This window comes from Sphingobium phenoxybenzoativorans (assembly GCF_018286635.1).
GTDB lineage: Bacteria > Pseudomonadota > Alphaproteobacteria > Sphingomonadales > Sphingomonadaceae > Sphingobium > Sphingobium phenoxybenzoativorans.
This window is the reverse complement of record NZ_CP073910.1, coordinates 391,616-501,191: the sequence shown is the minus strand read 5'-3', so window position 1 is coordinate 501,191 and position 109,576 is coordinate 391,616. Positions and strand designations below refer to the sequence as shown.

Below are 109,576 nucleotides of genomic sequence, written 5' to 3'. Positions count from 1 at the left end.
GCCCATCACCGGCGCGACGCCGGAATCCGTGGCCAAGCGGTGCGACGAAACCCTGTCGCTGGCCGCCAAGGCGAAGGCCGCGCTGGAATCCCGCAAGGGCAAGGCAAGCATCGACGGCGATTTCGCAGCCTATGACACGCTGTCGCTGATCCTGAGCGATGGCAGCAGCGAGATGTACCTGATTTCCGAAACCTATCCGGTGAAGGAAGTGCGCGCGGCCGCAGAAGCCTGCCTGCCCAAATTGTCCGACGCCGCGACCGGCGTGAACCTGTCCCGCCCGATCTATGACCGGCTGGCGGCGATCCCGACCGCGAAGCTCGACGCCAAGACCGGCTTCACGCTCAAGAAGATGCTGACCAATTACAAGCTGGCGGGCGTCGACAAGGATGACGCGACCCGCGCGAAGGTGACCCAGCTTCAGAAGGAAATCACCGAGACCGGCCTGCTGTTCGCCAAGAATATCCGCGACGACAAGGGCGACATCCCCCTGAAACCCGCCGAACTGGCCGGACTACCGAAAGATTTCCTGGACAGCCACAAGCCGGGCGCGGACGGGCTGGTCCATCTGACCTTCGACTATCCCGATATCTTCCCGGTGCTCGACTTCGCCAGCATCCGGGAAACCCGGCGCAAGGTGACGACGGCCTTCGCCAATCGCGGCTATCCGGCGAATGAGGCGGTGCTCAAGACGCTGCTCGAAAAGCGCTTCGAGCTGGCGCAGACGCTGGGCTATCCCGACTATGCGACGCTGGCGACCGCCGACAAGATGATCGGCGACCCGCAGCGCGCGGCGCAGTTCCTGGAGGATGTGAACGTCGCGGCAAAACCGGGCGCGGACGCCGACTATGCCGAACTGCTCGCCTTCGCCAAGACCGTCGATCCGACGATCACCAAGCTGGAGCGGTACGACAACAGCTATATGAGCAACCTGCTCCGCAAGAAGAAATATGCCGTGGACGCCAATGAGGTCCGCGAATATTTCACCTATGACAAGGCGCGGTCGGGCATCTTCAAGCTGATCGGCGACCTGTTCGGCGCAGACATCCGGCCGTGGAACACGCCGGTCTGGGACAAGAGCGTCACGGCATGGGAGCTGTATGACGGCAACAAGCTCGTCGGCCGCTTCTACCTCGACATGCATCCGCGCGAGGGCAAGTTCAGCCATGCCGCGCAATTCCCGATCCGCACCGGCATCGAGGGACGGCAGATCCCCGTCGGCGCGCTGATCTGCAACTTCCCCGCCACCGGGCCGATGGATCATGACGATGTGACGACCTTCCTTCACGAATTCGGCCACCTCATCCATTCCCTATATTCAGGGCACACCAAATATGGCGTGCAGTCGATGGGCAATCTGCAATGGGACTTCATCGAGGCCCCGTCCCAGCTTCTGGAGGAATGGACCTGGGATTATGACACGCTGAAGGGCTTCGCCTCCAATGCGAAGGGGGAGCCGATCCCGGAGGAGCTGGTCAAGAAGATGAATGCGGGCCGCCGCTTCGGCGAACCGGGCCAGTGGAAGGGGCAGCTCGCCTATGCGGCGGTGTCCATGAACTATTATAACCGCAAGCCGGATTTCGACCTGAAATCCATGTATGACCAGCAGGTATCGCGCTATTCGCTGTTCCCGCCGGTGCCGGACACGCATGCCTATGCGTCCTTCGGCCATCTGGATGGCTATTCGGCGATCTACTACACCTATGTCTGGTCGAAGGCGATCGCGCTGGACCTGTTCACCAAGTTCAAGACGGCGGGCATCCGCGACAAGGCGACGGCCATGCAGTATCGCAAGCAGGTGCTGGAGCCGGGCGGGTCAGAGGACGCCAATGTCCTGATCCAGAATTTCCTGGGACGCCCGCTCAGCCTGGAGGCGTTCAAGGACGAATTGGCGAACAAGTAAGGAAAAAGGGCCGGCGGAGTGATCCGCCGGCCCTTTTTCATTTACCAACATCCGTTCGCCCTGAGCTTGTCGAAGGGTTCGCCTGAGCGGAGGCGAAGGCACTTCACTTCGTTCAGTGGAAGGCTTCGACTTCGCTCAGCCCGAACGGCGGTTGGATTTTCATCAAATTTACGCAACCGTCGCCTTGACGATCTTGCCCGGCGTGCGGGGCGGTTCGCCCTTCGGCAGGGCGTCGACATTTTCCATGCCCTCGATCACTTCGCCCCAGACGGTATATTGCTTGTCGAGGAAGGTCGCGTCGTCGAAGCAGATGAAGAACTGGCTGTTGGCGCTGTTCGGATTGGACGAACGGGCCATCGAGCACACGCCGCGGACATGCGGCTCCGCATTGAATTCGGCCTTCAGGTCCGGCAGCTTCGAACCGCCCATGCCGGTGCCGGTCGGGTCGCCGCCCTGCGCCATGAAGCCGGGGATCACGCGGTGGAAAACCACGCCGTCGTAAAAGCCTTCCTTGGCCAGCGTGGCGATGCGCTCGACATGGCCGGGCGCGAGGTCCGGGCGCAGCTTGATGACCACGTCACCGGTATCCAGGGTCAGGGTCAGCGTTTCGTCGGCCATGAAAAATCCTCTTCTTTACGGGAAAATCGAATTGCGGCCCCATATAGGGACTTGGGGGCAGGATGGAACCCCACGCGCGCCATTGCTTTTGAATTGTGCATGCGCAAAAGGGATCGGATGACGGACGAAACGGACAGCGACGGAGGCGGCGATGAACGAAGTTGGCGCAGCCGATCCGCTGACCGACGTGGAGGACCGCGACACCGCTGAAAATGCGGTGGAGACGGCCGCCCCGGACTCGCTGCATGACGAGGACGACCGGCTGAAACCCGAATTCGTGACCGCCGTCCTCGACGCTGTTGAGGAAGGGCATAATGAAGAAGCGCGCGAGCTGGTTTCGCCGCTGCACCCCGCCGACATCGCCGACCTTCTGGAGCTTACGCCGTCCGAACAGCGCGGCGAGGTTGCCGCCGCGCTGGGCGACCTGGTCGGCGCGGAAGTGTTGTCCGAGCTGAACGATTATGTCCGCGACGACCTGATCGACGCGCTCGCGCCCGAACAGATCGCCGAATTCGCCGGCGAACTCGATACCGACGACGCCGTCGCGATCATCGAGGACATGGACAGCGAGGACCAGCAGGCGGTGCTGGACGCGCTGGCCCCGGAAGATCGCGCCGCGATCGAAAGCGCGCTGTCCTACCCGGAGGAGTCCGCAGGCCGCCTGATGCAGCGCGACCTGATCGCGGTGCCGGAGCATATGTCGGTCGGCCAGGTGATCGACTATCTGCGCGACAACAGCGACCTGACCAGCGACTTCTGGGAAATCTTCGTCGTCGATGAGGCGCACAAGCCGATCGGCACATGCCAGCTTTCCTGGGTGCTCACCTGCCCGCGCGGCATCGCCATTTCCGACCTGATGAAGCGCGAGCAGACACTGATCCCGGTCGACATGGATCAGGAGGAAGTGGCGCTGCGCTTCCAGAAATATGCGCTGATCTCCGCCGCCGTGGTGGACGGCAGCGGGCGGCTGGTCGGCATGATCACCGTCGACGACATATTGCACATCGTGCAGGAGGAAGCGGGCGAGGACGTGCTGCGCCTGTCCGGCGCGGGCGACGGCGACATCAACCAGCCGATCCTGATGACGGTGCGCACCCGCCTGTCCTGGCTGATCGTCAATCTGGGCACCGCCATCTTCGCGGCGTCCGTGGTCGGTTTCTTTCAGGAGACCATCGCCAAATATGTCGTGCTGGCGGTGCTGATGCCGATCGTGTCGGGCATGGGCGGCAATGCCGGGACGCAGACGATGGCGGTGGCCGTGCGCGCGCTCGCCACCAATCAGCTCACCAGTTCCAACACCCGCCGCAACATATTGCGCGAGTTCCGCATCGCGCTGGCCAACGGCTCCGTTCTTGGCTGCCTGATCGGCGTCGCGGTCGGCCTGATCTACCAGAATCACGACCTGGGCATCGTGATCGCCATGGCGATGCTGTTCAACAATCTGGTCGCGGGGTTGGCGGGGATACTCGTGCCGCTGACGCTGGAGAAGGCGGGCGTCGATCCCGCCGTATCGTCGGCGGTGTTCGTGACGACGCTGACCGATGTCATGGGCTTCTTCTCCTTCCTCGGCCTCGCGACGCTCTGGGGGCTTTGACGTCCCCATGCCGTTCTGATCATGCCGCTCAACATCACCAAGATCGCCTTTCGCAGCGAGAATGTGGAGACCCTGCGCGCCTGGCTGGAATCGCATGCCGGCAAGGGCGAGGCGCGGATGACCACGCGCTATCTGCCCAAGCGGGTGGAGGAAATGGCGGGCGGATCGCTCTACTGGATTCACGGCCATATGATCGTCGGCCGCAGCCCGATCATCGGATTTCAGGAAGCCCCGGAAGGACGGCACTGGATACGCCTGGAGCCCCGGCTGATCCCCGTCCACGCCCGGCCCAAACGCGCGCATCAGGGCTGGCGCTATCTGGAGGAAAAGGACGCGCCTGCCGATTTTGGCGGGGATGCGGAGGGCGCGGACGCGATGCCGCCCGCGATGCTGGGGGAATTGTCGAAGCTGGGGTTGGTTTAGGTGTTGCTTTCCCCTCCCTGGAAGGGAGGGGTTAGGGGTGGGTTGCGAGCGAAGCGAGCATATTAGGACCGTGAGAGTACGCCGCTGCGCGGCGGACCCACCCCCAGCCCCTCCCTTCCAGGGAGGGGAGTTCTTATCCTTACCCCAGCATCGCAGCGAAGGCGGGGGTCATCCATTCCTTCGCCGCGCCATCCTCCTTGCGCGTGATCATCAGCGCCGCCAGCCCCTCGTCGGCCGCCAGCGCCAGCCCCCGCTCAACGCCGAGCACCGTCAGCGCTGTCGCCCAGGCATCGGCGATCATCGCGCTTTCGTGGAACACCGACACCGACGCCACACCATTGTCGATCGGCGCGGCGGTGCGTGGGTCGATGCTGTGCGCGTAGCGTTTCCCGCCTTCCTCGAAATAGCGGCGATAGTCGCCGGACGTCGCGACCGACAGACCACAAAGCGCCACATGCGTAACCGGCAGGGTCATGCCCGGCGGCGCCTCCAGATCGACCCACCAAGGTTGCCCGTCCGGCTTCACGCTGGACCCACGCAACTCCCCGCCAATCTCCACGAGGAAATTCCGCAGCCCCATGTCCGACAGACATCCGGCCACGGCATCGACGGCGAACCCCTTGGCGATGCCGGAAAAGTCGAGCGCGACCGGCGCAAGCCTGCGCGCCCGGCCGCCGTCAATCTCTATCGCGCGCCAGCTTTGCGCCGGTAAAGGCGATGGGGAACGCGAGGCGCCCGGACCAAATCCCCACGCCTCCACGGCGTCGCCAATGGCCGGGTCGAACGCGCCGCCGCTTCGCTCCGCAACATGCAGGCCCGCGTGGAGCACGGTCAGGAAATCGGGGGGCAGAGGCTGCCATTCCCCCGGCGCAGACCGGTTGAACCGGCTGATGCCGGAGTCCGGCTCCCAATTGCTCATCTGCGCTATGACGGAGGCCAGCACGGACAGGATCCCCGCTTCCACGCCGTCGGGCAGGCCAGCGGCCGGTGCGGCGATCCGCGCCGACCAGCTTGTCCCCATCGTCGGACCGCCCAGCGAGACGATCCGGCCCATGCGGTCGCGCCCATCGAAGGCGTCGGCCGTCAACGCCGCCGGGATGGCGACGCGCGGGGCGAATTGTGGTGCCGCGCCCGACGCCATCTGGTTCAGGGCGCGAGCACCTCAAGCGTGGTGACATAGCTTGCGCGGCGGGCGGGCGGACCGGCCGGCGCGGCAGGCTTCGGCGCGGCATCCGCAGCGGGCTTGGGCGCAGCGGGTTTGGGCGCAGCGCCACCGGCGGCGGGCGGCGGGCCGCCCTCACGGCCGCCGCCGATGCTGGCGTTCAGCCAATACATGCCCGCTTCCGGCCAGGTCACGGCGACTTTGCCGTCCTTGTCGGTCTTGAGGTCCATCTGACCCGGCGTGCCGCGATAGCGGATGCCGCCTTCAACCACCGTCACCTTCAGGTCAGGGGCGGGCTTGCCGTCCAGCAGGAACTGGAAAGTGGCGGTTTCCTTGGCGACCAGATCATTGGGGTGGGTGACGGGCACCATCTCCAGCCCCTTGCCCGTGGGTTTCAGCACTGTGTCGGTCGGCGCGCCGACGGTGACGAACAGCTCGTTGCGGTTGAACGCCTCGCTGGTCTTTACATCCGTCGCTCCGGCCGGGATGGCGGTCTTGAGCGTTTCCGTGGTGGTGCCGCGCGGCAGGCGGGTCTCCTTGCCGTCCAGCATATAGCTGCCCATGACGAAGTTCGTGGCGGACACGATCTTGTACGTGCCCTTCTGCAGCAGATGCACGTCGAAGGTGCTGCGGTAACGGCCGGTCGAGGCATTCTCGATCTTCACCTCGGTCCCGTCCGGAGCAATCGCCTTCACGGACTCGGTGCGCATCGGCTGATGATCGAAATAGAACAGGTCGTTGGACACGGCGGCGTCCACCGTCACCCACACATCGTCGCCCGACAGCACGGTCGAGGACGGCAGCATCCACTGGCGGTGCGCCTGCGCCGCGCCGGGCAACGCGATCGCCGCCACGGCAGCCATCAGGATGATATTGCGCTTGAAGGATTTCCTCATGATCACTCTCCCCTTATTACTTGCGGAAGCCAAGGGTTACGGCCCCCAATTCGGTGCTGCCCGCGGCGCGCGCGGTCGATCCCGGCTTGGGCGGCCAGGAGAAGGGCACGCGGACCACTTCCCGTCCACCGACTTCGCGGGCGGCTTCAACGGCCAGCGTGTAGTCGCCAGGGGCGATGGCGCCGAGCGGCCCCTTGCCCGCCGTGAAGCTGATCTTCTGATCGCCCGGCGCACGGGTTGCGCCGGACACGCCGTCGGCAGGCAGGGTCAGCGACCGGCCGGACGCGCGCCACCAGCTACGCAAGTCATTCAGCCACTTCTTCCCCTCGCCCTTCGCCTTGTCATAATCGTACCAGACCGACAGCGTACGCGCCGGGGCGCCCGCCTTCTCGATCCAGATGGCGACATAGGGCTGATGATATTCGGCGACCGACATGCGCGGAATGTTGACGGTCACGTCGATCGTCTGCGCCGACGCGGACGGCGCGGCCCCCGCGCCAACAGCGGCGATGCCGGTTAGGATCAGGCTGTGACGTATCTGCATGGATGTGGTCCCCCTAATGGATGAAGATGACGGCGATCACCGCCGGAATGATGAGGCCAAGCGCCACGAGCGGCCATGTGCTGGGGCGCTTCGCGGAATGCAGCCAGAGCAGGAAAAGCCCGGTCAGCGCGAAGATGAAGCAGGCGACCGCGAAGATATCGATGAACCATTTCCAGGCGCTGCCGGAATTGCGGCCCTTGTGCAGATCGTTGAGGTAGGAGATCCAGCCGCGATCGGTCGCCTCGCTGGACACATCGCCGGTTTCCCGGTCGATAGATACCCAGCCGTCGCCGCCGGGGCGCGGCAGGGGCAGATAGACTTCGGCGGCGGACCATTCCGCCTCGCCAGTGGCGGTGCGGCCGACGAATTTCCCGACCCAGGCGGCGACCGGCGCGGGCAGCGGCTTTTTTGAGTCAGGCGCATTATCCGGTGCGATCTGCTTCAACAGGTCGGCGGGCAGCTTTTCCGCAGCCTCGACCACCTTCGGTTCGCCCTCAATATCGGCGGCGTGGTTGAGGGTGATGCCGGTGAAGGCGAACAGCAGCAGGCCGATCAGGCTGATCGCCGAGCTGATCCAGTGCCAGGTATGAAGCTGCTTGAGCCAGAACGTCTTGCGCGCCTTCTTCGCCTTGCCATCCTGCTTGGCCGGTTGTTTGGCGACTTTCATATGCATGGAGGGCTGCGCGAATCCTGCGGAAATGACCTCCGAGCCACTAACGAGAACGATTCGCAATTGCAAACAGCTTTATGTTTCCATTCTGTATTTTCGCGGGCGGGCGCCCATGCAAAAGCCCTGCATCGGCGGCGCTTTTCGGGACATTCCTCCTGATTTCCGGCAGTTGCCTTAGTGGCGAATCATGATAGGCTGACCCAAAGCCTAAAATATGGGCAAGCATAATATTCGGAGAGTATCATGGGTTGCATATCAACCGTCGACCTGCAGACGAAAATGGAAGTGCAGGAACTTGTCAGCCGTTTCTGCCATTTTCTGGATCATAATAATGCCCAGGAATGGACGCGGCTGTTTACCACGGACTGCCACCTGGACGCCGGCTCCGTCGGCATATTCAACGGCCGCGCCGCGATCATCGGCATTCCCGAACTGGTCTACGCCAAGAGCGCCGGCAACTGGCGCCACCATCTGTCGAATGTCATGATCGACCGCACGGGCAATGCCCGCGAACTGGAAATTCACGCCTATTGCCTGGTCACCGACTGGAGCAAGAAGGGCGCGCTGATCTCCTGCTATGATTTCCATGCGCGGCTGCAGAACCGCTGCCACTGGCAGATCGCCGACCTGAAGATGCGGCCGGTTGGCGCATGCGACGGCAATGTCGCGGAACGGGCGGCCGCGGAAAAGTCCCTGTCCCCGATGATGCTGAACTGAACGGGCGTAGAGCCGGTGAATGCGCCTGACCTGGGATTGTCCTAAAACTCGACTTCCAGCTCCGCCATTTCCTCCGGCTCCGCCCTTGCGGCGTCCAGCCATTCGGCCATCGGCGCCCATTCTGTGACGGTCGTGCAATAGAGCGCGCTTTGCGGGGAACAGGGCACGGCGTAGGTCAGGAAGCGCTGCGTCACCGGCGCGAACATCGCGTCGGCGATTGTGGGCCTGTCGCCGAACAGGAACGGCCCGCCATAGGTGGACAGGCATTCCTGCCAGATTGCCTCCACCCGGTCGATGTCCGGCTTCGCGCCCGAAAAGATCGGGAAGGTCTTGTGCCGCACCTTCAGGTTCATCGGCAGCGCGGATCGCAAATTGGTGAAGCCGGAATGGATCTCGCCGGAAATCGCCCGGCAATGCGCCCGCGCGATCCGGTCCGCCGGATACATGCCCGCCTGCGGGTACAGCTCGTTCAGATATTCGGCGATGGCCAGCGTATCCCACACGCTCGCGCCCTCATGCGTCAGGCGCGGCACCAGCACGGAGGGCGACAGCAACAGCAGTTCCGCGCGATTGCTCGCGTCATTCTCGACAACCCGCTCGGTCACCTCCAACCCTGCCAGTTTGCATAGTAGCCAGCCGCGCAGCGACCATGCGGAATAGGTCTTGCTCGACAGGGTAAGTTCCGCCTGTGTCACCAGCTCTGCCATTATTGCCTCTTTTCCATTGCATTGGGCCATGATGCAGCGCAGCATGAATGCACAGATCGGGGCAGATGAAAAGCCGAATCGCCTGGGACGCGACGGCAAGCGGGGACGGTAATGCTGTATCAGGGCTATCAGGCTTGGAGCGACATGCTCGCCCCCGCGCGATTTGCGGCAAAGGCGGCGCTTGGCTTTCGCGACAAATATCTGGGTCCGGTCGGCGACTGGCCGCTTCCGCGCCGCTATTTCGCGATGCTGGACGTATTTTCCGGCACAGAGGTCACGCATGCGCGCCCGTCCTATGGCATAGACGAGGTTATCAGCGGCAATGCGAAGGTCGCCGTGCGCGAGGAGGTCGCGCTCGACATGCCTTTCGGCAATCTGCTGCATTTCAAAAAGGAAGGCAGCGAGGAGGGGCTGACGCCACCCCAGCCCAAGATGCTGGTCGTCGCGCCGCTTTCCGGCCATTTCGCGACCCTGCTGCGCAACACCGTCCACACGCTGCTGCGCGATCATGACGTCTATATCACCGACTGGAAGAACGCCCGCGACATTCCGGTGAGCGAGGGCGCGTTCGGGTTCGACGAATATATCGATTATGTGATCCGCTTCCTGCAGGAGCTTGGCCCCCGGTCGCATGTGCTGGCGGTGTGCCAGCCCTGCGTGCCGACGCTGGCGGCGGTGGCGGTGATGGCGCAGGATGGCGACCCGGCCCAGCCGCGCACAATGACCCTGATGGGCGGCCCGGTCGACACTCGCGTTGCGCCCACCGTGGTCAACAAGCTGGCGCGGGAAAAACCGCTGTCCTGGTTTGAGGAGAAGCTGATTTCCCGCGTCCCCTTCCGCTATCGCGGCGTGGGACGGCGGGTCTATCCCGGCTTCCTGCAGCTCACCGCCTTCATGTCGATGAATATGGAGCGGCATGGCGAGCAGCATCGCAAGCTGTACCAGCTCCTGGCCGATGGCGAGACGCTGGAAGCCGCAAAGATCAAGGAATTTTACGAGGAATATCTGGCCGTTCTGGACATGACGGCGGAATTCTACCTGGAGACGGTGGACGTGGTGTTCCAGCGCGCCTTGCTGGCGAAGGGAGAGTTGGAGCATCGCGGCCGGCTGGTCGATCCATCCGCCATCCAGCGCACCGCCCTGCTGACGGTCGAAGGGGAGCGGGACGATATCTGCGCCGTCGGCCAGACCGCCGCCGCGCATATGCTCTGTTCAACCCTGCGCCCGCATCTGAAACGCCATCATCTGCAACCCGGCGTCGGCCATTATGGCGTGTTTTCCGGCTCCAAATGGGAAAAACAGGTCTATCCCCAGGTGCGCAACCTGGTCCTGGCGATGAGCTGACCGGTCAGGCCAGCGCGGAAAGCCCGGCGCGAAGCCTGCTTCCCCTCTCCGCCGGGCCGAGGGTCCGGTCAATCTCTCCATGAACCTGCGTCCAGACCGGCATGCTGCGCGCCAGCGCGTCCCTGCCCCCGTCCGTCAGGGCCAGCCGCTTCACCCGCCGGTCCTTCGCGTCCGTCACGATCTCCACCAGCCCGTCGCGGGTCAGCGGCTTCAGATTGGCGGTCAGCGTCGTGCGGTCCATGACCAGCAATTGCGCGACCGAACCGATCGAGGGCGGCTCCGGCCGGTTGAGCGCGTTGAGCAGCGAGAATTGCCCGCTGCTGATCCCGAAGCCGCGAAACGCCTCATCAAAGCGGCGCGAAAGCGACCGCGCCGCCCGCTGCGCCGCGAGGCACAGGCAATGGTCGCGCACAAAGAGCGTCTGGTCGTTGGTGACGGGCGGCGGTTTTGACATGCTATTTTTATGTTGATATCAACTTAAAAAGTCAAGCGAGTCAGCGAAGGAGTGGACCATGCCTGTGGACGCCAATGCCGAGATAGAAATCACCGGATTCGCCTGGGTCCCGGACTTTGCGCGCGGCTTCGTCCGCGACCTGCGCCCCCGTTGGGCGTGCGAGGAAGCGGGCATCGGCTATCGCGAGCGGCTGATCAATTTCGAGACCGCCAAGGGCGAGGCATATCGCCGGGAACAGCCGTTCGGCCAGGTGCCCGCCTATCGCGACAATGAGGTGCAGATGTTCGAGAGCGGGGCGATGGTGCTGCGTATCGCCGAACGGTCCGAAACGCTGATGCCGCGCGACGCCGCCGGACGGGCGCGCATCCTGACCTGGGTGACGGCGGCGCTGAACAGCGTGGAGCCGTTCGTGTTCGATCTGGTCGCCATCGACACGTTCAACAAGGAAGCGGAATGGGCGAAACTGCGCCGTCCGGAGGTTATTGAAAGCCTGCGCGGCCGCCTGGGCAGCCTGGCGAACTGGCTGGGCGGGAAAGACTATCTGGAGGGCGATTTCAGCGCCGCCGACATCATCATGGCGACCGTGCTGCGCGAAGTGTCCGACGAGGCATTAATGGCGGAATTTCCGACCCTTACAGCCTATCGGGAGCGGTGCGTCAGCCGTCCCGCCTTCCAGCGCGCGATGGATGCGCAACTGTCGTCCCTCGCCGCGGAACCGGCCATGGCGTGACGCTGTTTCGCGGGGTTCCGGGCCGCGCCGTCGGCAAACCGGCCGGAACCTCGCCATAATCCGCACGTTCTCCGACCCACCAATATGGACAGGAGAGATTATGCGTAAGATCAACCCCACCATGCGCGGCCTCCTCGCCGCGTCGGCGCTTTTCCTGGTTTCCAGCCCCGCATGGGCCGGCGACGAGGAACGCGCGCTTGCCGCCATCGCCCAAGCCCAGGGCAAGATTGATGCAGCCGTCCGCATGAAGGGCGGCGGCGCCGCCCCCGAAACGATCGCCAAGGCGCAGGCCTCCGTACGCATGGCGAAGGAATATTATAAGAGCGGCAAGGAGCAGAAGGCCATTGAGTCGGCGGTAGAGGCCCAGCAGTTCGCCGACACCGCAATCGGCGAGAATAACCAGAGCGCCGACCTGAACACCCAGGCTCAGCAGGAAAGCACCGCCGCCGCGCAACAGGAGGCGGTCAACGCCAATGCGCGGGCCGACGCCGCCGAGCAGGCCGCGAAGAAGTCCGCCGCCGAAGCGCAGGTCGCCCGCGCCGTCGCTGCGCAGTCCAGCAGCACGACCGTCACCACGGAAACGGTCAAGAGCGGCTCCACGCCCAAGCGCAAGGTCGTAAAAACGACAACGCCGACGCGCACCGCAACCACGGAGACGACGACTACGACTGTCTCCAATCCGTGATCCGGAGCGCGCGCTGATTCATTAAGCGGCGTGCTCCTGCGAAAGCACTGAAGCGAGTCACGTGCCTCGCTTCAGCCTAGACCCTCCCCCTGAACTGGGCTCCTGCGTTCGCAGGAGCACGTTTCGAGGCTGGTAATAATCCCTCGCCGCCCATAGCGGCGGGGGATTTTCCAGCTACCGCTCCAGCTTGATCTCGAACAGCTTGGACCAATATTTGCCGGTCACGAACAGCCGGTCCTTTTCGGCGTCATAGGCGATGCCGTTCAGCACCGCGTCCGGGTCCGTCGCCTTGATCTTCGCGACCAGCGGGGACAGATCGATCCAGTCGATGACCGCGCCGGTGCCGGGATCGATCCGGGCGATGCGCTTGTCGTACCAGACGTTCGCCAGAATCTCGCCCTTCACCCATTCCAGTTCGTTGAGCAGCGGCACGGGCTTCCCGTCCCATGTCACGGTGATCCGCCGCACCTCCTCCAGCGTTTCGGGATTGAGGAAGCGCAGCTTGTAGGTGCCGTCGCTCATGATGATCCAGCGCGGTTCGCGGGTCAGGCCCCAGCCCTCGCCTTCATAGGAGAAGCTGGACAGGCGGGTGAAATCGTCGAGCTTCCACACGAAGCCCTGCCGGTGCCGCCATGTCAGGCTGACGATTGTATCGCCCCAGTCGACGATCCCCTCGCCGAAATATTGCGGCGGCAGCGCGACCCGGCGCAGCACCTTGCCGTCCTTCATCCGGACTTGGCGGATGTCGGATTTGCCCGGTTGTCCGGTGCTTTCGTACAGCGTGCCGTCGCGGAAGAAGAGGCCCTCGGTAAAGGCGGTGGGATCGTGGGGGTAGGTTTTGACCAGCTTCCAGGGCGTGTCCGCTTGGGCGGGCAGGGACAGAAGCGCCAGCGATATCCCCGCCAATAACGCCCACTTCCGTTCGCTTCGAGCGTAGTCGAGAAGCCTCGCGCATATGTTTCTCGACTTCGCTCGAAACGAACGGGGGTTGGTAGTCAGGCCGAAAATCATTCCCCGACCGGCTCCGCAATAGCCTCCGCCAGCCAGCCGGGCAGGGACAGCGCGCCCATATCCTCGACCCGGCGCAGTTCGATCGAGAGACCGAGATCCGGGAGCGCCAGCCGCTGCCGTTTCTCGTCCGCGTCGGCCAGCGGCACCGCCACCAGCCTGCGGTTGACCTTGTTCCGGTAATGCATGCGGGCGGTGTTCTCCTGCCCGATATAGCAGCCCTTCTTGTAATCGACGCCGTTCAGTTCCTCGGCATTGGCCTCCAGCCAGAGCGTCTGGTCCTGACCCAGTTCCGCCGCGCCCTCCATGACGCCCAGCGACAGGCGATGCCGCCGCCACGCCGCGCTGGCGTCCCCGCCGTCTTCCGACGCCAGCCAACGATGGCCGAGTGCGGGCAAGCGAGGATCGAGCGGAGTATCCAAAACCCGTTCGTCCTGAGCTTGTCGAAGGACTGCCCTTTCTTCGGAGGAGAAGGACACGGCTTCGACAGGCTCAGCCCGAACGGAAATAGAGGAAACCGGTAAGGTCCAATGGACGGCGAGACTTTCATCCCGGGCGATCGTCACCTTGCGCCGCAGCCGGTACAGGGTCAGCCGCCGCGCCAGCGCGTCGGCCTGATCCGCCTCGCAATCGATCAGAATGTCGTCGCCATCGCCCCACAGGATGAAGTCGAACAGCGCCTTGCCCTGCGGCGTCAGCAGGCCGGACCAGCGCGGCGCATCGGCGCGCACGGCGGCGACATCCTGCGTCAGCAACCCTTGCAGGAAGGGCACGGCCTCCTCCCCGGAAACGCGGAGGACGGCGCGGTCGATAAGGGTGGTGTCGGGCGGGGTAGTATCGGGCATGGGCTTTAGGTAGGACAGCCTTGCCCAATAACCAAGCCGTTCGGGCTGAGCCTGTCGATGCCCTGTATTTCTTGAAAGGAAGTGCAGCCCTTCGACAAGCTCAGGGCGAACGGAGAAAGATGCCAAGCATGACCCAGACCTATGACCTGATCCTGAAGAACGGCACTGTCCACACACCGGGCGGATCGGAGCAGGCCGATGTGGGCGTGCGCGGCGGGAAGATTGCCGCCATCGGCACGGGTCTTGGCGACGCGGGCGAGACGATCGATTGCGCGGGGCTGGACGTGCTGCCCGGCTGCATCGACAGCCAGGTGCATTTCCGCGAGCCGGGGCTGGAGCATAAGGAGGACCTCGAATCGGGGAGCCGCGCGGCGGTGCTGGGCGGCGTGACCGCCGTGTTCGAGATGCCGAACACCAACCCCAACACCGACACCGCCGACCGCGTGCATGACAAGCTGCGCCGAGCGCATCACCGCATGTGGTGCGACCATGCCTTCTATGTCGGCGCGACCGCCGACAATGCGGAGGAGCTGAAGGAGCTGGAGCGCATCCCCGGCACGTCGGGGGTCAAGATCTTCATGGGCGCGTCGACCGGCAGCCTGCTGGTCGATGATGACAATGCGCTGGCCCGCGTGCTGGCGTCGGGCAGCCGCCGCGTCGCCATCCATGCCGAGGACGAGGCGCGGATGAACGCGCGCAAGGATCTGCGGGTAGAGGGCGATCCGTCATCCCATCCCATCTGGCGCGACGATGAAAGCGCGATGATCGCGACGAAGCGAATCATCGCGCTGGCGCGCAAGGCCCGGCGGCGCATCCACATCCTGCACATCACGACGCCCGCCGAGCTGGAATATATCGCGCAGAACAAGGACATCGCGACCTGCGAGGTGACGCCCCAGCATCTGACGCTGGCGGGCGAGGAAGCCTATCCGGCGATCGGCACCTATGCCCAGATGAACCCGCCGATCCGCAGCGCCGCGCATCGCGACGGGCTGTGGCGCTGGCTCAATCAGGGCGTGCCCGACGTGCTCGGTTCCGACCATGCGCCGCACACGATCGAGGAGAAGGCCAAGACCTATCCCGCCTCCCCCAGCGGCATGCCGGGCGTGCAGACGCTCGTCCCGCTGCTGCTGGATCATGTGGCGAAGGGACGGACGACGCTCCGCCGCTTTATCGAGTTGACGAGCAGCGGGCCGCAGCGCGTGTTCGGGCTGACCGGCAAGGGCCGGATCGCGCTTGGCTATGATGCGGACTTTACCGTGGTGGACCTCAAGAAGCGCTGGACCGTCGGCGGCGACTGGCTGGCGTCGCGCTGCGCCTGGTCGCCGTTCGAGGGCATGGAGCTGACCGGCAAGGCGGTGGGCACCATCATCCGCGGCAACCGGGTGATGTGGGAGGACAGCCTGGCCAATGCGGCGGTCGGCGAACCGGTGCGCTTTGAGGCGACGGAGTTCGGCGCCTAGAGCACCTGTTCTGTTTTTATTTGGACGTGCTCCTGCGCAGGCAGGAGCCCAGTTCAGACGGCGGGACTGGGCTGAAGCGAGGCACGTGACTCGCTTCAGTGCTTTCGCAGGAGCACGCTGCCTTAGGCTTCTGCGGGAGCCAGCCGCGCCGCGCGCATGCCGCGCAGCGAATCGATGGTGAACAGGATCAGCCCGGCCCAGATCAGCGAGAAGCTGATCAACTGGCCCCGGCTCAACGTCTCTCCAAACAGCAGCACGCCGGTCAGAAACTGCAGCGTCGGGGCGATATATTGCAGGACGCCCAGCGTCGCCATCGAAAGGCGCTGCGCCGCCACGGCGAACAGCAACAGCGGGATCGCCGTGATCGCCCCGGACAGCGTCAGCAGGATTGTGCTGCCGCTGTCCTTGCCGAACATATATCCGCCATGCTGGTACAGCCAGAGCAGATAGGCGGCGGCGAAGGGCGCGAGGATCACCGTTTCCGCGCCCAGCCCGCGCATCGGCGCGACCGGCGTCACTTTGCGCACCAGGCCGTAGAGGCCGAAACTCAATCCGATGACCAGGCTGATCCACAGCGTGTCGAGCGCGGAGGAGCCGAGGATCGCGACGCCCGTGGCCGCCACGCCCACCGCGATCATCTGCCCGCGCCGCAGCTTTTCCTTCAGGAAGATGACGCCCAGCATGATGTTGATCAGCGGGTTCAGGAAATAGCCGAGGCTCGCTGCGACCACATGGCCGTTATGAACCGCCCAGATATAGACCAGCCAGTTGATCGCGATCAGCGCCGACGATGCGGCGAGGGGCTTCATCAGGCGCGGGTCGCGCAGGACCACGCCGAAGGCGGGCAGGCCGGTCCGCAACGCGATGATCACCAGCATGAAGGCAAGCGACCATAGCAGCCGCTGCGCCACGATCTCCAGCGGCGCGAAATCCTGCAGCATATGGAAATAGACGGGCAGCAGCCCCCACATGGTGTAACAGCCGACGGCGCACGCCATGCCGTTGGCGGCCGAACCGTCCTCCTGCGTCTGCGATGGCATGCCGGCGGTGCAGGTCAGATGATGCCTCCGCCCAGGAACAGGCGGAGAGAGCCGAGCGCGATGACGATCAGGCAGAGGTTCCGGCCGCTGGTCCGCGAGGACAGCAGGCCGAACAACAATCCCACGACCGCCACCGGCAGGATGAACCAGTTCGCCCATCCCAGCAGGGGGATGACCGTGGGGATCATCAGGATCAACGCAAACAGGCCGATCAGCACGGAAAGGATGTTGAACATGGCGGCAGGATGCGCCGCCTTTCCCCGAAGGGCAAGCATGCGTGCGTCAAATTGCGACAATATGCAGCGGTTAAACGAAAATTGAGGCATTTACTCCATTCCATCCGCGATGTTTTACCCTGCGTCTGTTGTTCTGCAGGTCCACGACCGGCAGCTTGAAGGAGATGGACGGCCATGACTTCCCGGTTCTTGCGCTTTATTTCCATAAAGGCGGGCGTGATCGCCCTGCCCCTGCTGCTCGTGGCGTGCGGCGGGGACAAGGACGCCAATAATCTGGCCGAGCTGGACGCGCGCCTGACCAACGATATGAGCGACCCGGCCCTGCGCGGCGCGCTGGAAGGGCCGCTCGCGACCGACCCCGACCTTGCCGGACAGTCCAACGCCCGCGCCGTCCGCGCCGGCGAGAAGCCGCTGAGCGGCGCAGTGCCGGTCCTGCCCGCCAATGCCAAGGCCGCCGCCGCGCAGGCGCTGAAAGTCGCGGGCGGGCGGCTGGAAAGCACGCCCGCGCCGACAAAGGGCGAAGCCTGCGCCGAATGCGCCGCCAATCGCCCGGCCACGTTGGGCGCGATGGCGCGGGACCGTGGCACGGGCGGCAAGGGATGCGGCGCTATGCAATATGGCGCTGGCTGGGCCGAGCGCCTGCCCGCCGCCTTCCCCATCTATCCCGGTGCGCGCCTGATGGAGGCCGCCGGAAATGAGGGGCAATGCAAGCTGCGCGGGGTGAGCTTCGTGTCCGCCGTGCCGATGCAGGGGGTGATGGACTTCTACTACACCATCGCCCGCCGCAACGGATATGACGCGGAACATCAGCTCCTTGACGGCCAGCATGTGCTCGGCGGCACGCGGGCGAAGGATGACGGCGCCTATTTCATCACCTTCGACAATGCGCCGGGCGGCGGCACCACGGTTGATATCGTGGCGAATAACGGACGGTAATGGGGTGCGTCAGGGTGGCGGCTGACGAGGATTTGCGGCGTTAAATTCCTCCCCTTCAAGGCGAGGGGGACCAGCGAAGCTGGTGGAGGGGTATCGCCCTCTCGATGGCGGGGCACCCCTCCGTCATTCCTGCGGAATGCCACCTCCCCTTAAAGGGGAGGATTAAAAACCGTTAGCCCCCTGCCCACCCTTGTCGTCATGCCGGGCTAGACCCGGCATCCATTAGCTCTGCTGTTGAGCATTCATGCAACGATTGAGGCCCATGGATCCCGGATCAAGTCCGGGATGACGGCCGGTATTTGGGATGGGGCAATGTATTGCGGCAACGATACCCGCCATCCTCCCACCCCCCCGTCATCCCCGCGCAGGCGGGGACCCAACATGCCTTGGGCAAATCTGCGCATGGGGAGAGATGGGTTCCCGCCTGCGCGGGAATGACGCAGTGTGAAAGCACAAGACGTATGACAGCATAAGAGAAGTGTGAAAGCACATGAGTTGTCCGCCTGCGCCTACCATTCGGGTTCCCCCAACCCCATCCGGTAACCTTTCGTTAACCACCTTCCTCCATCTTCGGGAAACCTTATTCCCCGGCATGGAGATGCGCGCATGACTGCCCTGGCCCCCTTCGACATCGACGCCGCCGGACAGCCGCAGTTTACCGCTCCTATCCCGGCCAGGCCCGCCGCGCCCGCCACCACCTTCACTGCCGCCGTCACTGCCCACCCCCTCCCGGCCTTTCTCTTTTCGGCGCGGGGCAAGCTGCCGATCACGGTCATGGATTTCGCCGAGGACGGCGTAATCGCCAAGGGCGCGAAGCAGCCGCCCTGCGACAGCTATGCCCTGCTCGTCCGCAACGGCGTGAAGGTCCCCGCCATCGTAAGCTGGATCGAGGATGGCCGTTTCCGCCTGGATTTCGAGGAGCCGCTGGCCGACCCGCGCAAGCAGGCCGCGTTTCGGGGCATCGGCCGGGGTATAGGCCGGGCAGGCGCGGATTTGCATTAAGGCCGCGAAAATGCTGTCCTTCCCCGGTCAGGGTGAGGGGACGGCGCATGGCGGAGGGCGAGACAGGGAAAGAACCGGCTGCGGCCGAGGCTGCTATCCCGTCTGCGGCGCCTATCGTCGAAACCCAAACGGTCCGGCTGGTGCTGCGCTGGCTGCCCTTTGCGATGGCGGGCCATTTGCTCATCGGATTGCCGACGCTGATCATCTCCCTGGTCGTCGCCTATGGCACCTTCGTTCAGGCGCGGGCGACGCAGCGCATGCAGCAGGCCGCCGCCTGGCCGTTCGTCGCCTATGACACCAGCAATTATTCCGACGACGGCAATCACCGCATCAACCTGACCCTGACGAACAATGGCGTCGGCCCGGCGATGCTTGGCCCGGTCGAACTGCAATATCAGGGGAAGGCGATGCGCACGCCCTACCAATTGCTCGAAGCCTGTTGCGGATACCGGCCGGGACAGGCGATGATGCTGGCCACGACCCCGGCCAGCAAGGTGGTGCTGCGGCCCGGCGAGCAGATCGCCTTTTTCGACCTGCGCGACATGCCAGACAATGCGCCGCTGATCCGCCGGATGGAAAGCGAGCGGTGGAAGATCAGGGTCCGCGCCTGCTATTGCTCCATCTTCGACGATTGCTGGACCATAGAGGGCCAGCAGGCGAAGCCTCAGGCCGTGCCGCAATGCCCGACCAACTGGCAGGCCTATCGCGAACGATGAAGGGTTGGCGGCCCCGCTACCCCTCCGCCTCGCCGGCAAGCTTGCGCGCCATGCGTTCATGCTTGACGGCGATCTCGCGAAAACGGCGGGCGAGGTCCGGGTCGTCGGTGGTGTCGGCCCGCCGCCGCGCTTCCTTCGCAAGAAGCTGGTAGTGAATTATGTCGTTCAGGTCAGCCACTTGCTGTTATCCGCTCCCAATGGCCGGGCCATAGCATTGTTTCACGAAAGTGTAACAGGCTAAGCCGCCTTCCCCGGAAAGCCGCCATTTCCTTCGTCTGCGATTCCGACTAGGGCGTTGCGATGATCAACACCCTCATCGTCATGGGCGGCGGCGCAATGGGCGCGGCGCTGCGCTATCATCTGGGGCGGCTTGCGGCGCATCTGTTCGGCATGAACTATCCGTGGGGCACGCTGCTGGCGAACCTGCTGGGCGGTTTCGCGATGGGCGTCCTTGCCGGATGCCTCGCCCGTTCGGCCAGCGGCGGCGAGCCGGTCCGGCTGCTGCTGGGCGTCGGCGTGCTGGGCGGCTTCACCACCTTCTCCGCCTTCAGCCTGGAAACCTTCCTGATGATTGAGCGGGGCGAGGCGATGAGCGCGCTGCTCTATGTCCTGGCCTCCGTGATCGGCGCGGTCGCGGCGCTGGCGATCGGCCTGCTGGCCGTCAGGAGCATCGCATGAAGGGCGCGGGAAAAGGCCCGCCCAAGGGACCGCCGAAAGCGCGGGGCAAGGGTCCCGCCAAGAACGCCGCGATTGGGCGGAGCCGCGCGCCGGGCAAGGCCGGAAAGCCGGAGGGCCGTGACGCGAAGGCGCAACCTAAATTTGGCCAGAAACTTGGACCAAAATTCGCGAAAGGCGGCGACACGTCCGGCGGCAAAAATGCTCCGGCGCGCGCAGCCAAGCCCGCTGGCGCGAAGCCGAAGGCCCCCGTCCGCGCGGCGGAACCCAAATCCGGCGCGAGGCCGGTGGCGGCGGCCGCCAAGGATGCGGGCGTCACGCTGGACGTGCGCCAGTTCCGCGTCGCGCCCGACGATGACGGCATCCGGCTGGACCGCTGGTTCCAGCGCAACCTGCCCGATGTCGGCTTCAATATCGTCTCGCGCTGGGCGCGCACCGGCCAGCTTCGCGTCGATGGCGCGCGGGCCGCGCCGGGCGACCGGATCGCGGAGGGGCAGACGATCCGCGTGCCCCCGGCCGAGGAGAAGGCCGCGCGGCCCGACAAGCCGGAGCGCCCGAAACGCGCCCGCATCATCGACCTGACCGACGACGAGATCGCCTATGCGCAGGAGATGGTGATCCACACCGACGCGCAGGCGATCGTCATCAACAAACCGCCGGGACTGGCGACACAGGGCGGCACCAAGACCGACACCCATGTCGACCGCCTGCTCGACGCGTTGATGTTCGACAGTGAGCAGCGGCCCAAGCTGGTCCACCGGCTGGACAAGGATACGTCGGGCGCGCTGCTGATCGCGCGGTCGGCGCGGTCGGCGGGCTATTTCGCCAAGGCTTTCTCCAGCCGGACGGCGCGCAAAATCTATTGGGCGATCGTCATCGGCGTGCCCGACATTCATGACGGCATGATCGAACTGCCGCTGGCCAAGCAGCCGGGCACCGGCGGCGAGAAAATGCATGTCGACGAGAAGGAGGGCCTGCCCGCCCGCAGCCGGTATCGCGTGATCGACCGCGCGGGCAACCGCGCCGCCTGGGTGGAGCTTCAGCCCTTCTCCGGCCGCACCCACCAGCTCCGCGTGCATATGGCGGCGATCGGCCACCCGATTGTCGGCGACGGCAAATATGGCGGCAAGGATGCGTTCCTGAGCGGCACGATCAGCCGCAAGATGCACCTGCACGCCCGCCGCATCCGCATCGATCATCCCGATGGCGGCCATGTGGATGTGAAGGCGGAGCTGCCCGCGCATTTCCGCGACAGCCTGGAGGATCTGGGTTTCGACCTCACTCTGGGCGACATGCCGCTGGACGAGGAAATCGACACCTCGCCGACGCGGGAGGACGAGAAGAAGTTCGCGCGGCAGCACGCCAAAGCGGTGCGCAAGGAACGGCGGGGGGAACGGCGCGGGCGGGGGGCGCGGTGAGAATATGAAATCCGTTCGGGCTGAGCGAAGTCGAAGCCTTCCACTGAGCGGAGGCGAAGTGCCTTCGCTTGCGCTCAGGTGAACCCTTCGACAAGCTCAGGGCGAACGGAGTATTTTATTCCGCCAAGAAAAGAATAGCAGTCATGCACCCAGACCGTAATTTCCACTGGCGGGATCGCGCAGAAATGCGCGCATTTGTCGCCGAGACCGGCTTTGGCATGCTGTTCGCCACAACGCCGGACGGTCCGCGGGTCGCGCATGTGCCGGTGTTGTTTCGCGACGAGGAGCGGATCGCCTTCCATCTGTCCAACGGCAATCAGATCACCCGGCATCTTGCGGGGGCGGACGCGCTGTTCGTGGTCAACGGGCCGCATGACTATATCAGCCCCGACTGGTACGGCATGGACGATCAGGTGCCGACCTGGAACTATGTCTCCGTCGAGCTTCAGGGGCAGGTGGCGGCGCTGGACAAGGCCGCGCTGGCCGAACTGATCGACGCGCTGTCCACGGACCGGGAGCGCCGCCTGGCGCCCAAGCCCGTCTGGACGCGGGACAAGATGCGCGACGGGCTGTTCGACCGGATGCTGTGCGCGATCACGGGGTTCGAGATGCGGATCGACGCCTGGCGCGGCACTCGCAAGCTGGGCCAGAACAAGCCGGCACCGGCGCGGGAGGCCGCCGCCGATGCGCTGGACGCGCTGGGCAGTAGCAGACTTGCCGGCCTGATGCGTAAGAGCTGACATGAGCAACCCCCTCGTCATATTCGACTGCGACGGCACGCTGGTCGACAGCCAGCACAGCATTTGCACCGCCATGGTCCGCGCGTTCGAGGCGGTGAAGTTGCCGCCGCCGGGGCGGATGGACATTCTTTCGGTCGTCGGCCTGTCCCTGCCCCATGCCGTGGCGCGGCTGCTGCCCGATGCGGACGGGGCGTTTCACGACCATGTGTCGGATCATTACAAGAGCGCCTTTCACGCGATGCGCGGCGAGGGGGCGGTCAGCGAGCCGCTCTATGACGGCATCGCCGAGCTGATCGCGGCGCTGGACAAGCAGGGCTGGCTGCTGGGCGTCGCCACCGGCAAGTCCGACCGCGGCCTGAACATGTGCCTCACCCATCATGGCATCATCGACCGGTTCGTGACGCTGCAGACGGCCGACCGGCATCCGTCCAAGCCCCACCCGTCGATGATCGCGCAGGCGATGGCGGACGCGGGCGCGGCCCCCGAAACCACGGTGATGATCGGCGACACCAGTTTCGACATAGAGATGGCCGTCAATGCGGGCGTGCGCGGGATCGGCGTCGCCTGGGGCTATCACCCGCCGGAGATATTGCGCGAGTCCGGGGCGGTCGCGGTGGCGGAAACCAGCGATGAACTCGCCCGCTATATCGGGTCAACGCGATAAGGAATGCGAGGGTGTTGGGGGTGAAATTCACCTTCGATCCTACAAATAAATCTTTGTTTTTGAAGTAGTTAATTTGGGCGCGAAAAAGACCCCTGTTGGAACCCTCGCCTTTGTTGGAACCCTCGCCTTTGTTAAATCGTGCTCCTGCGCAGGCAGGAGCCCAGTTCGGACGGCGGGACTGGACTCCTGCTTTCGCAGGAGCACGTCGTATTTCAAACTGATCGGCGCATGCATACGCTCGCGTTTGCAGGCACATGGTGCGGGTAGAGGCTATCCGGCACATAGTCCGGGATCGCGGTTTCGCAGCGCCATGGTGGACAGGGATGCGCTGGCCCGCCATAGCGGCTCCCCATGACACACCGTCCCGATGACGCCGCCCGCGCGCGGTTCCTGGCCATCAACCTGTTCCGCCTGTCCGGCGTGTTCATCGTCATGTTCGGCTTTCTGATCATGATGGAGCGCTTCGGCTGGGTGCAGGGGGACAAGGCGAAGATCATGGGCGCGATCATCGCGACCGTCGGCATGTTCCAGACAATCATCGTGCCGCGCATCCTGCTGCGCGCCTGGCGCACGCCGCCGTCCGAGTGAGCCAAACGATGAAGCGTTTCTACAAGGATGCCGCCGCTATGGCCGTGGAAGGCGGCTTTGCCGTTCATCTGGACGGGCGGCCGGTCCGCACCCCGGCCCGCGCCCCGCTGATCCTGCCCACCGCAGCGATGGGCGAAGCGGTCGCCGCCGAATGGGCCGCGCAGGGCGAGGAGATCGACCCGCGCAGCATGACCGCCACCGGCTTCGCCAATGCCGCCATCGATCAGATCGCACCAAACCACGCGGCCTTCGCCGCCGGAGTCGCGCGCTATGGCGAGAGCGACCTGCTTTGCTATCGCGCGGAAAACCCTACGCCGCTCGTCGCCCGGCAGGCGTCGGAGTGGGACCCGCTGATCGGCTGGGCGCGCGACCGGTATGACATCGCCTTCCGCGTGACCGCCGGCATCCTGCCGGTTGATCAGCCGCCGGAAACGATTGCCCGCCTGTCCGCCGTGGTCGCCGCATTCGACCCGTTCATGCTGGCCGGGCTGTCGACGGTGGTGAGCATCGGCGGGTCGCTGATCTGCGGCCTGGCGCTGGTCGAGGGCGGGCTTGACCGGGACCGGATCTGGGCCGCGACCGAGCTGGACGAGCTGTGGCAGGCCGAACAATGGGGCGAAGATGCCGACGCCGTTCAGCATCGCGAAAGGCGGCGCGCGGAATTTGATGCAGCCGCCACCTTCTGCAAAATGGCGGTTAGGTGAAACGGAACCGTTATGAATGGTATCCGTTCGTCTGGAGAGTGTGACAACTGCAAGGAGACCCTGACGTTGAAATTGACCGTCCTTTCCGCCCTTCTGATCATGGCTTCCCCGCTGGCCCTGACCGCGCCTGCGATCGCGCAGGACGCTGCAGCGGCAGCGCCCGCCGCGACGCCGATGACGCCGGAACAGGTCGCCGCGTTCAACCAGGCCGTTACGGACTTCACCGCGGGCCAGCAGGCGCAGCAGTCCGGCGACAATGCCGGGGCAGCCGCCAAATATGACGCCGCCCTGCCCGCCATTCGCGCCGCCGTGCAGGCCCAGCCCGCCAATATCGACAATGTGAACTTCCTCGCCAACGCGCTCTACGCCAATGCCGCCGCCAAGAGCGCGCTGAACAAGCCCGATGAAGTCGTCGCGCTGTTCGAGGAATCCGCGCCCCACTGGCGCAAGGTGGTGGAGGCCAAGCCCGCCGACGCCGCCAGCCGCAACATCCTGGCCGGCATTCTGGTCCAGTTGGGCAATGGCAAGCTGTCCAAGCAGGACAAGGCGGGCGCTGACCCGCTCTATGCCGAGGCGATCACCCTCGCCCGCAAGTCGGTCGCGGAAAATGCAGCCGATCCCGCTGCGAACAACCTGCTGCTTTCCGGCCTGATCGGGGCGAGCCAGACCAGCACCGATGCGAAGGTGAAGGAAGAAGCCGTCGCGATGAGCAAGAAGATGCTGGCCGATGGATCGGTGGATGCAGTGAATAAGCCTTCGGCGCAGGCGCTTACGGGCACGAAATAGAAATCCCGTTCGCTCTGAGCGAAGTCGAAGAGTTCCACCGAACGCAGTGAGGTGTCTTCGCCTTCGCTCAGACGAGGGCTTCGACTTCGCTCAGCCCGAACGGAATATGGGGAAACCCTACCTCAAGACGGCGGCGCGGCCTCGCCCTTGGCCATGAACCAGCGGGCGGCGATGACGCCCGCGACCACCAGCCCCACGAAATCGCTGAACGCGAGGTAGAGGAAATAGCGCCATGGCGCATGGTTGAAGATCGGCTGGCCGATGTGCAGCCACAGCACCGCCGCGCCGCTGAACAGGAACGTCAGCTTCACCCGCGCGGCGAAATCATGGGCGACCATGCGCAGCGCGACCGCGATCAGCACGCCGACGACCAGAGACAGGATGAACCCGGCGATCAGCGCGCCATTGTCCATCACCGGAAAGCCGCCGGTGTTGAAAAACACCTGCGCCACCGGCCCTTTGCCGTACAGCACCGTGCCCGCGCTCGTCGCGGGCGAGGGGATGATATAGACGCCGGTGCCCGTCGGCGTCAGCGCCTGCGCCATCGCCGCCTGCAGATTGGCGCTGGCCTGCTCCTCCGCCGTCGAGAAGGCGAGACCGGACAGCGGCGTGCCCCAGAAGATGAACCCTGTAAGGAATAGAGCAAGGCCGCCGAAAAGGCCGCCTATCGTGGCGCGTATCATTGCAACCCTCCCGCTTTCGGAGTCGGTCATGCAGGCTGATCCCACAACAGCGGAACGTCAATCACTATCGGGAACGGCCTTGCCCAGCTTGCGGATGAAACCGATCAGGCCGGTCTGACGGCTGCGCTTCATCCGTTCGGATTCGAGGATCGTCTTGACCTTCAGGAAGCAGCTTTCCGCGTCGTCATTGCACAGCACATAATCATAGCCGTCCCAGTGGGCGATCTCACCCGCCGCGCGCGACATGCGGCCCTGGATCACTTCCTCGCTGTCGGTAGCGCGGCCGCGCAGACGGCTTTCCAGCTCCTCCAGCGAGGGCGGCAGGATGAACACCCGCACCACGTCGCCGCCGGCAATCTGGTAAAGCTGTTGCGCGCCCTGCCAGTCGATGTCGAACAGCACGTCGCGGCCGGACTTCAGCATCGCCTCCACCGGCGCGCGCGGCGTACCGTAGCGATGGCCGAACACATGCGCCCATTCGAGGAACTCATTGTCCGCAACCATCGCGCGGAACCGCTCCAGATCGACGAAATGATAGTCCTTGCCGTCCGCCTCGCCCGGACGAATCGGCCGGGTGGTCGCGGAAACCGACATTTGCAGCGTCGGATCGGCGGCGAGCAGCTTGCGCGCGATGGTGGATTTGCCCGCGCCCGAAGGGGAGGAGAGCACGAAAAGAACGCCGCGCCGCTTGAAACCGTGGGGGTCCGACTGGATGCTGTCTGCCATGCCTGCTAGTGGCTGCGTAAGGGCGCTTTGGCAAGAGGGGACGCGATGATGGGAAGCCGCCGGGTGGCATGGATCGCCATTCCCGTCCTCATCGCCATCACCGTCACGATATTGCTGGCCATGGGCCGCCCGCCCATCTGCGCCTGCGGGACGATCAGCCTGTGGCATGGGGCGATCAACAGCAGCGAGGACAGCCAGCAGCTAAGCGACTGGTACAGTTTCAGCCATGTCATCCACGGCTTCCTGTTCTTCGGCGGCGGCTGGTTGCTGCTCCGCCGCTATGCCGCGCCGGTGCGGCTGATCCTGGCCGTGGCGCTGGAAAGCGGCTGGGAGATATTGGAGAACTCGCCGGTCATCATCGACCGCTATCGCACGGCGACGATCGCGCTCGGCTATAATGGCGACAGCGTGCTCAATTCGGTGAGCGACATCGGCATGATGATGCTGGGTTTCCTGTTCGCGGCGCGCATGCCGGTGAAGGTCACCGTGCTGACGGCCATCGCCTTCGAGCTGTTCACGCTGTGGATGATCCGCGACAATCTGACGCTCAACATCCTGATGCTGGCTGCGCCGGTCGACGCGATCAGGGTGTGGCAGGCGGGTGCGTAACCGGCTCGTCCGGATTGATCGGGCGCGCCTTGCGATAGGCGACGCGGGCCTTTAGCGGCGCGCGGGGCTGACGCCCGTTCTTCCGCCCGCCCTTCGGGACCAGGCCGTCATCGACCGCCGCCTCATGCGGGCCTTTCTTGTCGATGTCCTTTTTCTTCTGCCACAGCTTGTGCGCGACATAAACACCGCCAATGGCGATTGCGCCCAGCGGGGAGCGGGTCAGGACGCGCGTCGCCAGCATGCCGGCCGCCGCGCCCACCAGCCCCGCCTTGCCGGTTTCGGCCGCGATACGGGTCCCGATAATGGTGGTCGCAATCTTGCCAAGCATCCGCATCTTCGTCCGTCCCTGTTCGATGTCGTCTGCCATGAAGAATGTATAGGGCGACGAAACGGTTCCGGGAAGCGATGGATTCAGGGCGCGGAGCTTCCTTATCACCTCCGTTCGCCCTGAGCGAAGTCGAAGGGCACGCCTGAACGAAGTGAAGGCACTTCGCTGCGCTCAGTGGAAGGCTTCGACTTCGCTCAGCCCGAACGGAAGTTTGATTATTGCCTGGCATGCTCCTACGCAGGCAGGAGCCCAGTTCGGTCGGCGGGACTAGGCTCCTGCCTGCGCAGGAGCACGCTGACCACTACCGCCCCACCATATCCTCCGGCTTCACCAGCCGGTCGAACGTCACCTCATCCACCAGCCCCAGCGCAAGGCCCGCCTGGCGCAGCGTCTGCCCCTCGGCATGGGCGTGTTTGGCGATTTTGGCGGCATTGTCGTATCCGATCTCCGGCGCCAGCGCCGTCACCAGCATCAGCGAGCGGTCGACCAGTTCGGCGATCCGCGTCTCATTCGCCTCCAGCCCCTCGATGCAGCGTTCGGCGAAGCTGTCCATGCCGACGGCGAGCAGATGGATGGAGCGCAGCACCGCCGCACCGATCACCGGTTTGAACACGTTAAGCTCCAGATGTCCCTGAAGCCCGCCGACCGTCACGGCCTGATGATTGCCGATCACCTGCGCGGCGACCATCGTCATCATCTCGCACTGGGTCGGGTTGACCTTGCCCGGCATGATCGAGCTGCCCGGCTCGTTCGCGGGCAGGTCCAGCTCGCCAAGGCCGGAGCGCGGGCCGGAGCCGAGCAGGCGAACGTCATTGGCGATTTTGGTCAGCGCGACCGCCAGCGCGTTCAGCGTGCCGGACAGGTGGACGAGCGGATCGTTCGACGCCAGCGCCTCAAACTTGTTGTCGGCGGTGCGGAAGGGCAGGCCGGTGATCGCCGCGATTTCCTGCGCCACCGCCACGTCGAAGCCGTGCGGCGCGTTGAGGCCGGTGCCGACCGCCGTGCCGCCCTGCGCCAGCGCCATCATGCCATGCATCGCCGCCGGCTCGATGCGCTTGCGGCTGCGATAGATTTGATGCGCATAGCCGGAAAATTCCTGGCCCAGCGTCAGCGGCGTCGCGTCCTGCAAATGGGTGCGGCCGATCTTGACGATATGGTCCCACGCCTTCGCCTTTGCGTCGAGCGCCGCGAACAGCCGGTCGAGCGCGGGAAACAGCTTTTCCGTCACCGCAATGGCGGCTGCGATGTGCAGCGCGGTCGGGAAGCTGTCGTTGGACGACTGGCCCATATTCACATGATCATTGGGGTGCACCGGCGACTTGCCGCCGCGTTTGCCCGCCAGCATTTCGTTGGCGCGACCGGCGATCACCTCATTGACGTTCATGTTGGACTGGGTGCCGCTGCCGGTCTGCCAGATGACGAGCGGGAACTGATCGTCATGCGCGCCGGAGATGACCTCGATCGCCGCCTTCTCGATCGCGTCGGCCAGATCACCCGCCAGGTCATGCCCCCGGTTCACCCGCGCCGCCGCCTGCTTCACAATGGCGAGGGCATGGACGATGCCGATCGGCATCCGCTCCGTATCGCCAAAGGGGAAATTCTCGATGCTGCGCTGCGTCTGCGCGCCCCAATAGGCGGCGGCGGGAACCTCTATCGCGCCAATGCTGTCGGTTTCGGTGCGGGTGTCGGCCATCGAGCAAATCCCTTCCTGAGAATCATTCGCAATTCAGGAAGTTCATGTGGGGCAGCGGAAAGCCGAATGCCAGCCTTTATTTCTTCTTGCCGAAATCCACCGTGACGACGTTGGAGCCGTCTTCGCTGCTGGCCAGCGGGGCGTCATTTTCCGCCTCATGCGGTTCCGGCCCGTCGCCTGCATCCTGCACCTGGAACTGCAGCGCGAAATTCACCGCGGGATCGACGAAGGCGGTGATCGCCGCGAAGGGGATGTTGAGGTGGGCGGGCACCTGATTGAAGGTCAGGCTGACCTCGAACGCCTGGGCGCCGACCTTCAGGTCCCAATATTTATTCTGCAGGACGATGGTCATCTCGTCCGGGAAGCGCTCGGTCAGCGATTTGGGGATTTCCACGCCCGCCGCATGCGTCTTGAACGTGATATAGAAGTGATGGCCGCCCGGCAGGCCGCCCGAACGCTCCACCTCTCCCAGCACGCGGCCGACAACGGCGCGCAGGGCTTCCTGCACGATTTCATCGTACGGAATCAGGCTATCTGGAAGGTCGTCGCTCATTCGGGCATCTTACCTAACGATGAAGCACAGGCGGTCAAGGGCCTGAAATGGGGCGGCTATGCCCGGCGGGCAAGGGCAATCCCGGATTGCGCGCGTGGGAATCCCCGTTATAGGGCTGCGCATGCGCATAGCGGAAATCCACAGAAAGACCGCGGAAACGTCCATCGACGTGGTGGTCAACCTTGACGGCACGGGCCTCTATACCGTGTCGACGGGCATCGGTTTTCTCGACCATATGCTGGAGCAGCTTTCGCGCCATTCGCTGATCGACCTTCAGGTGAAAACGGTCGGCGACCTGCATGTCGACCAGCATCACACGACCGAGGATACGGGCATCGCCATCGGCGAGGCGATCGCCAAGGCGCTGGGCGACAAGCGCGGCATCGCGCGGTACGGCACCGCTTATTCGCCGATGGACGAGACGCTGACCCGCGTGGCGCTGGACATTTCCGGCCGCCCCTGGCTGGTGTGGAAGGCCGCATTCAACGTGCAGCGCCTGGGCGAATGGGATACGGAGCTGATCGAGCACTGGTTCCACAGCTTCGCCCAGTCGGCCGGCATCACCCTGCATGTCGAAAATCTCTACGGCAGCAACAACCATCATATCGTTGAAAGCTGCTACAAGGGTCTGGCCCGCGCGCTGCGGCAGGCCGTCGAGATCGACCCGCGCAAGGCGGACAGCATTCCATCGACCAAGGGCATGCTGGGCGGGGCCTGATTCCCTCCGCCCCTTACCGAAGGAGCCACCCCATGTTCGTCATCACGCTCACCTACAAGGTAGATCTGGACGTGGTGGACAGCCATATGGACGCGCATCTCGCCTGGATCAAAACGGCGCTGGCCGACGGGTGGCTGCTGATCGCCGGGCGGCAGGTGCCCCGCGTGGGCGGCATATTGATCGCGCGCGGCATCCGCGAGGATATTGAGGCGAAGGCGGCGACCGATCCCTTCGTGATCAACGGCGCGGCCGATTTCACCGTGACCGAATTCCTGCCGCGCTTCGTGGCGGCCGGGCTGGAGAGCCTGCAGCCGTGATCGCCCTGATCGATTATGGCGCGGGCAATCTGCATTCCGTCCACAATGCATTGAAGAAGGCGGGCGCAGCCGATGCAGTGATCACCGCCGACCCGGACGCCGTGGCGAAGGCCGACCGCATCGTCCTGCCCGGCGTCGGCGCGTTCCGCGCGTGCCGCGACGCGCTGGTCGGGATCGACGGCATGGTGGACGCGATGCGCGCGGCGGTGCTGGACAGGGGCGCGCCCTTCCTGGGCGTGTGCGTCGGCATGCAGTTGCTGGCCGATGCGGGGGAGGAGTTCGGGCGGCATGAGGGGCTGGGCTGGATCGGCGGCACCGTCCGCATGATCGAACCGGCCGACCCGGCGGTGAAGGTGCCGCATATGGGCTGGAACGATGTGGTCCTCGCCGGATCGCCTCCGTTGCTGGAAGCAGGCGAGGCCTATTTCCTGCACAGCTATCATTTCGACGCGACCGACCCGGCCGATGTCGCCGCGACCACCGATCATGGCGGGCCGCTGGTCGCCGCCGTCGCGCGCGGCAACATCATGGGCGCGCAGTTCCATCCGGAAAAGAGCCAGCGTTACGGGCTTTCCTTCCTCTCCCGTTTTCTGGAGTGGCGGCCGTGAGAGGAAAGAATTTCCGTGTTCCTGCGAAAGCAGGAACCCAGTCCCGCCGTCCGATCTGGACTCCTGCCTCCGCAGGAGCACGGCATCCTATTTCTCATCTGGTGAACCTATGTCCCTGATCGTTTTCCCCGCCATCGACCTGAAAGGAGGGCAGGTCGTCCGCCTTGCCGAAGGCGATATGGACCGCGCCACCGTCTATGGCGACGACCCCGCCGCGCAGGCGATGCTGTTTGCAGAGGCGGGCGCGATGCACCTGCATGTCGTCGATCTGGACGGCGCGTTCGCAGGCCATGCGGTGAATGCGGCGGCGGTGGAGAAGATCGTCGAGACCTTCCCCGGCCATGTCCAGCTTGGCGGCGGCATCCGGTCGATGGAGTCGGTGGAGCGCTGGTTCGACCTGGGCGTCTCCCGCATCGTCATCGGCACGGCGGCGCTGAAAGACCCGGATTTCGTGAAGCGCGCGGCGCGGGAATTTCCCGGCGGCATCGTCGTCGCCGTCGATGCGCGCGACGGCTTCGTCGCGACCGAGGGCTGGGCGGAAAAGTCCGACATGCCCATCGCCGACATGGCCCGCCGGTTCGAGGATGCGGGCGTCGCCGCGCTCCTCTTTACCGATGTCGGCCGCGACGGGCTGCTGAAAGGCTGCAACATCGACGCGACCGTCGACCTCGCCCGCGCAACCGATATTCCAGTGATCGCCAGCGGCGGCGTGGCGGGCATTTCCGACATCCGCATCCTCAGCCTGCACGCCGATGAGGGCATTGAGGGCGTCATCACCGGCCGTGCGCTCTATGACGGGCGGCTGGACCTGAAAGCGGCGCTGGCCGTGGCGCAGGCGGCGGCGTGAGGGGCTGGACTTCCCACCCCGTTCGTCCTGAGCTTGTCGAAGGGCTGTCCTTCCTTGAAGGAAAGGGCAGGGCTTCGACAGGCTCAGCCCGAACGGAGATAGTGGATATCGGGCTAGGGGAAAGGCGCCCGCGCCCATGACCGTCCGCACCCGCGTCATTCCCTGCCTGGACGTCGCCAATGGGCGCGTGGTGAAGGGCGTCAATTTCGTCGACCTGCGCGATGCGGGCGATCCGGTCGAGCAGGCCAAGGTCTATGACGCGGCGGGCGCGGACGAGTTGTGCTTCCTGGACATCACCGCCAGCCATGAGGCGCGGGGGACGATCCTGGACGTCGTGCGGCGCACCGCCGAGGTCTGCTTCATGCCGGTGACGGTCGGCGGCGGCGTGCGGTCGCCGGAGGATGCGCGCGCGCTGTTGCTTGCGGGCGCCGACAAGGTGGCGGTGAACAGCGCCGCCGTCTCCCGGCCGGAAGTGGTCGCCGACATTGCCGACCGCTTCGGCAGCCAGTGCGTCGTCGCCTCCGTCGATGCGCGGCGGGTGGGCGAGGGCCGGTGGGAAATCTTCACCCATGGCGGTCGCCGCGCGACCGGCATCGACGCGGTGGCGCATGCCGTGCGCCTGGCGGACCTGGGCGCGGGCGAGCTGCTCGTCACATCGATGGACGGCGACGGCACGAAGGCGGGCTATGACCTGGCCCTGACCCGCACCATCGCCGACGCCGTGTCCGTGCCAGTGATCGCCAGCGGCGGCGTCGGCACGCTCGATCATCTGGTGGAGGGCGTGACGCAAGGCCATGCCAGCGCGGTGCTTGCCGCGTCGATCTTCCATTTCGGGCAGCATACGATCGCGCAGGCGCATGCGGCGCTGGCGGCGGCGGGCATTCCGACGCGGCGTCCGCTCGCCACCTGAAGCCACTTTCCCATTGACGCCCCGGCCAAGCCCGGCTCAATGGCCGCCATGCGTGACAGCCTAGACACATTGGAAGCGACCATCCGGGAACGGCGCGCCGCCGACCCCGATACATCCTATGTCGCCAAGCTGACGGCGAAGGGCCGCGCGAAGATCGCGCAGAAGCTGGGCGAGGAAGCGGTGGAGACCGTGATCGCCGCCATGGCGGACGACCGGGCGGGCGTGGTGTCGGAAAGCGCCGACCTGCTGTTCCACCTCACCGTCCTGCTGGCCGATATGGGCCTGTCCCTGGACGATGTCTGCGCGGAACTGGACCGGCGGGAGGGCGTATCGGGCCTGACCGAAAAGGCATCGAGGGTTCCGGACGCAAAACAACCACATATCAGCAGTAGCAAAATTGAGGGTAGTGGTAAGCGCCGGCACACCAATTCGAATTTTGATCAACATGGTTTGCCGCCACAAGACGATGTGATGGAAGCGCTGCATCTGTTTCTGGCTAAACAGCAGAACTGGATAGAGCCATCGGAAGCATATCGCGGATTGGCCGATCATTTTCGCCTCGAAGCTGAGGCCCTATCGAGCACAATGGCGGATGGACGCAGCCATTGGGAGAACCGGGTCCAATGGGCACGGAAGAAGTTGGTTGATAATGGATCGCTCGACAACAGTCGTCGTGGACTATGGAAACTGAAAAATGGGAAATAGGTGAATGCCCGTCGACGCGACCCTGCCCTATGACGACAGCAACATCTTCGCGAAAATCCTGCGCGGGGAGATTCCGTGCACGAAGGTCTATGAGGATGACCACGCCCTCGCCTTCAACGACATCAGCCCGCAGGCGCCGACCCATATATTGGTGATCCCCAAGGGCGCCTATGTGAGCTGGGACGATTTTTCCGCGCGCGGGAGCGACGCGGAAATCGCCGGGTTCGTCCGGGCGGTCGGCGCGGTAGCGCGGGACGCGGGGCTGGTGGCGCCGGGATATCGCCTGCTGGCCAATGCCGGGACGCATTCCCTGCAGGAAGTGCCCCATCTGCACGTCCATATCGTCGCCGGGCGTCCGCTGGGACCGCTGCTGGTGCGCTAAATCCTATTCGTCATCCCGGCGAAGGCAGGGACCCGCTTGTTCTTCCACGGCGCGAGGAAGCGGGATCCCCGCCTTCGCGGGGATGACGGCGCGTGAGACTTCAAGGACTTAGGGTTTCGACAGGCGCATTTCCGTTCCATCAGGACAGAAGCCAGGCCGCCTCCCCCTGCCCACGCAAAAACTTTCACGCGGCAGCAACATGCTTGCGCGCGCCGATTTTGGCGATAGTCTCCTGCCCTTCAATAAAAGGCGTGCGGTCTGCGATGCGCCATAGGGAAAGAGACAATCATTCATGATTTTCGGGCGCATCAAGTCTCTCGACGCCATTTTGGCGACCGCTGAAAAGAAATCGCTGCACCGTTCGCTCGGCGCTTTCCAGCTTACCATGCTGGGCATTGGCGCGGTCATCGGCACCGGCATCTTCGTGCTGACGGCGGAGGCCGCGCAGAAGGCCGGGCCGGGCATGATGCTGTCCTTCGTCATCGCCGGCTTCGTCTGCGCGGTCGCCGCGCTCTGCTACGCGGAAATGGCCTCGATGGTGCCGGTTTCCGGCTCCGCCTACACCTACAGCTACGCCGTGATGGGCGAACTGATCGCCTGGATGGTCGGCTGGGCGCTGATCCTGGAATATGCGGTGGCGGCGGGCGCGGTGTCCGTGGGCTGGTCCGGCTATGTGGTCGGCCTGCTGGAGCATACATTCCATATCGACATACCCGACCTGCTGACGCGCGGGCCGTTCGACGGCGGCATGGTCAACCTGCCCGCCATGTTCATCGCCTCGCTCGTCACCTGGCTGCTGGTGATCGGCACCAAGGAAAGCGCCGCCGTGAACGCAGTGCTGGTGGCGATCAAGGTGTCCGCGCTGACCCTGTTCGTCGTCCTTGCCCTGCCCGTCATCAAGATGGAGCAGTTCACGCCGTTCGCGCCGCTGGGCTTTAGCGGCATATCGGCGGCGGCGGCCTCCATCTTCTTCGCCTATGTCGGTTTCGACGCCGTTTCCACGGCGGCCGAGGAAACCAAGAATCCACAACGCAACATGCCCATCGGCCTGATCGGTTCGCTGGGCATCTGCACCATTTTCTACATGCTGGTGGCCGCGGGCGTCATCGGCACCGTGGGCGCGCAGCCGGTCTATGGTCCGGCCGGCGAGATTCTGGCTCCGGGCAGCACGGCCCTGTCGCAGCAATGCGCCGCGCTGGCCGCCTCCGGAAGCGAAGCCGTCACCTGCTCGAAGGAGGCGCTGGCCTGGACCCTGCGCGAAATCGGCTGGCCGCAGATCGGCAACCTGCTCGGCCTTGCCGCCGGTCTCGCTTTGCCGTCGGTCATCCTGATGATGATGTTCGGCCAGACCCGCATCTTCTTCGTCATGAGCCGCGACGGCCTGCTGCCCGCCATGTTCTCGAAGGTCCATCCGACCTACAAGACGCCGCATGTCATCACGATCCTGACCGGCATTTTCGTCGCGCTGTTCGCGGCCTTCTTCCCGGTCGGCATTCTGGCCGACATTTCCAACTCCGGCACGCTGTTCGCCTTCGCCGCCGTCTCCATCGCGGTGATGGTGCTGCGCCGGACCGATCCGAACCGCGTCCGGCCGTTCCGCACGCCCGGCATCATGGTGACCGCGCCGATTGCGATTGCGGGCTGCCTCTATCTGTTCTTCAGCCTGGGCATGGAAACCAAGCTGATGTTTGTCGGCTGGGCGGCGGTCGGCCTGCTGGTCTATTTCGGCTACAGCTATCGCCGCAGCCATGTCGGCCAGGGCTTCAGCGAGACGCATGAGGATGATGAGGGCATTCCGCCCCTGCCGGTGCCGCCGGTCAACTGACAGCGACGGCGCAGTCCATCAGATCAAAAGGCCCGCCGGCGACACCCGGCGGGCCTTTTTCTATCCGCTTGTCCTGACGGGATGAAAAGCTGTGCGCCCCTGCGCGGGCAGGCGCAAATTCCGCTCAGCAGGAAAACAGCCTAATGCGCGGCGTTGCGCAGGGCGCCGTGATGGGGCCGGGTGAACAGTTTCCAGCGTTCGGCCCAGGCCACCAGCAACAGCGCCAGGCTGCCATAGCCCAGAAAGCCCAGCGCCATCGGCAGGGTCGTGCCATTGAACTGCGCGCCGATGAACGCGCCAAGCCCGGCGGACACGATGGTCGTCACAAACGCCTGAAAGGAGGAGGCAAGCCCCGCCCCGCGCGCGAACGGCTCCATGGAGATCGCGCCGAAATTGGACCCGGTGAGCGAGATGACCAGCATGGTGAGCACCTGGAAAATGATGAAGCTGATCATCGTTTCCATGCCCAGCCAGGCGGTCATCGTGTGAATGGCGCCCAGCATGATCAACACGATCAGGGCGCTCTGGCTCACCCGGCGCGCGCCGATCCGCTCCACCAACTGGCTGTTGAAGAAGCTGCCCACGGCCATGCCGCCCGCAATGCTGGCGAAGGCGATGGGGAAGATGCCCGGCGCGTGGAAAATGTCGAAGAAAATCTGCTGCGCCGATGTCAGGAAGCCGATCATGCCGCCCATCGCCACGCCCGTCGCCAGCATATAGCCGATGGAGGTGCGATGGCTGACCACCGTCCACAGCATGCGGCCAATGTCCCGGGCATGGATTTCCACCCTGTGCGCCGGGTCAAGCGTTTCGGGCAAGCGGATCGCCGTCCAGATCAGGATGACGCAGGACAGGACCAGCAGAACCCCGAAGATCCAGCGCCAGGGCGCGAAGAACAGGATGATCTGCCCGAATGTCGGCGCAAGGATCGGCACAAGCATGAACACGACGAAGACCAGCGACATGACCCGCGCCATCGCATCGCCCTGAAACCTGTCGCGCACGATGCTGACGGCGATCACGCGCATCGCGGCCGCGAAAAAGCCGGAAAAGGCCCGCGCGACCAGCATCACGGCAAAGCTGGGCGCAAGCGCGCAGACCATCGTCGTGACCAGCATCAGGCCAAGGCAGATGAGCAGCACGGGCCTGCGCCCGTAGCGGTCGGACAGGGAGCCGTAGAACAGCGCGCCGACGCCAAGGCCCATGAAATAGGCGGTGATGATCCATTGCCGGTCATTGGGATTGTGGATGCCCAGACTCTCGCCAATGGCGGGAAGCGCAGGCAGCATCGGGTCGATCGACAACGCATTCATCGCCATCAGGCCGGCGATCAGCGCAACAAACTCCTTGAAGCCCAGCGGAAAATCTTTCGCGCCGGCTGCGGGAGGGGATGGCCGCTCATTTTGCATGCGAGCGCTATGGCGGGAAAGCCGCCCGCCCGCTACCCCCCGACCAGCGATTATTTGATGCTGGACCCGGCGATCCCGCATCCCTTGAGCACGGCGTCGGCAAGGGACACCTGCACGCGCTGGCCATAATCGCGGTCGCTCATGCCATCATCGCAGCCGCCGGGCGTCGCGCTGAGTTGCACGCCATCGCCCGTCAGGCGCAGCGTGCCGCCAGCGGTCGAACGAGATACCGCGAAATAGCGCGAAGCCTTGCCCGGCATGTCGAGGACCAGCGTGCCGCCCACCAGCGTCGCCGACCAGAAAGGCTCGGTTCCCGTGGCGCGGAACGCCGCCGGATCGTCATTGGGCAATGTCCGCGCATGCGGCGCGCTGCTGTTGGATACCGCCGCCGCTGTCTGATTGGCGGGCGCTTCGGCGGCGTTGGCGGCCGTTTCCACAGCGTTCAGGGCGTTATCCGCATCCGCTTCGGCCGGGAGCGGCCATTTCGCGCGGGACTTGGCGGCGTTCGCCGCATCGGACCCAAGCGGGTCCGCGCCGGAGGAACATGCGGCAAGGGACGATGCCAGCAAAGCGATCAGGGCGAGGGCGAATGCCGGTCTGGATGCCATAGGAGGCGCACCATGCCCGCGTTCGCGCGGATCGGCAAGATTGAACGGATAGATCAGTATTGGAAACGATGAAGTGAAATCGTTGCTATATATGGGTATCCGGCTCCAGCCTATACGGGACCGCACAGCCCGCCATGATGGTGCGGCGCAGGAGTGACCCTCATGCACAATATCGCCGCCCCCGCCATCGCTCTCCGCCCCCGCCCCCGCCCCCGCCCCCGCCCCCGTGCTTGGCCCCGCCGGCAGCGGATCTCCATTCCGTTCCGCGCCGTCATCACCCTGGCCGCCATGTCGGCCCTGCTATCGTCGATCACCCTGATCGTCGCGGCCGCCGTCGGCGACATATTGGTCGGAATGATGGCGTCGCTGGTCGCCTTCACCGCCTCCGCCCCCGTGCTTGGCCCCGTGCTGGGCGCGGACAGCCGGGGAGCGCGCTCATGACCGGCATGTTCATCGAACAGCGCGACGCCGCCATCGCGCGCCGCTTCGCCACTTTCCCCGCAACCTCCCCGATCGAGGCGGCGGCGGCGGCCATTGGCCGTCAGGACGCGGCGAGGCCCGGCGCGCGGCTGCGCCTGATCCTTTCCCGCCATCCGCGCGTGCTGAAATGGGTGCGCATCCTGTTCGGGTTCCGCACGGAAAACGGCCTGGCCGACGACCGGCTGGAGGCGATCCGGGCGGAAGCCTTCTCGCGGGCCTTGCTGTCAGGACGGGGTTTGTCCTAGTCCGGGGGCATGGCGACCACCCGCGAAGAGCTGCACAGCAGCGCATTGTCCATCCTGGCCGATCTGGTCGCATTCGACACGACATCGCGCGATTCCAACCTGGCCCTGATCGCCTATGTGGAGCAGCGCCTGTCCACGATCGGCGTGACCGCGCGGCGGGTCATGAGCGCGGACGGACGCAAGGCCAATCTCTACGCGACGATCGGCCCTGTACGCGAGCAGGGCATCGTCCTGTCCGGCCATACCGATGTGGTGCCGGTGGACGGTCAGCCCTGGACCAGCGATCCCTTCACCCTGACCCGGCGCGGCGACCGGCTTTATGGCCGGGGCACCTGCGACATGAAGGGGTTTCTGGCGCTGGCGCTCGCCGCCGCCCCCCATCTTGCCGCGCCGGAGCGGGCCGGGCGTCCGGCGCACCTCGCTTTCTCCTATGATGAGGAGATCGGATGCCTGGGCGCGCCGCACATGATCCGCGAGATTGTGGCGAACCTGCCCCGCCCCGCCGCCGTCATCGTTGGCGAACCGACGAATATGGAGGTTGTGAGCGGGCATAAGGGCATCACCACCCATGTCGTCACGGTGACGGGGCATGAGGCGCATTCCAGCCTGACCCATCTGGGCATTTCCGCCAATATGGTCGCGATCCGCCTGATGGCGATGCTGAGCGATCTGGCGGAGACGCTGAAAAGCGGCGCGGACCCCGCCTCCCCTTTCGTCCCGCCGCATGCGACGCTGACCATCGGCCAGATCAATGGCGGCACCGCCGTCAACATATTGGCGCGCGAATGCCGCTTCGCCTTCGACTTCCGCTCCCCGCCGGGCACGGATGTCGATGCGCTGCTTGCGCCATTCAAGGCGGAGGCCGCGCGGATCGACGCCGAGATGAAGGCGCTATGGCCCGAAACCGGCGTGGAGGTGGTCCGCCGTTCCGCCGCGCCGCCTTTCGCGCCCGAACCGGACGGCGTGGCGGAACGGGTGGCGCGCATCCTGTCCGGCGACAATGGCCAGCCGCGCGTCGTATCCTATGCGGCGGAGGCCGGGCAGTTTCAGCAGGCGGGCTTTTCCACCGTGATCTGCGGCCCCGGCTCCATCGAGCAGGCGCACCAGCCCGACGAATATGTCGAAATCGGCCAGATGGAGAGAGGAGCGGCCTTCATGGAGCGGCTGATAGCGATGCTCCATGGCGATCATTCCCCTACATCGCCCCAGATAGCGGAGGCCCAATAATGGCGCAGGACAGCGGCCCGACATCCCATATCTACATGTCGCAGCGGTTGCGGCTGCACTATGTCGACTGGGGCAATCCCGATGCGCCGCCGCTCCTGCTGCTGCATGGCGGGCGCGACCATTGCCGCAACTGGGACTGGATCGCGCGCGAGTTGCGCCATGACTGGCACATCATCGCGCCCGACCTGCGCGGGCATGGCGACAGCGCCCATTCCGCCGAAGGCTATTATGGCATGGAGGCGATGGTCTATGACCTGGCGCAGTTGATCCACCAGCAATCGCTGGCGCCGCTGTCCATCGTCGCCCATTCGCTCGGCGGCAATATCGCGCTGCGCTATACCGGCCTGTTTCCGGACAAGGTGCGCAAGCTGGTCGCGATCGAGGGGCTGGGTCCGCCCGCCGCGATGGAGGCGGAATGGGCGAGCAAGCCCATGCATCAGCGCGTGATCGACTGGATCGGCGACAAGCGCGCGCTCAGCGGCCGCCAGCCCAAACGCTATGCCTCCATCGAGGAGGCGCTGGCGCGGATGATGGCGGAGAACACCCATCTGACCGCCGAGCGCGCCCGGCATCTGACCATCCACGGCATCAGCCAGAATGAGGACGGCAGCTATAGCTGGAAGTTCGACAATTATCTGCGCATCTTCCCGCCCGTGGACCTGACGCCGGAGCAGAAACAGGCGCTGTGGGGCCGCATCACCTGCGACACGCTGCTGGTCTATGGCAAGCAGAGCTGGGCGACCAATCCCGCCGATGACGGGCGGCTGAACTGGTTCAACAATGCCCGCGTGTCGCTATATGACAATGCCGGCCATTGGGTGCATCATGACCGGCATGACGCCTTCGTCGCGGAGATCAGGGCGTTTCTTGCCTGATGGCCTTGCATGATGGCGCGCCGGGCCACGGCCCGGCCCATTTTCAGGCATGCGGCAGCCGTGTGAAGCTCCCCTCACGCTGCGGCGGCAGAACCCTCCCGCCGCGCGAAGCCAGGTTGGTGCGGATGCCCGTATGACCGCGCAGCGATTCGTCCTGCTGCCATTGCTGCTCATCCGGACTCGCCGGTTCCATGACGGAGATATAGACGGCGCAACCCAGCAGCCCCAATAGTATGACGGATATGAATCCGGCGACGATCACCGCGACAATGAACATCTTATGCTTCCCGATAAGCGCTTATAAACGCGCCATTTTTCCTGAGAAGCAGTTGGAACCAATTTAGTTAACAAATAGTTAACGACCGATCCGATCCGGGCATGATTCGTCGCGTGGCGACAGCCGCCGGGCGCGATCCGGTATCATGGTGCGGCAGGATGAGCCGGGAGCCGGCTCATGCCGAAAAAGGGCGGGACGCTCCTGAGAAAACAAGAGCATAGTCCCGCCGCCTGACCTCCCTAAACGTCCAGATTGGCGACGTTCAGCGCATTGTCCTGAATGAACTCGCGGCGCGGCTCGACGACATCGCCCATCAGGCGGGTGAAAATCTCGTCCGCGACGTCCGCCTGATCCACCTCGACGCGCAGCATCGAGCGGTTGTTGGGATCGAGCGTGGTTTCCCAGAGCTGCTCGGCGTTCATTTCGCCAAGACCTTTATAGCGCTGGATCGCCAGCCCCTTGCGCCCCGCCGCGAGAATCGCGTCCAGCAGGTCGCTGGGCCGCGACACCGCAATGCCCTTGGCTGGGATCGCCGCTTCCTCGCCCTCGGCGGTTTCTTCCGACGCCTGCGCCGCCGCCTTCGCCGTCACCAGACGGCTGGCGTGGCGGTAGGCGTCCTTCTGCTCGGTCGCCAGCGCGTGCAGCTTGCGCGCCTCGGCCGAACCCAGGAACGCCGCCTCGATCACATGATGATCGGTGACGCCGCGCCACAGACGCCGGAAATGATAACCGCCCTCGGCGGAAATCTCGCCGCTCCACGATCCTTCGGGGTCATGGCCGCCCATCCAGACCGTCGCCTCCGCCAGCCGCGCGGCGCGGTCGGCAGCGGACAGGTCCACGTCCAGCGCGCCGGAAATGGACAGCGCCTCAATGATCCGCGAGTCGTAGCGGCGCGGCACATAGCGCATCAGCGTGCGCATCCGCCGCGCATGGTCGATCAACTCGCGCAGGCCGTCATTGAAGATCGTGCCCTCGCTGGTTTCCAGCGCCATGGTATCGACGCCATTGTCGACCAGATACTGGTCCAGCGCCGCTTCGTTCTTCAGATACACCTCGGACCGTCCGCGCGTCGCCTTGTAGAGCGGCGGCTGGGCGATATAGAGATGCCCGTTCTCGATGATCTGCGGCATTTGCCGGTAGAAGAAAGTCAGCAGCAGCGTGCGGATATGCGCGCCGTCGACGTCCGCGTCGGTCATGATGACGATCTTGTGATACCGCAGCTTCTCGATATTGAAATCGTCGCGGATGCCGGTGCCCATCGCCTGAATGAGCGTGCCGACTTCCTTGGACGACAACATCCGGTCAAACCGGGCGCGCTCCACGTTTAAAATCTTGCCCTTCAGCGGCAGGATCGCCTGATAATGGCGGTCGCGGCCCTGCTTGGCGGAGCCGCCTGCCGAATCGCCCTCGACCAGGAACAGTTCGGACTTGGCCGGGTCGCGCTCCTGACAGTCGGCGAGCTTGCCGGGCAGCGAAGCGATGTCCATCACGCCCTTGCGCCGGGTCAGTTCGCGCGCCTTCTTCGCGGCTTCGCGCGCGGCGGCGGCGTCGATCACCTTCTGGATGATCATCTTCGCGTTGGCCGGATTTTCCTCCAGCCACTCCGCCATCTTGTCGGCCATCAGGCTTTCCAGCGGCTGGCGAACCTCTGACGAGACCAGCTTATCCTTGGTCTGCGACGAGAATTTGGGATCGGGCAGCTTGACCGAGACGATGGCGGTCAGCCCCTCGCGCATATCCTCGCCGGTCAGCGAGACCTTCTCCTTCTTCAGCATGCCGGACTTGTCGGCATAGCTGTTGAGGGTGCGGGTCAGCGCCGCGCGGAACGCCGCGATATGCGTGCCGCCGTCGCGCTGCGGGATGTTGTTGGTGAAAGCGAGGACATTTTCATAATAGCTGTCGTTCCATTCCAGCGCGACGTCGATGGTCACATCGTCGCGCGTGCCGGAAATCGCGATCGGGTCGGGCATCAACGATTGCTTGTTGCGGTCCAGCCATTTGACGAAGGCCGCGATGCCGCCCTCATAATAGAGCTCGATCGTCTTGCTTTCCTCATGCCGCGCGTCGGTCAGGAACAGGCGCACGCCGCTGTTGAGGAAGGCCAGCTCGCGATAGCGATGCTCCAGCTTCTCGAAATCATATTCCGTGACGTTCTTGAACGTCTCGGTGGAGAACATGAAGGTGACTTTCGTGCCCTTCTTCCCCTCCGGCGCGGGACCTAGCACCTTGAGCGGCGCTTCGGCGTCGCCGTTGCGGAAGCGCATCCAATGCTCCTGCCCGTCGCGCCAGATGTTCAGCTCCAGCCAGTCGGACAGCGCGTTCACCACGGACACGCCGACGCCGTGCAGACCGCCCGACACCTTATAGGCGTTGTCGTCCGACGTATTTTCGAACTTACCGCCCGCATGAAGCTGCGTCATGATGACTTCGGCCGCCGAAACGCCCTCCTCGGCATGAATGCCGGTCGGAATGCCGCGGCCATTGTCCATCACGCTGACCGAGCCATCGGGGTTCAAGGTGATGTCGATCCGGTCGCAATGCCCGGCCAAAGCCTCGTCAATGGCGTTGTCCGACACCTCGAACACCATATGATGCAGGCCGGAGCCGTCATCGGTGTCGCCGATATACATGCCGGGGCGCTTGCGGACCGCATCCAGCCCTTTCAGGACCTTGATCGAATCCGCGCCATATTCGTTGCTGTTGGGGGAGCTTTTGCTGTCTTCGTTCATCGTTGCCATATAGGGATGCGACACGCGAAACTAAAGCAAAAAGGGGCATGGTCAGGCGCGGCCGGACGCCCCGCCAAGAGGACCTTTTTCATGCGCTTTTCCGCCATTCCCCTGCTGCTGATGGCGTTGGCGGCCTGTTCCGACAGCCAGTCCGTCATGGATGCGTTGCCCAACAGCTCGATCGCCGGCGCGGAGCGGGAGGATATGCCCGAAACGCGGCTGGAAAGCGCGATCGCCCGGCCGGTCACGATCGGCGAGGACGGCCCGCGCCTGGACGCTTGCGGCGCGACCGGCGTGGTGCGCGGCCCCGGCGCGGACGGGGCGCTGGACCTGCGCGCCGCCCCCTTTGCCGGGGCGCAGCGCATCGCCACGCTGGCGGAGGGCCGCCGCGTCCATGTCTGCACCCGCAGCATCGACCAGCGCTGGCTGGGCGTGGTGGTGCAGCCCGCCGCGCCCGAACCGGCGGCGGAAAAGGCGGCGGACAATGGGATGGAAGGGGCGGCCGAAGCCCCCAAAGCCGCCGATTGCGGCGTCTCCCGCCCGGTGGAGGCCAAGCGGGCCTATGACGGCCCCTGCGAAAGCGGCTGGGTGTCGAGCGCTTTCGTGCGGCTGGTGGGGGGTTAGGGGGACGCGGGCCAAGCCCCCTCGCCCCTCAGGCCATATCTGGGGCCTGCTCCCGCTCCCTTGCCGGACATGAAGAAATAGCGGGATCCCGGATCAAGTCCGGGATGACGAGAAAGAGATGGAAGGGCCAAACATCCCGCTCCGTCCCCCACCACGTCATTCCCGCGCAGGCGGGAACCATCTCCCACCATGTCCTTCACTGCCCAAGGCGCGTTGGGTCCCCGCGTGCGCGGGGATGACGAAGTTGGGTCGGTGACGAACATCATCGTGCAACTCACAGCCGTCATCCCGGACTTGATCCGGGATCCATGAGCGCAAGCTTCTGTGCAGTCATGCTGACGGGGAGCCAATGGATCGCGCATCAAGTGCGCGATGACGGAAGGGTGGAAAAGGGACGATCCACTATTGGTCGTTAGCCGACCCAAAACTCCGCCTAACGCCCCGCGACAAACGCCGCGCGATATTCCGGCTTGATTGCCTGGATCATCGCCGCGTCGACCGGCACGTCTATGTCATAGCTGCCCTCGGCATAGGGTCCCGCCTCATAGGGGCCGATGATCACGCGGATGCGGTCGATGCCGCCGCCCTTGCCCGCTTCGGGCGTCAGCACCTGCTTCATCGGATCGACGCAGATGCTGAAATCGTCCGCGCCGCGCTTCACCTTTTCGCCCCGCTTTTCCGCGCGGGCGTCGTCCAGCGCGTTGCAGAAGCGGCCGGAAATGGCGGCGGAGAACGCCGCCGGCGAGGTCATCAGCGCCGTGACGGGAATATCCTTCGCCGCCTGCTTGTCCCACAGCAGTCCCGACCATGCCGTCATCCCGTGCGCGCCGCCGGTATAGACATAGGTTTCGCCGACCAGCCCCAGGAAACGGGGCGTGTCGGCATGCACCGTCCATGTCGTCTGCAGGCTATGCTGGCGGAAGGGATAGTCCGCTTCCTTGGCGGATTTCTGATCCTCGGCCGCCGCTTTCAGCGCGTCCGCCTTCGCCTTGTCCATCTGCCCGGTCAGTTTTTCGGCGACAACGGGAATCGCCGCCGCCTGTGCGGGATAGGCGTAGGAAAATTCCAGCGCTTCCGACTTATCCTCCAGCTTGAACGGCTTGGCGGGCGCGGCGGAGCTGGCCGCGGCGGCGTTTGATCCAACCGCATCCGCCGCGTTCGCCCGGTCATTCCCGGCGTCATTCCCGGCATCGTTTCCGGCCGGTCCGGAACAGGCCGCCGCCAGCAGGACGCACAGCAGCGCCGAGCGGCGGCGCACCCATTCCGGCGCGATCATCAGTGCGCCTGGTCCGGCAGCCGGTCCCGGATCGCCTTGCGCGCATAGTCGCTGGACAGCGCCGCGCCGACATTGGGCCAGCCCTCGCCGATCAGCGCCTGCTCAACGGCGTGGACATTCGCGAAGTTGCCGCTTTCGGCGAGCTGATACGCCCGGTCGCGCACGGCGCGATCGCCCTTATTGTCTGTCAGGTTCATGGCCTTCTCTCCTTCCTCTCCAAGGTTGGTGATGATCGTCAATCTAGGCTTTTGGCCGCATAAGGCAAACGATCAGAGCGGCATAACGGTCCGCAGATCGGGTGAAATTGCGCTTCCCAATCCTTCCATATTTCCCCTACACCGCTGGCAATGACTGACTATGCCGAACTCCTCAAAGCCGACCATGATCAGGCGGCCCATGCCATCCAGCTTGTCGACAGCGAGGGGTTTCCGGCCTGGCTCCGCAAACAGCCGGAGCGGGTGCGCACCGCGATTACGGGACAGAAGTTCAGCGGAAAACCGAACGAAGTGGCGATCCTGCCCGGAGACAAGGCGGCCGAGTGGTCGGCGGTCGGCGGCGTCGCCGATACGGAGAAGCTGTCCACCTGGTGCCTCGCGAAGCTGGCCGAGACGCTGCCGGAGGGCACATACCGCCTGCATGATGCGCCGGGCGGTGCGGCGATGCTGGGCTGGCTGACCGCGCAATATAGGTTCGAGACATATCGCAAGGACGACGCGGCGCCCGGTCCGCGCATCTTGCTGACCCGCGACATCGCCCGGATCGCGCCGACCGTTGGGCAGGCGGAGGCCGTAGCGCTGGTCCGCGACCTGGTGAACACGCCCGCCGCCGACATGGGTCCGGCCGACCTGGAATCGGCGGCGGTGGAGATTGCCGAGGCGTTCGGCGCGGTGCTGACGGTGGTGCGCGGCGAGGAGTTGCAGACGCAGTTTCCGATGATCCACGCCGTCGGCCGCGCCGCTGACCGCGCCTTTTCCCCCCGCCTCATCGAATTTCGCTGGGGCGACCCCAGCCATCCGAAAGTCGCGATCGTCGGCAAGGGCGTGTCGTTCGACAGCGGCGGGCTGGACATCAAGCCGTCATCGGGCATGCGCCTGATGAAGAAGGATATGGGCGGCGCGGCCCATGCCCTGGCCTTGGCGATGCTGGTGATGGAAAGCCGCCTGCCGGTGCGCCTGCACCTGCTGATCCCCGCGGTGGAGAACGCCATATCGGGCAACGCCTTCCGCCCCGGCGACATATTGCGCAGCCGCAAGGGCCTGTCGGTCGAGATCGGCAATACCGATGCGGAGGGCCGCCTGATCCTGGGCGACGCGCTGGCCAAGGCGGTCGAGGACGGGCCGGAAATGATCCTGGACTTCGCCACGCTGACCGGCGCGGCGCGGGTGGCGCTTGGCCCGGACCTGCCCGCCTTGTTCGCCAATGACGATGCGCTGGCCGCCGATCTGGAGCGGGCGGGAGGACAGGTGGACGATCCGCTGTGGCGGCTGCCGCTCTGGTCCCCCTATGCCGACATGCTGAAATCCGACATCGCCGACATCAACAATGCGGGCGAAGGCGGGTTCGCCGGGTCGATCACGGCCGCGCTTTTCCTGCAGAAATTCGTGCCCGCCAGCATCGCCTGGGCGCATTTCGACACCTTCGCCTGGCGGCCCGCTGCGAAGCCCGGACGGCCGAAGGGCGGGGAGGCGCTGGGGCTGCGCGCCGCCTTCGCCATGCTCCAGCAGCGCTACGGCCGCACAGCCTGACGTAAAATCGCTGTTTCGGCCAACCGTTACGCAACCGCTTCGGCTATCGTGCGTTAGGGGCCTTATGAATGTTCATGCCACTTCCGACGAGCGGGTGCCGGTGGAGCATCGTGCCCTACGCGCGCTCAACCACTGGATGCATACGCTGGTCGATTATGTGCGATCGGGCGAGCCTGATCTGACCAACCGGCAAATGGCCCTGATGATGACGGTTTATGTCGAACCGGGGCCGCATACGGTGCGCGGTCTGGCCGAAGCGCTGAACGTATCGAAGCCCGTGATCACGCGCGCTCTTAACAAGCTGTCCGCCCTCGGGTATCTGCGCCGCGAACGCGACGCTGCGGATCGCCGCAACATATTCGTCGCCAGAACACCGAAAGGCGCGGAATTTCTTGACGGTTTCAACGATTTCATCGCAGGAACCAGCCGCGATGAAGGGCACCGACACACAAACGGCGGACATTGACCCGCCAGAGAGGCACAGCTTCCGCCTGAACGGCCGGTCCGTCGTTCTGGACAAGCGCGTGCATGCGGTGCGCGGCGACCTGGCCGACCTCTCCCTCGCCGGCATATTATTCTCCGCCCATTACGCCCGCGCGGTCGAGATGACCTGCGTGCTGCCCGGCGCGATGGTGCTGGAGTCGGGGCAGACCGGCGCGGCGGCCGTCACCCAATTGTTGCGGGGCGAGACGTTCCACGCGCTGGACATGACGACGCACTGGGCCTGGGGCTTTTGCGGGCATGACGGCTATGTCGGCTATATCCGGCGCGAGGCGCTGGATGCGCGGGAAACGCCGACGCATCAGGTGACGGCCCTGTCCGCGCCGCTGTTCGAAAAGCCGGACATCAAATCGCGCATCATCGATTTCTGGCCGCTGGGCGCGACCTTTTCCGGCGCGGAGGCGGACGGCTTCATCGTCTGCGCGGAGGGGCATGTGCATGCGCGCCACGCCGCCCCGCTGGGCGAACTGGAAAGCGACTGGGTCGCGGTGGCGCAGCACTTCCTTGGCCAGCCCTATGTCTGGGGCGGGCGGGGCCATGGCGGCCTCGACTGTTCGGGGCTGGTGCAGATCGCGCTGTCCCGTTGCGGCATCGCCGCCCCGCGCGACACCGACCTGCAGCGAGAAGGCATTGGCAGGCCGCTGGCCGACGACGATGCGCTCCGACGAGGGGATCTGGTCTTTTTCCCCGGCCATGTCGGGATCATGGCGGACGCGGAGAATCTGCTCCATGCGAACGCCCATTGGATGGCGACGGTGATCGAGCCTCTGGCCGACGTCATCGCCCGCCTCACGCCCACATATGCGCAGCCGGTATTGGCGCGCAGAAGGATCGCCAAGTGACCACGACTGTTTTTATCGACGGAGGGGCCGGGACCACCGGCCTGGAAATCCGGGAGCGGCTGGCCGGACGGCCGGAACTTTCGCTCATCACCCTGTCCGACGCGGAGCGCAAGGACGCCGCCGCGCGCAAGGGCGCGCTGAACGACGCCGATGTCGTCATCCTCTGCCTGCCGGACGACGCCGCGCGCGAGGCGGTGTCGCTGATCGGCAATGACCGGACGAAGGTGATCGACGCATCGACCGCGCATCGGATCGCCGACGGGTGGACCTACGGCTTTCCTGAACTGGAGCCGGACCAGGGGGAGAAGCTGGCCGCCACCCGCTTCGTCGCCAATCCGGGCTGCTACCCGACCGGCTATCTGGCGCTGGTGCGGCCGCTGGTGCGCGCCGGGCTGATCCCGCTCGACTGGCCGCTGACCGTCAACGCCGTGTCGGGCTATTCCGGCGGCGGCAAGGCGATGATCGCCATGTTCGAACAGGGCGATGCGCCCGACGCCACGGACACCGCCCACCGCGCCTACGCCCTGTCGCTGGCGCACAAGCATGTGCCGGAGATGCAGGTGCATGGCGGCACCAACCATCCGCCGCTTTTCTCGCCTGCGGTGGCGAAGGTCTATCGCGGCATGCTGGTCGAGGTGCCGCTGCAGTTGCGGGCGATGCGGGACCGGCCCTCGGTCGTGGCGCTGCACGATGCGCTGACGGCGGCTTATGCGGGATCGGACGTGGTGTCCGTGCATCCGCTGGTCGAGGGGCTGTCCATGCCCGCCATCGACATCGAGCAGGCGGGTGCGAGCGACCGGCTGGAACTGTTCGTGTTCGGCAATGAGAAGGCCGGGCAGGTCCGCCTGATCGCCGCCCTCGACAATCTGGGCAAGGGCGCGGCGGGCGCGGCGGTGCAGAACCTCAACATATTGGCGGGACTGCCGCAAACGGCGGGGTTGCGGCTTTAGATATTGAGGGCGCCGCCCAAACCGTTCGTCCTGAGCCTGTCGAAGGACTGTCCTTACTTCGAAGAAAGTGCAGGGCTTCGACAGGCTCAGCCCGAACGGAAAAGTTACTTCCCAACCCGGTTGCCTATGCTCAAAATACTTAGTGAATCGTGCCGATCGCCTGCTTGATCGACAGCACGATGATCATCCGCTCGATCTGCCGCCAGTGGCAGAAGCGGATGTGGTTGCCGAGGTCCCGGCTCTTGTCCGCCAGCGCCGCCGCCTCATAGCCCGCGTCATCGCCGAAGCGCGTGATCAGGTCCGCCGCATCGTCATAGCTTTTGCGGTCCGACAGAAATGGTAATTGCATCGCGAAACCCCGACATATTCTTTTGCCCGCATGCGCACTCTCAATGGCCGTGCCAGAAACGGCGGATGATGCGCGCAGGCCCGTCGCGGTGGTCAACGGCCGGTTAGGGATATGCCATTGCGGGACAGCCGTGCCGGGATGGGACGGGAAGCGTCCCGTTCTGGGCCAGTGATTGTCCCACTGGCGACGCGCCGCGAAGCGTGGCAAGGGGCAGGCATGACGACGCAAAAACCCAAGCCGCCGACGGGCGCAGGCGCGATCATCGCCTTTCTGGTTCTGGCCGGAACCATTGGCGGCGGCTTTCTGGGCCAGCCGACCATCGGCCTGCTCGGCGGCCTTGGCGCGGGCGTGCTGATCGCGCTGATCCTGTGGCTGCGCGAACGCGGACGCTGACTTGCGGGCGGCGGCCCGTGGGCATAAGTCATAGGCCATGAAGAAACATCTGATCCTGTTCCCGCTCGTCCTGCTGCTCGTCGCGGGCGCGGTGATCCTTTACCTGGCGCGCGGCGACACCGCCCGGCTGACCGACGACCAGAGCACGGGGCGCGAACCGGTGTTCACCACCGCCCGGACGCAGATCATCCCCACGGTCAAGATCGCCGAGGTGCAGGGGTGGAAGGCGGGCGAGAAGCCGGTGGCGGCCAAGGGCCTGACCGTCGATCGCTTCGCGGAAGGGCTGACCCATCCCCGGTCGATGTACCGCCTGCCCAATGGCGACATATTGGTGGCGGAAACCAACAGTCCGACGCGCCCGGCCAGTGGCATCCAGGACCGCATCATGAACTATCTGCTAGACAAGGCGGGTGCGGGCGTCCCCTCCCCCAACCGCATCATCCTGCTGCGCGACGCGGACGGCGACGGCAAGGCGGAGGTCAGGACGACCTTCCTCACCGGTCTCAACTCGCCCTATGGCATGGCGCTGGTGGGGGACCGGCTCTACGTCGCCAATACCGACTCGCTGATGTCCTTCCCCTATAAGGAAGGCGACACGAAGATCAGCGATGCCGGGCGGAAGGTCATGAACCTGCCCGCGCAGGAACCCAACATGCACTGGAGCCGCAACCTGGTCGCCAGCCCGGACGGGAAGCTGCTCTATGTCGCCGTCGGGTCGAACAGCAATATCGGCGAAAATGGCCTGGATACCGAGGATAACCGCGCCAACATATTGGAGGTCGACACGGCGAAGGGCGATTATCGCATCTATGCGGCGGGCCTGCGCAATCCGGTCGGCATGGCGTTCAACCCCAAGACCGGAGACCTGTGGACCGTGGTCAATGAGCGCGACATGATCGGCTCCGACCTTGTGCCCGACTATCTGACCCGCGTGGAATTTGGCGGCTTCTATGGCTGGCCGTGGAATTACTGGGGCGGCTATGAGGACAAGCGGGTGCAGCCGGAGCGGCCGGAACTGCGCGAATATACCCACCGGCCGGACTATGCGCTGGGCAACCATGTCGCCCCGCTCGGCCTGACCTTCACCGACAAGATCAATTTCGGCGCGCCTTATGACAATGGCGTGTTCGTCGGCCTGCACGGAAGCTGGAACCGCAAGCCGGTCGCGGGATACAAGGTCGTGTTCGTGAAATTCGACGCGGGCGACCGCGCCGGTGGCAAGCCGGTCGACATCCTCACCGGCTTCCTGACGCCGGAGGGCAAGGCGCATGGCCGCCCGGTCGACGTGACCGCGGACAAGACCGGCGCGCTGCTGGTCAGCGACGATGTCGGCGGCGTGATCTGGCGGGTGCGGAAATAGGGCCGGAAATACTGCAAAACGCCGGCGCCCCTTTCTTCGTCATCCCGGCGAAAGCCGGGACCCATCTCTCCCAACATCGCGGCCGTGCCGAAGGCGCGTTGGGGTCCGGCTTTCGCCGGAATGACGCATTGGAAAGCTTTTCTTCTCGGCGATTATCTTGAGCCGTTAGAACAGCGCGCCCCTGCGAAAGCAGGATAAAGTCTATCTCCCCGCCGCCTGCATCTCCGCGATCAGGGCGTTGTCGATCTCTTTCTGCTTCTTATAGGCCGGGCGTGCGCGCACGCGGATGGCATATTCCTGAAATGCCGGGCGTGAGGGGATGGTGCCGAACGTCAGCCCCCAATCCACCTGCGCGCCGACATAGACATCGGCGGCCGTGAACCGCCCGCCGCAGATGAAAGGACGGCCGCTCAGCGCCTTCTCCAGCGCACCCATCGTATCTTCAAATGTGCCATAGCCCATCATACGCGACTTGCCGCTGTCCGCGCGGAAACCCGCCGCCCGGTTGGTGACGGCCGCCTCCACCGGCCCGGCCGCAAAGAACAGCCAGCGATAATAATCCGCCTTTTCCGAAGGCCATGGCCCCAATTTCGCCCCTGGAAACACATCCGCCAGATAGGCGCAGATCGCCGCGCATTCCGTCACCACATTGCCCTCATGCACGATGGCAGGGACCTTCCCCATCGGGTTGATCGCCAGATAGTCCTCATCCTTCATCGACGTATCATAGGCGAGGATCGTCTGCTTATAGGGCGCGCCCACCTCCTCCAGCATCCAGCGTGCGATCTGCCCACGCGACATGGGGTTGGTGTAGAAGATGATCGGATCGGTCATGGCATGTCTCTCCTTATGAAAGCCAGCGCGCGACGGCATTACCCGGCCTGTGCGCATCATAATGGACGGAAGCAGCCATATGTTGCAACCGATATGGGTTCAGTTCAGCCGCTTTGCGCCGCCCGCATCTTGCGCAACGCCCCAGAAAATGGTCGATTGTGACGGAGGGGTAATGAAATGCTGTCCGGCCCGGAAATCGCGCTTTTTCTGTTAATCGGCGTGATCGTATCGCTTGATGTGGCTGGCCTGACCGCGGTCAAGCTGGGAACCTATACGGGGAACCGCCGCCAGGTCCTGGGCTGGGCGTTTCAGAATGCGCTCTGGCATGCGGGTCTGCTGTGCATCTACGGCGCATTGACGGTGGCGGTAAGCGACTGGGCGCTGCCCCATATTTTCGAGCGTATGGCGCAATATCTGCAGACCATCAGGGCGCCGGTCCTGTTGCGCGATATCGTTTCGGAAATCGCCAACCACATCTATGTCACCTTCTCGTCGATCACGATCATTGTCGTCTGGCGCGCCTACACCAAGAAAATCGTCGAAAACCCGTTCGCGGTGGTGAAGGAGGAGGAGGGCGCGCAGCGCCGTCTGGCGCGAAAGATCATGGAGGCGTTCGGCGCATCGGCGGAAATTGTCGGCCGCCAGCTTCAATCCATGGCGGTGGCGCTGGACATGCTGGCGCTGGCCTTCCTGATGCGCTCCCTCAACCTGTTCGGCGGCCCCGGCCACCTGGCCAGCTATACCAGGGTGGCGGCGATCTCCGGCCTGATCCTGATCGCTGTCTTTTCGGTCACCCTGCTGACGTCCATCGCGTTCAGGAAACAGTTCCGGTCGGTGCTGCAATCGGCGCGGCAGGATGCGCGGGGCGCGCGTACGCTGTCCGACCTGTTGATCATTTTGCGGATCATAGAGCCTCTGCTGATCTTCTATTTCTTGTGCGAGATGATGTCCTACACCGTGTGGCGGCACATGAGTTCATCCTCCATGCTGTTCGTGGGATCGGCGCTGCTGGTGGTGGCGCTTATCCAGCACGCCGGACTCGCCAACATCCGCTCCACCACGGAAGAAATGGTCGAGAGCCTGAAGGAGCAGAAGGTTCGATGACCCAGCCGATCGAACTCTTTTCCCTGGAGAATGTGGCGCTGTGGCTGTTCGGCGCGATCGTGGGCCTGTCTGGCCTGCTGGATTTCCTCATGCTGATCTCGGCGCAGTCGAGATTCCGGCCGTGGATAGAGCAGGCGATGGACGGGATGGATGGCTTCTTCCAGTCCTTCTACAATTCGGCGAGGCTGATACCCTGGATCTTGTCGGCGCTGCTGATTTCCGTCCTTGCGCCGGTATATGACATGTATGCGGACGTCAGTTGGTCCGACACGATCCTGCATGCGGGCGGCGACGCGCGCACCCAGGATATGAGCTGGCCGAAAATGCTGATCCACAGCCATGTCCGCACATTGCCGACATTCATCCATGTAGCGCAGACCGCGATTCTGCTGTTCGCGCTCTGGCTGTACGCGCTGCTCTGGAACTATGTGCTGGACGTTTCGGGGGAGGGACGGGTGATAAGCCTGGACCGGGGCAAGCGCTTCGCCTTCATGGGCGGCTTCGTGGGGGTCGTTCTGACATCGACATCCTATGTGCTGAACTATCTCGGCAAGCATGCGGAGGTCGCCCTGCGCCTGTCGGTGTAAGCGGCGCGGACAGCCGCATATCCGGCCCGCGCCAGAGGATGACGCAGCGCGAGCAGGCGGCGGCGTCCCGCCCTACGGCCAAAACGGTCCAAACGGCCGGGCGCGCGCCCCGATCCCATGCTCCCGCCCCATGAAGGACCGGATGGCGAGGCGCGGACGCCTGACGATCAGGGCTTCGCCGCCGTCCGGTATTTCTCGAACCAGGCCAGGATCGCCGACGCCTTCGCCGCCGACTGGCTGGGCCGCGCGGCGATGCCGCCATGGCTTGCGCCGGGCACCTTCACCAGCGCGGTCGGTATCCCCTGCAATTTCAGCGCGGTATAATATTGCTCGGACTCGCTGACCGGGGTGCGGTAATCCTCCGACCCCACGACCACCAGCGTCGGCGTTTTCACATTGCCGACCAGGCTGAGCGGCGAGCGCGCCCAATAGCCCTCATGATCCTCCCACGGCTTTTTCGCGAACCAGTAGGGCGTGTAGAAATTCGACCCGTCGGAGGTGAGGACGAAGCTGGACCAGTCGATCACCGGCTTCTGCGTCGCCGCCGCCTTGAACCGCTGCGTCTTGCCGACGATCCAGGCGGTCAGCACGCCGCCGCCCGACCCGCCGGTGACGAACAGATTGTCCGGGTCGGCAACGCCCGCCGCGATCGCGGCGTCGACCGAGGCCATCAGGTCGCCGTAATCGTCGGCCGGATATTTCTTGTCGATCAGGTTGGCGAACTCCGCGCCATAGGAGGTGCTGCCGCGCGGGTTGGTGTAGAGCACGGCATAGCCCGCCGCCGCATAAAGCTGATAATCGGTCGAGAAGCTGGGGCCATAGGCGGCGAACGGTCCGCCGTGGATTTCCAGGATCAGCGGCGCCTTTGCCCCCTGCGCCAGACCCGGCGGCGTCACCAGCCAGGCGTCGATGGCGCGGCCGTCCGGCGCCGTTACCGCCAGCTTGCGCACCTGCGCCATCGCCTTGCCCTCCAGCAGCCCGGCGTTAAGCCGGGTCAGCCGCCGCCCATCCTTGCCGCCCGCGACATAGACGTCCGCCGGATTCAGCGTGTCACCGCCGGTATAGGCGACCGTCCCGCCCTTCGACACGCTGAACTCGCCATCGGTGTATGGGCGGTCGAATGCGTCGCCCGCAAGGCCGGTGGCGAGCGTCGTCATCTTGCCGTCCAGACCAACGCGCGCGACCCGCTTCACGCCATGATCGTCATAGGAGACGATCAGCGCGCCGTTGCCCGCCCATTTGACGGCATCGATGCTGCGATCCAGCGATGCGGTCAGAGCGCGCGGAGAACCGCCATTGGCGTTCATCACATAGAGCACCGCATTCTCATAGCTGCGCTCCTTGTCGTCGAAGCCGAGATAGGCGATCTTCGTGCCGTCCGGCGACATTTGCGCGCCTTCGTCCGGGCCGTTGCGGCTGGTCAGCGCCCTGATGCCGCCGCCCTGAACGTCTACCGAGAATATCTCGCTGTTGAGAGGATGCAGCTCCCAGTCGGCATTGCGGTTGGCGCTGAAAATGATCGTGCGGCTGTCGGCAGACCAGCTCAGCGGGCCATTGTCGTTAAACTTGCCGAAGGTGATCTGGCGCGGCGCGCCGCCATCCGCCGCCACGACAAAGACATGATCGAAACCCGGTTTCAGATAGCCCGCGCCGTCCGCCCGGTATGTCACCTTATCGATGATGGTCAGCGGCTCGGCCCATTTCGCGCCCTCCGGCTTGTCCGGCGCGCTGCCCAGCTTCGTGTCGGTGTCCGGCACGGTCATGGTGTAGGCGATGCTGCGCCCGTCCGGCGACCAGGCGATCGCGCCGGGGCTGTCGGGCAGGCCGGTGATCTTCGCGCTCGTCCCGTCCGCCATCCACAGCACATGCAATTGCGGCGCGCCATCGGTGGCGGAGACATAGGCGAGGCGCTTGCCGTCCGGCGACCAGCGCGGCGAGCGGTGCGACCCTGGCCCGGCGACCAGTGGCGACTGGCCGCCACTCGCCACATCCACCAGCCAGATGGTCGGCCGCGCCTTGTCCGTCATGATGTCGTTGGACATGCGGACATAGGCGATGGTCTTGCCATCCGGGCTGATCTGCGGATCGCTCGCCGCCTCCAGCGAAAAGAGGTCGCGGCCGGTAAAGGCGCGGACGGGGCCGTCGGAGGCGGGCTTTGGCTCCTCCGCAAAGGCAATGGGCGCCGCGCCAAGCAGCAACAGAGCGATCAGGGGCTGGCGAAAGCGGAGCATCAGGGGCCTCTCTCTTATTGGGGGAGGCGGCAGCATGATCTTTTTGCGGATGGGCGCAAGGGGGAGAAGCAGGTCCGCTCCATATGGCGCAATCGTTTGGACAGGAGACAAAAGCGGGACCCCTGCCTTCGCAGGGGTGACAGAATTGAGGCTCGTCACCCCTGCGAAGGCAGGGGTCCCGCTCCTTAAGTTCTGACGTCGAGAGTCCGCTCTGTCGCGCTGATCATGCCTCGCTCACCCCAAAGAAAAAGGGCGGCCCTTACGAGCCGCCCTCCTTACATCACCGGATGGTATCCGGGATTACTTGCCCGCCTTCGCCGGGGCCGGTTTCTTCGGCGCTCCGCCGCCCTTTTTGCCCTTTTTGGGCGCGGCGGGGATGATTTCGAAGGCCAGCGCGTCGTCCTTCAGCCGGACATGGACCTCGCCGCCGTGGACGAGCTTGCCGAACAGCAATTCCTCGGCCAGCGGCTGCTTGATCTTCTCCTGCATCAGGCGGCCCATCGGGCGCGCGCCATACAGCTTGTCGTAACCGCGCTTGGTCAGCCACGCCTTGGACTCATCGTCCAGCGTGATGTGCACGTCGCGGTCGGCAAGCTGCAGTTCGAGCTGGAGCACGAACTTGTCGATGACGCGGGCGACGATTTCCGGCGGCAGGTAGCCGAACGGCACGATCGCATCCAGGCGGTTGCGGAATTCCGGCGTGAACAGCTTCTTGACCGCTTCCTCGCCCACATCGTCGCGGGTCAGCGTACCGAAGCCGATGCCTTCCTTCTCCATGTCCGACGCGCCGGCGTTGGTGGTCATGATCAGGATGACATTGCGGAAATCCACCGTCTTGCCGTGATGATCGGTCAGGCGGCCATTATCCATCACCTGCAACAATATGTTGAACAGGTCCGGATGCGCCTTCTCGATCTCGTCGAGCAGCAGAACGCAATGCGGTTGCTGGTCGATGGCGTCGGTCAGCAGGCCGCCCTGATCATAGCCGACATAGCCCGGAGGCGCGCCGATCAGGCGGCTGACCGAGTGCCGCTCCATATATTCGGACATGTCGAACCGCTGCAGCGGAATGCCGAGCAGGGTGGCGAGTTGCCGCGCGACCTCCGTCTTGCCGACGCCGGTGGGGCCGGAGAAGAGATAGTTGCCGATCGGCTTGTCCGGATCGCGCAGGCCCGCGCGCGAAAGCTTGATCGCTGACGAGAGCACCTCGATCGCCTTGTCCTGGCCGAACACCACGCGCTTCAGGTCGGTGGAGAGCGTCTCCAGCACCGTCTTGTCGTCGCTCGACACGGTTTTCGGGGGGATGCGGGCCATGGTCGCGATGACCTGCTCGATCTCCTTGGGCGTGATCGTCTTTTTCCGCTTGGCGAGCGGCACCAGCATCTGCATCGCGCCGACCTCGTCGATCACGTCGATCGCCTTGTCCGGCAGCTTGCGGTCGTTGATGTAGCGCGCGCTAAGTTCCACGGCCGACTTGATCGCGTCCGGCGTATATTTGACGTGGTGATGATCCTCGAACGCGGAGCGCAGGCCGGTCAGGATCTTGATCGTATCCTCGACCGTCGGTTCGTTCACGTCGATCTTCTGGAAACGCCGGAGCAGCGCCCGGTCCTTCTCGAAATGATTGCGGAACTCCTTGTAGGTGGTCGATCCGATGCAACGGATCGTGCCGCCCGACAAAGCGGGCTTCAGCAGGTTGGACGCATCCATCGCGCCGCCGCTGGTCGCGCCAGCGCCGATGACGGTGTGGATTTCATCGATGAACAGCACCGCGTGCGGCATCTTTTCCAGCTCGTTGACGACCGCTTTCAGCCGCTCCTCGAAATCGCCGCGATAGCGGGTGCCGGCGAGCAGCGCGCCCATGTCGAGCGAGTAGATCACCGCTTCCTTGAGCACTTCGGGCACTTCGCCTTCGACGATCTTGCGGGCCAGCCCTTCCGCGATGGCGGTCTTGCCGACGCCAGGATCGCCGACATAGAGCGGGTTGTTCTTCGACCGGCGGCACAGGATCTGGATCGTCCGGTCGACCTCCGGCCCGCGGCCGATCAGCGGATCGACCTTGCCCTTCTCCGCCTTCTCATTGAGGTTGACGGTGAACTGGTCGAGGGCGCTGTCCTTCTTGCCCTTGCTGTCCTGCTTCTTTTCTTCCTCCACGGCGCCCTTGACCTCGCGTTGCTCAGGGGCGGCGGTGCCTTTGCCGACGCCATGACTGAGATAGCTCACCGCATCCAGGCGGCTCATATCCTGCTGCTGCAGGAAATAGACAGCATAGCTCTCCCGCTCGGAGAACAGGGCGACCAGCACGTTCGCGCCGGTGACCTCATCCTTGCCGGAGGATTGCACGTGGAGGATGGCGCGTTGCACGACGCGCTGGAAACCGCTTGTCGGCGAGGGGTCGGTTTCGCCCTCCACCTTCAGGCTGTCGAGTTCGGTGTCGAGATATTGGGTGACCGCATCGCCCAGCTCGCCAATGTCGACGCCGCACGCCTGCATCACCTTGGACGCATGTTCGTCATCGATCAGGGCGAGGAGGAGGTGCTCCAGCGTCGCATATTCGTGACGCCGCTCGGAAGCGTGCGTCAGCGCATTGTGCAGCGTGGTTTCGAGAGCGGCGGCAAAAGACGGCATTTCTTTACTCCAATCCCCCATTGGTCGGGGGCATGTTGGACCATATGTCGGCATTGCGAACTGGCCAATCAAGACAATCGTATGACAGACCCGTAAAGCCAACCTTTCGCAGCGCCCCTTCGTTCCGTTGCGGACGCGAAAAGGGCGGATGCATGGTCATTTCCGGAACAGCGCCTCTGCGCTGGCTTTGTGCCGGACGGCATGGTCGATCTTGGCGCGGGTGCGGACGATCTCGCCCTCCAGCGCTGCGATGCGCGCCTCCAGTTCGGAAACGGACAGGGGATCAAGGTCCTGCTTTGTAAGCTGGGCCAGGGCATCGTCCGCCTTGCGCGGCAGATTATCCTCCATGTCCATGAACGCAATGTTGACCCTAAACCCCATCCTGTCAATAAGAGCGCGACCGCCGCGCCGTAAAAAATGTGGCGGTGCAACATAATGGGACTGGAATGGGACGAAGAAGCCCGGACCAGCGCCAACCTCAGGATTCCTGTGGGGGAATGACGTGGATGTGACGACCGGGGCAGCAGTGCCCAAAGAGATGACGGCCATTGCGATCAGCGCGCCGGGCGGCCCCGATGTCCTTGTTCCCACGATCCTGCCGGTGCCCGTCCCCGGCCCCGGAGAAGTGCTGATCCGCGTGGCTGCGGCGGGCGTGAACCGGCCGGACGTGCTCCAGCGCATGGGCAAATATCCCCCGCCGCCGGGCGCACCAGACACGCCGGGGCTGGAGGTTTCGGGGACCGTCGCGGCGCTTGGCGAAGGCGTGGACGCGGCGCTGCTGGGCCAGCGGGTCTGCGCGCTGATCGCGGGTGGCGGCTATGCCGAATATGCGGTCGCGCCCGCCGTCCAGTGCCTGCAGGTGCCGGAAACCTATGACATTGTAGAGGCCGCCGCGCTGCCCGAAACGCTGTTCACCGTGTGGACCAACCTGTTCGAGCGCGCCTATGTGACGGAGGGTGAAGCCGCCCTGATCCATGGCGGCACCAGCGGCATCGGCACGATGGCGATCGCGCTGTGCAAATTGTTCGGCGTCACCAGCATCGTCACCTGCGGCTCGGACGAGAAATGCGCCGCGGCGCTGGAATGGGGCGCGGATCACGCGATCAACTATCGCACCGCCGATTATGTCGAGGAGGTCGCGCGGATCACCGGCGGCGCAGGATGCAACGCGGTGCTCGACATGGTGGGCGGCGACTATCTGCCCCGCAACCTCAAATGCCTGGCGCCGGACGGACGGCATGTGTCCATTTCCGTGCTCGGCGGACCAAGGGCCGAAATCGTCATCCGCGACGTGATGGCCAAGCGCCTGACGATCACCGGCTCAACCCTCCGCCCCCGCCCTATCGCCTTCAAGGGCCTGGTCGCGGAGGAACTGAAGCGCGTCGTCTGGCCCTTCGTCGAAAGCGGCGACCTGCGCCCCGCAATGGACCAGCGCTTCCCCCTGGCGGAAGCGAACAAGGCCCACGCCCGCATGGATAGCGGCGACCATTTCGGGAAGATTGTCTTGGTGGTCGGGTGAGCCGAGGTAGCGATGAAGTGTAGCGGGACCCCTGCCTTCGCAGGGGTGACGGCACTCCTATTCGTCACCCCTGCGGAGGCAGGGGTCCCGCTTTTCTTACAATCTCCCCGCATCTGACATGCGCGGAGGCTGGGTCTACATCCTCGCCAGCCGCTATCGAAGCACGCTTTACATCGGCGTCACGGCGAACATCGCCGCCAGAGCCTATCAGCACAAGACTGGAACCGGCGCAGATTTCACCCGCAAATATGGCGTGACCCTGCTCGTTTACGCAGAACAGCACACCACGATCGAGGAAGCCATCGCCCGCGAGAAGGCGCTCAAGAAATGGAAACGGGACTGGAAGTTCCGGTTGATCGAGGAGGGCAATCCCGATTGGATTGATCTCTACGACCGGATCAATGGCTAACGCCCGTCACCCCTGCGGAGGCAGGGGTCCCGCGTCCTTCTCCCGACAGAAATTCAGCATCCCGTCGCCCAATCCAAGAAAAGCGGAATCCCTGCCTCCGCAGGGATGGCGAATACCGTAGCAAATCCTTCATATTCCAAGTCAAAATGTAACAAGGCGCAGCTAATGGCGTGGTCCCGACAGCAATAGTTCCGGGGCATGTTCATGAATTTCGTCAGCCGCCTGCCTTTTGCCGCAGATGTCGACGACACTATCGCGGATCAGTTCGTGGTGCCGGAGCGGCAGGACGGTCCCCGCCGCAAATATCGCACCATCTGGATTTCGGACATCCATCTCGGCACCCGCGGATGCAATGCCGCGATGCTGATCGACTTTCTCGACAGCGTGGACAGCGAGACCATCTATCTGGTCGGCGACATCATCGACGGCTGGCGGCTGAAGAAGCGCTTCTACTGGCCCGCCACCCATAACGACATCGTGTGGCGGATCATGAAGCGCGCCCGGCGCGGCACTCGCGTCGTCTATATCCCCGGCAATCATGACGAGATGTTCCGCCAGTTCAGCGGCCTCAACTTCGGCGGCGTGGAGATCAAGCGCAAGGCGATCCATGAGACCGCCGACGGCCGCAAGCTGCTGGTCCTGCACGGCGACGAGTTCGACACGATCATGCTGGCGCACCGCTGGCTCGCCTTTGTCGGCGACGCCGCCTACACCGCGCTGATGGGCCTCAATCGCTGGGTCAACGCGGTGCGGCAATGGTTCGACCTGCCCTATTGGTCGCTGAGCAAGATGGCCAAGCACAAGGTCAAGAACGCCGTCGCCTTCATCTCCAAGTTCGAGGAAGTGGTGGCGCATGAGGCCGGCGCGCGCGGCGTGGACGGCGTGGTGTGCGGCCATATCCACAATGCCGACATCCGCGAAATTGCGGGCATCGCCTATTATAATGACGGCGACTGGGTGGAGGGCTGCACCGCGCTGGTCGAGCATGCCGACGGGCGGATGGAAGTGCTGCACTGGGCCGACGAGATGGCCAAGCGCGCGCAGGCGGAGGCGCAGGCCCTGCGCCTTGCCGCCGAACGGCTGGCCGCCTGAAGGGCCGGGCCATGCGCATCCTGATCGTCACCGATGCGTGGGAACCGCAGGTGAACGGCGTCGTCCGCACCCTGCGGTCGGTGCGCGCGGAGCTGGAGGCGGCGGGTCATGCCGTCCGCATCCTCTCGCCTGACCAATATGGGTCGCTGCCCTGCCCGACCTATCCGGAAATCCGGCTGGCGGTCGCCCGGTCGCGCACCATAGGGCGGGAGATCGACGCTTTCCTGCCCGACGCTATCCATCTCGCGACAGAGGGGCCGCTCTGCCTTGCCGCGCGCCGCTGGTGCCTGCGCACCGGTATCCCCTTCACCACGGCCTATCACACGCATTTCCCGGATTATGTGGCGCAGCGCACCGGCATCCCGGCGGCGTGGATCTGGCCCTATATCCGCTGGTTCCACGGCCCGGCGCAGGCGGTGCTGGTGTCCACCCGCTCCGTCCGCGAGCAGCTCCGCGCGCATGGCATCGCGCAGGTCCGGCCCTGGGGACGGGGCGTGGACCTTGCCAATTTCACGCCCGACGCGCCGCCGCCGGAGATGTTCGCCCACCTTCCCCGCCCCATCCAGCTCTATGTCGGCCGGGTCGCGGTGGAAAAGAATATCGAGGCGTTCCTATCCTCCGGCCATCCGGGGTCGAAGGTGGTGGTGGGCGACGGCCCGGCCCGCGCGGCGCTCGAACGCGCTTACCCGGATGCGCATTTTCTGGGTCCGCTCTCCGGCCGCGCCCTTGCCGGTGCCTATGCGGGCGCAGACGTATTCACATTCCCCAGCCGCACCGACACGTTCGGGCTGGTGATGATCGAGGCGCTGGCCTGCGGCGCGCCGGTCGCCGCCTATCCGGTGACTGGCCCGGTCGACATCGTGACCCCGGAGACCGGCGCGCTGGCCGAGACGCTGGAGGAGGCGATCGCCCAGGCCCTGAGCCGCGACCGCGGCCGGTGCGCGGATTATGGCGCCAGCTTCACCTGGGCCGCGAGCGCGCGGCAATTCCTTGAGGGGCTGTATCCGTTCAGCCCGGATGCCCTGCCGCTGGCGGCGTGAAAAAATCTCCGTTCGGGCTGAGCGAAGTCGAAGCCCTTCCCTGAACGCAGTGAAGGGCCTTCGCTACGCTCTGGCAAACCCTTCGACTTCGCTCAGGGCGAACGGGATATAATCTGGATGCCGGGGATACCCCGCCCCCACACGCTTTTTCTTGCCGTTCCCGCGGCGATGCACTACCATCGCCCCATGCAGAGGCCGCTCCGTGAGGGGCGGCCCTTATCGTTTTTAGTTCAGGAGAGGCTCCCCGTGTCCCAGCCGCTTATGCCCCACGCCACCGCAAGCTGGCTTGTCGACAACACCGCGCTCAGCTTTGATCAGATCGCGGAATTCTGCGGGCTTCACATCCTTGAGGTGCAGGCGATCGCCGATGACACCGCCGCGACCAAATATACCGGCCGCGATCCCGTCCGCGCGCATGAGCTGACCCAGGACGAGATTCACAAGGGCGAGGCGAATCCCGATTACCGGCTGAAGATCAGCAAGGGGCCGGAGCCGGTGCGCCGCACGAAGGGGCCGCGCTACACCCCCGTTTCCAAGCGTCAGGACAAGCCGGACGGCATCGCCTGGATCCTGCGCAACCACCCGGAAATTTCGGACGGCGCGATCAGCAAGCTGATCGGCACCACCCGCACCACCATTCAGGCGCTGCGCGACCGCAGCCACTGGAACATCGCCAACATCGTGCCGAAGGACCCGGTGACGCTGGGCCTCTGCTCGCAGCGGGAGCTGGACGCGCTGGTCGCCAAGGCCGCGAAGAAGGCAGGCATCGAGGCGCCGACCGACGAGCGTCTGGACGGCGATCGCGCCGCCCTGATCGAGGAACTGCGCCGGGAGCGTGAGGACACGATCCGCCGCGCCGAGGAAGCGATGCATGCCGAAGCGCAGGCGATCTCCGACGTCGCCACGATCCTCGACCCGTTCAGCAACAATGAAGGGCATGTGGGGTAGGGATTACCTATCGCCGTTCGGGCTGAGCGAAGTCGAAGCCATCTACTGAGCGCAGCGAAGTGACCTCCCTATCGGTCGGTCGAACCCTTCGACTTCGCTCAGGGCGAACGGTGTGGATATGGAAGGCCTAGATTCCGCCCACTCGCACACCGCCGCAAAAAATTTTTCGCCATTCCAGGGGGCCAGTGCCGTTACGGCATCGCCCCCTCCTGATTGACGGGAACGGAAACCGGCGAAATCGCGGCTCCACATGGATTGCGGGAAGCCATTTCCCCGCATACATTCGTTGATGTGGAGAGCGAAAAGATAATCTGGAAAGAGCGGTACAGCCATCCGGTTGCGTGGGATCAGCAGTTCCCGCCGCTGTCGCTGACGGACATGCTGATCAACAGCGCCACCGCCCATCCCCATGCCCACGCCATCGATTTCCTCGGCCGCCATTACAGCTATGCCGACATATTGGGCGGCGTGCGCAAGGTCGCGTGCGGGCTGCAGGCGATGGGCGTCGGCAAGGGCGACCGGGTCGGCCTGTTCCTGCCCAATGTGCCGCATTATGTCGCGGCCTATTATGGCGCGATGCTGGCCGGGGCGACGGTCGTCAACTTCTCGCCGCTCTACACCGCCGCGGAGCTTGAGCATCAGGTCGAGGACAGCGGCACGAAGATCCTCTTCACCCTGTCGGCCAAGGCGCTGCTGCCCACCGCGCTGGAGGTGCTGAACGGATCCAGCCTGGAAAAGCTGGTCGTCGGGTCGATCGCGGGCGTGCTGCCCAAGACGAAATCGCTGCTCTATCGCCTGCTCAAGCGGTCCGAGACGGCGGAAACCCCGCACGATCCGCGCATCATCGCTTTCTCAAAGCTGATCGCGAACAAGGGCGATTGCGCCACCCCCGCCATCGACCCGGAAAATGACATCGCCCTGCTGCAATATACCGGCGGCACGACCGGACGGCCCAAGGGCGCGATGCTGACCCACCAGAATCTGACCGCCAACGCCCGCCAGGTCGAGATGATGGACCCGCATGCGGGCGAGGAGGACCGGATCATCGGCGTCCTCCCCTTCTTCCATGTGTTCGCCAACACCTGCATCCTCAACCGCACGATGCTGAACGGCGGCGAGATCGTGATGCTGCCCCGCTTCGACGCGACGCAGGTATTGCAGGCGATCCACCGGACGAAGGCGACCTCCATCGCCGGTGTGCCCACACTCTATCAGGCGCTGCTCGATCACCCGGCCATCGCCAATGTCGACCTGTCCTCGCTGCGCGTCTGCAGCTCCGGCGGCGCGCCGCTGCCGCTGGAGGTGAAGCAGAAGTTTGAGGCGGTGACCGGCGCGAAGCTGGTGGAGGGCTATGGCCTCACCGAAACCAGCCCGGTGGTCTGCTCCAATCCCTATGAGGGGCTGAACAAGCCCGGCACGGTCGGCCAGCCGGTCGCCGCCACGCTGGTCAAGGTCGTCGACCGCGAGGACCCAAGCCGCCCCGCGCCGCCCGGAGAACCCGGCGAACTGCTCTTTTCCGGACCGCAGGTGATGAAGGGCTATTGGGAGAAGCCCGACGCCGATGCCGAGGTGTTCATCGACGGCTGGCTGCGCACCGGCGACGTCGGCCTGATCGACGAGGACGGCTATGTGAAGATCGTCGACCGGCTGAAGGACATGATCGCCGTCGGCGGCTTCAAGGTGTTCCCCAGCCAGGTCGAGGCGGTGCTCTATCACCACCCGGCGGTGAAGGAGGCGCTGGTGATCGGCATCCCCGACGCCTATCGCGGCGAATGCCCCAAGGCGTTCGTGACGCTGCAGGACGGTGCGAAGGAAACCGGCGAGGCGCTGAAGGACTGGCTCAACGCCCAGCTCGGCAAGCATGAGCGCGTCTGCGCCGTGGAGGTCCGCCTGAACCTCCCCAAGACGCTGGTCGGCAAACTCTCCCGCAAGGAACTGGTGGCAGAGGAACGCGCGAAGGCGGGGGAGGGTGTCAGTTAAAAGGGGCCAATCTCTCTTCCGTTCGGGCTGAGCGAAGTCGAAGCCTTCCACTGAGCGGAGCGAAGTGCTTCGGCTCTGCCTCAGCAGAGCCCTTCGACTTCGCTCAGGGCGAACGGAGTGTAGTTGTCACGCGCCATTGCACTCCTCCCGCCCGCTCTTATCTTATCCCCAACACTCACCGGGGAATGCAAACATGGCGCAGGAAGTCGCAACCATCGCAGGCGGATGCTTCTGGTGCACGGAGGCCGTGTATCAGAATCTGAAGGGCGTCCAGTCCATCGAGAGCGGCTATATCGGCGGCGACAAGGCCGATCCGACTTATGAGGAGGTCTGCACCGGCCGCACCGGCCATGCCGAGGCGATCCGCATCACCTATGACGCGGACGTGATCAGCTATGGCGACCTGCTGGACATCCATTTCGCCACGCATGATCCGACGACGCTGAACCGGCAGGGTAACGACATCGGCACCCAGTATCGCTCTGCCATCTTCCCGCACGACGCGGTGCAGGAGGCCGATGCGAAGGCCGCCATCGCCCGCGCGCAGGCGGACCAGCCCAATCCCATCGTCACCACGATCGAGCCGATGGCCCCCTGGTATCCGGCGGAGGATTATCATCAGAAATATTGGGAGCGCGTCGGCGACCGCAATCCCTACTGCATGGCGGTGATCCCGCCCAAGCTGCAGAAGCTGCAAAAGAAGTTTGCGGAGCGGATCGTCGCCTGATCGCCCCATCTGATCCGGTTCCGCGCCCTCCTTATGCCACGGTTCATGTGATCCATGGCATGGCTGTCCGGCGCAATCGCAACGGAGCAGCGAGATGATGACGAAGCGGATGATCTGGGTCCTGCCGATGGCGGTTCTCGCACAGGGCTGCGTCGCGCGCACGGCCGCCAATATCGTGACCTTTCCCGTCCGCGCCGGATCACAGGCCGTCGACTGGAGCACGACCAGCCAGGAGGAGGCCGACCGCAATCGCGGCCGCGAGATGCGCAAGCAGGAAAAACGCGACGCAAAGGAACGCCGCCGCGCCTGCCGCGATGCGGGGTACCGGGACTGCGATTGAACGTGCGGGATCGCGAATGGCGGTGTCGCGTATCGGCCATTATGAGACGTTAGGCAAAGGTCACGTTCTCCTGCAAAAGCAGGAGTCCGGGGCCGCCTAACGTCACATCGCCCTGGGTTCCCGCCTGCGCGGGAATGACGGGCGGGTAAACAGCAGGATGTTTGTCCCCTTCCCACCCCAAACGCGCCACAGCTAGAACCACATGTCTCGCACGCATCGCCCGTCCGGCGGCAGATGACGCAGCCGCAGGTGGGGCAGAACAGGATTTCCAGCGCCGGGTCCGCTTTCCCCGGCCGCCTGTAGGCGCTGACCGGCCCCGCAATCCCGATGCGCCCATCCTCATAATCATAGGCCCACAGCGCGCCATAGCGGCGGCACAGGGTGCAGTTGCACGCCGTGATCGACCCCGGATCGCCCTCCAGCGTCCAATGCGCTCCGCCGCAATGGCATGATCCGGTGAGCGTGGCGGTCACTTAAGCCGCCGCGCGCCGCAGCCGGTCGTTGATTGCGACGCCGATCCCTTCCTCCGGGATCGGCGCGATGGCGATGGCGCTGCTGCTGCTGGCGTCGGCCAGGTGCAGCGCCGCGAACAGGTTCTTCGCCGCTTCGCGCAGGTCCGCTTCCGGGCTGATATTATAGCTGCACGGCATCAGGCCGAAGCCGATCAGATATTCGTCCCGCTCCGCCCGCATGGCGTTGAGGCGCAGCGGCTTGCCCGGCGCGTAATGGCTCTCAAGCTGCCCCGGCGCCTCGATCTTCCCGCCTTTCGCGTCGCGCACCGGCGCGTCCGCCGCCTCTGCGATCATCGCGGCGGTGACGGGGCCGGGCCGCAGCAGGCGGACATGGTCCTCCTCCGGCGCGGCGATGGTCGATTCCAGCCCTTCGCTCGTCGGCCCGGCGTCCAGTATCATGCGGATGCGCCCGCCCAGGCTGGCCAGCACATGCTCCGCCCGCGTCGGGCTTACCCCGCCGCTGCGATTGGCCGATGGCGCGGCCAGCGGCTTGCCGCTTTCCCGGATCAGTCCCTGCATGGCGGGATGGGCGGGCATGCGCAGCGCCACGGTCGGCAGCCCCGCCGTCACTGCGGGCGCGATCCCCGCCCCGTCCCGCACCGGCAGCACCAGCGTCAGCGGGCCGGGCCAGAAGGCGTCGGCCAGCGCCCGCGCCACGGGGGAGAATATCGCCAGCCGCTCCGCCATCTCCCGGTCGGCGACATGGACGATCAGCGGGTTGAAGCTTGGCCGCCCCTTCGCGGCATAGATGGCGGCCACGGCCCGCCCGTCGGTCGCATCGCCCGCCAGGCCATAGACTGTCTCGGTCGGCGCGGCGACCGGCTCGCCCGCCCGGATCAGCAACGCCGCCTCGCGCAGCGCCGCCGTGTCATAGAGGGAAGTCTTTGTCGCTAATCCAGGATTGGGAATGGTCACGGCCCCGCATATATCTGTGCAGGTCCGGGCATAATAGCGCAAAAAGACAGTTGGATGACGCCCGCCGCGCGCATTTCCGGCTATCGCAGCCGAATTGGTGGCGATAGACGCAGGCGATGACCGACGCCCTCCTGACCCGCATTGCCGAGGCGCTGGAACGCCTTGCCCCGCCGCTGCCGCCGCAGGCGGACCTTGCCGCCTTCCCGGCCTATGTGTGGGATGGGACGACGGTCGCGGCGGTGGACGCCTTCGCCCCGGTCGAATTCGCCCTGCTGTCCGGCATCGACGCGCAGAAGCAGGCGATGCTGGAAAACAGCCGGCGCCACGCCGCCGGGCACGCCGCGCATGACGTGCTGCTGTGGGGCGCGCGGGGCACCGGCAAGTCGGCCACCGTCGCCTCGGTCGTGGGCCAGTTGCAGGCGGACGGGGCGGACATCGCGCTCGTCCAGTGCGCGGGCGACACGCTGCATACGCTCCCGGCGCTCTTCTCGATCCTGCGGGGGACGAAGCGCCCCTTCATCCTGTTCATCGACGATCTGGGGTTTGACGAAGGCGCGGGCGACGCGCGCACGCTCCGTTCGCTGCTACAGGGCGGCGCGGCGGCGCGGCCCGCCAATGTCCGCCTCTATGTGACATCCAACCGCCGACACATCGTCTCCCGCCACATGAGCGAGCAGGACGACCCGATCAACAAGCGCGACGTGGTGGACGACAAGCTGGCGCTGGCCGATCGTTTCGGTTTGAGCCTGGGTTTCCACAATATCGACCAGGACGCCTATGTGGAGATTGTGCGCGGATACGCCGCGCATTTCGGCCTGAGCTTCGATCCGCTGGAGGCGATCCAGTGGGCCACCCAGCGCGGCAGCCGCTCCGGGCGGGTGGCGTGGCAATATGTGGTGGAACTGGCGGGACGGGCTGGGAAACGGGTTTAACATTTACACCGTTCGGGCTGAGCGAAGTCGAAGCCTTCCACTGAGCGGAGCGAAGTGCCTCCACCGAGCATGACGAGGCACCTTCTCTGCGTTCAGGCAAGGGCTTCGACTTCGCTCAGCCCGAACGGATTCTTGCTTCTTGTCCAGCGCAAAAAAGCCCGGCGGATCGCTCCGCCGGGCCTTCTTATATTCCACACCCCGAAAGGATCAGTTCCGGCTGGACCCCATGAACCGCAGCAGGAACAGGAACATGTTGATGAAGTCGAGATAGAGGCTGAGCGCGCCCATCACCACCGTCTTGCCCATCATGTCCGTGCCCGCGACATAGGCGTAGATGCTCTTGATCTTCTGCGTGTCATAGGCGGTCAGGCCAGCGAACAGCAGCACGCCGATGGCGCTGATCGCCAGGTCCATCACCGTCGACTTCAGGAAGATGTTGATCAGCATCGCCACGAACAGGCCGACCACGCCCATGATCAGGAAGGTGCCGAAGCCCGACAGATCCTTCTTGGTGGTGTAGCCATAGAGGCTGAGGCCCGCGAACGCCGCCGCCGTCGCGAAGAATGTCTGCGCGATCGACGCCCCGGTATACATCAGAAAGATGGACGACAGGCTGAGGCCCATCGTCACCGCATAGGCCCAGAACAGCCCCTGCGCCTGCGCCGTGGACAGCCGGTTGATGCCGAAGCTCAGCACCATCACGAAGATCAGCGGCGCAAACATCACGACATAGCGCAGGATGCCGCCATTGATCAGTATCTTGGCCGCCATCGAATCGGCGCCGCCCCAGGCGAACGCCATCGCGACCAGGCCGGTCAGCAGCACGCCGCTCGCCATATAATTGTAGACCGACAGCATGTAGGACCGCAGCCCTGCATCGAAAGCGACGTCCTGCGCGCCTGCGGCCGCGCCGCCAAGGCCCGACGGAGTCGTGCGGGGATCAGACCAGTTAGCCATGAGAAATCTTCTCCAAATAAGGCATATCGTCCGGCGATCATGCCGGTTCACCGTTTAATATCGGCTGAATCCGCAAGGGTTTCAAGGGAAAGCGGGTTTCGGGAACAGATTCACGGCCATCGCATTTCCGTCATTCCCGCGCATGATCGCCTGGCGAAGCATATCCCCTCTCGTCATCCCGGACCTGATCCGGGATCCCGCTTCTTCTATTTCCGTCGCGGCGCAAGATCAGCGGGACCCCGGATCAGGTCCGGGGTGACGATGGCAAAGAATAGTTCACGCCGCGCCCCACAGCCCCTACCATCCCCCCATGCACCGCCTGTTCGTCGCCCTGCGTCCGCCGGTTCCGGTTCGCGATCATCTGCTCGGCCTGATGCACGGGGTGGAGGGCGCGCGCTGGCAGAGCGATGATCAACTGCACCTCACCCTGCGCTTCATCGGGGAGGTGGACCGGCATCAGGCCAGCGACATCGCCGCCGCCCTCGCCCGCGTCACCGCGCCCGCCTTCGACCTTGCCTTGTCCAGCGCCGGAACCTTCGACCGGCGCGGGCGCATCGACACGCTCTGGGCCGGGGTGACGCCGCATGATCAGGTGGCGGCGCTGCACGCCCGCATCGATCGCGCCTGCATCATGGCGGGCTGCGCATCGGAACATCGCGCCTATCTGCCGCACATCACGCTCGCCCGGCTCAACCGGTCGAGCGCGCCGCTGCACGATTTCCTTGCGGCTAATGCGGGCCTGTCCAGCGCGCCTTTTCCGGTCGCCGAGTTCGGCCTTTACGAGAGCATCCTCGGCCGCGAAGGGCCGGTCTATCATCTGGCCGAACGCTACCCGCTCGCGCCCCGCTGATCCCGCAAAATCCGGTCGAGCAGGCCGCCCGCCGCGCCCATAATGTCATGCCACACCGTGTGGAAGCCATCATCGCCGCCATAATAGGGATCGGTCACGCCCTCCCCCTCCCGGCCGGCCAGATGATCGAGCATCAGCAGCAGTTGCGCTGTCCCGTCGCGCGGGCGCAGCCGTTGCAGATTGCGGTAATTGTCGCCGTCCATCGCCACGACATAGTCGAAGGCATGGAAATCCCCGGCCTTCACCTGCCGCGCGCGCAGGCCGCAGATATCCACGCCATAGGCCTCCGCCGTCGCCTGCGCCCGCCGGTCGGGCGGATGGCCGCGATGCCAGTTGCCGGTGCCCGCGGAATCAATCTCCAGCGCAACGCCCCGCTCCGCCGCCAGATGCCGCAACGCCCCCTCCGCCATGGGAGAGCGGCAGATATTGCCCAGGCATACGAATAGCACGCGGGGGATGGCTGGCTGTCCGCTCTGCTCCGTCATTGCAGAGCCTCTGGGGAGCGCTTCATCGGTGCGATCATCCTCCGTGCTCCTGCAAAAGCAGGAGCCTAGGGTTTAAGGCACATTCTTTGGGCGTGGTGGTGCAAGCAAGGAAAGCCCCTTCCCCGCATGTCTACGTGCTCCTGCGGAAGCAGGAGTCCAGTTCAGACGGCGGGACTGGGCTCCTGCTTTCGCAGGAGCACATCCTTAACAGGTCAAGCGGAAGTCCTTCTCAAACCGCCGTCAACACCCCGCAGGCCAGCCGCCCGCCCGCATTGCCGGTCGGATCGGTTTTCATGTCGTCGGCCGCCGCGTGGATCACGATCGCCGCGCCGTCCGCATCGAGCAGAGGCGCGTCGCCGCTCGTCAGCTTCGCGCCGGGGATGGTATATTCCAGCGTGCCGGACCCATCCGCGCCCAGCAGGATGTTGGGCATGTCGCCCATATGCATGCCCTGCGGATTATCCTTGCCATGCTGATGCTTGGTCGGGTTCCAGTGGCCGCCCGCGCTGGCGAAGTCGGGCGCGGTGCAAACGCCGGTGGTGTGGACATGCGCGGCATGGGTGCCGGCGGGCAGGCCCATCACCTTGATGCTGACGGTCAGCCCGGCGGCGCTCTCAACGACCTCGGCGGCGCCCTTTTCGGAACCGTCGGCGGCCATCAGCACCGCCTTGGCAGTGAGTCCTGCGGGCGGGGCGGCGGAGGCGGCGCTCGCCGCGCCGTCATTGTCCGACGCGCAAGCGCCCAGCATCAGCAACGCGGTCATCATCGGCAGGGCGTAGGTCGCTTTGGTGGGGGCTGTCATGGGGGCACTCCTTGGCGGACGGGGGAAACTTAACGGCGAACGCCGCACGGCCGCCTTTGTTGCGAATGAGTCTCTTTCTGTCACCCTTTTTCGACGCTATCCAGCGGCGGCATGTCCAGGGCCGCCAGCATGGCCCGCATCGCCGACGCCTCCTCTGCGCCATTCGCCGCCTCGAACGCCGCCTGCGCCCGCCGCCACCGGACGCTCGCCTCGGCAAGCCGCGCCTCGCCCGCCGGGGTCAGCCGCACCACCCGCGCCCGCCCGTCCGTCTCGGACCGGCCCATGTCCACCAGCCCATCCCGCTCCAGCGGCCGCAGATTCTGCCCCGCCGTCGACCGGTCGAGGTCCAGCGCCCGCGCCAGCCCATTGACCGGCATCGCCCCCTGCGCGCCCAGCAGCGCCAGCATCGAAAACTGCGTCGCGCGCAGGCCCAGCGGGGCGAGGCAGGCGTCATAATAGTTGGATATCCGCCGCGCCGCCCGGCGCAACGCGATGCAGTTGCACGCCATGAACGCCATGGGCGATCCGCTGTCCATCATCATCTCCACCAAGGTTCCGGCCCGCATCGGCCCGGCGCTTCCGGGCGTGACGCGCATCCTAGACCAGATTGGCGCGGGACGATATAGGGGGATATCCCCTTTTATTCGTTCGACAGCAATGATCATCGCAAAGAAAGGACCGCCGCCATGAAAAAGTCGTCACGCACGCTCCCGTCGCTTACGCCGACGCTCGCCGCTCTCGGTCTCGCCCTGGGCGTCGCGCTTTCGCCAGCCGGTCCGGCGCTGGCGCAACAGACGCCGCCCCCGACCTCCCTCGCCGCGCCAGTGCCGACCACGCATGTCCTTGCCATCGGCACGCTGGTTGAGGGGCACACGCCGCAGAGCATCCGGGCGATCATGCCCGACGAGGTGCGCGATACGGTCGGCCTCTATCTGTCCGGCCGTATCGAACAATGGTGGGTGCAGAAGGAGAAGCAGGGCGTCATATTCCTGCTGAACGCCACGAGCGCGGACGACGCGCGCGCCTTGCTGGCGGACCTGCCGCTGGTGAAGGGCGGCATATTGCGCTTCGACCTGATGCCGCTCGGCCCGCTCAAGCCCTTGCAATATCTGACGGACGCCGGGGCGCGATAGTCCCCGCCCCCGGAGCGGCCCTTCTCGGCTGATCATGCGCCTTCGAGCCTATGGAAACCGTGCTCCTGCGCATTGCCCTATAACCCAGGTCGAGACAGGTTCAGCGCCGGTCGAAGGTCAGCGTCGCGATATGATAGAGGGTCGCGACCTTCTGCCCGCGCAGGGCCAGGTCGCCCTTCTCCTCCTGCGTCGCCGACAGGATATAGCGGCCCTTTTCCTTCAGCGGCAGCGTCACCTGCCCCTGCGCGTCGGTGACGAAGCTTTTCGACCATTTGTCCGGCGTGATCACGGTCAGCTTCGCGCCGGGCACGGCCTTGCCGTCGCGCAGCAGCAGGAAGCTGTCGGCATGGGCCGCCCCGGGCGCGATCTCCAGCGGCATGGCCGCCGCCTTCTCCGCCCGTCCGGCGCGGGCGTAATAGATGACGCCCTCCTTCTTGCCGTCCTCGCCCCACGGGTCGAACACATTGTCGTCCACGACGCGGACGTCGCCTGCGGGCGCCGCCACCTCGATATAGCCCGCCTTGCGCACCTGCGCCGCCTGCGACGCAGGCACCAGCCGGGGCGCTTTCAGCTTCTCAAACTCCGGGTCGCCGCCTTCGGGCAATGCCTCGCCCGGTTCGCCCAGATAGATGCGCGCCGGGCCTGTCCCGTCGCGCTCCACCCACAGCTCATGCGCCTGCGCCGCCGGCGCGGCCAGCAGCAACGCGGCAGCCGCCATGGTCAATCTACGCATCGTCCATCTCCTTCATAATCCCCCGCGCGCTCGCGCAGGCCCCGCCCGATCGATTCAGAACCGGTATCCCACCGTCCCCATCACATTGCGCGGCGCGCCCATGAAGCAGTCGCCCCGCGCCAGGCAGGAGGCGAAGAACTGCTTGTTGAGCAGGTTCGTCGCGTTGAGCGAGAAGCGCCACTTCTCCCATGTCACTTCCGCCAGCGCATCGACCGTGGTGCGCGACGGCGTGATGATGGAATAGAGTTCGCCAGCGGGAATGGCCGGGTTCAGGCCATAGGGATCGCGCATGCCGGTGGACACGCTCTTGCCGTTATAGACGACGCCCGCGCCCAGGCGGAGCTGCGCGCCGTCCGTGACGCCGAAGGTCTTGGTCGACCACAGGGACGCCGTGTGGCGCGGCATATAATCGAGGCTGGTGTTGGTTTCGGACTTCAACTTGGAATAGCCGTAATTGACCAGCAGCTCGAAATTGCCGGGCAGGGTGTGGCTCGCCTCAAACTCGAAACCCTTGGTGTTGAGTTCGCCCGACTGTGTCGTGGAATTGTTCGCGCCATAAAGGATGCGATTGCGCTCCTTGATCTTGAACGCCGTGACCGTGACGAGCGTGTTGACGCCCGGCTGCCACTTCACGCCCGCCTCATATTGCGTGCCCGTTTGCGGACGGTAGGGGTCGCCCGGAATGCCGCCCGGCAGTTGGAGGTTGCCGGCGACCGGCAGGAAGCTTTCGGTATAGCTGAAGAAGGGCGAGATGCCCGCGCCGATCTCCCCAATGACGCCAGCGCGGAAAGTGGTGGCGTTGTCCTTCTGGCCCGACGATCCGGTCACCCGGTCACGCCGCGCGCCCAGCACCATAGAGATGCGGTCGAAGAAACGGATCTGGTCCTGCACATAAACGCCCAACTGCTTCTGGCTTTCATAGGCGTAGGGACCGGTGGGGGTATATTCCTGCAGGGCGTCATAATCGATGTCATAAATATCGATCGTCTCAACGCCGAGCACGCCGCGCTTGCCCACCTTGTTCCAGCTATAGTCGATGCCGACGAGCAGCTTATGCTCGATATTCGCGCCGGTATTGAAGGTGAACTGGAGGTTATTGTCCGTCGAAAAGACGTTCATCTTCGCATTGCTGGCGTCGGCATAAAGACCGATGGTCCGCCCATCCGTACCGTACACCAGATAGGGATTGGTCGGGTTGGTGTAGCTGTCGGCATAGTGGGTGAAATAATCGAGGTCGCTGTCGATATAGCGGGCCTTCAGGCTCAGCCGGATATTGTCCGAGAAATTATGCGTGATGCTGCCGCCGCCCTGCAGCGAACGGCCCGCATAGCGATCCCATCCCGCCTTGCCGACAAAGGTGTAGCGGTCGAGCGTCTCGCCGGGATTGCCCGGATTGGGCCGGAACGTGCCGACGATCGGCAGGAATTGCGACGTCGATCCAGTGTCGTCCTCCTGATAGAGGCCGGTCAGCACGATGTCGGTATCGGGCGTCGGCTGCCAGCGGATCGACGGCGCCAACATCACCCGGTCGTCGGGCACATGATCGACATAGGTGCCGGAATCGCGCACCCGGCCGACGGCGCGGATCGCCAGATTGTCCGCCAGCGCGATATTGACGTCGCCCAGCGCTTCCTTGCGGTCATAGCTGCCATAGACAAGGTTAAGCTCGCCGCGCGTCTCGAAGTCCGGGGTCTTGGACACCAGGTTGACGAGGCCGCCGATGGACCCCTGTCCGAACAGCACCGACGCCGGTCCGCGCACAATCTCCACGCGGGAGAAATTATACGGATCGGACGTGATGCTGGCATAATAGGAGAAGATGTCGCGCATGCCGTCGCGGAACTGCAGCGCGTCCAGACCGCGCACATTGAAGCCGTCGACGCGGGTGTCGCGGCCATAGGGATTGGCGAGGACGCCCGCGGCATATTTCACCGTATCGCTGATGCTGATCGCGCCCTGCGACAGAAATTGTTCGGACGTGATGACCTTGATCGGCTGGGGCAGCTCGATCAGCGGGGTTTCGGTCTTGGTGCCGGCGTTGGCGGCGGTGACGATGATGGTTTCGTCGCCTTCCGTCTCGCTGCTCGCCGCATCGCTTGCGCCCGCCGCGAAGGCCGCAGGCCCCCACATCGCGATCAGCGCGGCGCTGGCCAAGACTATATTCTTCAAGCGCACCACGTCATTCCCCTTTTGGTTTTACAGTCGGGGGACCGGTTACAGCTAATGAGAACGCCTATCAATAGCAAAGTTTCATGAGTATTTATGAACGAGGCGGTTCCAGATCATGACAGAATATGAACATGCAATCCGCCGCCCGCCGCAGAGAAACAGGCGCATTATGAGCAGCGCTGACTGGTTTCAGGTCAAATAAGCGATGGCCCGGAAGGGCAGGCAGCTTCCTTTTTTAAATCCTCCCCTTCGAGGGGAGGTGGCATTCCAAAGGAATGACGGAGGGGTGTCACCATATCGATAGCGCGCCACCCCTCCACCATCTACGCCGGTCCCCCTCCCCTTGCAGGGGAGGATTTTTCAGGTCCCTAATAGGCCGGAGAACACCTCCCCCTTTCGTCATTCCCGCGACCCGAAGAGCGACCGAAAGTCGACGCGGGAACCTATCTCTCCCCACACGCCTGATATGCCCAAGGCGCATTAAGGCCCCGTGTCCGCGGGGATCACGAGGTTGAGTGGATTGCGACAATAACCTGCCGTCATCCCGGACTTGATCCGGGATCCATGGGCCTCAACCGTTGCGGGAATGCTCCACTATAAGAGCCAATGGATGCCGGGTCGAGCCCGGCATGACGGCCAACAGGCAAGTCCGTTTCCGCCCGCCCCACACCAGCACCCTCCAACGCCCCTCATCCAAATCCGCCCGCCTTCATCGCGCAAAGAAAAAGGGGCCGGTCTTTCGACCAGCCCCCAATTCTCGTTCCGATCCCGGAGGATCGAAGCTGATTACATGCCCGAACCCGGACCGTAGGTGATTTCCACGCGACGGTTCTGCAGTTCGCGAACGCCATCGGCGGTCTCGACGCGGGGCTTGCTCTCGCCGAACGCTTCGGTGGCGATGACGCCGTCGGGGATGCCCTTCGACGACAGGTAAGCCTTGACCGAGTCCGCACGGCGCTGGGACAGGCCGACGTTGTACGAGGCCGAGCCCGACTTGTCGGCGTGACCGGCAAGCATGACCTGCGCGTTGCCGCAGTTGCTGTAGGCCGAGATCGCATTGTCCAGGATGGTCGCTGCGTCGGGCGTGATGTCCGACTTATCCCATTCGAAGAACACGATGTACGGTCCAGGCGTGCACTCCACGGCCGGCGGCGGAGGCGGCGGCGGGGGAGGCGGCGGAGGCGGCGGCGGAGGCGGCGGCGGGGGTGCCGGCGGCTCGCCGAAGTTGTAGGTCAGGCCAGCGAGGATGCTGTGCGTACGGATGCGCGCATCGACGTCCGAACCGGCGGCCGGGCCGCCCAGCGCGTTGCTGGTGACGACGCCGATGTCGCCATGGTTGAAGAAGCGATACTTCAGCGACGCATCGAGCTTGCTGGTCAGCGGGAAGCGGATGCCGGCCAGAGCCTGCCATGCGAAGCCCGTGTCCGAATCGTCGGTGGTCAGCGTGTAGAGATAGGTGCGGGCAACGCCGACACCGCCGCCGATGAAGCCCTGCAGGCCGTCATCCGGGCCGAAATCCAGCAGGCCGTTGACCATGAAGTTCAGCGTGCGGAAGTTACCGCGCGTCGACTGGATGCCGTTGGTGTAGACATTGCTGTCCGTGTAAGCACGGCGGTAGCCGACTTCGGTTTCCAGACGGAAGCCGCCGAAATCGTAACCGATGACGCCATCGACGTCATAGCCGGTGTTGTAGTTCACGGTCGAATTCGGGGTAACGATCTTGAGCGTGGTGTCTTCCACGATCATCGCACCAGCGTCTACGCCGATATACCAGGACTTGTCGCGGGCAAAGGCTGGTGTAGCCAATACCGTTGTAGCGAGCGCTGCTGCGAGGGCAAGCTTCCGCATATTATTCCCCTTTCAAAATGGTCACAAAGGACTGCGGAAACCCTCTATCCTCCCGAAAGTTTCATGGCAAGCGCGCAATTGTTTATTATGTTGCACAAATGCTACAGTTTCAAAGACTTTGCCCCATCTATGCATTATGAAACAATCGGCCTGTTCGCACGCGCAAGATGGTTAAAGCATTGTTTTACAGGCATGGCTAACGGCGCGTTAGGACATGAAATCCACACTCCTGCAGCGGCTCTCCCCGTCTCAGCTTTCCACCAGTCCATGGCTGCGCAATGCGGTCAATATCGCCCCTATAGCGGTCCGCGACTCCGCATCGATCACGCTGCCCCCGGCCGGTCCGGGAATCGCCGCCTGCCGCGCCGCCACCACGCGCTGGCCGCCGCTATAATAGCCGTCCCCGCGCGCATCCTCATCCACCCAGGCGCTGCCGTCATGACGCATCGCATGCCCGCGATCCGCCACCCAGCAGCGCATGCCCGCAACGGGCGCGGCGAAGCGCCAGCCGCCCTGCGTCCATCCGGCGATCATGCCGTCCTTCCCCGCCCAGGCGCCCGTCGCCCCGGCATCGACGATCCAGCATCGCCCCGCCACGGGTGAGACCGGCGGGACATGCGCGTCCGCGCTTTCCGCGACCGCCTGCACCAGCATGTCCAGCAATGTCAGCGACTCATTATGGGTGATTTCCTTCTGCGCCTGCCCGGCATGCATCATCGGCAGCGCCAGCCGCGCGCTGTGCTCACCTGCCATAGTCGGTCTCCTCTGGGTTGGATCATTTGGGGTTAGATCATCCGGGCTTAGGTCATATGCCCAGCATGACGGACGCGGCGCGGCCCACCGCCTGCGCGCCCGCCTGGCGGATGTCCAGCCGCAGCGGCCCGCCATGCCCCGCCGCCGCATCGGCCGCGATCATCGCCGCGCTGTACGTCCACAGCGGCGCGGCGGTTTCCGCGCTGCGCACCGTCACGCCGCCATCCATCAGCCGCAGGGCATAGCGTTCGCTCTCCTCGCCCAGCGGCGCGTCAACGCCGTCCAGCCAGCGCCATCCCGCCCGGCTCCGCCGCACCCATCGCACGGTCACGCCGCCCGCGCCGTCCGGCTCCTGCGCGACATGCACCGGCGGCAGGGGGATCAGCGCCTCGCCCGTCACCGTCAGCGCCGCCTCCGCCGGGACCGCATCGCCAATGCCGATCGCCAGCATGGACAGCGCCGCGCCAACATGCACGGCATCGTCCGCCACCGCCGCCAGCCGGTCCTGCTCGATCATCAGCAGCGCTTCGCCCGCGCCGTGGCCGCCCGTCGCCCACTCCGTCCCCCGCCGCCCGCGCAGCAATCGGCTGAGGCGGAAGCGGCGCGGCCCGGTCTGCGCGGCGCTGCCGAACTGGATCAGCTCCCGCCCCACCAGGCACAGGTTCGCGCCATTGATCAGCGCCGCGTCGTCCGCCGGATGCAGCGTCATGCCATCGGCCAGCATCTCCACCTCGATCATGGTCGTCATGTCGAACAGCATCGCCGACCCGTCGCCCGTCGCCGCCGCCACCGTGCCCATCGCCGCCGCAGGGGCCGTGCCCCCGGCCGCCACTGCCTCGCCCGTCCCCGGCGTCACGGTGAACAGCGCCGCCCTGCGCCAGCCCTCGCTCTCTCCCGCCGCCGCCGCGACCACCACCGGCGCAGCGGGCGGCGCATCGCTCAGCACCGGCAGGTCGGCCAGCATCAGCACCGTCGCGCCATGGGGCAGGTCGGGCTGCGACACGCCCGCGCCGCCGGACGCGGGGAGCATCCCGGCGCTGCCGCCCGCCTGCCCCTCCAGCGTCAGGCGCACGCCCATCGCCTCCCATTCCGTCTCCGCGATCCGCCAGCGCCCCGGCGCGCCCTCCACTGTCACGATATCGCCCGGCGCATGGATCAGCGCCTCCCAGCCGCAGGTCAGCGCCAGCCGCCGCCGCGCCGCCCATTGCGCCGCCAGCCGGTCATGCGCCAGCGTCCGCGCCGCGCCCGCCGCCATCGCTTCGGGCAGGTCGACGCTCGCCTCCCGCCGCCCCGGTCCGGGCCGCACCGCCTTCTGCACCCCCGCCTGATAGTCGCGCGCCGGATCATAATGGCGCAGCGCCAGCCGCACCGGCACCGCCTCCGCCGGGGTCCGCGCACGCTGCACAGGGACCGCCGCCCGTCCGTTCAATCGCGCCGCGAACATCGCAGCATCAATCGCCCCATCCGCCTCCACGCCGCCATCGACCGCCAATCCGCCCGCCGTCTCGCGCACCGCCCAGCCCCGGCTGTCCATCACTGGCGCAATCGCTCCGCGCACATCCTCGCCCCCGGCCGCATAGCCGCCAATCGCCACGCCCGCCGCGCCCGTGACCCGTCCGCCGCTCAGCGCCCCGATCATCGCCCCGGCATCCACCACGCCCGCATCGGCGATCAGCTCGAAGGTCAGCGAGGGTATCCGGTTGCCATAATCGGCCAGCGCCAGATCCTCGAACACCGCATAGGCCATGCCGCGATGCGCGGGCGTGACGCCTGCCCCCTGCGCGGCGGCGATCAGCGGATCGACCGCCTGATCCTCGCCCCCTGCATGAAAGCGGAACGCCCCCACCGCGCTCTTGAAATCGCCCGCCGCGCCGCGCAGCAGATTGCCGTCGGCCCATATCCGCCCGATCCCCTGCGCCGCCCGCGCCGACAGCGCCACGGCGAAGCTCGCCGAATAGCTGTAGGTGGTGACGCTCGGCTTGCCCTTGCCGCCGCCGCTTTTCTGCTTGGTCTCGCGCAGGTCCGTCGCCCAGATGACGGTGCCCGCCACCCGCATCCGCCCGAACAGCTTGGGCACCTGGCTGCCATAGCTTGACGTCTGCACCTGCAGTTCGGCCAGCCGCGGCCCTTCCCGCCCCTTGGGCTTGAACAGCACCGCCTGATCCACCCCCCGCCCGATCAGCGCGCCCAGCGCACCCCCGATCGGCCCGCCAATCGCCGTGCCGACAGCGGTCAGGACAAGAGTGGCCATGATGGGGGTCCTTTTGGATATGGGGATAATCAGGTCGATCGCGACACACCGTCATCCCAGCGGATGCTGGGATCTCAGGCGGCTGGGTCGCGCGCTCCCATCCCTGTGGGAAAGGATCGCAACGGACCATTGGGTCCGAAATCGCACTATCTCGATCTGGACTTGTCAGAAGGGATAGGATTGATGACGAAATATGTTCCGGTCCGATAATGGCCAGATGCGAAGCGGATAGGTTGCTTCATGATTTCGAACCTGATCTGCGAACCGCCAAAACGCTTCTGGCAAGCTACCGGCGCGGCGCATAGCGGCGCACAATAGCTGGTTAGAGGATGTCTAGTCTTGCCCCGAAGGGCCGCTGGCCTCCCGGAAAGCGCGATCGTCCGGCTGGCGATCAGGATCGGTGTTGAGGAACAGGCGATGCCTGAAAGCGAGCGTTAGTTTGCCGGATACGAAACCGAGATCAGGTATCGCATAGATTACAGGTGGAGACCGAGAAAGGACGCGCCGGGGACAGGATTGAACGAGATCGGCTCCGCCGCAACAAAACCAACAGTTTCATAAAGCCTGCGCGCGGGAATAAACTTCGCCTGCACATCCAGCCTCATTTCGCTGTAGCCTGCAGCGCGGGCTTCTTCGATCAGGCGTTCGGCAAGAATGCGGCCAAGATGACGTCCCTGAGCGCTAGGACGAACATATAGCCGTTTCATCTCGCATATGTCTGGCGTGACTTGGCGCATCGCAACGCAGCCCTCAATTTCGCCTTCCTGATCCGCGAGCAGAACGCATCCTTTTGGCGACGCATACTTACCCGGCAACTTGGCGAACTCGGCATCATTGTTCTGATAATCGAGATTTACCGGCGAATTGGCGATAAACTCACGCCAGATACCCAGAACCGCCGCCGTGTCATCAGGGAAGATCGCGTGCCGTATCACCGCCATGACATGAATGTCTTGCCGAAGATCATGTCCACAATGAGACAGTATTTTGAGAGTATTGTGGTGATACCCACGCAGCAGATTCAGGCCGTGAACTTTACAAACGGCGCTTTCCAACATCGTCCGAAAGCAGCTTTCTAACTACGAGCCGCCATTCTACGACGGGAGCGGCCACCAAACCGCCCCCGCCCCGCGCAATTCACCGGATCCGGCCCCGCCGGATCATATTCACAATGCCCAGCAGCACGATTGCGCCGCCGAACGCCACGGCCAGCGTCACCGGGTTGAACGGCGCGACGCGCAGATTTTCGGTCCCGCCGGTAAACACGCTGAACAGCCACCCGCCCAGCATCGATCCGACGCATCCGACAACCACGTTCAGGAAAATGCCTTGCTGCGCATCGGTGTTCATGACCTTGCTGGCCAGCCAGCCGATAATTCCGCCCATAACCAGGGCAATGATGAAGGTAATCATGCCGTCAGTCTCCTTAAACGCGGCGCCGAGTCGGACCCCGCTTAAGGAAGCATAAACCAACTCCTTGGCGTCGCGTAACGAATGCGATGCTGCGGCGCGGAACGGCTCATCGCCCCGCCCGCCACAGGCCGATGACCGGCCAGGGGGATGCGCCCGGCATCTCCACCACGCGGCGCAGCCCGGCATGGGCGTGGACATGGCCGCCCGGCACCGCGACCATCATATGCGCCTGCGCCGGTCCCGCGCGCACCAGCACAAAATCGCCCGCCTTGCCCTTGCGCACCGGACGCAGCCCCGCCGCGCGCAGCCAGCCGGCGAACAGCGCCGCATCCCCGCCGCGCAGCCCATAATGCTCCGGCGCAGCGCCTGCATGCCCCGCCCGCCGCGCGCACAGCAGGGCCAACCCCACGCAATCCACCCCCGTCTCCGCGCTGCGCCCATGCAGCCGGAACGGCGCGCCGACCAGCCCAAGCGCCGCCGCCGCGATCCTGTCGCCCTTGGTCATGGATGCCCCCGCTTCTCTTTCGTCATCCCCGCGCAGGCGGGGACCCTTCTCCCCCACATGGGGGGCGATGCACTCTATCCCCGTCATCCCCACGAAAGTGGGGACCCATCTCCGGCACCGCGCCTCGGCATAGGAGGGGAGATGGTTTCCCGCCTGCGCGGGAATGACGATGTATAATTTCCGCATGTCCCCAAACCCGTCATTCCGGCGGAAGCCGGAACCCATCCCTCGCCACACCCACCCCATGCCGAAGGCGAGATGGGTCCCGGATCAGGTCCGGGATGACGAGGGGATAGGATCGTGCGTCCCAATCCTCACCCGCCGGGATATCGTGTCAGCAAATCATTCCCCGGCAGGTACGGCTCGCCTCTGAAATTCGCCGCATTGCCGAACCGCGCCGAACAGGTCGCTATCCGCTTGTCGCACCCTTCGGTCAGCAGCGCCAAAGTGCCCGCCGCCACGGCGAAGGCAGGCGGATCGGCCAGAGTCACGCCGCCCGCGTCGGACGCCATCACCGCCTGCACGATCCCGCTATTCGCGCCCGTCATCCAGCGCAGGCTGCCAAACGCATAGGCCCCCGCCGCCAGTCCGCCGCCCGCCACGCTCACGGCCTGTCCCTCGACGCCCGCCACGCGCACCACCCGCCGCCGCGCCGCCATATCGGCCCGGCACGCGGCATCGCCCAGCATCGCGCGGCAATCGGGCGAGGTTTCCGGCGCGACGGGCATGTCCAGCACCGCGCCCGGCCCCACCAGTTCGGCGGTGAAGGCGTCGCCCTCCCGCTCCACCGCGCCGATCTCGCCCCGCGCCAGCTCCAGCCACAGCGCGCCGGGATCGGTCCACTCGGTCAGCATCAGCCACAACGAAGCCCCGTCCCAGCGCCCCGCCTCCAGGTCCGGCCCGTGCAGCGCATCGCTCGACAGCGCGCCCCGCACGTCCATGCTCTCCGGCGTCAGGCCGCTGCCCCGCCGCACGGCGGACGGCAGCATCCCCGGCGCGGCGCGATAGGTCACGCCGCCGATCGCCATATCCCGGTCATGACTGGTGAGGCCAATCGTCACCCCGTCCCGCCGCTCCAGCCGCCAGCAGAAGGCAAGCGCGGCCAGCTCCTGCGCCAATATCTCCCGCGCCGCGCTCATTCGCGTATCTCCACCAGCGGCACGGACGGCGCCTCGCCCGCGGCAAAGGTCGCGCGGCTGATCTCCAGCCGGTCAGACGCGAACCGCACCGGCACATCGAAATAGAAACCCGCCCGGATCGCCGCACCGCTCGCCGGGGCCGTGTCGAACGCGATCACCCCCTTGCCGATATGGGTCCAGCCGGTCAGCCGCTCGGTCCCGTCCACAGACAGCCGGATCGTCCCCGCCACCGGCCGGGTGATGGCGCGCCTTTGCCCGTCCACGCCCGCGCCATAATATTTGCAGAGCGGGAACTGGCTCACCACGCCGTCACCCGTGCCCAGATGCTGGTCCATCGGCGTCGGCGCCTCTCCCACATCCCCGCTACAATTGTCGAACGGGTCGGTGAAGCGGAAACCCCGCGCCGCCCCCCGCCGCGCCCGGAAGAATCCGGCCAGCATCGCCATGTCCGCCTCCGACCGCACGCCCGGCCCGGCATCGAACGACAGGCGCGCATCCGCCCAGTCGCTCGACCGCCTTTCATGCCCGGACGGACTCTCCACCGTCTGCGTCGAAAAGGCCGGCGACACGCTCGCCTCGCGCCCGATCGCGATCGGGAAATGCACATCGTCGAAAGCCTGCATTTGCGCCTCCCCGTTGCGGAAGAATGTGAACCCGTCGCGCGCCACCTGCGGCAGCGCCCAGATGAAGGTCGCCGCAGTCCCGCGCGCGACCGACGCCTCCGCCGCGTCCGAAATCCGCGCCCACTGCGCCGCGTCCTCCGCCCGCAAAACGAAGCCGGAAAAATAATGCTGCGCAGCAATCGGATATCCCAGCCGCGCCGTCGCCTGCTCCACGCCCCGCGCCGTCTGGGCGGAGCGCCCCTGCGTCACCCAGTCATAATCCTCCAACTGCAGCATGTCGAAGGCCGGGCTTGCCCAGCCCGTCGGCATGTTCGCGCGCTTCGCCTCCGGCGCCGCCAGGTCAAGCACGGTCGGCAGATAGGTCAGCAGATGCATGACCGCCCCCGGCGCGACATCGCGCACCGCCTCGCACAGCGCCGCCGTCGAATTGGCCAGCACCGCCCCCGCCGCATCCAGCAACGCCTTCTGCGCATCGCTCAGCGCGCCGCGCACATCGGGGATCGCAACAGGCGATCCGCCGAACGCCGCCCGCGCCGCATCGTCATACAGGCATATCCGCCCGTCCGCCGGCATGGTCCACCACCACGGCTCCCCCACCTGAAACTTGACCGGCAATCCCGCAGCATTGGCGATGCCCACAAAGGCCCGCGCCACCGCCTGCAAATATCCCATCGCGCTCCCATTGGCGGGCGACAGCAATGTCGATGGCGGGTCCCATCCGGTCAGCGCCCGGTCGCCATTGGCCGCCCGCTGCTTCCACGCCTCCGGGCAGTGCGCGTCCAGCAATTCATAGGAGAGCGACCAGATGATCCCGAACCCCAGCGCCTTCGCTCGGCTACCGAAATCCGCATGCCACGCCGCGCACGGTCCGTTGAGCGCGCCGCCCGTCAGCGTCGCCTTTCCCGCGGCGTCGAGCCGGAAATAATGGCTCATGCCGACATAGTGATTAATGTCCCCGCGATAGCCCAGCGCCATGATGCTGCGCAGCATCCGCTCCGGCGTCTGGTTGCATCCGTCGTCATATCCGGTGGCCATCGACAGCCCATGTTCGGGCACCATGATGTCGCCGATGTCGAGCACCGACCCCGATCCGTCGCAGCGCATCTCCGTCAATTCCGCCCACCCTTGCGCGGGCGCAGCAAAGGCCGTCGCCCCCGCGCCATAGCCGGGCGGGACCAGCGATATGAACATCCGGTCGACATCCCCCGCCCACACCGGGTCCGCCTCCCCCGGCAGCAAAAAGCCGCCATCGAGCGCAGCAAAATCCAGCACGACCTGCGCATCGTCGGGATCGCCATCGGCATAGTTCCACAAGCGCACATACCAGGTGCGCGGCGCTCCGCCCGCGTCCCGCCCCTCGATCGTCAGCGTCGGACCATGCACCGCGTCGAGCGGCTTGATCCCCCCGCTCCGCCACCGGAAGCGCAGCACGCAATTGCGGAAATCCCGGTCGGTCGCATAGGCCAGCAGCACATGGTCCCAATGGTCCTCCGCGTCCCAGATCAACCCCGCCAGATCGCCCGATCCGTAAAACACCGCATCGACCCGCAGGGCATCCGCGCCCGCCGTCACCACGCTCGCCATCACCGGCCGGGGGAAGTTGACGGTCCACAGCATCGGCGCAAACCGCTTGACCCGCCCCGCCTCCTGCCCCCGCCGCGCATCCGCCAGCCAGTAGGTCATCGCGCGCCTCCTTCCCTATAAACCCCTCTCCCACCGGGAGAGGATACAAAGGCTTGGCAGCCCGCTGCCTAGCCGCAGTTGGAGAGGGGTTCGGGGCAAGAGGCGAAATCCCTCGCCCCACACCCGTCATTCCCGCGAAGGTCAAAGGGAGGCACGTGACTCCCTTTGAGACCCATCTCCCCACGAAGCGCAGCGGAACGACGTGAGGACACACCCCACCCCGTCATTCCGGCGCAAGCCGGAACCCATCTCTCCCCACATCCACCCCGCGCCGGAGGCGAAATGGGTCCCGGATCAAGTCCGGGATGACGAACCTCTCATGCCAACACATCGTCATTCCGGCGAACGCCGGAACCCAACTCTCTTCAAACCCCGCCTGTGCCCAAGGCGAAATGGGTCCCGGCTTTCGCCGGGATGACGCGCTTTTGGCTGAACCCCTGACCTAGTCGTCATCCCCCCGCATGCGGGGACCCATCTCCCAACCTCACCCGACAGGCAGGCGTCGCCCCCACCCGTCATTCCGGCGAAAGCCGGAACCCATCCCTCCCCAACATCCAGCCCGCGCCGAAGGCGAAATGGGTCCCGGATCACGTCCGGGATGACGGTGGAATGGCGCAAAAAGGTGCGGCCCTACTCCGAAAGCGCCCCCCGCACCGCCCGCGCCACCTGCCGCGCGCTGCGCGCCAGCGCCTGCGGAGCCTCACCCCCCGCGGCATTCACATTCACCGTCACCCGCACATCGCGCGCACCGCCGCCGCTGGACGGCACCACCCGCCCGCTGCTCGTCGGGACAAACAGCTCCGGCCCGCGCTCGCCGACCAGATAGCCGCGCCCCGGCGACACCGGCCCGCCGGTCGCCCGCCCCGGCAGCCCCAGCGCGGACCCGATCAGCGACGCGCCGATCCCCAGCAGGCCCGCGCCACCCCCAGCGCCTCCGCCGCCGCCAAGCACGCTCCCGATCCCGGCCCGCAGCGCGCTCGCCGCAATCGCATCCAGCACGCCCGCCGCCACCCGCGCCAGATCCTCAAAGCCGAACTTGCCGGTCTTGACCGCGCGCAGCAGCCCTGCCTCGATCGCCCGCCCCGCCCGGTTCGCGCCCGCCTCCAGCGGACCTTCAAGGCCCGTCCGCATCGCCTCCACATCGCGCGCAAAGCTCTGCGTATCGGCCCGGACGCTCACGACCAGCCGCTCGATTTCCTCATCCATCGGGATACATCTCCATGAGTTTGGCGATGGTCTCGCCATCGGGCACGGCGCCAGCCGCGCCGTCCGCCCCATCCCCCCGCGCCGCCGCGAATATCGCGTCCAGCTCCCCCGGCGTCGCCGCCCAGAACTCCCCCGGCCGCCACCCAAGCAACAGCCCCGCCATCCCGGCCAGGCGGGACGCGGCGTCGGTGAACTTTTCCATAAGCCCCTCCCTTTCAAGGGAGGGGGAAGGGATGGGTGCGATTGCGCCTGCAATCGCTGGCGGAGCCACATATGCCATCCTGAAGGCTCGCTCCGCTCGCGACCCACCCCAACCCCTCCCTTGAAAGGGAGGGGCTAGGCGGACGCCCCGATCAACACCTGCCGCAACACGCATTTCAGCACCGGGCTAACCTGCGCCAGCCCCATCGCGACCACCGCCTCGCCCACCTGCTCGCGGGTCAGCGCTTCGGGCCGCGCGGCGATGCAATGCCAGAACAAAGCCGCCATCTCCGACAGCCGCATCTCTCCCGCCGCAGCCCGGTCGACCAGCGCGAACAGCGGTCCCAGCTCCGCCTCCGCCGCCACCAGCGCCGCAAAGCTCGGCCGCACCACCAGCGCCTCGCCCGCGACCAGCAACACCGCCTCGCCCCGTGCAGGATTCGCCTGTCCGGTCATCGCCACCTCCGTCCAAAAGCCTCATCGTCACCCCTGCGCAGGCAGGGGTCCCGCTGCTTGGGCTATTATGGATGGAGAGGCAGAAAGCGGGACTCCTGCCTTCGCAGGAGAGACGGGTGTGGGCATAGCCGCCATCCTCACACGCTCGCCACGGCCCCCGAACTCTCCAGGCTCACCGTATAGCTCCGCTCGCCATTATAATCCCCGGCATAGTCCAGCCGCGTGACCAGAAACCGGCCGCGCATCCGCTCGCCGCTTTCGAAGCTCAGCTCATAATCGTCGATCGTGCCGGACAGCGCATGGTTGCGTATCCGCAGCTCCCCCGCCGATCCGGTGAATAGCCCGGCCGCCGACACGCTGACCGCCCGCACGCCCGCGCCGGACAGCAGTTCGCGCCACCCGCCGCTGTCCTTGCTGGTGATGTTCACCGCCTCGCCGCTGACCGACATCTGCGTCGTGCGCATGCCCGCGACGGTCGCGTAGGCGACGGGCGCGCCGCCATCCCCCACCTTCAACAGAAATGCGCTTCCCTTCTCCACCGGCATGATGTGACCTCCTTCCACCGTCACCCCTGCGCAGGCAGGGGTCCCGCTTCTTCCTGCAAACGGGCGCTTCCGATTGACTTGAAAGCCCCCGCTCTCCACCCTTGCCGGCATGAGACCGGTCCTGATCTTTCCGCTATTGCTGATCCCGCTATCGCTTACGCTCGCCGCCTGTTCGGACCGCAAAGCGCCCGCCCCGGCCCCCGCACAGAATGCGCAGGCCCCGGCGGAAAGCGCGCCGGAAAACACGACAGAAAATTTGGCGGAAAACATTGCGGAAAACAGGGCGGCCAAAACCGCCCCGCCAGATTCCGCGTCAACCCTGCCGCCAACCCCGGCACCGGCCCCGCCATTGGCGCAACAGGGCCGCGTCACCGACAGCGCCAACATCCTCGGGCAAGCCGCCCGCACGGCGCTGACCGCCCGCCTTGCCGCATTCGAGGAGCGCACGCAGCATCAGGTCGCCATCGCCACCGTCCCCACCCTCCATGGCGAGGATATCGGCGCCTTCACGCGCGACCTGGCCAATCGCTGGGGCGTGGGGCGCAAGGGGCATGACGACGGCGTCCTCATCCTGATCGCGCCCAACGACCAGCAGGTGCGGATCGCCGTCGGCTACGGCCTGGAAAAAACGCTGCCCGAATCCCTCTGCCGCCAGATCATCCAGGACCATATGCTCCCCGCCTTCGCAGGCGGCGATTTCGCCGGCGGGCTGGACAAGGGGCTGACAGCTCTGATCGCGGCAATGGACGAAGGCAAAAAACCGCCCAACGATCAACCGTCATCCCGGACCTGATCCGGGATCCCGCTTATTCTTGGCCATTCCAAAAGAATAGCGGGACCCCGGGTCAAAGCCCGGGGTGACGGTTGACGTCCGGTGATGCTCGACATTGTGTTCAGGTGAAGCCGAAAAGGGTGATTTCCGAGTACGGGAGCGCAGCGTACTTAAAGTACGTGAGCACCGGAACGCAGGAAATCGCGCTTTGCAGGCCCGCCTGAGCGCAATGTCGAGCATCACCCCAACACCCGCACCCTGTAATCCATCACGCACGACCACCCCCGGTCGCGCCCCTTCACCGTCCGCGACCGCAGCAACGCCACCGTCCCGATCCGCCACGCGCCGTCTACCACCCCGCTCATCCCGCGCACCACGCCGTCAGCCAGCCGCATCGCCGCCGCCAGCCGCGCGGGCGTCTCCTGCGCGTCGAACAGGCTGAGCGTCATGCGCAGCTCGCGCCCGTCCGCATCCTTGGTGCCCCAGTCGCTGCCCAGGCATTCGCCGACCACCGCATAGGGCGGCGTCGCCTTCACCGGCGCACCATCATAGACGCCATTCAGCAGCGCCCCCAACGCCGCATCCTCCGCCAGCGCCGCCAGCATCGCCGCGCGCACGGCCAGTTCCGCGCTCATCGCCCGCCACCCGCCGCATCGCGCAGTCCAAGATCGCCCAGCCAGCGCCGCATCAGCCCACGTCCCTCCAGCACGATATCATCCCCCTCAACCGTGGCCGCCACGCCCGGCGCTTCCTGGGCCACCGCCCGCGCAATCGCCGCCCGCCGCCGCGCCGCCGCCCTTACGCACAGCGCCCGACCCCGCGCTTCCAGCATCCGCCAGCTCATGTCAGGCGCATCCGCCGCCACGGCCGCCACAGCGCCGTCACCGCGGCGGGCGGCGCGTTCAGGCCATCCCGGTCGGTGAACATATGCGCGGCCAGCCGGACCACCCCCTGCCGCAATCCTTCGGGCAGGCCGTCCCAATCCTCGGCCATGCCCGCGACCAGCGGCACCTCGACCCGCCCGGCGCTGCCCGGCGTCGTCACCCGCACCCAGCCATCGCCGCTTGCATCGATGTCGATCGCATGGCTCCCCACCGGCAGGGTAAAGACAGACCCCTCCGCCGGGATGCCGCGCAACGCCCCGATGCTGCGCACCGGCGTCACCGGCAACCGCGTCCAGCGCTCCGCAACAGGCATGGTCGCCACCCCCGCCCGCGTGAGCGTCACCTGCCCCGTAAACGCCTCCGCATGCGCCAGCGCCGCGCGCAGCAATTCTTCCGTCAGCGCGTCCTCGCCATTGCTGTCGATGCGCAGATACGCCTTCACCTGCGCCACCGCGCCCTCCAGCGCAGCGGCGTCAGGCGCCTCCATGACCACCGTCATTGGCGCCCCCCTTCATCATGGAATGGAAATTGGGCGGGCATAACCTCCGCCCACCTCTCTCCGTTCGCCCTGAGCGAAGTCGAAGGGCTCGCCTGAACGCAGTGAAGGCACTTCGCCTCCGCTCAGTGAAAGGCTTCGACTTCGCTCAACCCGAACGGAACTGGAGGGCTTACGAAGCGGCAAACTTCATCACTTTAATCGCCTCCGAATTGGCGACCGCCCCGCCAATCCGCTTCACCGCATAGAAATGCACGAAGGGCTTGTTGCTGAACGGATCGCGCAGGATGCTCGTCTCGCTGCGCTCCGCGATCACATAGCCATGGGCGAAATTGCCGAACGCGATGGACAGGCTGTCCGCCGCCACGTCCGGCATGTCCTCGGCCTCCACCACCGGGTATCCGAGCAGCGTCGCGGGCTGACCCACTGCCAGCGAGGGTTGCCACAGAAACGCCCCGTCGCTGGTCTTGAACTTGCGGATGCGCGCCAGCGTAGCGCTGTTCATCACAAAGCTCGCCCCCTGCCGGTATGGCGCCCGCAAAGCCTGCACCAGATCGATCAGCCGGTCCTGCGGATTGCTCGCCGCAAAGCCGCCGGAAGCGCCCGACGCGACATATTGCAGCGACCCGAACGCCCGCACCCCGTCCGCCTCGTTCGTGGTGGTGTAGGTCAGGAAACCCTTCGGCTTGTTGGTGCCGTTGCCGCTGACGAAGGCCGCGCCCTCGGCCCGCGCGAACTCCCTTGCGATTTCGTCCGCCAGCCAGCTTTCGACATCGAACTGCGCATCGTCCAGCATCGCCTGGCTCGCCGCCGGATTGGCGAACAGCTCCCCGCGCGGCGGCGCGATCTCGTTGAACACCGGCGTCGCCGTCTCCGCCCGCGCGCCCGTCTCGCTCGCCCAGCCGGACACGGTCCCGCCGCTCGTCACCAGCTTGCGATAGCCTGCGCTCCCCGTGCGCACGACATTGGCGATGGCGCGGATCGGCGACACGGATTTCAGCGCCGCGTCGATCATCTGGTCGATCTCCCGCGGCACCGCATAGCCGCCCGCCGCGTCGGTAGCGCCGGAAAAGCTCTTAAGCTCCACGCCTGCCTCAAGGCCCCGCCGCAGATAGCGCTCGACAAAGGCGGCGCGCGCGGGATCGGCGGCATTGCCCGCGCCGCCCACGCCCTTCACCCCATCCAGCACCGGCCGCTGAGTGGCGATGGCCTGCGCCGTCACCTGATCCCGTAGCGCGCCGAAGTCCGCCTCCAACGCCGCCATCCGCTCCTCCTGAAGGACAGCATCAAACGCCCCCTCCAACCCATCCGCCTTCACCTCGATCATCTTCGCTTCTCCCGCACACAAGACAAAAAAAATAGCGGCCCGGAAGGGGCCGCTTTGGTTGCTTCCAGAACTGGTAAAGACCTCTCCGATGATCTATATTCCACGCACGGAGGCGCCATCGAATGTCGAAAAAAGGTCAGCACGTTGTCCCAAGTGAAGGGGGCTGGAGCGTCAAAAAAGCTGGTGCCGCAAAAGCTACCAGTTCTCACTCGACGCAGGCTGACGCCATTGCCGCCGCTACACGTATCGCGCGTAACCAGAAAACCGAACTCTATATACATGGCCGGGATGGCCGCATTCGCGAACGCAATTCCTACGGTAATGATCCTCATCCGCCACGGGGATAGTCTTGCCGATACCCTTTGAACGGTCGGTATTCGTCAACTGCCCCTTTGATGACCAGTTCGCGCCGATCCTGCAGGCTATTGCCTTCTGCATTATTGATCTTGGCTTCTATCCAAGGCTTGCGCCGGAAAATGCCGATAACGCCGCCAATCGTCTGGACCGCATCGTCAATCTGATCCGAGGCTCGAAGTTCGGGATTCATGATCTCAGCCGGTGCAAGGCCAGGGCAGCCGACGAATATATGCGCATGAATATGCCTTTCGAACTCGGCATAGACTACGGATGCCGTCAGTTTGGCGAAGGGTCGCTATCTCAGAAATCCATCCTCATTCTGGAAGGAGACCGATACGACTATCAGAAGGGGCTCTCCGACATTGCGGGATGGGATATTCATGCGCATGGCGAAGACCACATTGTTGCCGTCCGGCATGTCAGCGGCTGGCTTTGCCGTCAGCAGAATATCCAACGCATTGGCCCCACCCGCATTCTTGGAAACTATGCAGCCTTTCAGGAATGGTACTGGGAAAGAGAACTGGCTTTGGGCGCATCCGAGGATGATATCCGTGCATACCCGACCATTCAGATGGTTGAGGCCATGCAGGAGTGGGTCAATATCGGTCGCCCGATTTAGCAATTATTCCACCCCCACCACCCGCGCCAATGGCTGCATCGGCTGCGCCACCAGACTCACCTCCACCAGGTCCAGCGCCGTCAGTTCCCGTGGCCGCTCGCCCTTCGCTTCCCTCACCCGGTATCCGAAGGACAGCCCGTCGATCGCCCCGTCCTTCACCAGCGCCGCGATCCTGCGCCCCGCCGCCGTGCGCGCCGACACCCGGCCCACCACGTGCAGGCCGCGCTCATCCTCGGCCATATGTTCGATCAGGCCCACCGGCCGGTCGGGCGCATGTTGCCACAGCAGCGGCACCCGCCTGCCCGCGACCGCCCCGAACGCCCCGCGCCGCACCACGTCCCCGCCCCGGTCTACCCGGTCGAATATCGCTGCGTAGCCGGCGAAACGGATGTCCTGCGCGCTACCCCCACCCCGTTCGGGCTGAGCGAAGTCGAAGCCTTCCACCGAACGCAGTGAGGCGTCTTCGCCTCCGCTCAGACGAGGGCTTCGACCTCGCTCAGCCCGAACGGCGTTATTGGTTCCCGCCATCCCCCTCACCCCTTCACCATCGCGAACAACCCCAGCTTCACCGCGATCCCGATCAGCATCAGCGCAAGGCACCCGCGCACCATCCAGCCGATCACAGCGCTGCGCACCGCCTTCTTCGCGTCGCGCCACGCGCGCAGCAATTCGCGCAGCTCGCGCAGGTCCCGCTCCGCCTTGGGGTCCGAAAGCCCCAGCCGGTCGAGCGCCCGCGCCGCGCCCAGGTCGCTCGCCTCCTCCACCAGCGCGCGGATCATGATCAGGCTGCTGCCCTCACCCTCCGCCTGCGCCACCAGCCGCGCCAGCATGTCCGTATCGTTCATCTCACACCTTCACCTTGCAGCGCCTCTCCCTTGGGAGAGGCAGCGAGACTGGATAAGGCGAAGCCGAATCTAGTCGCAGCGGAGAGGGGTTCCGCCCCCGCCAACCCGCGCTACCGGTTTCGCTCACACGTCTTTTCCCTATCTTCCGCCGCGAAATCATGTCCGTCGGCGGACCCCACTTTCGTCCGTCGGTTCCCGCCGCTACACCGGAGCGCATGTCCCCGCTCCGCATCCTGATCCTCGCCGCGCTGCTGCTCGCCAGCGCCGCCATTTTCTGGCTCTGGTGGACGGACTGGCTGCTGATCGACGATTGCCTGGACGCGCAGGGCAAATGGGACGCATCGACCCGTACCTGCCTGATCGACGCCAAGACCTACCGGGTGCCGGGCTGATTTTCGTTCCGTTCGCCCTGAGCGAAGTCGAAGGGCCCGGCCGAACGGAGTGAGGCACTTCGCTCCGCCCAGCGGAAGGCTTCGACAAGCTCAGCCCGAACGGTTTGGCGGGAGGCCCTCACCCGACTCACCCCCCATCCCCAGCATCGCCCGCTTCTCCTCCGCGCTCAGGAAGTCCGCTGCGGCCACCCGCGTCCATTGCGCGTCGCGCTCGTCGGACAGCGCCGCCACCCGGTCGAGATCCACGCCCAGCGCCACGCCCGGCATCCACGGCGCCAGCCCCTGCGCAATGCCGCGCAATATCTTGTCGGCCAGCGGCAATATCGTCTGCCGCCACAGCGCCTTGTTCGCCTCGCGATAATTGGCGTAGCTGTTGTCGCCGGGCAGGCCCATCAGCATTGGCGGCACGCCGAAGGCCAGGGCGATCTCCCGCGCGGCCGCGGCCTTCAATCCCACAAAATCCATGTCGGCGGGCGACAGGCTGAGCGCCTGCCAGGAAAGCCCGCCCTCCAGCAGCATCGGCCGCCCGGCATTGCCCGCGCCCTGAAACGCCGCCTCCAGCTCCGCCTTCAACCGCGCAAACTGCTCCGCGCTCATCGCCGCCCCGTCCGCGCCGGGCTCATGGACCAGCGCGCCCGACGGCCGCGCCGCATTGTCCAGCAAAGCCTTGTTCCACACCGTCGCGGCATTGTGGATCGCCACCGCGCCCGCCGCCGCGCCGGTGCAGCCCAGGCCATAATGATCGTCCAGCGGATGCGCATTCTTCAGGTGGATCACCGCCGTCCGCCCCGCCGCATCCTCGGCGGCAAGGCGCGTATCGCTGCCGCTCACCCGGTAGCGATAGGCCATCGGCCATCCCCGCGCGTCCGGCTCCACCGACACCCGTTCGGGCCGCAGCGCGAACAGTTCGGCGGGCGCGCCGTCCGCCCCCGCCAATATCTGCACATAGCCATTGCCGTGGAGCAGCAGGTGCATGGCCAGCGTCTCCATCAACGCCTGCCCGCCCGACCGCGCCTGCACCAGCGCCAGCGCGCGGGCGCGGTCCGCTTCCCCGGCTTCGGCCTCCGCGCCGCCGGTCGCGGAAAGCGCCGCCGATCCCACGCCCTCGCACACCAGCCGCACCGCCCGCTGCGCGACCGGATTGCCGAGCACGGCGGCGCGCACCTGCGCCTCATAGGATGCAGGCCACTCGCCCAGCGCCGCCCCGCCACCCGTCCAGCCGCCGCTCCACCCACGCGACAAAGCCGGCCGCGCAGAAGCCCGCGCGGCCTTCGTTCCGAAGAATTTCATTGGACTTTTCCTTCCAAGTGGGGCCGCTGATCCCCTCTCCCATCTTCCCCTCTCCCTGGGGAGAGGTTACGGAGACTTGGGCCACCGGCCCTAGTCGCAGTTGGAGAGGGGCTCCCCACCATGCCCGGCGCAAAACCCCTCACCCGCCTGTCCCGAACCCTCCGCTCTGATCCGACCGATGCGGAAAAGCGCCTCTGGCATCACCTGCGCGCTCACCGCCTCAACGGGCATAAATTCAAACGCCAGGCGCCCGTCGGCAATCACATCGCCGATTTCCTGTGCGACCGCGCCCGGATCGTCATAGAAGTCGATGGCGGTCAGCATGCGGAGTCACCCGCCGACGCCGACCGGACCGCCATCCTGCAATCGCAGGGCTACACCGTCCTGCGCTTCTGGAACCATGACGTGCTGCACAATATCGAAGGCGTGCTGCAGGACATCCGGCGCGCCCTCACTCTCGCCACAGGCCGCTGATCCCCTCTCCCAGCTTCGCTAGGCGGCAAGCCGCCAACCTCCGCTACCTCTCCCCATGGGAGAGGAGAAAACGGACAGCCCCCTGAACGCCTCTCCCTGTGGGAGAGGGAGAAAAAACGACGCCATCGGCACCAAACCCTCTCCCTTGGGAGAGGGTACGAAGACTTGGCCACAGGCCTAGTCGCAGTTGGAGAGGGGTTCCGCCCTATCCAAATCATGCAACACCCCCAAACCTCACACCCCCCTGACCCTCGGCGCTCCACCCCGCTTCCCCAGCATCAGCTCGCTCAGCGCCCATACCAGCGCGTCGGCGCGATCCGGCGACCGGCCCGGCCCTTCATAGCCGCCGCCGCGCACCAGCCCGCACATCTCGTCCTCCAGCGCCGGAAACGCGCCGCGATGCCATGCCCGGCCGCTTTGGTAGAGCGCCGCCACCGGTTCCGCCCGCGCGCTCTTGCCCCGCGCCGCATGGACCAGCTTCACCGGCAGCCCCGCGTCCACCGCGCGCAGCACGCTGTCGACCATCGCGCCGCCATTATTCGCCTCCGCCACTACCCTATCCGCGCCATAGGCCGCCGCCGCGTCCGCCACCGCCCGCGCCCAGCCTTCCGGTCCCAGCCCTTCCACGCTCGCGTCGGCCACGACATAGGCCAGGCCGTCGCCCCCGACGCCCGCGACCACAATGCCGCAGGCGTCGCCGCCCTGCCCGGACAGCGTGCCCGCCGGCGGATCGACGCCAACGACCACCCGGCGCAGCGCAGCGCCGCCATCCGCCGCCACCGGCACATGGCGCACCCGGCATGTCTCGATCAGGCCGCGCGTCCACAGCGCGCCTTCCACATCCATCAGCAATTCGCCGTCCAGCTCCTGCCGCCCCAGCCGCGTGCCCGCATAGCTGCGCGTCATCGCATCAAGGAAGGCGGCGGGCAGGTTCGCGCGATTGTCCGCCGTCCGCCCGCGCGTCAGCGTCACGCCCTGCCCATCCAGCGCCACCAGCCGCCGCACCAGCGGCACTGGCCGGGGCGTCGTCGTCGCCAGCACGCGCGGCGCATCCCCCATGCGCAGCGCGAACTGCAGATTGTCCCACGCCGCCTCGCCCATCGGCCATTTGGCGATTTCGTCGGCCCATGCGTGGCTGAAGGCGGGGCCGCGCAACCGCTCCGGCCCCGCGCCGAAAATCTCCGCCTGCGCGCCGGATTTCCACACCAGCCGCCGAAGCGCCGGGTTCCACGCCGGTCTGCTCCACCAGGGCGACACCGCCAGCACGCCGCTCGCCCCCTCCACCATCACATGCCGCGCTTCGTGCAGGCTGGCGCCGACCAGCGCGATCCGCGCCGCGCCGTCCGCCTCTGCAATGCCGCGCACCCATTCCGCCCCGGCGCGGGTCTTGCCGAAACCGCGCCCCGCCATCATCAGCCAGATGCGCGCGCACCCTTCCGGCTCCCGCTGGTCGGGGCGGCCGTGCAGCGCCCAGTCATAGGGCAGCGCCCGAATCTCATCGGCGCTGCGGCTGGCCAGGATCGCCAATATCGCGTCATCGGACAGCCGGGCCATATCCTCGAACAGGGACAGTTCAGCCATCCGCCGCCCCCGCTTCTCCGTTATGGCGCGCCGCCACGGTTATGCCAGCACCCGCATCTTTATCCATATCGGTAAAGCCAGCCCGCGCCTGCTCCACCTTCGCCAATATGTCGCGGGTCAGCGCGGCGCTGTCCGCCCCCGCCGCCGCCATTTTCGCGCGCCGCTCCGTCACGCTCGCCCGGTGCAGCCGCAGCAACTGGATCGCGGCGGTCAGGTCGCGCTTCTGGACAGTGCGCGTTTCCTTCACCCGGCCATATTTCTCCCCGCCCTCGCGGATGGTGGTGGTCGTCACCGACCCCGCCAGGCACTCCTGCACCACCGCCATTTCCAGCGCGGTATAGGCCTGCTCCAACGCATCCTCCCACGCATCGCGGAACGCCGCGTCGCGGGCGCGCAGCCGGTATGCGCTGCTGACATGCATGCCGCACGCCTTGGCCGCATGCGACAAATTGCAGGTCTGGGCGATGACATTCAGGAAAATCTCCCGCCGGTCGCCGGTCCACCCATCCTCGCGGACGGCGCGGTCCTGCACCGGCGCCCCGCCCGCGCGGCTGCAGCGCCGCAGCGTCCGCTCGGCTTCCGCCTGGCCGGGCTTTCCGCCCTTCCTTCGCGTTCTCGCCATGCAGCCCTCCCTCCCGCCGGAGGCGCGATACGAAAAAGGGCTGGCCCGAAAGCCAACCCCGCCCGCGCCGTCCCGGCGACTCACAATTCCCAATATCGGCTTATGTGCCAGATGAGCGTCACGATGTCAAGATAAATTTGCCAAATAGGTTATTTCGTGAGTCTCCAGCTCGGGCGCCGCGTGCTCCTGCGAAAGCAGCAGTACCGCCCCGTCCAAACAGGATCACCCCCGGCGGACAGCCACAAAGAACTGCCGGGGGAACGGCAACAACACCGTCCCATCCTCCAGCGCGGGATAGGCCCCCGCGACCGCCTCGGTATAGCGCGCCAGGAACCCCGCTCTCTCGCCCTCGTCCAGCGGGTCGAGCCAGGGCCGCAACCCGGTCCCCTCGAACCATTCCACCACCGCCGCCGCGCCGCCGGCCAGCGGATGGTGATAGACCGTCCGCCACACATCGACCCGCGCCGACAGCGGCTTCAACGTCCGGTAATACCAGGCGGGGTCGTGCCGCTCCGACCGCGCCGTATTCGCCCCCGCCAGCTTCGCCGCCCACGGCCCGTCCGCGCCCACTTTCTCCATCAGCCGGTGCGCCGGCTCGCCCAGATTGTCGGGCATCTGCACGGCGAGCGCCCCGCCGGGCGACAGCTTGGCCATCAGCGCGGGCAGCAGCGTGGCATGATCGGGCACCCACTGCAGCGCCGCATTGGCCAGGATCACGTCATAGGGTCCGGGGTCCGCCCAGGCGGCGATATCCGCCACCGCGAAATCGACGTCCGGCAGCCGCGCCCGCGCCGCCTCGATCATCGCCGCCGAACTGTCCATGCCGCTGATCCGCGCGCCCGGAAACCGCGCCTTGAGGAGTTCGGTGGAATTGCCCGGCCCGCACCCGATATCCGCCGCCCGCGCAATCTCCCCCTGCGGGATCTGCGCGATCAGATCATGGACCGGCCGATTCCGCTCCGCCTCGAACTTGGCGTATTGGGTGGGGGACCAGGTCATTTTGACGGTTCCTGACGCTATATTGAGGTGGGTCGATATTCTGTCCAGGTGGAGGCGAGAAGGGTGATTTCTGAGTAACGGAGCGCAGCGTACTTAAAGTACGTGAGCACCGGAACGCAGGAAATCGGGCTTCGCAGCCCCGCATGGGCTGAATAGCGGCCCGCCTCAAACCGGACCGGTACTCCCGCGCTTCACCAGCACATAATCCAGCGACACCTGGTACCGCGCATCCGTAACATCCCCGCGATATCGCGGGTCCGCCAGTATATCGACGGCCGCCGCCGCCATTTCGGCCTTGGGCTGCCGGATGGTCGTCAGTTGCGGCCAGGCGGCGCGCGATGTCGGCGCGTCGTCGAAGCCGCAGACCGACAGCCCGTCCGGCACGGAAATCCCCAGCTTCATCGCAGTGATCAGCACGCCCAGCGCCATGTCGTCATTGCTGGCGAAGATCGCGCTCGGCCGCCCCCCACCATGCGATCCGGCCTCCTCCCGCAACATCGCCTCGCCCAGCTCCAGCCCAGACCGGAAGGAGAAATCCCCCTCCAGCACATGGCGCTCCGCGACCGCCAGCCCCGCCTCCGCCATCGCCTCGCGAAAGCCGTCGAAGCGCTTGGCCGATGCGCTGTGCGTGGGGTCGCCCTTCACAAAGCCGATGCTGCGATGGCCAAGCTCGATCAGATGCCCGGTCATCTCCTTGGCGGCGGCATGATCGTCCATCTGCACGATGCCGGACCGGGCGAAGTCCATGCGCGGCGCGATCCGCACCATCGGCAGGCCCGCGGCGTCGAACAGGTCGAGCAGTTCCGGTTCGTCGCAGATCGGCGGCGTCACGATCGCCCCGTCCAGCCGCAGCGCGGCGATGCTGTCCGCCACCTGTTTCTGCCATCCGTCCGCGCTCAGCACCACCGGCTCGACGACCAGATGATAGCTTTTCTCCCGGCACCGCATCAGCGCGCCCAACTGCACGTCGGAGGCATAGCCGGACACCGGATCGTCAATGAACAGGCCCAGCAGATAGGATCGCGAACTGGACAGGCTGCGCGCGAAGGCGTTGGGGCGATAGTCCAGCTCCGCCACCACCCGCTGCACCGCCTCGCGCACTTCGGGGCGGACGTGCTGCTCGCCATTGATGACGCGCGATACGGTCTTGGCCGACACCCCGGCCCGTTCCGCCACATCCTTGATCGTCACTATCTTCATGACCGCGCCCCCCGGTCCCCAGAACTCTGGTCCTGCATGCACATCGCGGCGAACAGCGCAATCCCCGCATAGCAAATCCCCGGCAGCAGCAGCGCGGGCAGCAGGCCGAACGCATCGGCCAGTACGCCGGTCAGCATCGGCACCACCGCGCCGCCGACCACCGCCATGCACAGCCACATCGACGCCAGCGGCGCGTTCGCCGCATCCTCCGGCATCGCCAGCGCATAGATTGCGGGATACATGATGGCGTTGCACAGGCCGACGGCGATCAGGGCGATCGCGCCCGCCGCGCCCGGCGTCACCACGGCGGCCGACACCAGCACCACCGCGCCCAGCGCCACGCCGAACAGCAGCCGCGCTTCGGGAATGCGGGTCATCGCCCAGGCGCCTGCGAACCGCCCGGCCATCGCCCCGGCCCAATAGAGGCTGACCAGCCGCCCGGCCGTCACCGGCTCCACCGCCAGCCGGTCGGGCAGCATCAGCACATTGGTCATCAGCGTGCCGATCGTCACCTCCGCCCCCACATAGACGAAGATCGCGGCGACGCCCCAGGCCAGCCGCCGGTCGCGCATCACCGCCAGCAGCCGCCCCGCCTGCACCGGAGCCGCCGTCCCGCGCGTCTCCGACAGCATGGCGCGGTGGGTGAAATAGGTCATGGACAGCGCCGCCAGCACCGCCCCGCCCGCGACGAAGGGAATGCCCGCCGTCACCGCCCCGCCGTCGCACGGGTCCAGGTTGGCCAGCAGGAAGGGCGCGGACAGCAGCGGCCCCAGCACCGTCCCCAGCGAGTTGAACCCCTGCAGCAATGTCAGCCGCGCCGCCGCCCGGCGGCTGGGGCCGATCACCGTCACCACGGTATTGGACGCGATCTGCAGCACCGTCTGCCCCGCCGACAGCAGCAGCAGCGCGCCCAGCACCATCAGGAAATCGCGCAGCCCCTGCGCCGTCGCCAGCGCCAGGCACCCGGCCATCATGATCGCCAGCCCCGCCGCGATTGTCCGCATATAGCCCGCGCGGACCACGGCGAAGGCGGCGGGCAGGGCGAACAGCAGATAGCTGGAATGGAAGGCGAGCTGGATCAGCAGCGCGCTGCGATAGTCGAGCGCCAGCATCAATTTGAGCTGCGGCACCAGCAGGCTGACCGCCGACGACAGGAAACCGCCGATGAAGAACACGCCGATCGATATCCAGAACAGCCGCTTCGCCACCGCCTCGCCATTGCGCGACTCGGAGATGTCACCGTTCACGTCCAACCTCATATCCAGCCCATATCGACTCTTTTCCCACCTGACCCGCCGTTCGCCCTGAGCTTGTCGAAGGGCTGTCTTTCTTAAGAATGCACGTCCACCAGGAAAGTGCAGGGCTTCGACAGGCTCAGCCCGAACGGCTTGCGTGTTTCCCTCAAAATGGACCCTTTTTCTCATCGCGCGTAAACCGCAGAAATGACGCCTTTTACGCTCCCTTTCGCTACGCTGGAAAAGCGCGGTGCGAAACCGCCTTTTTGCCGGAAAAGTGCGGCGGATGCCGTAAAGGAAAGCGCTGGATCAGGCATGAAACGGGGTCTGTACCGACTGTTGCAAAAGAGAAACATGATTGAACACGAACTCCGACATCGATGTCAATTCTCTGTTGACATCGATGTCGGACTCTGGTGTTGGGAGCATCCAGACCAACAAGCCCTTCTTGGGAGGATGACTATGACGAGGCATGCACTCGTCGCGGGCACGGCGCTCGCGACTTGCCTATTTTCCGTATCCGCCGCTTTCGCGCAGGACGCCGCATCCACGGCGCCGCAGGCGGCAGAAGCCCCCCAGGACAGCGGCGACATCATCGTCACCGCCACCCGCCGCGAAACCACGCTGCAATCCACCCCGATCGCCATCTCCGCCTTCAGCCAGGACACGCTGAACAAGAATGGCGTGAAGGACGTGACCGACCTCGCCCGCTTCGTCCCCTCGCTGCAGTTCAACCAGCAGGGCGACCAGTCGGCCGTGCTCCTCACCCTGCGCGGCATCGGCAATGACAGCGCCTATACCGAAGTCGCTGACCCCGAAGTCGCCATCTATGTCGACGGCATCTACTCGCCCCGTTCGCAGGGCGCATCGGTGCTCATGTACGACATGGAGCGTGTCGAGGTGCTGCGCGGGCCGCAGGGCACGCTGTTCGGCCGCAACGCCACCGTCGGTGCATTGAGCCTCATCTCCGCCAAGCCCAAGCTCGGCGAGTTCAGCGGCAATGTGGAGGCCGTCGCGGGCAATTACGACCGTCTGGGCGTGCGCGGCGCGATCAACATCCCGGTCACCGACACCCTCGCTTTCCGCGTCGCCTTCGTGACCGACCGGCATGACGGCTATGCCGATTTCCAGCCCGCGCCGAACATCGCGGGCATCAACAAGTCCGCCTTCGTCACCACCGGCAAGAAATATTATGCCGCCGACCAGCAGTCGGGCCGCGTCAGCATGCTGTGGCAGCCAAGCGACCGCTTTAGCTGGAACCTGTCGGCGGAGGGCTATCTGGACAATGGCGCGCCGGTCATCGGCCTGCTCCAGACGCCCCGCGCGGGCACAAAGCGCTGGTCGACGCTCAGCGACACCGCGCCGGACACGGACCGCTACTCGGTCGCCGTGCGCAGCACGATGAACTATGACATCACCGACGGCATCCAGCTCAGCTACATTGCCGGCTGGTCGCGCATCGGCGGCAGCACCCAGACGGACGCCGACGCGGGCGCGCTGCCCCCGACCGGCACCGTCGACGCGGACGGCAACGACCTGCCCCTGGGCGCGTTCGGCGAGAACCGCACCCTCTCCTCGCGCTATGATTTCCAGAGCCATGAGGTTCAGTTGAAGTCGACCGGCGAGAATGCCGTCGACTGGATTTTGGGCGCCTATTACAGCCATGAGAAGAACCGCATCCGCTTCGACATCGATCAGCGGAACGGCTATCGCGACGGCACCTTCTCCTGGGCGGGCAGCTTCATTCAGGCGAACCGCCAGATCGACTCCCGCGCCGTGTTCGGCCAGACCGTCTGGCACGCCACCGACTGGCTGCGCCTGACCGGCGGCCTGCGCTACACCTCGGACAAGAAGCAGGATATTGGCGGCCGCAACGTCACCTTCTCCGGCGACGGCTGCTCGCCCGCGGACTCCGCGCCCGGCGGTCTGTGCCAAGGCGGCATCTTCGGCGCCTTCCCCGGCGCGACGGCGACGGAACTGGTCGACCTGCTCCCCGGCTTCTCCATCTCGAACAATGATGTGAAGGGCAAGTGGAACAAGGTCACCTGGCTGGCCCGCGTCGACGCTGATGTTGCCCCCGGCATCCTTGGCTATGCGAGCGTCTCGACCGGCTTCAAGTCGGGCAACATCCAGGACAATTCGCAGCTCACCAACCCGGAAACGATCACCAACTATGAAGCCGGCCTCAAGACCCGCTTCTTCGATCGCCGCGTCACCCTGAACGTCGCCGCCTATTACAGCGACTTCAAGGGTTATCAGGTGAACCAGGCCGTCACCTTCCGCGATGCGGACGGCAATGTCGTGCGCAGCCAGATCGTGACCCAGAACGCCAAGGGCGCGACGGCTTACGGTCTCGAAGCGGAAATGACCGCCAATCTGACCGACAATGACCGGCTGAACTTCTCCGGCACCCTGCAAAAGACCAAGCTGCTGGAGCTGGAGGCTGTCGACGGCCGCCTCTATGACGGTGGCAAGCTGTCCTCGATCGCGCAGCTCAAGGGCAATGAACTCGCCCATGCGCCGCGCTTCTCGGCGACCGCCAGCTATGAGCATGACTTTGTGATGGCCAGCGGCGCGCGGATCACCCCGCGCTTCACCACCCATTATGAAACCAAGAGCTGGCTGAGCTACTTCAACGGCGACAACAACCCGTTCGTCAACGCCAATAATCCGGCCGACAATATGCCGGATCGCGGCACCAACGGCACGGACTGGGATCGCCAGAAGGCGTATTTCCGCTCGGATGCGTCGATCACCTACACCTCGCCGGACGAGAAATATTCGGTCGAGGCGTTCGTGCAGAATATCGAGAACGGCCGCATCCGCACCAATGCCGGTTCCTTCGGCGCGCCGCGTTACGACCCGGTGTTCCTGTCGAACCTGCAGCCGCCCCGCACCTTCGGCGTCCGCGCCCGCGCGAACTTCTGAGGGCATTGATGGGCTGACCCACCCCCGTTCGGGCTGAGCGAAGTCGAAGCCTTCCACTGAACGCAGTGAAGTGCCTCGCTACGCTCGGCCGAACCCTTCGACTTCGCTCAGGGCGAACGGAGGGGGTCCAATCCGAAGTGATCGCCCCAAAGGCATGAGCAAAGGAGTTTCCCCATGACGACCGACACCTTCTCCCCTGGTCGGGTCGTCATCCTCGGCGGCGGCACGGCCGGATGGCTTGCCGCCGCCTATTTCTCCCGCACGTTGAAAATGCCCAATATCGCGCTGGTCGAATCCAGCGAGATCGGCATCATCGGCGTGGGCGAGGGCACCTTCCCCACCATCCGTTCGACCCTTGCCAATCTCGGCATCAGCGAGCGGGAATTTCTCGTCCGCGCCAACGCCACCTTCAAGCAGGGCGTGCTGTTCAACGGCTGGGCGGACGGCGCCGATTCCTATTTCCATCCCTTCAACCTGCCGATCGGCGGCGAGGATGAGGCGCTTCTCCCCCACTGGATCGCGGACGACAGCGCGCAGCGCCCGTCATGGGCCGACGCCGTCACCGTGCAGGAACGGGTGATCCGCGCGGGGCTGGCCCCCAAGCTGATGCAGGACCCGGATTTCTCCGGTCCCATGAACTATGCCTATCATTTCGACGCCGCCCGCTTCGCCGATTATCTGCGCGACATCTCCGTCGCTGCGGGCGTGGAGCGGATCGAGGGCACCGTCGCCCAGGTCGAAAAGCAGGCGGACGGCGACATCGCCTCGCTCATCCTGTCCGACGGCCGCAGGGTCGGCGGCGATTTCTTCATCGACTGTTCCGGCTTCCGCGCGCTGCTGATCGGGGAGACGCTCGGCGCGTCCTTCACCTCCTGCGGCGACACGCTGTTCAACGACCGCGCGCTGGCGATGCAGGTGCCCTATCCCGCCGCCGACACGCCCGTCCGCCCCTATACGCTGGCCACCGCGCATGAGGCGGGCTGGACCTGGGACATCGGTCTCACCGAACGGCGCGGCGTGGGCTATGTCTATTCCAGCCGCCATTGCTCGGATGATGAGGCGGAGGCGACGCTCCGCCGCTATGTCGGGACGCAGGGAGATGCGCTGACCCCGCGCCAGCTCCGCTTCGCCACCGGCTATCGCGACCAGCAATGGATCGGCAACTGCGCCGCCGTGGGCCTCTCCGCCGGTTTCTTCGAGCCGCTGGAATCGACCGGCATCATGCTGATCGAAAGCGCCCTGCGCATGATCGGCGATTTTCTCGTCCCCGGCGACCGCGACGCCCGCGACGCCGCCGCCCGCGCCTTCAACAGCCATATGGCGGGCCGGTTCGCGCGCATCGTCAATTTCCTGAAGCTGCACTATTGCATCACCCGCCGCATCGACACCGCATACTGGCGCGACAATGCCGATCCGGCCTCGATCCCGGACTCCCTGCGCGACATGCTGGCGCAGTGGCGCACCCGGCCGCCGTCCCGCTTCGACTTCACGGTCGATCTGGAGACGTTCCTGCCGCCAAGCTATCATTACATCCTCTACGGCATGGGCTTCCACACCCGCCTCGCGGCAGGCGCCGCCCGCTATCCCGGTGCGCGCGACGCGCAACAGGCATTCGCCCGCGTCAAGGCCGCCTCCCCCGGAGCGCTCGCCAACCTTCCCGATCACCGTGCGCTGCTGGATCATTTCCACGCCCGCCCGGCCGCGACCATCACCAGCAAGGCATTCCGATGACATCCCCGACGAAGACACTCCTCCTCGCCAGCCTGATGATCGGGTCTAGCCTCTCCGCGCCCGCTTTTGCCCAGGAAGCCGCCTCGCCAGCCGCTTCTCACGCCATCTCTCAGGCCGCCGCCCGCACCCCCGCCGCGTCCGACCGCGCCCTCTCCGCCTCCGCCCGCGCCGATGACCTCGTCGCCGCGATGACGCTGCAGGAGAAGCTGGCGATCATCCACGGCTATTTCCCGCCGATGGCCAAGCCCAATCCGCCCATCGCCATGATCCCGTCCGCAGGCCACATCCCCGGCGTCCCCCGCCTCGGCATCCCCACCCTGCGCGAGAGCGATGCCAGCCTTGGCGTCGCCAACCAGATCGAGCAGCGCAAGGGCGACACCGCCACCGCGCTCCCGGCCAGCATCCTAACCGCCGCCACCTTCAACCCCCGCCTCGCCTATGAAGGCGGCGCGATGATCGGGGCGGAGGCGCGCGCCAAGACCTTCAACATCCTGCTCGCGGGCGGCGTCAACCTGACCCGCGATCCGTGGAACGGCCGCAATTTCGAATATCTGGGCGAGGACCCGCTGCTCGCGGGCGTGATGGCGGGCGAGCATATCCGCGGCGTCCAGAGCAACCATATCGTCTCGACCATCAAGCATCTCGCGCTCAACTCCCAGGAGACCGGCCGCCACGTCCTCGACGCCCGCATTGACAAGGCTGCGCTGCGCGAAAGCGACCTGCTCGCCTTTCAGATCGCCAATGAAATCGGCGATCCCGGCTCCGTCATGTGCGCCTATAACAAGGTCAATGGCGACTATGCCTGTGAGAATGACTGGCTCCTCAACACCGTGCTCAAGCAGGACTGGGCCTATAAGGGCTGGGTGATGTCCGACTGGGGCGCCGTCCACTCGACGGAGAAGGCCGCGATCACCGGCCTCGACCAGCAATCGGGTCAGGAACTCGACATGGCCATCTATTTCGGCCAGCCGTTCGCGGACGCCGTGAAGGCTGGCCGCATCCCGATGGCCCGTCTCGACGATATGGTCCGCCGCATCCTCTACGGCGTCATTTCGACGGGCCTGATGGACAATCCCGTGCCGGACACCGCCCAGGTCATCGACTATGCCGCCCATGCCGACGTCGCCCAGCGCGCGGCGGAGGAAGGCATTGTCCTGCTCAAGAACCACGGCGACCTGCTTCCTTTCGCCAAGACCGCGAAGAAGATCGTCCTTATCGGCGCGCATGCCGACGTTGGCGTGCTGTCGGGCGGCGGATCGTCACAGGTCCGGTCCGTCGGCGGCGCGCCGGTCGAAATTCCGCTGACGAAGGGGCAGGCCGCTTCCTTCGCCCGTATCACATGGCACGCCTCCTCGCCGCTGAAGGCGATCCAGGCAATGGCACCGCAGGCGCAGGTCACCTATATCGACGGCTCCGATCCGAAGGCGGCGGCGGCCGCCGCGAAGGGCGCGGACATGGCGATCGTCTTTGCCTGGGCCTGGTTCACCGAAGCGCAGGACCCCGAAAGCATGGCCCTGCCGGACAATCAGGACGCCCTGATCGAAACCGTCGCCCGCGCCAACGCAAGGACGCTGGTGGTGATGGAGACCGGCGGTCCCGTGCTGATGCCCTGGGTGGACAAGGTCCCGGCGATCCTGCAAGCATGGTATCCGGGCCAGCGCGGGGGCGAGGCCATCGCAAATATCATTTTCGGGGAGGTCGCGCCGTCCGGCCGCCTTCCCATCACCTTCCCGACGCGCGCCGCTCAGGCGCCGCGTCCGGAGCCGGTGGGTCTCGGCGAACTGCACGCCGCCGAGGCCCGCCGGGATGCCGGCGACACCACCAATTACGGCCAGAGCGCCGGGGTTAAGCCCTTCCCCGTAGACTATCAGGAAGGGGCAGAGGTCGGCTATCGCTGGTACGCGGCGAAGAAGCAGAAGCCGCTCTTTCCCTTCGGCTACGGCCTCACCTACACCAGCTTCCGCTACGCCAATCTGTCGGTCACTGGCGGCAAAGTCCTGCGCGTCAGCTTCGACGTCACCAATAGCGGCCAGCGCGCGGGCGCGGACGTGCCGCAGGTCTATGTGCAGGGCAAAAGCGCGGCGGGCGCATTGAGCTACCGCCTCGCCGGTTTCGACAAAGTGACCCTCGCGCCGGGCGAAACCGCCCGCGTTTCCGTCACCGTCGATCCGCGCGTCATCGCCCGTTTCGACGAGGCCGCGCCGGGGTGGAAGCT

The 109,576-nt window shown here is 65.5% G+C and carries 118 protein-coding genes and 2 pseudogenes (2 of these 120 cut by a window edge); 60 read left to right on the top strand and 60 right to left on the bottom strand.

All coding sequences use genetic code 11. From position 1 onward, the window contains the following. Nucleotides 1-1,900, top strand: partial view of a M3 family metallopeptidase gene (locus tag KFK14_RS02570; RefSeq protein ID WP_212609762.1) — the 3' portion only. 116 nt of this gene lie to the left of the window's left edge; only the last 1,900 of its 2,016 coding nucleotides appear in the window; its start codon lies off the left edge, out of view; it ends in the stop codon at nt 1,898-1,900. Nucleotides 1,901-2,068: 168 nt separating this feature from the next. Here the strand turns inward: KFK14_RS02570 and KFK14_RS02565 are convergent, their stop codons facing one another. Then, nucleotides 2,069-2,518, bottom strand: coding sequence for a peptidylprolyl isomerase (locus KFK14_RS02565; protein ID WP_070157434.1), 450 nt, complete (start codon nt 2,516-2,518; stop codon nt 2,069-2,071). A 151-nt stretch (nt 2,519-2,669) separates the two neighbouring features. Here KFK14_RS02565 and mgtE point away from each other — a divergent pair, with 151 nt between their 5' ends. Both mgtE and KFK14_RS02555 read left to right on the top strand, forming a co-directional pair. Continuing rightward, on the top strand, nt 2,670-4,112 hold the full coding sequence (mgtE, locus tag KFK14_RS02560; RefSeq protein WP_212609761.1) for a magnesium transporter: 1,443 nt from the start codon (nt 2,670-2,672) through the stop codon (nt 4,110-4,112). A gap of 21 nt (nt 4,113-4,133) precedes the next feature. Beyond that, on the top strand, nt 4,134-4,535 hold the full coding sequence (locus KFK14_RS02555) for a DUF1489 family protein (protein ID WP_212609760.1): 402 nt from the start codon (nt 4,134-4,136) through the stop codon (nt 4,533-4,535). Nucleotides 4,536-4,674: 139 nt separating this feature from the next. Here KFK14_RS02555 and KFK14_RS02550 read toward each other — a convergent pair whose 3' ends face one another. The 4 genes from KFK14_RS02550 to KFK14_RS02535 all read right to left on the bottom strand — a co-directional run bounded on the left by KFK14_RS02550 (nt 4,675) and on the right by KFK14_RS02535 (nt 7,810). Next, complete coding sequence (locus KFK14_RS02550) at nt 4,675-5,556, bottom strand: FAD:protein FMN transferase (protein ID WP_212610995.1); 882 nt, start codon at nt 5,554-5,556, stop codon at nt 4,675-4,677. Between the two features lie 125 nt (nt 5,557-5,681). Continuing rightward, on the bottom strand, nt 5,682-6,593 hold the full coding sequence (locus KFK14_RS02545) for a DUF4198 domain-containing protein (protein WP_212609759.1): 912 nt from the start codon (nt 6,591-6,593) through the stop codon (nt 5,682-5,684). 16 nt (nt 6,594-6,609) lie between these two features. Next, the gene (locus KFK14_RS02540) at nt 6,610-7,137 is read right to left on the bottom strand and encodes a DUF2271 domain-containing protein (protein WP_212609758.1); all 528 of its coding nucleotides are present in this window, start codon (nt 7,135-7,137) and stop codon (nt 6,610-6,612) included. A 13-nt stretch (nt 7,138-7,150) separates the two neighbouring features. After that, a complete protein-coding gene (locus KFK14_RS02535; RefSeq protein ID WP_246524820.1) occupies nt 7,151-7,810 on the bottom strand; it encodes a PepSY-associated TM helix domain-containing protein in 660 nt (219 codons plus the stop codon). Nucleotides 7,811-8,050: 240 nt separating this feature from the next. Between KFK14_RS02535 and KFK14_RS02530 the strand changes: the two genes are divergently transcribed. Then, nucleotides 8,051-8,524, top strand: a complete 474-nt coding sequence (locus KFK14_RS02530) for a nuclear transport factor 2 family protein (protein ID WP_070157445.1) — start codon at nt 8,051-8,053, stop codon at nt 8,522-8,524. Nucleotides 8,525-8,565: 41 nt separating this feature from the next. Here KFK14_RS02530 and KFK14_RS02525 read toward each other — a convergent pair whose 3' ends face one another. Beyond that, nucleotides 8,566-9,219 (bottom strand): glutathione S-transferase, encoded by a 654-nt coding sequence (locus tag KFK14_RS02525; RefSeq protein WP_212610993.1) that lies wholly within the window; start codon nt 9,217-9,219, stop codon nt 8,566-8,568. Between the two features lie 123 nt (nt 9,220-9,342). Between KFK14_RS02525 and KFK14_RS02520 the strand changes: the two genes are divergently transcribed. Then, complete coding sequence (locus KFK14_RS02520) at nt 9,343-10,575, top strand: polyhydroxyalkanoate depolymerase (protein WP_070157449.1); 1,233 nt, start codon at nt 9,343-9,345, stop codon at nt 10,573-10,575. 4 nt (nt 10,576-10,579) lie between these two features. Here the strand turns inward: KFK14_RS02520 and KFK14_RS02515 are convergent, their stop codons facing one another. Then, a complete protein-coding gene (locus tag KFK14_RS02515) occupies nt 10,580-11,029 on the bottom strand; it encodes a MarR family winged helix-turn-helix transcriptional regulator (protein WP_212609757.1) in 450 nt (149 codons plus the stop codon). Between the two features lie 58 nt (nt 11,030-11,087). Between KFK14_RS02515 and KFK14_RS02510 the strand changes: the two genes are divergently transcribed. Together KFK14_RS02510 and KFK14_RS02505 are read left to right on the top strand one after the other, a co-directional pair. Next, nucleotides 11,088-11,759 carry a glutathione S-transferase family protein gene (locus KFK14_RS02510; RefSeq protein ID WP_212609756.1) on the top strand — a complete coding sequence of 224 codons (672 nt, stop codon included), beginning with the start codon at nt 11,088-11,090 and terminating at the stop codon, nt 11,757-11,759. Nucleotides 11,760-11,859: 100 nt separating this feature from the next. Beyond that, a complete protein-coding gene (locus KFK14_RS02505; protein ID WP_212609755.1) occupies nt 11,860-12,444 on the top strand; it encodes a hypothetical protein in 585 nt (194 codons plus the stop codon). 174 nt (nt 12,445-12,618) lie between these two features. On the opposite strand, the gene KFK14_RS02500 is transcribed toward KFK14_RS02505, so the two are convergent. Next, nucleotides 12,619-13,350 (bottom strand): glutaminyl-peptide cyclotransferase, encoded by a 732-nt coding sequence (locus KFK14_RS02500; RefSeq protein ID WP_246524818.1) that lies wholly within the window; start codon nt 13,348-13,350, stop codon nt 12,619-12,621. Between the two features lie 101 nt (nt 13,351-13,451). Beyond that, the gene (gene ygfZ, locus KFK14_RS02495) at nt 13,452-14,297 is read right to left on the bottom strand and encodes a CAF17-like 4Fe-4S cluster assembly/insertion protein YgfZ (protein ID WP_212609753.1); all 846 of its coding nucleotides are present in this window, start codon (nt 14,295-14,297) and stop codon (nt 13,452-13,454) included. Between the two features lie 128 nt (nt 14,298-14,425). Between ygfZ and KFK14_RS02490 the strand changes: the two genes are divergently transcribed. Continuing rightward, nucleotides 14,426-15,760, top strand: coding sequence for a dihydroorotase (locus KFK14_RS02490; RefSeq protein ID WP_070157477.1), 1,335 nt, complete (start codon nt 14,426-14,428; stop codon nt 15,758-15,760). 122 nt (nt 15,761-15,882) lie between these two features. Here the strand turns inward: KFK14_RS02490 and rarD are convergent, their stop codons facing one another. Further along, complete coding sequence (rarD, locus tag KFK14_RS02485; RefSeq protein WP_212609752.1) at nt 15,883-16,800, bottom strand: EamA family transporter RarD; 918 nt, start codon at nt 16,798-16,800, stop codon at nt 15,883-15,885. Between the two features lie 14 nt (nt 16,801-16,814). Next, nucleotides 16,815-17,036, bottom strand: coding sequence for a hypothetical protein (locus KFK14_RS02480; RefSeq protein ID WP_070157479.1), 222 nt, complete (start codon nt 17,034-17,036; stop codon nt 16,815-16,817). 174 nt (nt 17,037-17,210) lie between these two features. Between KFK14_RS02480 and KFK14_RS02475 the strand changes: the two genes are divergently transcribed. The 3 genes from KFK14_RS02475 to KFK14_RS02465 all read left to right on the top strand — a co-directional run bounded on the left by KFK14_RS02475 (nt 17,211) and on the right by KFK14_RS02465 (nt 19,690). Then, the gene (locus tag KFK14_RS02475) at nt 17,211-17,972 is read left to right on the top strand and encodes a hypothetical protein (protein ID WP_212609751.1); all 762 of its coding nucleotides are present in this window, start codon (nt 17,211-17,213) and stop codon (nt 17,970-17,972) included. Nucleotides 17,973-18,578: 606 nt separating this feature from the next. After that, entirely contained in the window at nt 18,579-18,974 is a 396-nt protein-coding gene (locus tag KFK14_RS02470; RefSeq protein WP_212609750.1) for a hypothetical protein, read from the top strand. A 47-nt stretch (nt 18,975-19,021) separates the two neighbouring features. Then, nucleotides 19,022-19,690: a hypothetical protein gene (locus KFK14_RS02465; protein ID WP_212609749.1), complete on the top strand. Its 669-nt coding sequence runs from the start codon at nt 19,022-19,024 to the stop codon at nt 19,688-19,690. A gap of 16 nt (nt 19,691-19,706) precedes the next feature. On the opposite strand, the gene KFK14_RS02460 is transcribed toward KFK14_RS02465, so the two are convergent. Next, nucleotides 19,707-19,868, bottom strand: coding sequence for a hypothetical protein (locus KFK14_RS02460; protein ID WP_171905905.1), 162 nt, complete (start codon nt 19,866-19,868; stop codon nt 19,707-19,709). Nucleotides 19,869-19,990: 122 nt separating this feature from the next. Here KFK14_RS02460 and crcB point away from each other — a divergent pair, with 122 nt between their 5' ends. From crcB to KFK14_RS02425, 7 genes are all read left to right on the top strand, one after another. Continuing rightward, the gene (gene crcB / locus KFK14_RS02455) at nt 19,991-20,368 is read left to right on the top strand and encodes a fluoride efflux transporter CrcB (RefSeq protein ID WP_070157466.1); all 378 of its coding nucleotides are present in this window, start codon (nt 19,991-19,993) and stop codon (nt 20,366-20,368) included. Then, a complete protein-coding gene (locus KFK14_RS02450; RefSeq protein ID WP_212609748.1) occupies nt 20,365-21,783 on the top strand; it encodes an RluA family pseudouridine synthase in 1,419 nt (472 codons plus the stop codon). The genes crcB and KFK14_RS02450 overlap by 4 nt, the downstream gene beginning before the upstream one ends. Before the next feature lie 143 nt (nt 21,784-21,926). Beyond that, nucleotides 21,927-22,523: an FMN-binding negative transcriptional regulator gene (locus KFK14_RS02445; protein WP_212609747.1), complete on the top strand. Its 597-nt coding sequence runs from the start codon at nt 21,927-21,929 to the stop codon at nt 22,521-22,523. Nucleotide 22,524: 1 nt separating this feature from the next. Then, nucleotides 22,525-23,187, top strand: a complete 663-nt coding sequence (locus KFK14_RS02440; RefSeq protein ID WP_212609746.1) for an HAD-IA family hydrolase — start codon at nt 22,525-22,527, stop codon at nt 23,185-23,187. 351 nt (nt 23,188-23,538) lie between these two features. Beyond that, the gene (locus KFK14_RS02435; RefSeq protein ID WP_212609745.1) at nt 23,539-23,775 is read left to right on the top strand and encodes a hypothetical protein; all 237 of its coding nucleotides are present in this window, start codon (nt 23,539-23,541) and stop codon (nt 23,773-23,775) included. An 8-nt stretch (nt 23,776-23,783) separates the two neighbouring features. After that, nucleotides 23,784-24,479: an ATP12 family chaperone protein gene (locus KFK14_RS02430; RefSeq protein ID WP_212609744.1), complete on the top strand. Its 696-nt coding sequence runs from the start codon at nt 23,784-23,786 to the stop codon at nt 24,477-24,479. A 99-nt stretch (nt 24,480-24,578) separates the two neighbouring features. Continuing rightward, nucleotides 24,579-25,265 (top strand): hypothetical protein, encoded by a 687-nt coding sequence (locus tag KFK14_RS02425; RefSeq protein WP_212610992.1) that lies wholly within the window; start codon nt 24,579-24,581, stop codon nt 25,263-25,265. Nucleotides 25,266-25,387: 122 nt separating this feature from the next. Here KFK14_RS02425 and KFK14_RS02420 read toward each other — a convergent pair whose 3' ends face one another. Then, nucleotides 25,388-25,948, bottom strand: coding sequence for a hypothetical protein (locus tag KFK14_RS02420; RefSeq protein WP_070157584.1), 561 nt, complete (start codon nt 25,946-25,948; stop codon nt 25,388-25,390). 57 nt (nt 25,949-26,005) lie between these two features. Beyond that, complete coding sequence (gene gmk / locus KFK14_RS02415; protein ID WP_212609743.1) at nt 26,006-26,674, bottom strand: guanylate kinase; 669 nt, start codon at nt 26,672-26,674, stop codon at nt 26,006-26,008. A gap of 45 nt (nt 26,675-26,719) precedes the next feature. On the opposite strand from gmk, the gene KFK14_RS02410 reads away from it, so the two are divergent. Continuing rightward, nucleotides 26,720-27,283 (top strand): DUF2585 domain-containing protein, encoded by a 564-nt coding sequence (locus tag KFK14_RS02410; RefSeq protein ID WP_425516649.1) that lies wholly within the window; start codon nt 26,720-26,722, stop codon nt 27,281-27,283. Here KFK14_RS02410 and KFK14_RS02405 read toward each other — a convergent pair. The 3 genes from KFK14_RS02405 to KFK14_RS02395 all read right to left on the bottom strand — a co-directional run bounded on the left by KFK14_RS02405 (nt 27,258) and on the right by KFK14_RS02395 (nt 29,857). Beyond that, the gene (locus tag KFK14_RS02405; RefSeq protein WP_212609742.1) at nt 27,258-27,650 is read right to left on the bottom strand and encodes a hypothetical protein; all 393 of its coding nucleotides are present in this window, start codon (nt 27,648-27,650) and stop codon (nt 27,258-27,260) included. The two genes, KFK14_RS02410 and KFK14_RS02405, sit on opposite strands and share 26 nt — an antisense overlap. A gap of 262 nt (nt 27,651-27,912) precedes the next feature. Continuing rightward, nucleotides 27,913-29,304, bottom strand: coding sequence for a class II fumarate hydratase (gene fumC / locus KFK14_RS02400; protein ID WP_212609741.1), 1,392 nt, complete (start codon nt 29,302-29,304; stop codon nt 27,913-27,915). 76 nt (nt 29,305-29,380) lie between these two features. Then, nucleotides 29,381-29,857: an SspB family protein gene (locus tag KFK14_RS02395; RefSeq protein ID WP_070157588.1), complete on the bottom strand. Its 477-nt coding sequence runs from the start codon at nt 29,855-29,857 to the stop codon at nt 29,381-29,383. A 121-nt stretch (nt 29,858-29,978) separates the two neighbouring features. Between KFK14_RS02395 and hisB the strand changes: the two genes are divergently transcribed. The 9 genes and pseudogenes from hisB to KFK14_RS02355 all read left to right on the top strand — a co-directional run bounded on the left by hisB (nt 29,979) and on the right by KFK14_RS02355 (nt 36,169). Continuing rightward, complete coding sequence (gene hisB, locus KFK14_RS02390; RefSeq protein WP_212610990.1) at nt 29,979-30,575, top strand: imidazoleglycerol-phosphate dehydratase HisB; 597 nt, start codon at nt 29,979-29,981, stop codon at nt 30,573-30,575. 32 nt (nt 30,576-30,607) lie between these two features. Then, entirely contained in the window at nt 30,608-30,892 is a 285-nt protein-coding gene (locus tag KFK14_RS02385) for a YciI family protein (protein WP_212609740.1), read from the top strand. Further along, nucleotides 30,889-31,500 (top strand): imidazole glycerol phosphate synthase subunit HisH, encoded by a 612-nt coding sequence (gene hisH, locus KFK14_RS02380; protein WP_070157591.1) that lies wholly within the window; start codon nt 30,889-30,891, stop codon nt 31,498-31,500. The genes KFK14_RS02385 and hisH overlap by 4 nt, the downstream gene beginning before the upstream one ends. Before the next feature lie 109 nt (nt 31,501-31,609). Continuing rightward, nucleotides 31,610-32,347, top strand: a complete 738-nt coding sequence (gene hisA / locus KFK14_RS02375; RefSeq protein WP_212609739.1) for a 1-(5-phosphoribosyl)-5-[(5-phosphoribosylamino)methylideneamino]imidazole-4-carboxamide isomerase — start codon at nt 31,610-31,612, stop codon at nt 32,345-32,347. Between the two features lie 136 nt (nt 32,348-32,483). Beyond that, nucleotides 32,484-33,257, top strand: coding sequence for an imidazole glycerol phosphate synthase subunit HisF (gene hisF / locus KFK14_RS02370; RefSeq protein ID WP_212609738.1), 774 nt, complete (start codon nt 32,484-32,486; stop codon nt 33,255-33,257). A gap of 48 nt (nt 33,258-33,305) precedes the next feature. Continuing rightward, nucleotides 33,306-33,623: pseudogene (locus tag KFK14_RS23955) on the top strand (phosphoribosyl-ATP diphosphatase); the annotation flags it as partial. Between the two features lie 105 nt (nt 33,624-33,728). After that, a complete protein-coding gene (locus KFK14_RS23950) occupies nt 33,729-33,962 on the top strand; it encodes a winged helix-turn-helix domain-containing protein (RefSeq protein WP_246525010.1) in 234 nt (77 codons plus the stop codon). Between the two features lie 4 nt (nt 33,963-33,966). Then, on the top strand, nt 33,967-34,344 hold the full coding sequence (locus KFK14_RS02360; RefSeq protein ID WP_212609736.1) for a histidine triad nucleotide-binding protein: 378 nt from the start codon (nt 33,967-33,969) through the stop codon (nt 34,342-34,344). A gap of 292 nt (nt 34,345-34,636) precedes the next feature. Further along, nucleotides 34,637-36,169, top strand: a complete 1,533-nt coding sequence (locus KFK14_RS02355) for an amino acid permease (protein WP_070157594.1) — start codon at nt 34,637-34,639, stop codon at nt 36,167-36,169. A gap of 140 nt (nt 36,170-36,309) precedes the next feature. Here KFK14_RS02355 and KFK14_RS02350 read toward each other — a convergent pair whose 3' ends face one another. Together KFK14_RS02350 and KFK14_RS02345 are read right to left on the bottom strand one after the other, a co-directional pair. Beyond that, nucleotides 36,310-37,578 carry a multidrug effflux MFS transporter gene (locus KFK14_RS02350; protein ID WP_212609735.1) on the bottom strand — a complete coding sequence of 423 codons (1,269 nt, stop codon included), beginning with the start codon at nt 37,576-37,578 and terminating at the stop codon, nt 36,310-36,312. A gap of 50 nt (nt 37,579-37,628) precedes the next feature. Beyond that, a complete protein-coding gene (locus tag KFK14_RS02345) occupies nt 37,629-38,186 on the bottom strand; it encodes a COG3650 family protein (RefSeq protein WP_212609734.1) in 558 nt (185 codons plus the stop codon). Between the two features lie 162 nt (nt 38,187-38,348). On the opposite strand from KFK14_RS02345, the gene KFK14_RS02340 reads away from it, so the two are divergent. Genes KFK14_RS02340 through KFK14_RS02325 form a run of 4 tightly spaced genes read left to right on the top strand, consistent with a single transcriptional unit; the run spans nt 38,349 to nt 41,013 of the window. Then, nucleotides 38,349-38,627 (top strand): hypothetical protein, encoded by a 279-nt coding sequence (locus KFK14_RS02340; RefSeq protein ID WP_212609733.1) that lies wholly within the window; start codon nt 38,349-38,351, stop codon nt 38,625-38,627. Then, entirely contained in the window at nt 38,624-38,911 is a 288-nt protein-coding gene (locus KFK14_RS02335) for a hypothetical protein (protein WP_212609732.1), read from the top strand. The genes KFK14_RS02340 and KFK14_RS02335 overlap by 4 nt, the downstream gene beginning before the upstream one ends. Before the next feature lie 9 nt (nt 38,912-38,920). Next, nucleotides 38,921-40,138, top strand: a complete 1,218-nt coding sequence (gene argE / locus KFK14_RS02330; protein ID WP_212609731.1) for an acetylornithine deacetylase — start codon at nt 38,921-38,923, stop codon at nt 40,136-40,138. Then, nucleotides 40,138-41,013, top strand: a complete 876-nt coding sequence (locus KFK14_RS02325; RefSeq protein ID WP_212609730.1) for an alpha/beta fold hydrolase — start codon at nt 40,138-40,140, stop codon at nt 41,011-41,013. The genes argE and KFK14_RS02325 overlap by 1 nt, the downstream gene beginning before the upstream one ends. Before the next feature lie 43 nt (nt 41,014-41,056). Here KFK14_RS02325 and KFK14_RS02320 read toward each other — a convergent pair whose 3' ends face one another. Together KFK14_RS02320 and gyrB are read right to left on the bottom strand one after the other, a co-directional pair. Next, nucleotides 41,057-41,290, bottom strand: coding sequence for a hypothetical protein (locus tag KFK14_RS02320; protein WP_070157601.1), 234 nt, complete (start codon nt 41,288-41,290; stop codon nt 41,057-41,059). Between the two features lie 239 nt (nt 41,291-41,529). Then, a complete protein-coding gene (gene gyrB / locus KFK14_RS02315) occupies nt 41,530-44,019 on the bottom strand; it encodes a DNA topoisomerase (ATP-hydrolyzing) subunit B (protein WP_212609729.1) in 2,490 nt (829 codons plus the stop codon). Between the two features lie 90 nt (nt 44,020-44,109). Here gyrB and KFK14_RS02310 point away from each other — a divergent pair, with 90 nt between their 5' ends. Further along, complete coding sequence (locus tag KFK14_RS02310; RefSeq protein WP_212609728.1) at nt 44,110-44,643, top strand: hypothetical protein; 534 nt, start codon at nt 44,110-44,112, stop codon at nt 44,641-44,643. A 433-nt stretch (nt 44,644-45,076) separates the two neighbouring features. Here KFK14_RS02310 and KFK14_RS02305 read toward each other — a convergent pair whose 3' ends face one another. Beyond that, nucleotides 45,077-45,919, bottom strand: coding sequence for a DUF4163 domain-containing protein (locus KFK14_RS02305; RefSeq protein WP_212609727.1), 843 nt, complete (start codon nt 45,917-45,919; stop codon nt 45,077-45,079). Further along, the gene (locus KFK14_RS02300) at nt 45,919-46,116 is read right to left on the bottom strand and encodes a hypothetical protein (RefSeq protein WP_212609726.1); all 198 of its coding nucleotides are present in this window, start codon (nt 46,114-46,116) and stop codon (nt 45,919-45,921) included. The genes KFK14_RS02305 and KFK14_RS02300 overlap by 1 nt, the downstream gene beginning before the upstream one ends. A 150-nt stretch (nt 46,117-46,266) precedes the next feature. Here KFK14_RS02300 and KFK14_RS02295 point away from each other — a divergent pair, with 150 nt between their 5' ends. The 4 genes from KFK14_RS02295 (at nt 46,267) to argC (ending at nt 49,957) form a co-directional block, all read left to right on the top strand. Further along, nucleotides 46,267-47,664 (top strand): leucyl aminopeptidase family protein, encoded by a 1,398-nt coding sequence (locus tag KFK14_RS02295; RefSeq protein ID WP_212609725.1) that lies wholly within the window; start codon nt 46,267-46,269, stop codon nt 47,662-47,664. Between the two features lie 64 nt (nt 47,665-47,728). Then, the gene (locus tag KFK14_RS02290) at nt 47,729-48,130 is read left to right on the top strand and encodes a MarR family winged helix-turn-helix transcriptional regulator (protein WP_070157972.1); all 402 of its coding nucleotides are present in this window, start codon (nt 47,729-47,731) and stop codon (nt 48,128-48,130) included. Then, on the top strand, nt 48,096-49,007 hold the full coding sequence (locus KFK14_RS02285) for a C40 family peptidase (protein ID WP_212609724.1): 912 nt from the start codon (nt 48,096-48,098) through the stop codon (nt 49,005-49,007). Before KFK14_RS02290 ends, KFK14_RS02285 begins: the two co-directional genes overlap by 35 nt. After that, nucleotides 49,004-49,957: an N-acetyl-gamma-glutamyl-phosphate reductase gene (gene argC, locus KFK14_RS02280; protein ID WP_212609723.1), complete on the top strand. Its 954-nt coding sequence runs from the start codon at nt 49,004-49,006 to the stop codon at nt 49,955-49,957. The genes KFK14_RS02285 and argC overlap by 4 nt, the downstream gene beginning before the upstream one ends. A gap of 139 nt (nt 49,958-50,096) precedes the next feature. Here argC and KFK14_RS02275 read toward each other — a convergent pair whose 3' ends face one another. Beyond that, nucleotides 50,097-50,306, bottom strand: a complete 210-nt coding sequence (locus KFK14_RS02275) for a hypothetical protein (protein WP_070157975.1) — start codon at nt 50,304-50,306, stop codon at nt 50,097-50,099. Nucleotides 50,307-50,522: 216 nt separating this feature from the next. Here KFK14_RS02275 and KFK14_RS02270 point away from each other — a divergent pair, with 216 nt between their 5' ends. After that, nucleotides 50,523-50,699, top strand: coding sequence for a hypothetical protein (locus tag KFK14_RS02270; protein ID WP_171905924.1), 177 nt, complete (start codon nt 50,523-50,525; stop codon nt 50,697-50,699). Nucleotides 50,700-50,736: 37 nt separating this feature from the next. Further along, nucleotides 50,737-52,059, top strand: a complete 1,323-nt coding sequence (locus KFK14_RS02265; protein ID WP_070157976.1) for a PQQ-dependent sugar dehydrogenase — start codon at nt 50,737-50,739, stop codon at nt 52,057-52,059. 201 nt (nt 52,060-52,260) lie between these two features. Here KFK14_RS02265 and KFK14_RS02260 read toward each other — a convergent pair whose 3' ends face one another. Next, entirely contained in the window at nt 52,261-52,893 is a 633-nt protein-coding gene (locus KFK14_RS02260) for a glutathione S-transferase family protein (protein ID WP_212609722.1), read from the bottom strand. A gap of 177 nt (nt 52,894-53,070) precedes the next feature. On the opposite strand from KFK14_RS02260, the gene KFK14_RS02255 reads away from it, so the two are divergent. Together KFK14_RS02255 and KFK14_RS02250 are read left to right on the top strand one after the other, a co-directional pair. Beyond that, nucleotides 53,071-53,997, top strand: coding sequence for a hypothetical protein (locus tag KFK14_RS02255; RefSeq protein WP_212609721.1), 927 nt, complete (start codon nt 53,071-53,073; stop codon nt 53,995-53,997). Further along, the gene (locus tag KFK14_RS02250; protein ID WP_212609720.1) at nt 53,994-54,584 is read left to right on the top strand and encodes a hypothetical protein; all 591 of its coding nucleotides are present in this window, start codon (nt 53,994-53,996) and stop codon (nt 54,582-54,584) included. The genes KFK14_RS02255 and KFK14_RS02250 overlap by 4 nt, the downstream gene beginning before the upstream one ends. Before the next feature lie 167 nt (nt 54,585-54,751). On the opposite strand, the gene KFK14_RS02245 is transcribed toward KFK14_RS02250, so the two are convergent. The 3 genes from KFK14_RS02245 to KFK14_RS02235 form a co-directional block, all read right to left on the bottom strand. Next, a complete protein-coding gene (locus KFK14_RS02245; protein WP_212609719.1) occupies nt 54,752-56,815 on the bottom strand; it encodes an alpha/beta hydrolase family protein in 2,064 nt (687 codons plus the stop codon). Between the two features lie 300 nt (nt 56,816-57,115). Beyond that, nucleotides 57,116-59,443 (bottom strand): ATP-dependent Clp protease ATP-binding subunit ClpA, encoded by a 2,328-nt coding sequence (clpA, locus tag KFK14_RS02240; protein ID WP_212609718.1) that lies wholly within the window; start codon nt 59,441-59,443, stop codon nt 57,116-57,118. A gap of 156 nt (nt 59,444-59,599) precedes the next feature. Next, nucleotides 59,600-59,797, bottom strand: coding sequence for a DUF1192 domain-containing protein (locus KFK14_RS02235; RefSeq protein WP_070157665.1), 198 nt, complete (start codon nt 59,795-59,797; stop codon nt 59,600-59,602). A gap of 184 nt (nt 59,798-59,981) precedes the next feature. Between KFK14_RS02235 and KFK14_RS02230 the strand changes: the two genes are divergently transcribed. The 8 genes from KFK14_RS02230 (at nt 59,982) to KFK14_RS02195 (ending at nt 67,498) form a co-directional block, all read left to right on the top strand. Beyond that, on the top strand, nt 59,982-60,962 hold the full coding sequence (locus KFK14_RS02230; RefSeq protein WP_212610989.1) for an NAD(P)H-quinone oxidoreductase: 981 nt from the start codon (nt 59,982-59,984) through the stop codon (nt 60,960-60,962). A 118-nt stretch (nt 60,963-61,080) separates the two neighbouring features. Beyond that, nucleotides 61,081-61,371, top strand: coding sequence for a GIY-YIG nuclease family protein (locus tag KFK14_RS02225; protein WP_212609717.1), 291 nt, complete (start codon nt 61,081-61,083; stop codon nt 61,369-61,371). A gap of 204 nt (nt 61,372-61,575) precedes the next feature. Beyond that, entirely contained in the window at nt 61,576-62,463 is an 888-nt protein-coding gene (locus KFK14_RS02220) for a UDP-2,3-diacylglucosamine diphosphatase (protein WP_212609716.1), read from the top strand. An 11-nt stretch (nt 62,464-62,474) separates the two neighbouring features. Continuing rightward, nucleotides 62,475-63,503: a glycosyltransferase family 4 protein gene (locus KFK14_RS02215; protein WP_212609715.1), complete on the top strand. Its 1,029-nt coding sequence runs from the start codon at nt 62,475-62,477 to the stop codon at nt 63,501-63,503. A gap of 261 nt (nt 63,504-63,764) precedes the next feature. Next, entirely contained in the window at nt 63,765-64,451 is a 687-nt protein-coding gene (locus tag KFK14_RS02210) for a DUF1013 domain-containing protein (RefSeq protein ID WP_212610988.1), read from the top strand. A gap of 291 nt (nt 64,452-64,742) precedes the next feature. After that, nucleotides 64,743-66,431, top strand: a complete 1,689-nt coding sequence (locus KFK14_RS02205) for a long-chain-fatty-acid--CoA ligase (protein ID WP_212609714.1) — start codon at nt 64,743-64,745, stop codon at nt 66,429-66,431. Nucleotides 66,432-66,624: 193 nt separating this feature from the next. Then, on the top strand, nt 66,625-67,158 hold the full coding sequence (gene msrA, locus KFK14_RS02200) for a peptide-methionine (S)-S-oxide reductase MsrA (RefSeq protein ID WP_212609713.1): 534 nt from the start codon (nt 66,625-66,627) through the stop codon (nt 67,156-67,158). A 97-nt stretch (nt 67,159-67,255) separates the two neighbouring features. After that, nucleotides 67,256-67,498 (top strand): hypothetical protein, encoded by a 243-nt coding sequence (locus KFK14_RS02195; protein ID WP_212610987.1) that lies wholly within the window; start codon nt 67,256-67,258, stop codon nt 67,496-67,498. A gap of 218 nt (nt 67,499-67,716) precedes the next feature. Here the strand turns inward: KFK14_RS02195 and KFK14_RS24415 are convergent. Continuing rightward, nucleotides 67,717-67,971 (bottom strand): annotated as a pseudogene (locus KFK14_RS24415) (GFA family protein); the annotation flags it as partial. Continuing rightward, entirely contained in the window at nt 67,972-68,925 is a 954-nt protein-coding gene (locus tag KFK14_RS02190; RefSeq protein ID WP_212609712.1) for an L-threonylcarbamoyladenylate synthase, read from the bottom strand. It lies immediately after the preceding pseudogene. Nucleotides 68,926-69,041: 116 nt separating this feature from the next. On the opposite strand from KFK14_RS02190, the gene KFK14_RS02185 reads away from it, so the two are divergent. Further along, nucleotides 69,042-69,857, top strand: coding sequence for an ATP-binding protein (locus KFK14_RS02185; RefSeq protein ID WP_212609711.1), 816 nt, complete (start codon nt 69,042-69,044; stop codon nt 69,855-69,857). Between the two features lie 207 nt (nt 69,858-70,064). Here the strand turns inward: KFK14_RS02185 and KFK14_RS02180 are convergent, their stop codons facing one another. After that, a complete protein-coding gene (locus KFK14_RS02180) occupies nt 70,065-70,814 on the bottom strand; it encodes a Bax inhibitor-1/YccA family protein (RefSeq protein WP_212609710.1) in 750 nt (249 codons plus the stop codon). Nucleotides 70,815-71,124: 310 nt separating this feature from the next. On the opposite strand from KFK14_RS02180, the gene thpR reads away from it, so the two are divergent. Continuing rightward, nucleotides 71,125-71,664 carry an RNA 2',3'-cyclic phosphodiesterase gene (thpR, locus tag KFK14_RS02175; RefSeq protein WP_212609709.1) on the top strand — a complete coding sequence of 180 codons (540 nt, stop codon included), beginning with the start codon at nt 71,125-71,127 and terminating at the stop codon, nt 71,662-71,664. On the opposite strand, the gene KFK14_RS02170 is transcribed toward thpR, so the two are convergent. From KFK14_RS02170 to KFK14_RS02160, 3 genes are all read right to left on the bottom strand, one after another. Further along, on the bottom strand, nt 71,643-72,149 hold the full coding sequence (locus tag KFK14_RS02170) for a low molecular weight protein-tyrosine-phosphatase (RefSeq protein ID WP_212609708.1): 507 nt from the start codon (nt 72,147-72,149) through the stop codon (nt 71,643-71,645). The two genes, thpR and KFK14_RS02170, sit on opposite strands and share 22 nt — an antisense overlap. A 229-nt stretch (nt 72,150-72,378) precedes the next feature. Continuing rightward, the gene (locus KFK14_RS02165) at nt 72,379-72,915 is read right to left on the bottom strand and encodes a superoxide dismutase family protein (RefSeq protein ID WP_425516678.1); all 537 of its coding nucleotides are present in this window, start codon (nt 72,913-72,915) and stop codon (nt 72,379-72,381) included. Nucleotides 72,916-73,031: 116 nt separating this feature from the next. Continuing rightward, nucleotides 73,032-73,517, bottom strand: a complete 486-nt coding sequence (locus KFK14_RS02160; RefSeq protein WP_212609707.1) for a MarR family winged helix-turn-helix transcriptional regulator — start codon at nt 73,515-73,517, stop codon at nt 73,032-73,034. A gap of 120 nt (nt 73,518-73,637) precedes the next feature. On the opposite strand from KFK14_RS02160, the gene KFK14_RS02155 reads away from it, so the two are divergent. Next, nucleotides 73,638-74,084: a hypothetical protein gene (locus KFK14_RS02155; protein WP_070158261.1), complete on the top strand. Its 447-nt coding sequence runs from the start codon at nt 73,638-73,640 to the stop codon at nt 74,082-74,084. A 100-nt stretch (nt 74,085-74,184) separates the two neighbouring features. On the opposite strand, the gene KFK14_RS02150 is transcribed toward KFK14_RS02155, so the two are convergent. The 14 genes from KFK14_RS02150 to KFK14_RS02085 all read right to left on the bottom strand — a co-directional run bounded on the left by KFK14_RS02150 (nt 74,185) and on the right by KFK14_RS02085 (nt 89,609). After that, nucleotides 74,185-74,817: a nickel uptake transporter family protein gene (locus KFK14_RS02150; protein WP_070158262.1), complete on the bottom strand. Its 633-nt coding sequence runs from the start codon at nt 74,815-74,817 to the stop codon at nt 74,185-74,187. Nucleotides 74,818-74,871: 54 nt separating this feature from the next. Further along, the gene (locus KFK14_RS02145) at nt 74,872-76,947 is read right to left on the bottom strand and encodes a TonB-dependent siderophore receptor (protein WP_212610985.1); all 2,076 of its coding nucleotides are present in this window, start codon (nt 76,945-76,947) and stop codon (nt 74,872-74,874) included. An 825-nt stretch (nt 76,948-77,772) separates the two neighbouring features. Continuing rightward, the gene (locus KFK14_RS02140; protein WP_212609706.1) at nt 77,773-78,834 is read right to left on the bottom strand and encodes an OmpA family protein; all 1,062 of its coding nucleotides are present in this window, start codon (nt 78,832-78,834) and stop codon (nt 77,773-77,775) included. 249 nt (nt 78,835-79,083) lie between these two features. After that, on the bottom strand, nt 79,084-79,587 hold the full coding sequence (locus tag KFK14_RS02135) for a DUF2793 domain-containing protein (RefSeq protein WP_212609705.1): 504 nt from the start codon (nt 79,585-79,587) through the stop codon (nt 79,084-79,086). A 52-nt stretch (nt 79,588-79,639) separates the two neighbouring features. Next, a complete protein-coding gene (locus tag KFK14_RS02130; RefSeq protein WP_212609704.1) occupies nt 79,640-81,838 on the bottom strand; it encodes a phage tail protein in 2,199 nt (732 codons plus the stop codon). 476 nt (nt 81,839-82,314) lie between these two features. After that, entirely contained in the window at nt 82,315-82,779 is a 465-nt protein-coding gene (locus KFK14_RS02125; protein ID WP_212609703.1) for a GNAT family N-acetyltransferase, read from the bottom strand. 196 nt (nt 82,780-82,975) lie between these two features. Further along, the gene (locus tag KFK14_RS02120; RefSeq protein WP_171905962.1) at nt 82,976-83,251 is read right to left on the bottom strand and encodes a GlsB/YeaQ/YmgE family stress response membrane protein; all 276 of its coding nucleotides are present in this window, start codon (nt 83,249-83,251) and stop codon (nt 82,976-82,978) included. A 106-nt stretch (nt 83,252-83,357) separates the two neighbouring features. Continuing rightward, nucleotides 83,358-83,756 (bottom strand): peptidoglycan endopeptidase, encoded by a 399-nt coding sequence (locus tag KFK14_RS02115; protein ID WP_212610984.1) that lies wholly within the window; start codon nt 83,754-83,756, stop codon nt 83,358-83,360. A gap of 314 nt (nt 83,757-84,070) precedes the next feature. Then, complete coding sequence (locus KFK14_RS02110) at nt 84,071-84,895, bottom strand: DUF2163 domain-containing protein (RefSeq protein WP_212609702.1); 825 nt, start codon at nt 84,893-84,895, stop codon at nt 84,071-84,073. After that, nucleotides 84,892-87,201 (bottom strand): DUF2460 domain-containing protein, encoded by a 2,310-nt coding sequence (locus KFK14_RS02105; protein ID WP_212609701.1) that lies wholly within the window; start codon nt 87,199-87,201, stop codon nt 84,892-84,894. The genes KFK14_RS02110 and KFK14_RS02105 overlap by 4 nt, the downstream gene beginning before the upstream one ends. A gap of 630 nt (nt 87,202-87,831) precedes the next feature. After that, complete coding sequence (locus KFK14_RS02100) at nt 87,832-88,407, bottom strand: tail tape measure protein (RefSeq protein WP_212609700.1); 576 nt, start codon at nt 88,405-88,407, stop codon at nt 87,832-87,834. Further along, complete coding sequence (locus tag KFK14_RS02095) at nt 88,400-88,609, bottom strand: phage tail assembly chaperone (RefSeq protein ID WP_212609699.1); 210 nt, start codon at nt 88,607-88,609, stop codon at nt 88,400-88,402. Before KFK14_RS02095 ends, KFK14_RS02100 begins: the two co-directional genes overlap by 8 nt. Nucleotides 88,610-88,743: 134 nt before the next feature. Beyond that, nucleotides 88,744-89,064: a GTA-gp10 family protein gene (locus tag KFK14_RS02090; RefSeq protein WP_212609698.1), complete on the bottom strand. Its 321-nt coding sequence runs from the start codon at nt 89,062-89,064 to the stop codon at nt 88,744-88,746. 137 nt (nt 89,065-89,201) lie between these two features. Further along, nucleotides 89,202-89,609: a phage tail tube protein gene (locus KFK14_RS02085; protein WP_070158274.1), complete on the bottom strand. Its 408-nt coding sequence runs from the start codon at nt 89,607-89,609 to the stop codon at nt 89,202-89,204. Nucleotides 89,610-89,718: 109 nt separating this feature from the next. On the opposite strand from KFK14_RS02085, the gene KFK14_RS02080 reads away from it, so the two are divergent. Next, on the top strand, nt 89,719-90,402 hold the full coding sequence (locus KFK14_RS02080) for a TPM domain-containing protein (RefSeq protein ID WP_212609697.1): 684 nt from the start codon (nt 89,719-89,721) through the stop codon (nt 90,400-90,402). Nucleotides 90,403-90,620: 218 nt separating this feature from the next. On the opposite strand, the gene gp17 is transcribed toward KFK14_RS02080, so the two are convergent. The 4 genes from gp17 to KFK14_RS02060 form a co-directional block, all read right to left on the bottom strand. Beyond that, nucleotides 90,621-91,016, bottom strand: coding sequence for a tail completion protein gp17 (gene gp17 / locus KFK14_RS02075; RefSeq protein WP_212609696.1), 396 nt, complete (start codon nt 91,014-91,016; stop codon nt 90,621-90,623). Continuing rightward, the gene (locus KFK14_RS02070) at nt 91,013-91,225 is read right to left on the bottom strand and encodes a hypothetical protein (RefSeq protein WP_212609695.1); all 213 of its coding nucleotides are present in this window, start codon (nt 91,223-91,225) and stop codon (nt 91,013-91,015) included. Before KFK14_RS02070 ends, gp17 begins: the two co-directional genes overlap by 4 nt. Continuing rightward, entirely contained in the window at nt 91,222-91,764 is a 543-nt protein-coding gene (locus KFK14_RS02065) for a head-tail connector protein (RefSeq protein WP_246524814.1), read from the bottom strand. The genes KFK14_RS02070 and KFK14_RS02065 overlap by 4 nt, the downstream gene beginning before the upstream one ends. 169 nt (nt 91,765-91,933) lie before the next feature. Continuing rightward, nucleotides 91,934-93,088: a phage major capsid protein gene (locus KFK14_RS02060; RefSeq protein ID WP_212609694.1), complete on the bottom strand. Its 1,155-nt coding sequence runs from the start codon at nt 93,086-93,088 to the stop codon at nt 91,934-91,936. A 122-nt stretch (nt 93,089-93,210) separates the two neighbouring features. Between KFK14_RS02060 and KFK14_RS02055 the strand changes: the two genes are divergently transcribed. Together KFK14_RS02055 and KFK14_RS02050 are read left to right on the top strand one after the other, a co-directional pair. Further along, nucleotides 93,211-93,435: a DUF2188 domain-containing protein gene (locus KFK14_RS02055; protein WP_212609693.1), complete on the top strand. Its 225-nt coding sequence runs from the start codon at nt 93,211-93,213 to the stop codon at nt 93,433-93,435. Between the two features lie 2 nt (nt 93,436-93,437). Beyond that, on the top strand, nt 93,438-94,064 hold the full coding sequence (locus KFK14_RS02050; protein ID WP_212609692.1) for a hypothetical protein: 627 nt from the start codon (nt 93,438-93,440) through the stop codon (nt 94,062-94,064). Between the two features lie 3 nt (nt 94,065-94,067). Here the strand turns inward: KFK14_RS02050 and KFK14_RS02045 are convergent, their stop codons facing one another. Further along, nucleotides 94,068-94,592 carry an HK97 family phage prohead protease gene (locus tag KFK14_RS02045; RefSeq protein ID WP_212609691.1) on the bottom strand — a complete coding sequence of 175 codons (525 nt, stop codon included), beginning with the start codon at nt 94,590-94,592 and terminating at the stop codon, nt 94,068-94,070. 5 nt (nt 94,593-94,597) lie between these two features. Continuing rightward, a complete protein-coding gene (locus KFK14_RS02040) occupies nt 94,598-94,909 on the bottom strand; it encodes a DUF6127 family protein (RefSeq protein WP_070158239.1) in 312 nt (103 codons plus the stop codon). 215 nt (nt 94,910-95,124) lie between these two features. Here KFK14_RS02040 and KFK14_RS02035 point away from each other — a divergent pair, with 215 nt between their 5' ends. Then, nucleotides 95,125-95,301, top strand: coding sequence for a hypothetical protein (locus tag KFK14_RS02035; protein WP_212609690.1), 177 nt, complete (start codon nt 95,125-95,127; stop codon nt 95,299-95,301). A gap of 90 nt (nt 95,302-95,391) precedes the next feature. On the opposite strand, the gene KFK14_RS02030 is transcribed toward KFK14_RS02035, so the two are convergent. Then, nucleotides 95,392-96,591, bottom strand: a complete 1,200-nt coding sequence (locus tag KFK14_RS02030) for a phage portal protein (RefSeq protein ID WP_212609689.1) — start codon at nt 96,589-96,591, stop codon at nt 95,392-95,394. Between the two features lie 120 nt (nt 96,592-96,711). Here KFK14_RS02030 and KFK14_RS02025 point away from each other — a divergent pair, with 120 nt between their 5' ends. Beyond that, nucleotides 96,712-97,065, top strand: a complete 354-nt coding sequence (locus KFK14_RS02025) for an endonuclease domain-containing protein (protein ID WP_212609688.1) — start codon at nt 96,712-96,714, stop codon at nt 97,063-97,065. A 234-nt stretch (nt 97,066-97,299) separates the two neighbouring features. Here KFK14_RS02025 and KFK14_RS02020 read toward each other — a convergent pair whose 3' ends face one another. From KFK14_RS02020 to KFK14_RS02000, 5 genes are all read right to left on the bottom strand, one after another. Continuing rightward, nucleotides 97,300-98,646, bottom strand: a complete 1,347-nt coding sequence (locus tag KFK14_RS02020; protein WP_212609687.1) for a DNA-packaging protein — start codon at nt 98,644-98,646, stop codon at nt 97,300-97,302. Then, entirely contained in the window at nt 98,639-99,268 is a 630-nt protein-coding gene (locus KFK14_RS02015) for a hypothetical protein (protein WP_212609686.1), read from the bottom strand. The genes KFK14_RS02020 and KFK14_RS02015 overlap by 8 nt, the downstream gene beginning before the upstream one ends. 222 nt (nt 99,269-99,490) lie before the next feature. Beyond that, nucleotides 99,491-100,267 (bottom strand): trans-aconitate 2-methyltransferase, encoded by a 777-nt coding sequence (tam, locus tag KFK14_RS02010; protein WP_212609685.1) that lies wholly within the window; start codon nt 100,265-100,267, stop codon nt 99,491-99,493. A 165-nt stretch (nt 100,268-100,432) separates the two neighbouring features. After that, a complete protein-coding gene (locus KFK14_RS02005) occupies nt 100,433-101,467 on the bottom strand; it encodes a LacI family DNA-binding transcriptional regulator (protein ID WP_212609684.1) in 1,035 nt (344 codons plus the stop codon). Next, entirely contained in the window at nt 101,464-102,726 is a 1,263-nt protein-coding gene (locus KFK14_RS02000) for an MFS transporter (RefSeq protein ID WP_212609683.1), read from the bottom strand. The genes KFK14_RS02005 and KFK14_RS02000 overlap by 4 nt, the downstream gene beginning before the upstream one ends. Before the next feature lie 438 nt (nt 102,727-103,164). On the opposite strand from KFK14_RS02000, the gene KFK14_RS01995 reads away from it, so the two are divergent. From KFK14_RS01995 to KFK14_RS01985, 3 genes are all read left to right on the top strand, one after another. Then, complete coding sequence (locus KFK14_RS01995; RefSeq protein ID WP_212609682.1) at nt 103,165-105,630, top strand: TonB-dependent receptor; 2,466 nt, start codon at nt 103,165-103,167, stop codon at nt 105,628-105,630. Nucleotides 105,631-105,804: 174 nt separating this feature from the next. Further along, nucleotides 105,805-107,361: a tryptophan halogenase family protein gene (locus tag KFK14_RS01990; protein WP_212609681.1), complete on the top strand. Its 1,557-nt coding sequence runs from the start codon at nt 105,805-105,807 to the stop codon at nt 107,359-107,361. Continuing rightward, a protein-coding gene (locus KFK14_RS01985) for a beta-glucosidase (protein WP_212609680.1) crosses the window boundary here: on the top strand, nt 107,358-109,576 show its 5' portion. 97 nt of this gene lie beyond the right edge of the window; 2,219 of the gene's 2,316 nt are visible here — the first part of the coding sequence; its start codon is at nt 107,358-107,360; the stop codon falls past the right edge of the window. The genes KFK14_RS01990 and KFK14_RS01985 overlap by 4 nt, the downstream gene beginning before the upstream one ends.

Coding starts and splice junctions, on each gene's coding strand:
- KFK14_RS02565 (WP_070157434.1), bottom strand. CDS start 2,518: ATGGCCGACGAAACGCTGACCCTGACCCTGGATACCGGTGACGTGGTC.
- mgtE (WP_212609761.1), top strand. CDS start 2,670: ATGAACGAAGTTGGCGCAGCCGATCCGCTGACCGACGTGGAGGACCGC.
- KFK14_RS02555 (WP_212609760.1), top strand. CDS start 4,134: ATGCCGCTCAACATCACCAAGATCGCCTTTCGCAGCGAGAATGTGGAG.
- KFK14_RS02550 (WP_212610995.1), bottom strand. CDS start 5,556: ATGGGGACAAGCTGGTCGGCGCGGATCGCCGCACCGGCCGCTGGCCTG.
- KFK14_RS02545 (WP_212609759.1), bottom strand. CDS start 6,593: ATGAGGAAATCCTTCAAGCGCAATATCATCCTGATGGCTGCCGTGGCG.
- KFK14_RS02540 (WP_212609758.1), bottom strand. CDS start 7,137: ATGCAGATACGTCACAGCCTGATCCTAACCGGCATCGCCGCTGTTGGC.
- KFK14_RS02535 (WP_246524820.1), bottom strand. CDS start 7,810: ATGCATATGAAAGTCGCCAAACAACCGGCCAAGCAGGATGGCAAGGCG.
- KFK14_RS02530 (WP_070157445.1), top strand. CDS start 8,051: ATGGGTTGCATATCAACCGTCGACCTGCAGACGAAAATGGAAGTGCAG.
- KFK14_RS02520 (WP_070157449.1), top strand. CDS start 9,343: ATGCTGTATCAGGGCTATCAGGCTTGGAGCGACATGCTCGCCCCCGCG.
- KFK14_RS02515 (WP_212609757.1), bottom strand. CDS start 11,029: ATGTCAAAACCGCCGCCCGTCACCAACGACCAGACGCTCTTTGTGCGC.
- KFK14_RS02510 (WP_212609756.1), top strand. CDS start 11,088: ATGCCTGTGGACGCCAATGCCGAGATAGAAATCACCGGATTCGCCTGG.
- KFK14_RS02505 (WP_212609755.1), top strand. CDS start 11,860: ATGCGTAAGATCAACCCCACCATGCGCGGCCTCCTCGCCGCGTCGGCG.
- ygfZ (WP_212609753.1), bottom strand. CDS start 14,297: ATGCCCGATACTACCCCGCCCGACACCACCCTTATCGACCGCGCCGTC.
- KFK14_RS02490 (WP_070157477.1), top strand. CDS start 14,426: ATGACCCAGACCTATGACCTGATCCTGAAGAACGGCACTGTCCACACA.
- rarD (WP_212609752.1), bottom strand. CDS start 16,800: ATGCCATCGCAGACGCAGGAGGACGGTTCGGCCGCCAACGGCATGGCG.
- KFK14_RS02480 (WP_070157479.1), bottom strand. CDS start 17,036: ATGTTCAACATCCTTTCCGTGCTGATCGGCCTGTTTGCGTTGATCCTG.
- KFK14_RS02475 (WP_212609751.1), top strand. CDS start 17,211: ATGACTTCCCGGTTCTTGCGCTTTATTTCCATAAAGGCGGGCGTGATC.
- KFK14_RS02470 (WP_212609750.1), top strand. CDS start 18,579: ATGACTGCCCTGGCCCCCTTCGACATCGACGCCGCCGGACAGCCGCAG.
- KFK14_RS02465 (WP_212609749.1), top strand. CDS start 19,022: ATGGCGGAGGGCGAGACAGGGAAAGAACCGGCTGCGGCCGAGGCTGCT.
- crcB (WP_070157466.1), top strand. CDS start 19,991: ATGATCAACACCCTCATCGTCATGGGCGGCGGCGCAATGGGCGCGGCG.
- KFK14_RS02450 (WP_212609748.1), top strand. CDS start 20,365: ATGAAGGGCGCGGGAAAAGGCCCGCCCAAGGGACCGCCGAAAGCGCGG.
- KFK14_RS02445 (WP_212609747.1), top strand. CDS start 21,927: ATGCACCCAGACCGTAATTTCCACTGGCGGGATCGCGCAGAAATGCGC.
- KFK14_RS02440 (WP_212609746.1), top strand. CDS start 22,525: ATGAGCAACCCCCTCGTCATATTCGACTGCGACGGCACGCTGGTCGAC.
- KFK14_RS02435 (WP_212609745.1), top strand. CDS start 23,539: ATGACACACCGTCCCGATGACGCCGCCCGCGCGCGGTTCCTGGCCATC.
- KFK14_RS02430 (WP_212609744.1), top strand. CDS start 23,784: ATGAAGCGTTTCTACAAGGATGCCGCCGCTATGGCCGTGGAAGGCGGC.
- KFK14_RS02425 (WP_212610992.1), top strand. CDS start 24,579: ATGGCTTCCCCGCTGGCCCTGACCGCGCCTGCGATCGCGCAGGACGCT.
- KFK14_RS02420 (WP_070157584.1), bottom strand. CDS start 25,948: ATGATACGCGCCACGATAGGCGGCCTTTTCGGCGGCCTTGCTCTATTC.
- gmk (WP_212609743.1), bottom strand. CDS start 26,674: ATGGCAGACAGCATCCAGTCGGACCCCCACGGTTTCAAGCGGCGCGGC.
- KFK14_RS02410 (WP_425516649.1), top strand. CDS start 26,720: ATGATGGGAAGCCGCCGGGTGGCATGGATCGCCATTCCCGTCCTCATC.
- KFK14_RS02405 (WP_212609742.1), bottom strand. CDS start 27,650: ATGGCAGACGACATCGAACAGGGACGGACGAAGATGCGGATGCTTGGC.
- fumC (WP_212609741.1), bottom strand. CDS start 29,304: ATGGCCGACACCCGCACCGAAACCGACAGCATTGGCGCGATAGAGGTT.
- KFK14_RS02395 (WP_070157588.1), bottom strand. CDS start 29,857: ATGAGCGACGACCTTCCAGATAGCCTGATTCCGTACGATGAAATCGTG.
- hisB (WP_212610990.1), top strand. CDS start 29,979: ATGCGCATAGCGGAAATCCACAGAAAGACCGCGGAAACGTCCATCGAC.
- KFK14_RS02385 (WP_212609740.1), top strand. CDS start 30,608: ATGTTCGTCATCACGCTCACCTACAAGGTAGATCTGGACGTGGTGGAC.
- hisA (WP_212609739.1), top strand. CDS start 31,610: ATGTCCCTGATCGTTTTCCCCGCCATCGACCTGAAAGGAGGGCAGGTC.
- hisF (WP_212609738.1), top strand. CDS start 32,484: ATGACCGTCCGCACCCGCGTCATTCCCTGCCTGGACGTCGCCAATGGG.
- KFK14_RS23950 (WP_246525010.1), top strand. CDS start 33,729: ATGGAAGCGCTGCATCTGTTTCTGGCTAAACAGCAGAACTGGATAGAG.
- KFK14_RS02360 (WP_212609736.1), top strand. CDS start 33,967: ATGCCCGTCGACGCGACCCTGCCCTATGACGACAGCAACATCTTCGCG.
- KFK14_RS02355 (WP_070157594.1), top strand. CDS start 34,637: ATGATTTTCGGGCGCATCAAGTCTCTCGACGCCATTTTGGCGACCGCT.
- KFK14_RS02350 (WP_212609735.1), bottom strand. CDS start 37,578: ATGCAAAATGAGCGGCCATCCCCTCCCGCAGCCGGCGCGAAAGATTTT.
- KFK14_RS02345 (WP_212609734.1), bottom strand. CDS start 38,186: ATGGCATCCAGACCGGCATTCGCCCTCGCCCTGATCGCTTTGCTGGCA.
- KFK14_RS02340 (WP_212609733.1), top strand. CDS start 38,349: ATGCACAATATCGCCGCCCCCGCCATCGCTCTCCGCCCCCGCCCCCGC.
- KFK14_RS02335 (WP_212609732.1), top strand. CDS start 38,624: ATGACCGGCATGTTCATCGAACAGCGCGACGCCGCCATCGCGCGCCGC.
- argE (WP_212609731.1), top strand. CDS start 38,921: ATGGCGACCACCCGCGAAGAGCTGCACAGCAGCGCATTGTCCATCCTG.
- KFK14_RS02325 (WP_212609730.1), top strand. CDS start 40,138: ATGGCGCAGGACAGCGGCCCGACATCCCATATCTACATGTCGCAGCGG.
- KFK14_RS02320 (WP_070157601.1), bottom strand. CDS start 41,290: ATGTTCATTGTCGCGGTGATCGTCGCCGGATTCATATCCGTCATACTA.
- gyrB (WP_212609729.1), bottom strand. CDS start 44,019: ATGAACGAAGACAGCAAAAGCTCCCCCAACAGCAACGAATATGGCGCG.
- KFK14_RS02310 (WP_212609728.1), top strand. CDS start 44,110: ATGCGCTTTTCCGCCATTCCCCTGCTGCTGATGGCGTTGGCGGCCTGT.
- KFK14_RS02305 (WP_212609727.1), bottom strand. CDS start 45,919: ATGATCGCGCCGGAATGGGTGCGCCGCCGCTCGGCGCTGCTGTGCGTC.
- KFK14_RS02300 (WP_212609726.1), bottom strand. CDS start 46,116: ATGAACCTGACAGACAATAAGGGCGATCGCGCCGTGCGCGACCGGGCG.
- KFK14_RS02295 (WP_212609725.1), top strand. CDS start 46,267: ATGACTGACTATGCCGAACTCCTCAAAGCCGACCATGATCAGGCGGCC.
- KFK14_RS02290 (WP_070157972.1), top strand. CDS start 47,729: ATGAATGTTCATGCCACTTCCGACGAGCGGGTGCCGGTGGAGCATCGT.
- KFK14_RS02285 (WP_212609724.1), top strand. CDS start 48,096: ATGAAGGGCACCGACACACAAACGGCGGACATTGACCCGCCAGAGAGG.
- KFK14_RS02275 (WP_070157975.1), bottom strand. CDS start 50,306: ATGCAATTACCATTTCTGTCGGACCGCAAAAGCTATGACGATGCGGCG.
- KFK14_RS02270 (WP_171905924.1), top strand. CDS start 50,523: ATGACGACGCAAAAACCCAAGCCGCCGACGGGCGCAGGCGCGATCATC.
- KFK14_RS02265 (WP_070157976.1), top strand. CDS start 50,737: ATGAAGAAACATCTGATCCTGTTCCCGCTCGTCCTGCTGCTCGTCGCG.
- KFK14_RS02260 (WP_212609722.1), bottom strand. CDS start 52,893: ATGACCGATCCGATCATCTTCTACACCAACCCCATGTCGCGTGGGCAG.
- KFK14_RS02255 (WP_212609721.1), top strand. CDS start 53,071: ATGCTGTCCGGCCCGGAAATCGCGCTTTTTCTGTTAATCGGCGTGATC.
- KFK14_RS02250 (WP_212609720.1), top strand. CDS start 53,994: ATGACCCAGCCGATCGAACTCTTTTCCCTGGAGAATGTGGCGCTGTGG.
- KFK14_RS02245 (WP_212609719.1), bottom strand. CDS start 56,815: ATGCTCCGCTTTCGCCAGCCCCTGATCGCTCTGTTGCTGCTTGGCGCG.
- clpA (WP_212609718.1), bottom strand. CDS start 59,443: ATGCCGTCTTTTGCCGCCGCTCTCGAAACCACGCTGCACAATGCGCTG.
- KFK14_RS02235 (WP_070157665.1), bottom strand. CDS start 59,797: ATGGACATGGAGGATAATCTGCCGCGCAAGGCGGACGATGCCCTGGCC.
- KFK14_RS02230 (WP_212610989.1), top strand. CDS start 59,982: ATGACGGCCATTGCGATCAGCGCGCCGGGCGGCCCCGATGTCCTTGTT.
- KFK14_RS02225 (WP_212609717.1), top strand. CDS start 61,081: ATGCGCGGAGGCTGGGTCTACATCCTCGCCAGCCGCTATCGAAGCACG.
- KFK14_RS02220 (WP_212609716.1), top strand. CDS start 61,576: ATGAATTTCGTCAGCCGCCTGCCTTTTGCCGCAGATGTCGACGACACT.
- KFK14_RS02215 (WP_212609715.1), top strand. CDS start 62,475: ATGCGCATCCTGATCGTCACCGATGCGTGGGAACCGCAGGTGAACGGC.
- KFK14_RS02210 (WP_212610988.1), top strand. CDS start 63,765: ATGCCCCACGCCACCGCAAGCTGGCTTGTCGACAACACCGCGCTCAGC.
- msrA (WP_212609713.1), top strand. CDS start 66,625: ATGGCGCAGGAAGTCGCAACCATCGCAGGCGGATGCTTCTGGTGCACG.
- KFK14_RS02195 (WP_212610987.1), top strand. CDS start 67,256: ATGACGAAGCGGATGATCTGGGTCCTGCCGATGGCGGTTCTCGCACAG.
- KFK14_RS02185 (WP_212609711.1), top strand. CDS start 69,042: ATGACCGACGCCCTCCTGACCCGCATTGCCGAGGCGCTGGAACGCCTT.
- KFK14_RS02180 (WP_212609710.1), bottom strand. CDS start 70,814: ATGGCTAACTGGTCTGATCCCCGCACGACTCCGTCGGGCCTTGGCGGC.
- thpR (WP_212609709.1), top strand. CDS start 71,125: ATGCACCGCCTGTTCGTCGCCCTGCGTCCGCCGGTTCCGGTTCGCGAT.
- KFK14_RS02170 (WP_212609708.1), bottom strand. CDS start 72,149: ATGACGGAGCAGAGCGGACAGCCAGCCATCCCCCGCGTGCTATTCGTA.
- KFK14_RS02165 (WP_425516678.1), bottom strand. CDS start 72,915: ATGATGACCGCGTTGCTGATGCTGGGCGCTTGCGCGTCGGACAATGAC.
- KFK14_RS02160 (WP_212609707.1), bottom strand. CDS start 73,517: ATGCGGGCCGGAACCTTGGTGGAGATGATGATGGACAGCGGATCGCCC.
- KFK14_RS02155 (WP_070158261.1), top strand. CDS start 73,638: ATGAAAAAGTCGTCACGCACGCTCCCGTCGCTTACGCCGACGCTCGCC.
- KFK14_RS02150 (WP_070158262.1), bottom strand. CDS start 74,817: ATGCGTAGATTGACCATGGCGGCTGCCGCGTTGCTGCTGGCCGCGCCG.
- KFK14_RS02145 (WP_212610985.1), bottom strand. CDS start 76,947: ATGTGGGGGCCTGCGGCCTTCGCGGCGGGCGCAAGCGATGCGGCGAGC.
- KFK14_RS02140 (WP_212609706.1), bottom strand. CDS start 78,834: ATGCGGAAGCTTGCCCTCGCAGCAGCGCTCGCTACAACGGTATTGGCT.
- KFK14_RS02135 (WP_212609705.1), bottom strand. CDS start 79,587: ATGGCAGGTGAGCACAGCGCGCGGCTGGCGCTGCCGATGATGCATGCC.
- KFK14_RS02130 (WP_212609704.1), bottom strand. CDS start 81,838: ATGGCCACTCTTGTCCTGACCGCTGTCGGCACGGCGATTGGCGGGCCG.
- KFK14_RS02125 (WP_212609703.1), bottom strand. CDS start 82,779: ATGGCGGTGATACGGCACGCGATCTTCCCTGATGACACGGCGGCGGTT.
- KFK14_RS02120 (WP_171905962.1), bottom strand. CDS start 83,251: ATGATTACCTTCATCATTGCCCTGGTTATGGGCGGAATTATCGGCTGG.
- KFK14_RS02115 (WP_212610984.1), bottom strand. CDS start 83,756: ATGACCAAGGGCGACAGGATCGCGGCGGCGGCGCTTGGGCTGGTCGGC.
- KFK14_RS02110 (WP_212609702.1), bottom strand. CDS start 84,895: ATGAGCGCGGCGCGGGAGATATTGGCGCAGGAGCTGGCCGCGCTTGCC.
- KFK14_RS02105 (WP_212609701.1), bottom strand. CDS start 87,201: ATGACCTACTGGCTGGCGGATGCGCGGCGGGGGCAGGAGGCGGGGCGG.
- KFK14_RS02100 (WP_212609700.1), bottom strand. CDS start 88,407: ATGGATGAGGAAATCGAGCGGCTGGTCGTGAGCGTCCGGGCCGATACG.
- KFK14_RS02095 (WP_212609699.1), bottom strand. CDS start 88,609: ATGGAAAAGTTCACCGACGCCGCGTCCCGCCTGGCCGGGATGGCGGGG.
- KFK14_RS02090 (WP_212609698.1), bottom strand. CDS start 89,064: ATGACCGGACAGGCGAATCCTGCACGGGGCGAGGCGGTGTTGCTGGTC.
- KFK14_RS02085 (WP_070158274.1), bottom strand. CDS start 89,609: ATGCCGGTGGAGAAGGGAAGCGCATTTCTGTTGAAGGTGGGGGATGGC.
- KFK14_RS02080 (WP_212609697.1), top strand. CDS start 89,719: ATGAGACCGGTCCTGATCTTTCCGCTATTGCTGATCCCGCTATCGCTT.
- gp17 (WP_212609696.1), bottom strand. CDS start 91,016: ATGAGCGCGGAACTGGCCGTGCGCGCGGCGATGCTGGCGGCGCTGGCG.
- KFK14_RS02070 (WP_212609695.1), bottom strand. CDS start 91,225: ATGAGCTGGCGGATGCTGGAAGCGCGGGGTCGGGCGCTGTGCGTAAGG.
- KFK14_RS02065 (WP_246524814.1), bottom strand. CDS start 91,764: ATGACGGTGGTCATGGAGGCGCCTGACGCCGCTGCGCTGGAGGGCGCG.
- KFK14_RS02060 (WP_212609694.1), bottom strand. CDS start 93,088: ATGATCGAGGTGAAGGCGGATGGGTTGGAGGGGGCGTTTGATGCTGTC.
- KFK14_RS02055 (WP_212609693.1), top strand. CDS start 93,211: ATGTCGAAAAAAGGTCAGCACGTTGTCCCAAGTGAAGGGGGCTGGAGC.
- KFK14_RS02045 (WP_212609691.1), bottom strand. CDS start 94,592: ATGGCGGGAACCAATAACGCCGTTCGGGCTGAGCGAGGTCGAAGCCCT.
- KFK14_RS02040 (WP_070158239.1), bottom strand. CDS start 94,909: ATGAACGATACGGACATGCTGGCGCGGCTGGTGGCGCAGGCGGAGGGT.
- KFK14_RS02035 (WP_212609690.1), top strand. CDS start 95,125: ATGTCCCCGCTCCGCATCCTGATCCTCGCCGCGCTGCTGCTCGCCAGC.
- KFK14_RS02030 (WP_212609689.1), bottom strand. CDS start 96,591: ATGAAATTCTTCGGAACGAAGGCCGCGCGGGCTTCTGCGCGGCCGGCT.
- KFK14_RS02025 (WP_212609688.1), top strand. CDS start 96,712: ATGCCCGGCGCAAAACCCCTCACCCGCCTGTCCCGAACCCTCCGCTCT.
- KFK14_RS02020 (WP_212609687.1), bottom strand. CDS start 98,646: ATGGCTGAACTGTCCCTGTTCGAGGATATGGCCCGGCTGTCCGATGAC.
- KFK14_RS02015 (WP_212609686.1), bottom strand. CDS start 99,268: ATGGCGAGAACGCGAAGGAAGGGCGGAAAGCCCGGCCAGGCGGAAGCC.
- tam (WP_212609685.1), bottom strand. CDS start 100,267: ATGACCTGGTCCCCCACCCAATACGCCAAGTTCGAGGCGGAGCGGAAT.
- KFK14_RS02005 (WP_212609684.1), bottom strand. CDS start 101,467: ATGAAGATAGTGACGATCAAGGATGTGGCGGAACGGGCCGGGGTGTCG.
- KFK14_RS02000 (WP_212609683.1), bottom strand. CDS start 102,726: ATGAGGTTGGACGTGAACGGTGACATCTCCGAGTCGCGCAATGGCGAG.
- KFK14_RS01995 (WP_212609682.1), top strand. CDS start 103,165: ATGACGAGGCATGCACTCGTCGCGGGCACGGCGCTCGCGACTTGCCTA.
- KFK14_RS01990 (WP_212609681.1), top strand. CDS start 105,805: ATGACGACCGACACCTTCTCCCCTGGTCGGGTCGTCATCCTCGGCGGC.